At 53.1% G+C, this 112,303-nt stretch carries 122 protein-coding genes and 2 pseudogenes (2 of these 124 running past the window's edge); 73 read left to right on the forward strand and 51 right to left on the reverse strand.

All coding sequences use genetic code 11. From position 1 onward, the window contains the following. From lnt to WEB64_RS02365, 9 genes are all read right to left on the reverse strand, one after another. Positions 1 to 327 carry the beginning of an apolipoprotein N-acyltransferase gene (gene lnt / locus WEB64_RS02325; RefSeq protein ID WP_368061985.1) on the reverse strand. Its footprint begins 1,200 nt before the window's first position, so 327 of the gene's 1,527 nt are visible here — the first part of the coding sequence; its start codon is at positions 325 to 327; the stop codon falls past the left edge of the window. Continuing rightward, positions 317 to 1,162 carry an HlyC/CorC family transporter gene (locus WEB64_RS02330; RefSeq protein WP_368061984.1) on the reverse strand — a complete coding sequence of 282 codons (846 nt, stop codon included), beginning with the start codon at positions 1,160 to 1,162 and terminating at the stop codon, positions 317 to 319. Before WEB64_RS02330 ends, lnt begins: the two co-directional genes overlap by 11 nt. Continuing rightward, positions 1,159 to 1,632: an rRNA maturation RNase YbeY gene (gene ybeY / locus WEB64_RS02335; protein ID WP_368061983.1), complete on the reverse strand. Its 474-nt coding sequence runs from the start codon at positions 1,630 to 1,632 to the stop codon at positions 1,159 to 1,161. Before ybeY ends, WEB64_RS02330 begins: the two co-directional genes overlap by 4 nt. Beyond that, positions 1,629 to 2,612, reverse strand: coding sequence for a PhoH family protein (locus WEB64_RS02340; protein ID WP_368061982.1), 984 nt, complete (start codon positions 2,610 to 2,612; stop codon positions 1,629 to 1,631). The genes ybeY and WEB64_RS02340 overlap by 4 nt, the downstream gene beginning before the upstream one ends. 476 nt (positions 2,613 to 3,088) lie before the next feature. Beyond that, the gene (miaB, locus tag WEB64_RS02345) at positions 3,089 to 4,429 is read right to left on the reverse strand and encodes a tRNA (N6-isopentenyl adenosine(37)-C2)-methylthiotransferase MiaB (protein ID WP_368062262.1); all 1,341 of its coding nucleotides are present in this window, start codon (positions 4,427 to 4,429) and stop codon (positions 3,089 to 3,091) included. Positions 4,430 to 4,609: 180 nt separating this feature from the next. Then, positions 4,610 to 5,632, reverse strand: coding sequence for a nucleoid-associated protein (locus tag WEB64_RS02350; RefSeq protein ID WP_368061981.1), 1,023 nt, complete (start codon positions 5,630 to 5,632; stop codon positions 4,610 to 4,612). A 3-nt stretch (positions 5,633 to 5,635) separates the two neighbouring features. After that, a complete protein-coding gene (gene cysN / locus WEB64_RS02355; protein ID WP_368061980.1) occupies positions 5,636 to 7,297 on the reverse strand; it encodes a sulfate adenylyltransferase subunit CysN in 1,662 nt (553 codons plus the stop codon). A 32-nt stretch (positions 7,298 to 7,329) separates the two neighbouring features. Next, positions 7,330 to 8,238 carry a sulfate adenylyltransferase subunit CysD gene (gene cysD / locus WEB64_RS02360; protein WP_368061979.1) on the reverse strand — a complete coding sequence of 303 codons (909 nt, stop codon included), beginning with the start codon at positions 8,236 to 8,238 and terminating at the stop codon, positions 7,330 to 7,332. A gap of 205 nt (positions 8,239 to 8,443) precedes the next feature. Continuing rightward, a complete protein-coding gene (locus tag WEB64_RS02365; protein WP_368061978.1) occupies positions 8,444 to 8,845 on the reverse strand; it encodes a PilZ domain-containing protein in 402 nt (133 codons plus the stop codon). A 270-nt stretch (positions 8,846 to 9,115) separates the two neighbouring features. On the opposite strand from WEB64_RS02365, the gene rimO reads away from it, so the two are divergent. Next, a complete protein-coding gene (gene rimO / locus WEB64_RS02370) occupies positions 9,116 to 10,471 on the forward strand; it encodes a 30S ribosomal protein S12 methylthiotransferase RimO (protein WP_368061977.1) in 1,356 nt (451 codons plus the stop codon). Positions 10,472 to 10,817: 346 nt separating this feature from the next. On the opposite strand, the gene gatB is transcribed toward rimO, so the two are convergent. The 3 genes from gatB to gatC all read right to left on the reverse strand — a co-directional run bounded on the left by gatB (position 10,818) and on the right by gatC (position 14,115). Further along, positions 10,818 to 12,266: an Asp-tRNA(Asn)/Glu-tRNA(Gln) amidotransferase subunit GatB gene (gatB, locus tag WEB64_RS02375; RefSeq protein ID WP_368061976.1), complete on the reverse strand. Its 1,449-nt coding sequence runs from the start codon at positions 12,264 to 12,266 to the stop codon at positions 10,818 to 10,820. Positions 12,267 to 12,329: 63 nt separating this feature from the next. After that, a complete protein-coding gene (gatA, locus tag WEB64_RS02380) occupies positions 12,330 to 13,778 on the reverse strand; it encodes an Asp-tRNA(Asn)/Glu-tRNA(Gln) amidotransferase subunit GatA (RefSeq protein WP_368061975.1) in 1,449 nt (482 codons plus the stop codon). Between the two features lie 49 nt (positions 13,779 to 13,827). Next, entirely contained in the window at positions 13,828 to 14,115 is a 288-nt protein-coding gene (gatC, locus tag WEB64_RS02385) for an Asp-tRNA(Asn)/Glu-tRNA(Gln) amidotransferase subunit GatC (protein ID WP_368061974.1), read from the reverse strand. A gap of 241 nt (positions 14,116 to 14,356) precedes the next feature. Between gatC and WEB64_RS02390 the strand changes: the two genes are divergently transcribed. The 7 genes from WEB64_RS02390 to WEB64_RS02420 all read left to right on the forward strand — a co-directional run bounded on the left by WEB64_RS02390 (position 14,357) and on the right by WEB64_RS02420 (position 23,848). Next, entirely contained in the window at positions 14,357 to 15,400 is a 1,044-nt protein-coding gene (locus tag WEB64_RS02390; protein ID WP_368061973.1) for a rod shape-determining protein, read from the forward strand. 117 nt (positions 15,401 to 15,517) lie between these two features. Continuing rightward, a complete protein-coding gene (mreC, locus tag WEB64_RS02395; protein WP_368062261.1) occupies positions 15,518 to 16,378 on the forward strand; it encodes a rod shape-determining protein MreC in 861 nt (286 codons plus the stop codon). After that, entirely contained in the window at positions 16,378 to 16,854 is a 477-nt protein-coding gene (mreD, locus tag WEB64_RS02400; RefSeq protein ID WP_368061972.1) for a rod shape-determining protein MreD, read from the forward strand. Before mreC ends, mreD begins: the two co-directional genes overlap by 1 nt. Before the next feature lie 9 nt (positions 16,855 to 16,863). Further along, on the forward strand, positions 16,864 to 17,472 hold the full coding sequence (locus tag WEB64_RS02405) for a nucleoside triphosphate pyrophosphatase (protein WP_368061971.1): 609 nt from the start codon (positions 16,864 to 16,866) through the stop codon (positions 17,470 to 17,472). Next, complete coding sequence (rng, locus tag WEB64_RS02410) at positions 17,469 to 18,950, forward strand: ribonuclease G (RefSeq protein ID WP_368061970.1); 1,482 nt, start codon at positions 17,469 to 17,471, stop codon at positions 18,948 to 18,950. The genes WEB64_RS02405 and rng overlap by 4 nt, the downstream gene beginning before the upstream one ends. Positions 18,951 to 18,964: 14 nt before the next feature. After that, positions 18,965 to 22,951 (forward strand): YhdP family protein, encoded by a 3,987-nt coding sequence (locus tag WEB64_RS02415; RefSeq protein WP_368061969.1) that lies wholly within the window; start codon positions 18,965 to 18,967, stop codon positions 22,949 to 22,951. A 54-nt stretch (positions 22,952 to 23,005) separates the two neighbouring features. Next, the gene (locus tag WEB64_RS02420) at positions 23,006 to 23,848 is read left to right on the forward strand and encodes a carbon-nitrogen hydrolase family protein (RefSeq protein ID WP_368061968.1); all 843 of its coding nucleotides are present in this window, start codon (positions 23,006 to 23,008) and stop codon (positions 23,846 to 23,848) included. A gap of 25 nt (positions 23,849 to 23,873) precedes the next feature. Here the strand turns inward: WEB64_RS02420 and yjgA are convergent, their stop codons facing one another. From yjgA to WEB64_RS02485, 13 genes are all read right to left on the reverse strand, one after another. Next, entirely contained in the window at positions 23,874 to 24,410 is a 537-nt protein-coding gene (gene yjgA / locus WEB64_RS02425; RefSeq protein ID WP_368061967.1) for a ribosome biogenesis factor YjgA, read from the reverse strand. A 38-nt stretch (positions 24,411 to 24,448) separates the two neighbouring features. Further along, positions 24,449 to 25,810 (reverse strand): magnesium transporter, encoded by a 1,362-nt coding sequence (mgtE, locus tag WEB64_RS02430; RefSeq protein WP_368061966.1) that lies wholly within the window; start codon positions 25,808 to 25,810, stop codon positions 24,449 to 24,451. A gap of 156 nt (positions 25,811 to 25,966) precedes the next feature. Beyond that, the gene (locus tag WEB64_RS02435) at positions 25,967 to 26,236 is read right to left on the reverse strand and encodes an HPr family phosphocarrier protein (RefSeq protein ID WP_368061965.1); all 270 of its coding nucleotides are present in this window, start codon (positions 26,234 to 26,236) and stop codon (positions 25,967 to 25,969) included. An 8-nt stretch (positions 26,237 to 26,244) separates the two neighbouring features. Further along, positions 26,245 to 27,126, reverse strand: a complete 882-nt coding sequence (gene rapZ / locus WEB64_RS02440; protein WP_368061964.1) for an RNase adapter RapZ — start codon at positions 27,124 to 27,126, stop codon at positions 26,245 to 26,247. 79 nt (positions 27,127 to 27,205) lie between these two features. After that, positions 27,206 to 27,673 carry a PTS IIA-like nitrogen regulatory protein PtsN gene (ptsN, locus tag WEB64_RS02445; protein WP_368061963.1) on the reverse strand — a complete coding sequence of 156 codons (468 nt, stop codon included), beginning with the start codon at positions 27,671 to 27,673 and terminating at the stop codon, positions 27,206 to 27,208. A gap of 82 nt (positions 27,674 to 27,755) precedes the next feature. After that, on the reverse strand, positions 27,756 to 28,064 hold the full coding sequence (gene hpf / locus WEB64_RS02450) for a ribosome hibernation promoting factor (protein WP_368061962.1): 309 nt from the start codon (positions 28,062 to 28,064) through the stop codon (positions 27,756 to 27,758). A 118-nt stretch (positions 28,065 to 28,182) separates the two neighbouring features. Beyond that, positions 28,183 to 29,700 carry an RNA polymerase factor sigma-54 gene (locus WEB64_RS02455; RefSeq protein WP_368062260.1) on the reverse strand — a complete coding sequence of 506 codons (1,518 nt, stop codon included), beginning with the start codon at positions 29,698 to 29,700 and terminating at the stop codon, positions 28,183 to 28,185. A gap of 147 nt (positions 29,701 to 29,847) precedes the next feature. Beyond that, positions 29,848 to 30,573: an LPS export ABC transporter ATP-binding protein gene (gene lptB, locus WEB64_RS02460; protein WP_368061961.1), complete on the reverse strand. Its 726-nt coding sequence runs from the start codon at positions 30,571 to 30,573 to the stop codon at positions 29,848 to 29,850. Beyond that, on the reverse strand, positions 30,573 to 31,175 hold the full coding sequence (gene lptA, locus WEB64_RS02465) for a lipopolysaccharide transport periplasmic protein LptA (protein ID WP_368061960.1): 603 nt from the start codon (positions 31,173 to 31,175) through the stop codon (positions 30,573 to 30,575). Before lptA ends, lptB begins: the two co-directional genes overlap by 1 nt. Then, the gene (gene lptC, locus WEB64_RS02470; protein WP_368061959.1) at positions 31,153 to 31,749 is read right to left on the reverse strand and encodes an LPS export ABC transporter periplasmic protein LptC; all 597 of its coding nucleotides are present in this window, start codon (positions 31,747 to 31,749) and stop codon (positions 31,153 to 31,155) included. Before lptC ends, lptA begins: the two co-directional genes overlap by 23 nt. Beyond that, a complete protein-coding gene (locus WEB64_RS02475) occupies positions 31,746 to 32,309 on the reverse strand; it encodes a KdsC family phosphatase (RefSeq protein WP_368061958.1) in 564 nt (187 codons plus the stop codon). The genes lptC and WEB64_RS02475 overlap by 4 nt, the downstream gene beginning before the upstream one ends. Next, positions 32,309 to 33,277: a KpsF/GutQ family sugar-phosphate isomerase gene (locus tag WEB64_RS02480; protein ID WP_368061957.1), complete on the reverse strand. Its 969-nt coding sequence runs from the start codon at positions 33,275 to 33,277 to the stop codon at positions 32,309 to 32,311. The genes WEB64_RS02475 and WEB64_RS02480 overlap by 1 nt, the downstream gene beginning before the upstream one ends. 69 nt (positions 33,278 to 33,346) lie before the next feature. Next, on the reverse strand, positions 33,347 to 34,306 hold the full coding sequence (locus WEB64_RS02485; protein ID WP_368061956.1) for a calcium/sodium antiporter: 960 nt from the start codon (positions 34,304 to 34,306) through the stop codon (positions 33,347 to 33,349). 192 nt (positions 34,307 to 34,498) lie between these two features. On the opposite strand from WEB64_RS02485, the gene WEB64_RS02490 reads away from it, so the two are divergent. From WEB64_RS02490 to WEB64_RS02540, 11 genes are all read left to right on the forward strand, one after another. Further along, on the forward strand, positions 34,499 to 35,311 hold the full coding sequence (locus WEB64_RS02490; protein ID WP_368061955.1) for an ABC transporter ATP-binding protein: 813 nt from the start codon (positions 34,499 to 34,501) through the stop codon (positions 35,309 to 35,311). Further along, positions 35,308 to 36,090, forward strand: coding sequence for a lipid asymmetry maintenance ABC transporter permease subunit MlaE (mlaE, locus tag WEB64_RS02495; RefSeq protein ID WP_368061954.1), 783 nt, complete (start codon positions 35,308 to 35,310; stop codon positions 36,088 to 36,090). Before WEB64_RS02490 ends, mlaE begins: the two co-directional genes overlap by 4 nt. Before the next feature lie 30 nt (positions 36,091 to 36,120). Continuing rightward, entirely contained in the window at positions 36,121 to 36,570 is a 450-nt protein-coding gene (gene mlaD, locus WEB64_RS02500; protein ID WP_368061953.1) for an outer membrane lipid asymmetry maintenance protein MlaD, read from the forward strand. A gap of 85 nt (positions 36,571 to 36,655) precedes the next feature. Continuing rightward, on the forward strand, positions 36,656 to 37,309 hold the full coding sequence (locus WEB64_RS02505; protein WP_368061952.1) for a phospholipid-binding protein MlaC: 654 nt from the start codon (positions 36,656 to 36,658) through the stop codon (positions 37,307 to 37,309). Continuing rightward, positions 37,306 to 37,662, forward strand: coding sequence for a lipid asymmetry maintenance protein MlaB (locus WEB64_RS02510; RefSeq protein ID WP_368061951.1), 357 nt, complete (start codon positions 37,306 to 37,308; stop codon positions 37,660 to 37,662). Before WEB64_RS02505 ends, WEB64_RS02510 begins: the two co-directional genes overlap by 4 nt. An 87-nt stretch (positions 37,663 to 37,749) precedes the next feature. Next, entirely contained in the window at positions 37,750 to 37,995 is a 246-nt protein-coding gene (locus WEB64_RS02515) for a BolA family protein (RefSeq protein WP_368061950.1), read from the forward strand. A 73-nt stretch (positions 37,996 to 38,068) separates the two neighbouring features. Then, on the forward strand, positions 38,069 to 39,331 hold the full coding sequence (murA, locus tag WEB64_RS02520; RefSeq protein WP_368061949.1) for a UDP-N-acetylglucosamine 1-carboxyvinyltransferase: 1,263 nt from the start codon (positions 38,069 to 38,071) through the stop codon (positions 39,329 to 39,331). A 42-nt stretch (positions 39,332 to 39,373) separates the two neighbouring features. Then, a complete protein-coding gene (gene hisG / locus WEB64_RS02525; RefSeq protein WP_368061948.1) occupies positions 39,374 to 40,012 on the forward strand; it encodes an ATP phosphoribosyltransferase in 639 nt (212 codons plus the stop codon). Positions 40,013 to 40,109: 97 nt separating this feature from the next. After that, positions 40,110 to 41,417, forward strand: a complete 1,308-nt coding sequence (gene hisD, locus WEB64_RS02530) for a histidinol dehydrogenase (RefSeq protein WP_368061947.1) — start codon at positions 40,110 to 40,112, stop codon at positions 41,415 to 41,417. A gap of 10 nt (positions 41,418 to 41,427) precedes the next feature. Then, positions 41,428 to 42,483, forward strand: coding sequence for a histidinol-phosphate transaminase (gene hisC / locus WEB64_RS02535; RefSeq protein WP_368061946.1), 1,056 nt, complete (start codon positions 41,428 to 41,430; stop codon positions 42,481 to 42,483). 43 nt (positions 42,484 to 42,526) lie between these two features. After that, complete coding sequence (locus WEB64_RS02540; RefSeq protein ID WP_368061945.1) at positions 42,527 to 43,282, forward strand: Nif3-like dinuclear metal center hexameric protein; 756 nt, start codon at positions 42,527 to 42,529, stop codon at positions 43,280 to 43,282. 103 nt (positions 43,283 to 43,385) lie between these two features. On the opposite strand, the gene WEB64_RS02545 is transcribed toward WEB64_RS02540, so the two are convergent. Next, positions 43,386 to 43,823, reverse strand: coding sequence for a YhcB family protein (locus WEB64_RS02545; protein WP_368061944.1), 438 nt, complete (start codon positions 43,821 to 43,823; stop codon positions 43,386 to 43,388). Between the two features lie 237 nt (positions 43,824 to 44,060). Here WEB64_RS02545 and zapE point away from each other — a divergent pair, with 237 nt between their 5' ends. The 5 genes from zapE (at position 44,061) to WEB64_RS02570 (ending at position 52,955) form a co-directional block, all read left to right on the forward strand. Further along, positions 44,061 to 45,158, forward strand: coding sequence for a cell division protein ZapE (gene zapE / locus WEB64_RS02550; protein WP_368061943.1), 1,098 nt, complete (start codon positions 44,061 to 44,063; stop codon positions 45,156 to 45,158). A gap of 73 nt (positions 45,159 to 45,231) precedes the next feature. Beyond that, positions 45,232 to 46,434, forward strand: coding sequence for an acetyl-CoA C-acyltransferase (locus WEB64_RS02555; protein ID WP_368061942.1), 1,203 nt, complete (start codon positions 45,232 to 45,234; stop codon positions 46,432 to 46,434). Positions 46,435 to 46,705: 271 nt separating this feature from the next. Further along, on the forward strand, positions 46,706 to 48,562 hold the full coding sequence (locus WEB64_RS02560; protein ID WP_368061941.1) for a DUF1302 domain-containing protein: 1,857 nt from the start codon (positions 46,706 to 46,708) through the stop codon (positions 48,560 to 48,562). Between the two features lie 34 nt (positions 48,563 to 48,596). After that, the gene (locus WEB64_RS02565) at positions 48,597 to 49,964 is read left to right on the forward strand and encodes a DUF1329 domain-containing protein (RefSeq protein ID WP_368061940.1); all 1,368 of its coding nucleotides are present in this window, start codon (positions 48,597 to 48,599) and stop codon (positions 49,962 to 49,964) included. 276 nt (positions 49,965 to 50,240) lie between these two features. Further along, a complete protein-coding gene (locus WEB64_RS02570; protein WP_368061939.1) occupies positions 50,241 to 52,955 on the forward strand; it encodes a LuxR C-terminal-related transcriptional regulator in 2,715 nt (904 codons plus the stop codon). On the opposite strand, the gene WEB64_RS02575 is transcribed toward WEB64_RS02570, so the two are convergent. From WEB64_RS02575 to pilB, 10 genes are all read right to left on the reverse strand, one after another. Continuing rightward, entirely contained in the window at positions 52,947 to 53,849 is a 903-nt protein-coding gene (locus WEB64_RS02575) for a glucosaminidase domain-containing protein (RefSeq protein ID WP_368061938.1), read from the reverse strand. The two genes, WEB64_RS02570 and WEB64_RS02575, sit on opposite strands and share 9 nt — an antisense overlap. Positions 53,850 to 54,123: 274 nt before the next feature. After that, positions 54,124 to 54,681 carry a YfaZ family outer membrane protein gene (locus WEB64_RS02580; protein WP_368061937.1) on the reverse strand — a complete coding sequence of 186 codons (558 nt, stop codon included), beginning with the start codon at positions 54,679 to 54,681 and terminating at the stop codon, positions 54,124 to 54,126. A gap of 152 nt (positions 54,682 to 54,833) precedes the next feature. Further along, positions 54,834 to 55,022 (reverse strand): DNA gyrase inhibitor YacG, encoded by a 189-nt coding sequence (yacG, locus tag WEB64_RS02585; RefSeq protein ID WP_368061936.1) that lies wholly within the window; start codon positions 55,020 to 55,022, stop codon positions 54,834 to 54,836. 7 nt (positions 55,023 to 55,029) lie between these two features. Continuing rightward, entirely contained in the window at positions 55,030 to 57,390 is a 2,361-nt protein-coding gene (locus WEB64_RS02590; RefSeq protein ID WP_368061935.1) for a response regulator, read from the reverse strand. Positions 57,391 to 57,494: 104 nt separating this feature from the next. Then, complete coding sequence (gene tsaA / locus WEB64_RS02595) at positions 57,495 to 58,226, reverse strand: tRNA (N6-threonylcarbamoyladenosine(37)-N6)-methyltransferase TrmO (protein ID WP_368061934.1); 732 nt, start codon at positions 58,224 to 58,226, stop codon at positions 57,495 to 57,497. Then, positions 58,223 to 59,284 carry a hypothetical protein gene (locus WEB64_RS02600; protein ID WP_368061933.1) on the reverse strand — a complete coding sequence of 354 codons (1,062 nt, stop codon included), beginning with the start codon at positions 59,282 to 59,284 and terminating at the stop codon, positions 58,223 to 58,225. The genes tsaA and WEB64_RS02600 overlap by 4 nt, the downstream gene beginning before the upstream one ends. Before the next feature lies 1 nt (position 59,285). Next, complete coding sequence (coaE, locus tag WEB64_RS02605) at positions 59,286 to 59,909, reverse strand: dephospho-CoA kinase (protein WP_368061932.1); 624 nt, start codon at positions 59,907 to 59,909, stop codon at positions 59,286 to 59,288. Beyond that, positions 59,910 to 60,785, reverse strand: coding sequence for an A24 family peptidase (locus WEB64_RS02610; protein ID WP_368061931.1), 876 nt, complete (start codon positions 60,783 to 60,785; stop codon positions 59,910 to 59,912). Between the two features lie 65 nt (positions 60,786 to 60,850). Beyond that, positions 60,851 to 62,071 (reverse strand): type II secretion system F family protein, encoded by a 1,221-nt coding sequence (locus WEB64_RS02615; protein ID WP_368061930.1) that lies wholly within the window; start codon positions 62,069 to 62,071, stop codon positions 60,851 to 60,853. 14 nt (positions 62,072 to 62,085) lie between these two features. Then, on the reverse strand, positions 62,086 to 63,798 hold the full coding sequence (gene pilB, locus WEB64_RS02620; protein ID WP_368061929.1) for a type IV-A pilus assembly ATPase PilB: 1,713 nt from the start codon (positions 63,796 to 63,798) through the stop codon (positions 62,086 to 62,088). Positions 63,799 to 64,175: 377 nt separating this feature from the next. Here pilB and WEB64_RS02625 point away from each other — a divergent pair, with 377 nt between their 5' ends. The 3 genes from WEB64_RS02625 to WEB64_RS02635 all read left to right on the forward strand — a co-directional run bounded on the left by WEB64_RS02625 (position 64,176) and on the right by WEB64_RS02635 (position 65,496). Then, positions 64,176 to 64,661: a pilin gene (locus WEB64_RS02625; RefSeq protein ID WP_368061928.1), complete on the forward strand. Its 486-nt coding sequence runs from the start codon at positions 64,176 to 64,178 to the stop codon at positions 64,659 to 64,661. Between the two features lie 236 nt (positions 64,662 to 64,897). Then, positions 64,898 to 65,197 carry a type II toxin-antitoxin system RelE/ParE family toxin gene (locus WEB64_RS02630; RefSeq protein WP_368061927.1) on the forward strand — a complete coding sequence of 100 codons (300 nt, stop codon included), beginning with the start codon at positions 64,898 to 64,900 and terminating at the stop codon, positions 65,195 to 65,197. Next, entirely contained in the window at positions 65,194 to 65,496 is a 303-nt protein-coding gene (locus WEB64_RS02635; protein ID WP_368061926.1) for an addiction module antidote protein, read from the forward strand. The genes WEB64_RS02630 and WEB64_RS02635 overlap by 4 nt, the downstream gene beginning before the upstream one ends. Before the next feature lie 74 nt (positions 65,497 to 65,570). On the opposite strand, the gene WEB64_RS02640 is transcribed toward WEB64_RS02635, so the two are convergent. Continuing rightward, positions 65,571 to 66,536, reverse strand: a complete 966-nt coding sequence (locus tag WEB64_RS02640) for a transposase (RefSeq protein WP_368061925.1) — start codon at positions 66,534 to 66,536, stop codon at positions 65,571 to 65,573. Positions 66,537 to 66,680: 144 nt separating this feature from the next. Here WEB64_RS02640 and WEB64_RS02645 point away from each other — a divergent pair, with 144 nt between their 5' ends. Continuing rightward, the gene (locus WEB64_RS02645) at positions 66,681 to 66,878 is read left to right on the forward strand and encodes a BrnT family toxin (protein ID WP_368061924.1); all 198 of its coding nucleotides are present in this window, start codon (positions 66,681 to 66,683) and stop codon (positions 66,876 to 66,878) included. A 198-nt stretch (positions 66,879 to 67,076) separates the two neighbouring features. Here the strand turns inward: WEB64_RS02645 and WEB64_RS02650 are convergent, their stop codons facing one another. From WEB64_RS02650 to WEB64_RS02660, 3 genes and pseudogenes are all read right to left on the reverse strand, one after another. Then, entirely contained in the window at positions 67,077 to 67,328 is a 252-nt protein-coding gene (locus WEB64_RS02650) for a type II toxin-antitoxin system RelE/ParE family toxin (protein ID WP_368065520.1), read from the reverse strand. A gap of 33 nt (positions 67,329 to 67,361) precedes the next feature. Continuing rightward, positions 67,362 to 67,511: a type II toxin-antitoxin system ParD family antitoxin gene (locus tag WEB64_RS02655; protein WP_368065511.1), complete on the reverse strand. Its 150-nt coding sequence runs from the start codon at positions 67,509 to 67,511 to the stop codon at positions 67,362 to 67,364. Positions 67,512 to 67,536: 25 nt separating this feature from the next. Further along, positions 67,537 to 67,605 (reverse strand): annotated as a pseudogene (locus WEB64_RS02660) (type II toxin-antitoxin system ParD family antitoxin); the annotation flags it as partial. Between the two features lie 274 nt (positions 67,606 to 67,879). Between WEB64_RS02660 and WEB64_RS02665 the strand changes: the two are divergent. The 3 genes from WEB64_RS02665 to WEB64_RS02675 all read left to right on the forward strand — a co-directional run bounded on the left by WEB64_RS02665 (position 67,880) and on the right by WEB64_RS02675 (position 69,013). Further along, complete coding sequence (locus WEB64_RS02665; RefSeq protein ID WP_368065512.1) at positions 67,880 to 68,185, forward strand: nucleotidyltransferase domain-containing protein; 306 nt, start codon at positions 67,880 to 67,882, stop codon at positions 68,183 to 68,185. A 115-nt stretch (positions 68,186 to 68,300) separates the two neighbouring features. Continuing rightward, a complete protein-coding gene (locus WEB64_RS02670; protein WP_368065513.1) occupies positions 68,301 to 68,705 on the forward strand; it encodes a nucleotidyltransferase domain-containing protein in 405 nt (134 codons plus the stop codon). Next, positions 68,690 to 69,013, forward strand: a complete 324-nt coding sequence (locus WEB64_RS02675) for a DUF86 domain-containing protein (RefSeq protein WP_368061920.1) — start codon at positions 68,690 to 68,692, stop codon at positions 69,011 to 69,013. The genes WEB64_RS02670 and WEB64_RS02675 overlap by 16 nt, the downstream gene beginning before the upstream one ends. Positions 69,014 to 69,020: 7 nt before the next feature. Here the strand turns inward: WEB64_RS02675 and WEB64_RS02680 are convergent, their stop codons facing one another. The 4 genes from WEB64_RS02680 to WEB64_RS02695 are packed head-to-tail and all read right to left on the reverse strand — an operon-like array spanning position 69,021 to position 71,085. Continuing rightward, positions 69,021 to 69,401, reverse strand: a complete 381-nt coding sequence (locus tag WEB64_RS02680; protein WP_368061919.1) for a helix-turn-helix domain-containing protein — start codon at positions 69,399 to 69,401, stop codon at positions 69,021 to 69,023. Further along, positions 69,398 to 69,664, reverse strand: a complete 267-nt coding sequence (locus WEB64_RS02685; protein WP_368061918.1) for a type II toxin-antitoxin system RelE/ParE family toxin — start codon at positions 69,662 to 69,664, stop codon at positions 69,398 to 69,400. The genes WEB64_RS02680 and WEB64_RS02685 overlap by 4 nt, the downstream gene beginning before the upstream one ends. Beyond that, positions 69,642 to 70,547: a nucleotidyl transferase AbiEii/AbiGii toxin family protein gene (locus tag WEB64_RS02690; RefSeq protein ID WP_368061917.1), complete on the reverse strand. Its 906-nt coding sequence runs from the start codon at positions 70,545 to 70,547 to the stop codon at positions 69,642 to 69,644. Before WEB64_RS02690 ends, WEB64_RS02685 begins: the two co-directional genes overlap by 23 nt. Next, the gene (locus WEB64_RS02695; protein WP_368061916.1) at positions 70,534 to 71,085 is read right to left on the reverse strand and encodes a type IV toxin-antitoxin system AbiEi family antitoxin; all 552 of its coding nucleotides are present in this window, start codon (positions 71,083 to 71,085) and stop codon (positions 70,534 to 70,536) included. Before WEB64_RS02695 ends, WEB64_RS02690 begins: the two co-directional genes overlap by 14 nt. Before the next feature lie 201 nt (positions 71,086 to 71,286). On the opposite strand from WEB64_RS02695, the gene WEB64_RS02700 reads away from it, so the two are divergent. Beyond that, complete coding sequence (locus WEB64_RS02700; RefSeq protein ID WP_368065514.1) at positions 71,287 to 71,529, forward strand: type II toxin-antitoxin system Phd/YefM family antitoxin; 243 nt, start codon at positions 71,287 to 71,289, stop codon at positions 71,527 to 71,529. Positions 71,530 to 71,696: 167 nt separating this feature from the next. On the opposite strand, the gene WEB64_RS02705 is transcribed toward WEB64_RS02700, so the two are convergent. The 3 genes from WEB64_RS02705 to WEB64_RS02715 are packed head-to-tail and all read right to left on the reverse strand — an operon-like array spanning position 71,697 to position 73,179. Beyond that, positions 71,697 to 72,056 carry a nucleotidyltransferase family protein gene (locus WEB64_RS02705; RefSeq protein WP_368061914.1) on the reverse strand — a complete coding sequence of 120 codons (360 nt, stop codon included), beginning with the start codon at positions 72,054 to 72,056 and terminating at the stop codon, positions 71,697 to 71,699. Continuing rightward, positions 72,043 to 72,471, reverse strand: coding sequence for a nucleotidyltransferase substrate binding protein (locus tag WEB64_RS02710; RefSeq protein ID WP_368061913.1), 429 nt, complete (start codon positions 72,469 to 72,471; stop codon positions 72,043 to 72,045). Before WEB64_RS02710 ends, WEB64_RS02705 begins: the two co-directional genes overlap by 14 nt. A gap of 54 nt (positions 72,472 to 72,525) precedes the next feature. Next, positions 72,526 to 73,179, reverse strand: coding sequence for a transposase (locus WEB64_RS02715; RefSeq protein WP_368061912.1), 654 nt, complete (start codon positions 73,177 to 73,179; stop codon positions 72,526 to 72,528). 130 nt (positions 73,180 to 73,309) lie between these two features. Here WEB64_RS02715 and WEB64_RS02720 point away from each other — a divergent pair, with 130 nt between their 5' ends. The 4 genes from WEB64_RS02720 to WEB64_RS02735 all read left to right on the forward strand — a co-directional run bounded on the left by WEB64_RS02720 (position 73,310) and on the right by WEB64_RS02735 (position 75,426). Further along, a complete protein-coding gene (locus WEB64_RS02720; RefSeq protein WP_368061911.1) occupies positions 73,310 to 73,585 on the forward strand; it encodes a type II toxin-antitoxin system prevent-host-death family antitoxin in 276 nt (91 codons plus the stop codon). Positions 73,586 to 73,599: 14 nt separating this feature from the next. After that, positions 73,600 to 74,031: a putative toxin-antitoxin system toxin component, PIN family gene (locus tag WEB64_RS02725; RefSeq protein WP_368061910.1), complete on the forward strand. Its 432-nt coding sequence runs from the start codon at positions 73,600 to 73,602 to the stop codon at positions 74,029 to 74,031. A 38-nt stretch (positions 74,032 to 74,069) separates the two neighbouring features. Continuing rightward, the gene (cysQ, locus tag WEB64_RS02730) at positions 74,070 to 74,834 is read left to right on the forward strand and encodes a 3'(2'),5'-bisphosphate nucleotidase CysQ (RefSeq protein ID WP_368061909.1); all 765 of its coding nucleotides are present in this window, start codon (positions 74,070 to 74,072) and stop codon (positions 74,832 to 74,834) included. Positions 74,835 to 74,985: 151 nt separating this feature from the next. Further along, a complete protein-coding gene (locus WEB64_RS02735) occupies positions 74,986 to 75,426 on the forward strand; it encodes a type II toxin-antitoxin system HigA family antitoxin (RefSeq protein WP_368061908.1) in 441 nt (146 codons plus the stop codon). A gap of 69 nt (positions 75,427 to 75,495) precedes the next feature. Here WEB64_RS02735 and rfaH read toward each other — a convergent pair whose 3' ends face one another. After that, the gene (gene rfaH, locus WEB64_RS02740) at positions 75,496 to 75,975 is read right to left on the reverse strand and encodes a transcription/translation regulatory transformer protein RfaH (protein WP_368061907.1); all 480 of its coding nucleotides are present in this window, start codon (positions 75,973 to 75,975) and stop codon (positions 75,496 to 75,498) included. A 296-nt stretch (positions 75,976 to 76,271) separates the two neighbouring features. Here rfaH and WEB64_RS02745 point away from each other — a divergent pair, with 296 nt between their 5' ends. From WEB64_RS02745 to WEB64_RS02920, 36 genes and pseudogenes are all read left to right on the forward strand, one after another. Further along, positions 76,272 to 77,036, forward strand: coding sequence for a Wzz/FepE/Etk N-terminal domain-containing protein (locus WEB64_RS02745; protein ID WP_368061906.1), 765 nt, complete (start codon positions 76,272 to 76,274; stop codon positions 77,034 to 77,036). A 32-nt stretch (positions 77,037 to 77,068) separates the two neighbouring features. Beyond that, the gene (gene rfbB, locus WEB64_RS02750) at positions 77,069 to 78,172 is read left to right on the forward strand and encodes a dTDP-glucose 4,6-dehydratase (RefSeq protein WP_368061905.1); all 1,104 of its coding nucleotides are present in this window, start codon (positions 77,069 to 77,071) and stop codon (positions 78,170 to 78,172) included. Continuing rightward, positions 78,169 to 79,017, forward strand: coding sequence for a dTDP-4-dehydrorhamnose reductase (gene rfbD / locus WEB64_RS02755; RefSeq protein ID WP_368061904.1), 849 nt, complete (start codon positions 78,169 to 78,171; stop codon positions 79,015 to 79,017). The genes rfbB and rfbD overlap by 4 nt, the downstream gene beginning before the upstream one ends. Positions 79,018 to 79,151: 134 nt before the next feature. After that, entirely contained in the window at positions 79,152 to 80,024 is an 873-nt protein-coding gene (gene rfbA, locus WEB64_RS02760; protein WP_368061903.1) for a glucose-1-phosphate thymidylyltransferase RfbA, read from the forward strand. Between the two features lie 9 nt (positions 80,025 to 80,033). Beyond that, a complete protein-coding gene (gene rfbC, locus WEB64_RS02765) occupies positions 80,034 to 80,582 on the forward strand; it encodes a dTDP-4-dehydrorhamnose 3,5-epimerase (protein WP_368061902.1) in 549 nt (182 codons plus the stop codon). Next, a complete protein-coding gene (gene wecB / locus WEB64_RS02770; RefSeq protein ID WP_368061901.1) occupies positions 80,579 to 81,691 on the forward strand; it encodes a non-hydrolyzing UDP-N-acetylglucosamine 2-epimerase in 1,113 nt (370 codons plus the stop codon). Before rfbC ends, wecB begins: the two co-directional genes overlap by 4 nt. A gap of 11 nt (positions 81,692 to 81,702) precedes the next feature. Continuing rightward, positions 81,703 to 82,725, forward strand: coding sequence for a TDP-N-acetylfucosamine:lipid II N-acetylfucosaminyltransferase (locus WEB64_RS02775; RefSeq protein WP_368061900.1), 1,023 nt, complete (start codon positions 81,703 to 81,705; stop codon positions 82,723 to 82,725). A gap of 4 nt (positions 82,726 to 82,729) precedes the next feature. Further along, on the forward strand, positions 82,730 to 83,626 hold the full coding sequence (locus WEB64_RS02780) for a formyltransferase family protein (RefSeq protein ID WP_368061899.1): 897 nt from the start codon (positions 82,730 to 82,732) through the stop codon (positions 83,624 to 83,626). Beyond that, positions 83,623 to 84,762 carry a dTDP-4-amino-4,6-dideoxygalactose transaminase gene (rffA, locus tag WEB64_RS02785; protein ID WP_368061898.1) on the forward strand — a complete coding sequence of 380 codons (1,140 nt, stop codon included), beginning with the start codon at positions 83,623 to 83,625 and terminating at the stop codon, positions 84,760 to 84,762. Before WEB64_RS02780 ends, rffA begins: the two co-directional genes overlap by 4 nt. Before the next feature lie 391 nt (positions 84,763 to 85,153). Beyond that, positions 85,154 to 85,438 (forward strand): hypothetical protein, encoded by a 285-nt coding sequence (locus tag WEB64_RS02790; protein ID WP_368061897.1) that lies wholly within the window; start codon positions 85,154 to 85,156, stop codon positions 85,436 to 85,438. Then, a complete protein-coding gene (locus WEB64_RS02795; protein ID WP_368061896.1) occupies positions 85,435 to 86,895 on the forward strand; it encodes an MOP flippase family protein in 1,461 nt (486 codons plus the stop codon). Before WEB64_RS02790 ends, WEB64_RS02795 begins: the two co-directional genes overlap by 4 nt. 48 nt (positions 86,896 to 86,943) lie before the next feature. Beyond that, the gene (locus WEB64_RS02800; RefSeq protein WP_368061895.1) at positions 86,944 to 88,176 is read left to right on the forward strand and encodes a hypothetical protein; all 1,233 of its coding nucleotides are present in this window, start codon (positions 86,944 to 86,946) and stop codon (positions 88,174 to 88,176) included. Continuing rightward, positions 88,170 to 88,712, forward strand: coding sequence for a hypothetical protein (locus WEB64_RS02805; protein ID WP_368065515.1), 543 nt, complete (start codon positions 88,170 to 88,172; stop codon positions 88,710 to 88,712). The genes WEB64_RS02800 and WEB64_RS02805 overlap by 7 nt, the downstream gene beginning before the upstream one ends. Then, positions 88,709 to 89,671, forward strand: a complete 963-nt coding sequence (locus tag WEB64_RS02810; RefSeq protein WP_368061893.1) for an EpsG family protein — start codon at positions 88,709 to 88,711, stop codon at positions 89,669 to 89,671. Before WEB64_RS02805 ends, WEB64_RS02810 begins: the two co-directional genes overlap by 4 nt. Beyond that, positions 89,668 to 90,609: a glycosyltransferase family 2 protein gene (locus WEB64_RS02815; RefSeq protein WP_368061892.1), complete on the forward strand. Its 942-nt coding sequence runs from the start codon at positions 89,668 to 89,670 to the stop codon at positions 90,607 to 90,609. Before WEB64_RS02810 ends, WEB64_RS02815 begins: the two co-directional genes overlap by 4 nt. Next, entirely contained in the window at positions 90,606 to 91,691 is a 1,086-nt protein-coding gene (locus WEB64_RS02820; RefSeq protein ID WP_368061891.1) for a glycosyltransferase family 4 protein, read from the forward strand. Before WEB64_RS02815 ends, WEB64_RS02820 begins: the two co-directional genes overlap by 4 nt. 371 nt (positions 91,692 to 92,062) lie before the next feature. Beyond that, positions 92,063 to 93,184 carry a glycosyltransferase family 4 protein gene (locus WEB64_RS02825; protein ID WP_368061890.1) on the forward strand — a complete coding sequence of 374 codons (1,122 nt, stop codon included), beginning with the start codon at positions 92,063 to 92,065 and terminating at the stop codon, positions 93,182 to 93,184. Then, positions 93,181 to 93,777, forward strand: a complete 597-nt coding sequence (locus WEB64_RS02830; protein ID WP_368061889.1) for a sugar transferase — start codon at positions 93,181 to 93,183, stop codon at positions 93,775 to 93,777. The genes WEB64_RS02825 and WEB64_RS02830 overlap by 4 nt, the downstream gene beginning before the upstream one ends. Beyond that, on the forward strand, positions 93,777 to 94,397 hold the full coding sequence (locus tag WEB64_RS02835) for an acetyltransferase (RefSeq protein WP_368061888.1): 621 nt from the start codon (positions 93,777 to 93,779) through the stop codon (positions 94,395 to 94,397). The genes WEB64_RS02830 and WEB64_RS02835 overlap by 1 nt, the downstream gene beginning before the upstream one ends. A 147-nt stretch (positions 94,398 to 94,544) precedes the next feature. Beyond that, positions 94,545 to 94,862 carry a type II toxin-antitoxin system MqsR family toxin gene (locus WEB64_RS02840; RefSeq protein WP_368061887.1) on the forward strand — a complete coding sequence of 106 codons (318 nt, stop codon included), beginning with the start codon at positions 94,545 to 94,547 and terminating at the stop codon, positions 94,860 to 94,862. A gap of 11 nt (positions 94,863 to 94,873) precedes the next feature. Then, positions 94,874 to 95,437, forward strand: coding sequence for a type II toxin-antitoxin system MqsA family antitoxin (locus WEB64_RS02845; protein ID WP_368061886.1), 564 nt, complete (start codon positions 94,874 to 94,876; stop codon positions 95,435 to 95,437). After that, positions 95,427 to 95,924 carry a hypothetical protein gene (locus tag WEB64_RS02850; protein ID WP_368061885.1) on the forward strand — a complete coding sequence of 166 codons (498 nt, stop codon included), beginning with the start codon at positions 95,427 to 95,429 and terminating at the stop codon, positions 95,922 to 95,924. Before WEB64_RS02845 ends, WEB64_RS02850 begins: the two co-directional genes overlap by 11 nt. Continuing rightward, complete coding sequence (locus tag WEB64_RS02855; RefSeq protein ID WP_368061884.1) at positions 95,924 to 97,099, forward strand: DegT/DnrJ/EryC1/StrS family aminotransferase; 1,176 nt, start codon at positions 95,924 to 95,926, stop codon at positions 97,097 to 97,099. The genes WEB64_RS02850 and WEB64_RS02855 overlap by 1 nt, the downstream gene beginning before the upstream one ends. A gap of 207 nt (positions 97,100 to 97,306) precedes the next feature. Then, positions 97,307 to 97,573, forward strand: coding sequence for a type II toxin-antitoxin system ParD family antitoxin (locus tag WEB64_RS02860; RefSeq protein WP_368061883.1), 267 nt, complete (start codon positions 97,307 to 97,309; stop codon positions 97,571 to 97,573). Next, the gene (locus WEB64_RS02865) at positions 97,545 to 97,841 is read left to right on the forward strand and encodes a type II toxin-antitoxin system RelE/ParE family toxin (RefSeq protein WP_368061882.1); all 297 of its coding nucleotides are present in this window, start codon (positions 97,545 to 97,547) and stop codon (positions 97,839 to 97,841) included. Before WEB64_RS02860 ends, WEB64_RS02865 begins: the two co-directional genes overlap by 29 nt. A gap of 230 nt (positions 97,842 to 98,071) precedes the next feature. Continuing rightward, a pseudogene (locus WEB64_RS02870) lies at positions 98,072 to 98,410 on the forward strand (GxxExxY protein); the annotation flags it as partial. 50 nt (positions 98,411 to 98,460) lie between these two features. Next, entirely contained in the window at positions 98,461 to 98,604 is a 144-nt protein-coding gene (locus WEB64_RS02875) for a hypothetical protein (protein ID WP_368061881.1), read from the forward strand. A gap of 52 nt (positions 98,605 to 98,656) precedes the next feature. Beyond that, positions 98,657 to 99,046, forward strand: coding sequence for a type II toxin-antitoxin system PemK/MazF family toxin (locus WEB64_RS02880; RefSeq protein WP_368061880.1), 390 nt, complete (start codon positions 98,657 to 98,659; stop codon positions 99,044 to 99,046). 275 nt (positions 99,047 to 99,321) lie between these two features. Then, on the forward strand, positions 99,322 to 101,271 hold the full coding sequence (locus WEB64_RS02885) for a polysaccharide biosynthesis protein (protein WP_368061879.1): 1,950 nt from the start codon (positions 99,322 to 99,324) through the stop codon (positions 101,269 to 101,271). A 177-nt stretch (positions 101,272 to 101,448) separates the two neighbouring features. Continuing rightward, complete coding sequence (locus WEB64_RS02890; RefSeq protein ID WP_368061878.1) at positions 101,449 to 102,354, forward strand: hypothetical protein; 906 nt, start codon at positions 101,449 to 101,451, stop codon at positions 102,352 to 102,354. Positions 102,355 to 102,492: 138 nt separating this feature from the next. Next, positions 102,493 to 103,887, forward strand: a complete 1,395-nt coding sequence (locus WEB64_RS02895) for an MBL fold metallo-hydrolase RNA specificity domain-containing protein (RefSeq protein ID WP_368061877.1) — start codon at positions 102,493 to 102,495, stop codon at positions 103,885 to 103,887. A gap of 159 nt (positions 103,888 to 104,046) precedes the next feature. After that, complete coding sequence (gene tviB, locus WEB64_RS02900) at positions 104,047 to 105,309, forward strand: Vi polysaccharide biosynthesis UDP-N-acetylglucosamine C-6 dehydrogenase TviB (RefSeq protein ID WP_368061876.1); 1,263 nt, start codon at positions 104,047 to 104,049, stop codon at positions 105,307 to 105,309. 284 nt (positions 105,310 to 105,593) lie between these two features. Then, positions 105,594 to 105,962: a histone-like nucleoid-structuring protein, MvaT/MvaU family gene (locus WEB64_RS02905; RefSeq protein WP_368061875.1), complete on the forward strand. Its 369-nt coding sequence runs from the start codon at positions 105,594 to 105,596 to the stop codon at positions 105,960 to 105,962. 31 nt (positions 105,963 to 105,993) lie between these two features. Continuing rightward, on the forward strand, positions 105,994 to 107,400 hold the full coding sequence (locus tag WEB64_RS02910; protein ID WP_368061874.1) for a mannose-1-phosphate guanylyltransferase/mannose-6-phosphate isomerase: 1,407 nt from the start codon (positions 105,994 to 105,996) through the stop codon (positions 107,398 to 107,400). 83 nt (positions 107,401 to 107,483) lie between these two features. Then, positions 107,484 to 108,809, forward strand: coding sequence for a hypothetical protein (locus WEB64_RS02915; RefSeq protein WP_368061873.1), 1,326 nt, complete (start codon positions 107,484 to 107,486; stop codon positions 108,807 to 108,809). A gap of 26 nt (positions 108,810 to 108,835) precedes the next feature. Continuing rightward, positions 108,836 to 109,213 (forward strand): hypothetical protein, encoded by a 378-nt coding sequence (locus WEB64_RS02920; protein ID WP_368061872.1) that lies wholly within the window; start codon positions 108,836 to 108,838, stop codon positions 109,211 to 109,213. Between the two features lie 64 nt (positions 109,214 to 109,277). On the opposite strand, the gene WEB64_RS02925 is transcribed toward WEB64_RS02920, so the two are convergent. Continuing rightward, positions 109,278 to 109,859, reverse strand: a complete 582-nt coding sequence (locus WEB64_RS02925; RefSeq protein ID WP_368061871.1) for a cold-shock protein — start codon at positions 109,857 to 109,859, stop codon at positions 109,278 to 109,280. A gap of 243 nt (positions 109,860 to 110,102) precedes the next feature. Between WEB64_RS02925 and WEB64_RS02930 the strand changes: the two genes are divergently transcribed. After that, positions 110,103 to 110,321 carry a SlyX family protein gene (locus WEB64_RS02930; protein ID WP_368061870.1) on the forward strand — a complete coding sequence of 73 codons (219 nt, stop codon included), beginning with the start codon at positions 110,103 to 110,105 and terminating at the stop codon, positions 110,319 to 110,321. A 114-nt stretch (positions 110,322 to 110,435) separates the two neighbouring features. On the opposite strand, the gene dapE is transcribed toward WEB64_RS02930, so the two are convergent. Then, positions 110,436 to 111,566: a succinyl-diaminopimelate desuccinylase gene (dapE, locus tag WEB64_RS02935; RefSeq protein ID WP_368061869.1), complete on the reverse strand. Its 1,131-nt coding sequence runs from the start codon at positions 111,564 to 111,566 to the stop codon at positions 110,436 to 110,438. 80 nt (positions 111,567 to 111,646) lie between these two features. Next, on the reverse strand, positions 111,647 to 112,303 hold the 3' portion of the coding sequence (gene dapD / locus WEB64_RS02940; protein ID WP_368061868.1) for a 2,3,4,5-tetrahydropyridine-2,6-dicarboxylate N-succinyltransferase. It continues 372 nt past the right edge of the window; 657 of the gene's 1,029 nt are visible here — the last part of the coding sequence; its start codon lies beyond the right edge, outside the window; its stop codon occupies positions 111,647 to 111,649.

The following is a 112,303-nucleotide window of genomic DNA, read 5'->3' on the forward strand; positions in this document are numbered from 1 at the left end:
TGCCACGCCATGGCACAGAGCCAGGCCACTGACGAAAACAAGCGTCAGCAAAATGGCAACCGGTATAGGGGTATTGCCGTGTTCGCTGATACTGACATAAACCCAGGACACTCCTGAGCCGAACAGTCCCAGCCCGAACACCCACCCAGCCCGAAAGAGCATCCGGGGCGAAAGCGACAGGCAGATGCAGACAACCATGACGATCGATAACGGTCCCAACCACCACCAGTTAAACGGAGAGAAGGTCAGGGTTTGCAGGCCACCTGCTACGAGCAGGGCCAGCCAATGGAACCAGGACAGCGACCTCGGGTAAAGCCTATCCGTCACTACGCGTTACCTGGAGCAAGCGAATAACCCGGTTATCAGCATTGGCAATGGTGAACAGCAGCCCTGCGAATTCGACGGATTCGCCCCGTCTGGGCAAGTGTCCGAACTCTTTCAATACGATACCGCCGATAGTGTCGAACTCTTCTTCATCGAGCTCAGTCTTGAAAAACTCGTTGAAATCGTCAATCGGGGTAATCGCCTTGACCGCAAAACTGCCATCGCCGCGGGCCTTGATATGGGTTTCCTCGTCGAAATCGTGCTCGTCCTCAATCTCGCCGACGATTTGCTCCAGCACGTCTTCGATGGTGATCAAGCCTGCTGTGCCACCGTATTCATCGACAACAATCGCCATATGATTACGGGTTTCCTTGAACTCCTTGAGCAACTGGTTCAATCGTTTGCTTTCAGGCACAAAGGTCGGCGGGCGCAGAATTTCGCGGATTTTAATCCAGCTAAGATCATTGTCCAGAGCCAGAGGGAGGAGGTCTTTTGCGAGCAGCACGCCGATGACGTCGTCCTGATTATCGCCGATCACCGGAAAGCGGCTGTGGGCCGACTCCATGATGTCTGACAAAAAGGTTTTGGGCTCCTGGGCGGCCTTGACGGTCACCATCTGGGAGCGGGGGATCATGATCTCATCGACTCGCATGTCAATGACCTGCATGGCACCCTCGATGATGCTCATGGCGTCGGCGTCAATGATGTTCTGTGTTTCTGCGTCCCGGAGAATTTCCAGCACGTCTTCAACAGTTTCAGGCTCGTTGGAAAAAGCCTGGGAAATGCGTTCCAGCCAAGACTTGCTGCCTTGACTGCGACTCGACTGATCGTCGCTCATGAGTCCTGTTCCGTTTCCTCTGATTCGTATGGGTTCCCGAAACCCAACCCGTCCAATAGCTGGGTCTCCAGGGATTCCATTATCTCGGCGTCTGTATCGCTCAGGTGGTCATAACCCTGAAGGTGCAGCATGCCATGAATGATCATATGTGCCCAGTGGGCGACAAGTGCCTTGCTCTGCTCGCGGGCTTCGTCGGCCACTACCGGCGCGCATATAACAAGGTCACCGGCTAACGGAACTGTTATACCGGCTGGCGCCTCAAATGGGAAGGAAAGTACATTGGTTGGCCCCGATTTGTGACGGTACTGACTGTTGAGCTCGGCGCTCTCCTCGCGCCCAACAATGCGCAGTGTCACTTCTGACGGGTGGGCTTGCTGCCAGGCGACGTTCGCCCATCGAGTCAGTGCGTCATCATCTGGCACCTCGGGTGTTTCCAGAATCCTTTGTATATCAACGGTCAGGGCTGTCATTGTGACTTGCTACTGCCCTCGTCAAAAGCATCATAGGCTTCGACAATGCGCTGCACCAGGGGATGGCGAACCACGTCCTTGGCTTCAAATCGGGTAAACCCGATACCGGCGACATTGTTCAAGACCCCTGCGGCATGAATGAGCCCGGAATTCTGGCCTTTGGGCAAGTCCACCTGGGTAGTGTCGCCGGTGATCACCGCCGTTGAGCCGAAGCCAATACGGGTCAGAAACATTTTCATCTGCTCCCGGGTGGTGTTCTGGCTCTCATCCAGAATAATGAACGCGTTATTCAGGGTCCGACCCCGCATAAAGGCGAGGGGGGCGATTTCGATGATGCTTTTTTCGATCAGTCGGGTGACATGATCAAACCCCAGCATCTCGTAGAGGGCGTCGTAAAGCGGGCGCAGGTAGGGGTCCACCTTCTGGGCCAGGTCACCGGGCAGGAAGCCGAGTTTTTCACCCGCTTCCACGGCTGGACGAACCAGCAGAATACGTTTGACCTGTTCATCTTTCAGAGCTTCGACGGCACAGGCTACGGCAAGCCAGGTCTTGCCGGTACCGGCTGGACCAATCCCGAAGTTGATATCATGACTGCGGATGCTGTGCACATACCTTTGCTGATTGGCGCCCCGGGGCCGGGCCTGCAATTTCGGGGTCTTGATGACGATCTGGCTGCCATCGTAAGGGATTTCTTCTGGCAGGCGCTCATAGCCAGCTTCCCGTATGAACAGGTGAACAGTATCCGGGGAAATATCGTCGGCGGCTTCGGTCTCGCGGAACATATGTCGGATAACTTCGGCCGCCGCCGTGGCGTGTTCGGCTTCACCCTCGACCTTGAAATGGTGCCCTCGGCGCCCGATACGCACATCCATGCGCCGTTCGATGTGCTTCAGATGCTCGTCAAACTGGCCACACAGGGTGGTCAGCCGGCGCTGGTCGGCTGGGTATAAATCGAATATTTTGGCTTCTGTGGTTTTCAAATTTTCCTCATTCGTTGAGATTGGGCGGTGGCCTTGTTTCGCGCCTGGACCAACGGTGCCTGGTCGGCGGCCACACAGATTTTTCCAGACACGCCGCGTAAATACATCCCTGTAGGGCTCGGTCGCGCCATCCCTGGCGCTCTACGGTCTGGAAAAACCTGTCTGACCGCCACCCTCGATACGGAACACCTGCTTGATAATACTGAAAAACGTAAGGGTCAATAGCGCCAGCATCTAAAATAGTCGCCTGCTGGTTCATGTAGACCACGATTGTGTCTGGCGATTCTTTCGATTGCTCTTTGGGTTTAATGGAGTTCACAACGAAGTTTGCAAGAGGGCGGTGGGTAGCTTTTTCGAAAACCGTCTGCAGCCATGGATGGCTGCAGTCGAGCCCTACAGGGACGTATTTACGGGCGTGTTTTGGAAAAAGCTACCCGCCGCGCTCCTACGCTGCAACCCACCCGATCTGTCTCTGGTCAGTGCAATTGATCGTTGACCGGTACGCCTCTGAGAGAATTGGGCAGAGCTTCCCGTATTTCGACATCAATGAAGTGCCCAACCACATCCAGGTTTTCCGAACGGAAGTTGACGATGCGGTTATTCTCCGTTCGGCCGGCAAACTCGCCCGGATCCTTCTTGGATAGGCCGGTTACCAGAATCCGCTGGGTCGTACCCACCATGCTGCGGCTGATCTCGAAGGTCTGCTGGTTGATCCGCTGCTGCAGAATACTCAACCGTTGCTTCTTGGTGTCCATTGGCGTGTCGTCCGGCAGGTCCGCCGCTGGGGTGCCGGGACGGGCGCTGTAAATGAAACTGAAGGAGGCATCGAATCCAATGTCGTTGATCAGCTTCATGGTGGCCTCGAAATCCTTCTCGGTTTCGCCCGGAAAGCCAATGATGAAATCAGATGAGAAGCTGATGTCCGGCCGGATTGCCCGTAAACGCCGTAGTTTGGATTTATATTCAAGTGCCGTGTGGCCGCGCTTCATCAATGCCAGAATCCGGTCCGAACCGCTCTGGACGGGCAGATGGAGATGGCTGACCAACTCGGGAACCTGCTCATAGGCCTTGATGAGAGATTCAGAAAACTCCACCGGATGTGAAGTGGTGTAGCGAATCCGGTCAATGCCATCAATGGTCGCGATCATGGCGATCAACTCGGCCAGATCCATAGTGTCGCCGTCATGAGTTTCGCCCTGATAGGCATTGACGTTTTGCCCCAGCAGATTCACTTCACGTACGTTCTGGTCAGCGAGGTGGGCAACTTCAGCGATCACGTCGTCCACCGGGCGGCTGACTTCTTCCCCTCGGGTGTAGGGCACCACACAAAAAGTGCAGTATTTGCTACAACCTTCCATGATAGAGACGAATGCAGACGGACCGTTAGCCCCAGGGGAGGGCAAGTTGTCGAATTTCTCAATTTCCGGGAAGGTAATGTCTACTACGCCGACGCCACCCTTTCGGGCCTGGATAATCAGCTCTGGCAAACGGTGTAGTGTTTGAGGGCCGAAGACCATGTCCACGTAGGGCGCGCGATCAATAATGGCCTGACCTTCCTGGCTGGCGACACAGCCGCCAACACCAATGATCAAATCCGGATTCCTGGCCTTCAGACCTTTCCAGCGACCGAGCTGATGGAATACCTTTTCCTGGGCTTTTTCGCGAATTGAGCAGGTATTGAGCAATAAAATGTCGGCATCGTCGGCAGAATCAGTCATCTCGACCGTTTCACCAACCTGCAGCAGGTCTGCCATGCGAGAGGAATCATATTCATTCATCTGGCAGCCATGTGTCTTGATAAACAGCTTCTTGGCCATGAGTCTCAAATAATCGTCGTTGGATGTCGGCGCTCGGGGCATGGATTGAGCGCTTCTTTAAAAGAGCCGGGTATTATAACGGTCTGATCAATCCGTAACCAGTGGTGACTGACTTTCCCGCTGGATTCGTAGATGGACTGCAGACGACATGACCCTGGAAAGCCACTACTTCAGTCAGGCTCAGGTGTCGTCCCGGACTTCCAGATATTTCTGGAGTTGCTCTCGCAGCGCTTTGGGAAGGCGGGTGATGGTGAGGGCGTCCTTTTCACGATCATAGTAGATCGCCTGGTTTACCAGGTCTGAGGAAAACGACACACTCATGCCACCGCCGGAGCCGGCGATGCGGACGAGTTTTTTGACCTTGCGATGGTCGGGGTGGAGCACTGTCCCTTCCGGTAGGTCTTGTGCTTTGGCAGCGAACTGCTTGAAGCGCTCGGGGCGCTCTTCGTCCAGGTAGCCAGACAGAGCTTCAACCGCAACCGGCTCGCCCAAAGCGTGCTGCTCTTTGCAGAATTCATAGGCGCGGGTACGGACCTTGCCAGCGTCCTCTGGAGCATCTGATTGGCGGGCAAAAGCTTCAACCGCATCGAGGAAGGTCAGGGTTTCCTTTTCAACATCCACCTGATTGGTAAAGCCGCAAAGGCGTATAAAGAAATCACCGATCTCGCCAGTACCCCTGGCATGCACCAGGGTCAGATAGTTTTCGCCGGGGCTGACTGATAGCCAGTCGTCCAGTTCAATGCGCAGTGCCAGGTTGAGCCTGGACATGCTCAGCACGTCGGTACCGTCCAGTGCCTGGCTGCCATCAAAACGCAGGGCGCTGTCGCTTTCAACGATCAGCAGGTAGACGGCGTCGCTGTCGGCCAGAGCTTCGTGAACCAGCATCAGATGCCCCTGATGCTCTTCCTGGCTACCATTGAGATGTTCTTGCCACTGACCAAACAGTCGGTCGGTAAGCGAGGCGAAGGTTTGTCTGTCTTCCAGGTAGTCTTTCAGCCAGGCACTAAACGGACACTCTCCAATGTCTTCGGAAAAGCGGCCGTATTTTTTGCCCGGCTTGGTATTGAACAGGCGCTTCATCTGTTTGTGAAGCGCCTCGTAATCTCCACCCGGTTCTTTCAGGGATTCACCGGACTTCATTGTCGCTGGCTGACCGGGCTGCATCTGGCTGGCAAATGCGGTACGGAGATATCGGATAGACATAGATTAAATGCGCTTGTCTTGGGTGAGCGTCTGGACCAGTTCGTTAACTGCTTTGGCTATCTCGGCCGTTTCGTCTGCCCGGGCCGAGGCGCTGGCCACATCGGTGCCGATGTTTGCTGCAACTGCGATCAGGCCGTGAGCGGTCAGTAACTGCGCCGTCCGGCAACGTTCATCAGTGGTACCGCCGTTCTCTTCGGTCAAGACCACGGAAGTTTTACCGAGGTCAAACAGTGCCCGCTCAACCGCCAGAGTCAGCTCCCCCGATTGCTTGCCGCCGCAGGCGATGATCAGGGGCCGCTGGGCCAGGCGTCTGGCGCGTTCTTCAGCACTGACAGGCGCCAGTTGCTCGCCGTCACCCTCGGTCAGACCGGTAATCATACCCGCGCCCACCGTCACGTTGGTCAGGCGGTCGACAATAATAAAACCGCCGGTTGCCCGGTTGCGAGGGTACGGGTCAAAGGCTACTGGCTGGCTGAGTGTCAGCTCACAGAGCCCGATCTCGTTCAAGGCAAGGGCGGTAACGTCGTCCTGTCGCTCAAGTGTATTAACGTCGGTTCGGTAGGCGACTTTGCGAACAGAGCCGGAAGTGAAAGTTGGCCCTAACTTGATATCGTAAAGACGGCCAGTTTCAAGGGGCTGGTCGATCATCCAGACCACATTGGCATTGAACCGATTGCTGACCAATGGTTCGTCTTCCGGCTTCACCAGCATATCGCCGCGGCTGATGTCGATCTCGTCGTCCAGTGTCAGGGTGACGGCCTGATCAACGTATGCTTCTTCCAGGTTGCCATCGAAGGTGACAATTTCCTTGACGGTGCTGGTTTTTCTCGAAGGCAGAGCCATGACCGTGTCACCCGGACGAATAACACCAGAGGCGATGGTGCCGCAGAAACCACGGAAGTTCAGGTTCGGACGATTGACGTATTGAACTGGCAGCCGGAAATGTTCCAGGTTTTTATCACGGGCGACTTCTACAGTTTCCATGATTTCCATCATGGGCTGGCCTGTAAACCACGGAGTGTTTTCGCTGCGTGTAACGACATTGTCGCCTTCCAATGCCGATATTGGCACGAAGCGCACATCTTTTAGGCCCAGCCTCGTGGCGAACGCCAGGTAATCCTTTTTGATTTCCTCAAAGCGTTCTTCGCTGAAATCCACCAGGTCCATCTTGTTGATAGCTACAACGATGTGTCGAATGCCGAGCAGGGATGCGATGAAAGAATGACGGCGGGTCTGAGTCAGCACTCCGTGCCGGGCATCGATCATCATAATGGCTAGCTGGGCGGTTGAAGCGCCGGTCGCCATGTTTCGGGTGTACTGTTCGTGGCCCGGAGTATCCGCGATGATGAACTTGCGCTTATCAGTCGAGAAGTAGCGATAAGCAACGTCTATGGTAATGCCTTGCTCGCGCTCGGCCTGCAAACCATCCACCAGCAAAGCCAGATCCAGCTTCTCGCCGGTGGTGCCCAGCTTCGCGCTATCTGCCTTGAGGCTGGTCATATGATCTTCATAAATCATCTTGGTGTCGTGGAGCAGACGACCGATCAGCGTGCTTTTGCCGTCATCGACACTGCCACAGGTCAGCAAGCGCAGTAGCTGTTTGTCTTCATGCTGCTGAAGATAGGCGCCGATATCTTCGGCAATCAGGTCGGACTGGTGAGACATGGTAAAAATCCTGTAAATACGGTAGCCGTGGTTTAGAAATAGCCTTCGCGTTTTTTCTGTTCCATGGAGCCGGCGGAATCGTGGTCAATGACCCGGCCCTGGCGCTCAGAGCTTTTGGCCAGCAGCATTTCCTGAATGATGTCTGTGAGCTTGTCGGCCCGGGATTCGATCGCACCGGTGAGCGGATAACAGCCAAGTGTGCGGAAGCGGACGAATTTCTTCATCGGCGTTTCGCCCTCTTTTAACGGCATACGGTCGTCATCCACCATGATCAGGGTGCCATCCCGGTCAACCACAGGGCGCTCTGCCGCGTAATACAGGGGTACGATCTCGATGTTTTCCAGATAGATGTACTGCCAGATATCGAGTTCGGTCCAGTTAGACAGCGGGAAGACGCGAATACTCTCGCCTTTGTTAATCTTGCCGTTATAGGTATTCCACAGCTCCGGCCGCTGATTTTTCGGGTCCCAGCGGTGATATTCGTCCCGGAACGAATAGACTCGCTCCTTGGCCCGGGACTTTTCTTCATCCCGCCGGGCGCCACCGAAGGCGGCATCGAACTTGTATTTGTTCAACGCCTGTTTCAGGCCCTGGGTTTTCATGATATCGGTATGCTTGGCGCTGCCGTGAGTAAACGGTCCGACGCCCTGATCGACGCCTTCCTGGTTAATGTGAACTATGAGGTCCAGGTCGAACTTTTTGGCTTGCTCATCACGGAAACGGATCATCTCCTGAAACTTCCAGGTGGTATCAATGTGCATCAGTGGGAAGGGAAGTTTGCCAGGGAAAAAGGCTTTTCGGGCAAGGTGTAGCATCACCGAGGAATCTTTCCCGATCGAATAAAGCATCACGGGGTTGTCGAATTCTGCTGCGACTTCCCGAATGATATGGATGCTTTCTGCTTCCAGTTGTTTGAGATGCGTCAGGTTGTAAGTGGTCATCGTATCCTGTTACCGCTTGCCGTGGGCGCGTGTTGAGATAGCAGGGAGCGGACCGCGTTAACAGGCTCACTGCCGTCAGAAATGGGAGGCATACTATACCAGATACGCCAATGGCATAAGAAGCGTGTGGGCTAGAGTTTGGCGCTATAACATTATGCAGAAATGTTGCCGCGGGGTTTTGGCGCTCTGAGGCGAACCCTCGGAATCAAGGTAATATTGAGAGCTGGCGGCTGACAAATTGATCAACGTAGCTCTGGCCATTGCCTTCGAAACTGCAGAACTGAATTCCTACATGGAACTCGTCACGGGATACGCGACGCAAATGAATCAGGTTGCAGTCGGCGGAGATGGTGACATTCTGTGAAGCGACAACGGGGACGGAAAACTTCGCCATGATATCAACCCACTGACCAGGGGCGGGAGCTTTTCGCCCGGGCACCAGCTGATGCAGGGTTTTGTTATCGCATGAGAGCATCATGCCAGCGCGGGAAAGGTTTATAGTGCGGCATGGTACGGCTTGACCCGAAGGCGCGCTCACGAGGACATCCAGTTGTGCCTCAACACGCTGCTGGCTTCTCAGGTTCTGCTTGCTTACGACTGGCTTCATGATGCCTTTAAAGACCTCTTGAGTAACAGGTGTGCCAAATAGTTGTTTTAGTAATGTCGGCCTAACCGACTGAAAGTTTAGCTGTTTGTTAACTAATCAGCAAGAAACCTGTAGTCGTGATGGTCGTGTTGAGTTTCGTTGGTGCCAGCGTACTGTCGCATTGTGCTTTTTGCCGGGGGGTCCGCTGGTGTAAACTGCTGACCCGAACCCATGGGTTTTCAAGCTTCTCGCCCGTTGGGAGGCTCCGTCGTTAATAGGTCAAATCGCGATATGTCAGACACGTCAGTTTCGGTCTCAACCGGCAATTCTTCAGCTGGCAACAAGGTCGGCTTTATTAGTCTCGGTTGCCCCAAGGCTTTGGTTGATTCCGAACGCATTCTTACTCAGTTGCGACTCGATGGCTATGAAATAGTGCCCACTTATAACGATGCGGATGTGGTGGTCGTGAATACTTGTGGCTTTATTGATGCAGCCAAGCAGGAGTCCCTCGACGCTATTGGCGAAGCCCTCAACGAAAACGGCAAGGTTATTGTGACCGGTTGTATGGGAGTTGAAGCCGATCGCATACGGGAAACCCATCCGGGGGTGCTTGCGGTATCCGGGCCCCACGCTTATGAGGAGGTGGTCGGCTCGGTCCACCAGTTTCTTCCTCCTCAAAAGAACCATGACCCATTCCTTGATCTGGTGCCCCCACAAGGGATCAAACTGACGCCAAGACACTATGCCTATCTGAAAATTTCAGAAGGCTGTAACCACCGCTGTACTTTCTGCATCATCCCTTCCATGCGGGGGGATCTTGTCAGCCGCCCGGTTGGCGATGTGATGGACGAGGCTCAGCGCCTGGTCGATGCGGGTGTAAAAGAGTTACTGGTGATCTCTCAGGACACCAGTGCTTACGGTGTGGATGTAAAATACCGCACCGGATTCTGGCAGGGTCGCCCGCTGAAAACCCGCATGCTGGCGCTTTGCGAAGCACTCGGTACCCTCGGAGTCTGGGTGCGCTTGCACTATGTCTATCCTTATCCGCATGTGGACGATGTCATTCCCCTGATGGCGGCGGGCAAGATCCTGCCGTATCTCGATATCCCGTTTCAGCACGCCAGTCCGCGAATCCTAAAAGCGATGAAGCGTCCGGCCCATGACAGCAAAACTCTGGACCGAATTCGTAAATGGCGTGAGATCTGTCCCGAGTTAACCATCCGCTCGACGTTTATTGTTGGCTTCCCGGGCGAGACCGAGGAAGATTTTCAGTATCTTCTGGACTGGCTTGATGATGCCCAGTTGGACCGGGTGGGTGCGTTTAAGTACAGCCCGGTAGAAGGCGCGAAAGCGAACGAAATCGAGGGCGCGGTGCCGGAAGACATAAAGGAGGAGCGTCTGGAGCGGTTCATGGCAAAGCAGGCGGAGATCAGCGCTGCCCGACTGCAAGCAAAGATCGGTAAGACTATTGAAGTGTTGATTGACGAAGTGGATGAAGAAGGCGCGATTGGCCGTTCACAAGCAGATGCGCCAGAAATAGATGGCATGGTGTATCTCAACGATGAAACGGACCTGGTTCCTGGCCAGATAGTTCAGGTTATTGTTGAAAACGCGGATGAGCATGATCTTTGGGCTCGGCTTGCTTGACTCGTTTTCCCTTTTTATCCCAATAGGCCAGCGTTGGTTTTAACGGCCCGAGGTAGGAACCTTCTTCCAGAACACGCCACGAGTACGTCCCTGTAGGCTCGGGCTCCGCCATCCATGGCTCCGCACGGTTCTGGAAGAAGGTTCCTACCCCGGACCTGGTTAACTTGGCAGTTGCCGCATTAAAAGATTGTTTGCACGCTATTTCCAAGGCTCGAGCGCACGGGTGGCGTCTTCCTCCCAAAAACGTGGGGCGCCATGGATGGCGCACCCGAGCCCTACAGGGACGTATTCACGGGCGTTTTTTGGGAGGAAGATGCCATTCGTGCGCATACCTCCAATCAGGGTTTTAATCCCCAAGTTTCCTCTGCAAAATCTCATTAAACAGCTTCGGATTCCCCTGACCCTTAGAGGCCTTCATCAGAGGGCCCATAAACCCGCCCATCAGCTTCTTGCGTTTCTTCTCATCGGCTTCCTGATACTGGGCAATCTGCTCCGGCATCTCCGCCAGAACCTGATCCACCAGTTTTTCCAGCTCACCGGTGTCGGATACCTGCTTCAGGCCTTTGGCTTCGATCACATCATCGGCATTGCCAGCCTCACCGGACCACAGAGCCTCGAAGACTTTTTTGGCGCCCGCCGATGAAACGGTGTTGTCAGCGATACGAATTACCAGACCGCCAAGCTGTTCGGCGCTGATGGGAGATTCCGTGACTTGCTTGTCCTCTGCATTAAGGCGTGCGGAGAACTCCCCCTGGATCCAGTTTGCAGCCAGCTTGGCATCCTTGCCGTGACGCACAGTGTCTTCAAAAAAGGCAGCCAGTTTGGATTCGCTACTGAGCAGGCCCGCATCGTAGTCGTTCAGGCCGTACTGTTCCTTGAAACGGTGTTTGCGAGCATCGGGTAATTCCGGCAGGCAGCGGCGGGCGTCTTCGATGAAGGCGTCATCAATTTCTACTGGCAACAGGTCGGGGCAGGGGAAGTACCGGTAATCGTTGGCTTCTTCCTTGCTGCGCATGGAGCGGGACACATTGGTATCGCCATTATAAAGACGGGTCTCCTGCACAATCGTGCCGCCGTCTTCCAGAATATCGATCTGGCGCCCCACCTCCTGGTGGATGGCCTGCTCCATAAAGCGGAAAGAGTTGAGGTTCTTGGTCTCGGTGCGGGTGCCGAGTTCTTCCCGGCCTTGCGGGCGCACTGACACGTTGACGTCAAAACGCAGGGAACCTTCGGACATGTTGCCGTCGCAAATACCCAGGGAAGTCACTAGGCCGTGGAGTTTGCGGGCAAAGGCAACGGCTTCCTCGGAGCTGCGCATATCCGGTTCAGTGACCACTTCGATCAATGGAGTGCCTGCCCGGTTGAGATCTATGCCAGTCATGCCATGAAAATCTTCATGCAATGACTTACCCGCATCTTCCTCGAGATGGGCGTGGTGGATACGGATACGTTTTATAGTGCCATCGGCCAGTGCGATATCAACATGCCCGGGCCCCACAATCGGGCGCTCCAGTTGCGTGGTTTGATAGCCTTTTGGCAGGTCCGGATAAAAGTAGTTTTTGCGTTCAAATACTGATCGGCGGGCGATCTCTGCGTCCACTGCAAGGCCGAACATAACGGCATAGCGAAACGCCTGCTCGTTGGGCACCGGCAGGGTGCCGGGCATTGCGAGATCAACGGCGCTGGCCTGGGTGTTTGGTTCGGCGCCATAAGCAGTGCTGCTACCGGAGAAGATCTTGGTTTTGGTGGCGAGCTGAACGTGAATTTCCAACCCGATCACAACGTCCCATTGCATGTTCTGTATCCTCCTGATGGGGACGGCATCGCTGACCCCAGATAAAACGATATACGGTTTCGGTTAGCCGCCCGGCGTCATCTGGTGCCAGTCGGTTACCTGCTGAAACTGATGCGCAGCGTTCAGCAGCCGTGCCTCCGAAAAATAATCGCCAATCATTTGCAGGCCCACAGGCAATCCTTCTATCAGACCCGCTGGTACCGACATCGCAGGGAGGCCTGCCAGGTTCGTGGAGATGGTAAAAATATCCTCCAGATACATGGTCACCGGATCATTAGACTTCTCGCCCTGCACAAAAGCTGGCGACGGAGAGGTCGGGCTCATGATGATATCGACTTCACCGAAGGCATTGATGAAGTCCTGCTGGATCAGCCGGCGTACTTTCTGGGCTTTCAGATAGTAAGCATCAAAATACCCGGCGGAAAGCGCGTAAGTGCCCACCAGGATACGGCGCTTGACCTCGCTTCCAAAGCCTTCAGCCCGGGTGCGGGTGTACATATCAAGCAGATCTTTTGGGTTCTCGCAGCGGTAGCCGTATCGGGCCCCGTCGAATCGTGACAGGTTGGCCGAGCATTCCGCCGGGGCGATCACGTAATAGGCGGCGATTGCGAGATTGGCATGGGGCAGGGAGATATCCTGCACGGTGGCTCCGAGTTTTTCATACTCCGCGATGGCGTTGCGTACGGTCTGTTCCATGGCCGCGCCGAGCTGATCTGTGAAGTATTCTTTGGGCAAACCAATTCGCAGGCCCTTCAAAGGCTGCTCGAGCTCCGCAGTATAGTCGGGAACGGCGCGATCTATAGACGTGGAGTCCTTTGGGTCGTGCCCCGCCAAAACATTGAGCATCATTGCGCTGTCCAGGGCGGTGCGGGTCATGGTGCCAGCCTGGTCCAGGCTTGAAGCAAACGCGATCATGCCGTAGCGGGAAATTCGGCCATAAGTGGGCTTCAGCCCGGTAATACCACAAAGCGCAGCCGGTTGGCGAATGGATCCGCCGGTATCACTCGCGGTGGCAGCCGGTACCAGCCGGGCTGCGACGGCGGCAGCGGAGCCACCAGAAGATCCTCCGGGTACACGACCCTCGCCCCAGGGATTAGTTGTTGCGCCGAAAAAGCTGGACTCGGTAGAAGAGCCCATAGCGAACTCATCCATGTTGGTCTTGCCAAGGCACACTGCACCCGCTTCGCGGAGTTTGCTGGTCACTGTAGCGTCGTAGGGCGGAACGAAGTTCTCGAGCATCTTCGAGCCGCAAGTGGTGCGGACGCCGTTGGTGCAGAATAGGTCTTTGTGGGCAAACGGGATGCCGGTCCAGGGCGTGGCGTTGCCCTGTTGGCGACGCTCGTCGGCGGTGCGGGCATCTCTTAATGCGGCCTCTTCCGTGACGGTAATAAACGAGTTATAGCGGCTGTCGTCCTGACGGATTCGGTCAAGGAAGTGGTGCGTCAGCTCAACACTGGAAACCTGGCCGGATGCTAGCGCGCTTGAAAGTTGGGCGACGGTCTTGTCATGCATGGGGAAGTTCCTGAATAAAAGTCTGGTCGGCTATTTAACGGGCCAGAGGTCATTCGATAACGCGAGGTACCAGATAAAGGCCGTTCTCGGTCGCAGGGGCAATCGCCTGAAAGGCATCCCGTTGATTCGATTCGGTAACCACGTCAGGGCGCAGGCGCTGCACAGCGTCGAGCGGGTGAGCCATAGGCTCGGTCTGGCTGGTGTCTGCGCCCTGGAGCTGATCCACCAGGTCGAGAATGTTGCCGAGGTCTTTCTCGAGTGCCGTCACCTGCTCTTCGTCGACCCTGATTCTGGCCAGCAGGGCAACTTTTTCAATATCGTTCCGGGAAATTGCCACGCCTTGTCTCCCCTATGAATGAAGTAACTGTAACGCCTCGCCGAATGGCCGCCTACTGGAACGAAAGGGCTGGCATCGGCGAACAAGCCCCGTATGGTAACAGATTCGACCCGGTTCGGGAGTGGCAATTACCTGATATGAAAGCACCTCGAGCCTCATCGTGCCTTGCCTGTAGGGAGGCTCACTGCTAAAGTTGCCGCAACACTTCTGCGACTGCTTTTCTCAGGTTGAAAAAACACGAATGTTCATTAAAAGAATTCGAGGTCTGTTTTCCAGCGATTTGTCCATTGATCTGGGTACAGCGAACACGCTGATCTATGTCCGCGGCCGAGGTATCGTGCTCAACGAGCCTTCTGTAGTGGCTATTCGCACTAACAATTCCCAGAAGACTGTTGCCGCAGTGGGTGGCGAAGCCAAGCGCATGCTCGGCCGCACGCCCGGTAACATCACGGCGATTCGTCCTTTGAAGGACGGCGTGATTGCGGATTTTGTCGTGACCGAAAAAATGCTTCAGCATTTCATTCACAAGGTTCACGAAAACAGTTTTATCACCCCCAGCCCAAGGGTTCTGGTTTGTGTGCCCAGCAAATCGACGCAGGTCGAGCGCAAAGCAATTCGCGAGTCCGCTCTTGGCGCCGGTGCCCGGGAAGTTCTCCTGATTGAAGAACCCATGGCGGCAGCGATCGGCGCGGGGCTGCCGGTCGAAGAAGCCAGCGGTTCGATGATTGTCGATATTGGGGGGGGTACTACCGAAATTGCGATCATTTCCCTGAACGGTATCGTGTATGCCGAATCGGTAAGGGTTGGCGGCGATAAATTCGATGAAGCCATCGTAACTTATGTCCGTCGTAATTATGGCAGTCTGATTGGTGAGTCGACTGCGGAACGTATCAAGCACGAAATCGGATGTGCCTATGAAGGCGTCGAGATTCGCGAGATCGACGTTCGTGGGCGCAACCTGGCCGAGGGCGTGCCCAGAGCGTTCACCCTGAACAGTGAAGAAATACTGGATGCTTTGCAGGAGTCTTTGGCCCAGATTGTTCAGACCGTCAAGAGCGCGCTGGAGCAGTCGCCTCCGGAGTTGGCATCCGATATTGCTGAGCGGGGCATTGTGCTTACCGGCGGTGGTGCCTTGCTGCGAGGCCTTGATAAGTTGTTAAGTGAAGAAACCGGACTGCCGGTTATCATTGCTGAAGATCCACTGACGTGTGTGGCCCGGGGGGGTGGTAAAGCCCTCGAAGTCATTGATCGTGGTGGTATTGGTATGTTTTCTCCGGAGAGTTGAGCGTGGTGGCACCGGCTGCCAGCTTAGAACTCACCAGGCCCGAGCCCTCGTTGGTGGACTTCCCCGGCGGTGGCTGTCGTATTTGCGCGAGGAGGGTTGATTATTAAATCCATCTTCGTGCAAGGCCCCATTCCCGGCTTTCGGCTTTTCCTCGTCATTATGCTCTCCGCCACGCTGATTGTGTTGGATACTCGTTTCGACAAACTCGAAACCCTGCGCAGTGTCTTGGGAACTTCCCTGGCGCCGGTTGTCTGGATGGGTAATGCCCCGGATCAGTTCTCCGGCTGGGTTGCCAGCCTGTTCACCACCCGTGATGACCTGCAGGCCGAAAACGAATCCCTCAATGCCCGATTACTGATTCTGGAGCGCCGGGCTCTGAAATACGCCGCCCTGGCTGCTGAGAATAATCGCTTGCGAGAGTTGCTTAATGCCTCCGGTACACTCGATGACCGCGTCATTGTTTCCGAGATTGTGGGTGTATCGCCAGACCCCTTCTCTCACGAAGTGATCATCAACAAGGGCGATCGGGACGGCGTCGAGGTGGGTCAGGCGATTCTCGATGCTCACGGTCTGATGGGGCAGGTTCAGAGTACCAGTAACTTCACTTCACGAGTGTTGTTGATATCGGATAGCAGCCATGCGGTTCCGGTCGAAGTCAATCGCAATGGATTACGCGCCATTTTGTTGGGTAACGGTGATAGCAACAGTCTTGAGCTGGTTCATGTACCGGACACAGCAGACATACGCGAAGGTGACATGTTGGTGAGCTCTGGACTGGGTGGCCGCTTCCCCCGCGGCTACCCGGTGGCTGAAGTCACTACCATTGAGAAAGAGCCGGGCGAGCAGTTTATCCGTATCGAGGCCACGCCGAGGGCCCATCTCAGTAGGAGCCGAATGGTGCTGGTGGTCTTCAAGGCTGAATCCGAGCGCGATGACGCAGAGCCCGCCCCTCAGCTGAATGCCGGGGAGGGGCCCTGATGCTATCGGTCATCAGCTATCCGGTCTTCGGGTTCAGTATTATTTTAAGCCTGGTACTCAGTGTCTCGCTGTTTCCGGTCGACTATTTTGAGCTCAGGCCAGAATGGCTTGGGCTCATGGTGTTTTACTGGACGTTTCGGGCGCCAGCTCAATTTGGCATTCTGATGGCCTGGTGCCTGGGGTTGTTACTTGATGTTCTGGAAGCAACCCCGCTGGGGGTGAATGCGCTGGCGATGGGTTTGATTGCTTTCCTTGTACTGACCGTTCACCAGCGTCTACGCATGTTTCCGATGCCGCAGCAATGCCTCATGGTTTTCCTGTTGCTGGGGATCAATCAGATGCTGGTGCAGTTTATCAAGCAGACACTGGGTGCCGATAACACCGGATTCGAGTATCTCTGGCCCGCGCTGACCGGTGCGCTGGTTTGGCCCGTGCTGTGTGTGGTGCTGGATAACCTTAACCGAAAACTGGGATAGGATGTTCCCGTGCGATCAATCATTCTTGCCTCTGCATCTCCACGTCGGGCTGAGCTCCTGCGGCAGATGGGACTCAATTTTTTTGCCGTTCCGGTTGATATAGATGAAACCCCCAGCCCTGACGAGCCTGCAACGACCTATGTAGAGCGACTTGCGCGGGAGAAAGCCAACGCGGGGCTTGCTCTGGCCGAGAATCCGGACTGCCTGGTGATCGGCTCCGACACCTCGGTTGTTCTCGGTGGCGCCATCCTCGGTAAGCCCCGGGATATCGCCGATGCGTCGACCATACTTGCGAGCCTCTCCGGCAGGATCCATAAAGTGATGACAGCGGTGGCGCTGGCAGGAAGCCATGGATGTTTTGCCCGCCTCGTCGTTACAGAGGTGCGTTTCAGGGTGCTCTCTCGAGGAGAAATTGACGCCTATTGCCATACCGGAGAACCAATGGATAAGGCCGGAGCCTATGGTATCCAGGGCAAGGGTGGTATTTTTGTTGACAGGTTGTGGGGAAGTTACAGCGCCGTGGTGGGTCTGCCTCTGGATGAGACCGCTGCGTTGTTGAAGGAGGCGGGTGAGCCTGTCTGGATGCACTGGAGTCAGTCTGGGGAGGAGCCACTGTGAGTGAAGAGATCCTGATCAATGTCACACCGGTGGAAACCCGGGTAGCACTGGTCGAAAACGGCATGCTGCAGGAAGCTTATATTGAGCGTACCAGCCGCAAAGGCATCGTTGGCAATATATACAAGGGCAAAGTAGTCAGGGTGCTGCCCGGCATGGAAGCGGCATTTGTTGATGTTGGGCTCGAGCGCGCAGCCTTCATCCATGCCTCCGATGTCTTTTGCGGCAGCCTCTCCGACGAAAGCGCGGCGGAGGCGTCGAAGTCGGTGCCAGACATTCGCACCTTGCTCCGGGAAGGACAATCGCTGGTTGTGCAGGTCACCAAGGATCCGATCGGAACCAAAGGGGCACGGTTAACCACCCAACTGTCGATACCTTCCCGCTACCTGGTATTTATGCCTGGGGTGAGTCATATCGGTATATCCCAGCGTATAGAAGATGAAGCTGAGCGCGTCCGCCTGAAATCTATCGTGGAAGATAATGCTGCGGCCCAGGGTGATCCTCATGGCGGCTACATTATTCGCACTGCGGCAGAAGCGGCGCCCGCTGAAGATCTCATTGCCGATATGAGTTATCTTCACCGCCTTAGCCAGTCGATTCTGGAGCGCACCAAGACAGTCTCCACGCCCGCGGTCATCTATCAGGATTTACCGTTGTTCATTCGCACGATAAGAGACCTTATCCGACCGCAAACGGAGAAAGTGCGTATTGATTCAAGGGAGAGCCATCAGCGAGTGATGGAGTTTGTGGCCGAGTTTGTCACCGAGTTTTCCGATAAGGTCGAGTACTACCCTGGCGAGCGTCCGATTTTCGACCTATACAGTGTCGAAGATGAAATCCAGAAGGCTCTCAGCCGCAAAGTTCAGCTTAAGTCCGGCGGCTATGTCATTATCGACCAGACTGAAGCGATGACCACAATCGACATCAACACTGGCGGCTTTGTCGGCCATCGAAACCTCGAAGAAACCATTTTCAAGACCAACCTTGAAGCCGCTCGTGCCATCAGTCGCCAGCTCCGGTTACGTAATTTGGGCGGCATCATCATCATCGATTTTATCGACATGGAAGATGCTGAGCACCAACGTCAGGTTCACCGGATGCTTGAGAAGATGCTGGAACGGGATCATGCCAAAACCAAGATAACCGGGGTATCCGAGCTCGGGCTGGTGGAAATGACCCGTAAGCGTACGACCGAAAGTCTTGGTCAATTGCTTTGTGAGCCTTGCCCGGTGTGCGACGGCCGGGGGTTTCTCAAGACCGGGGAAACCGTTTGTTTCGAAATCTTCCGCGAAATTCTGCGCGTTAATCGAGTCTATGAGGCCGAAAGCTATCTGGTGATGGCCTCGCAAAGTGTCGTCGACAGGCTGGTGGATGAAGAATCCGATAATGTGGCGGATCTCGAGACCTTTATTGGCAAAACGATTCGGTTCCAGGTTGAAGCGTTTTACAGCCAGGAACAGTATGATGTGGTTTTACTCTAGGGTTCCCGCCTTGCATGTCCAGTTCACCCTCTGAGTCCCGCCCAAGCAGCCCGTTTATTAACGGGCTTTTTCGCGTGGTGAGTCTGGTCTGGTGGCTGGTACTGGTTATTCTGATTTTGCTGGCGCTTTACGTCGGCCTAGGACGACAGCTCACTAAAAATATCGATCAGTATCGCACCTCGCTCGAGCAACAGCTGACTGATGAGCTTGGGCAGCAAGTGACTATTTCCGGGCTCAGTGCCCACTGGCAATGGCTCGATCCGGTGATATCAGCTGATAGCCTCGCGCTTTATGCCAAGAATGAGCTGGGAGAAACTGCGGGAAATAGTCACTCACAACCTAAGGTACGGCTGCGTCACCTGAGGCTTCGCCTTGATAGCCTGGCTTCATTGCTGCGATTCAGGATCGTATTTCAGGAATTCGAGGCTGATGGGCTCGATCTCACTATTACCCGTACCGAAGCTGGTGAAATCTCTGTAGAAGGGCTGGGGCAATTAGCGGCTATTGGCACCCAGACAACTGAAACCGAAGGTTTCGCAGGCGGGGCCCAGGTGTGGATCGACCGGCTCGGAGCCTGGCTCTCTAACCCCTTTATTCGCATTACCCGGATCAATCTCGGCATCAATGTGCCTGGCGAAGATATCCGGTATCTCGACATCCCTCAATTGGACCTGGTTTACGAACAAGGGCTTTTCCATGCCAGCGGCCGGGCGATGCGGTCTGGAACTAATATGCAGGTGGCTCGATTCAATCTCTCAGGGCACCATTTTTTCCGGGGCGGTTTCGACGGGCAGCTTTATCTGGACGTCAATTCCGGCCGGTTATTCGATGGCCTGATTCAAGGCTTTGGTTGGAAGCACCTGACCGTGCTGGGTTTTGACGTTGTTGGTCAGAGCTGGATCAACTTCGAAGCCGGAAAACTGGTTGGGGTGCAGGGCGAAGTTAACGTGTCCTATCTTCTGTTGGAAGCCGAACGGGAGACGCTTGCCCCGATAGAAGATATCCGTGCTCAATTCGGATGGCGGCCAGCAAGATTGAACCAAAACGATGACGGTGAGAACACAACCTTCGGAGTACTTCACCTCCGGAACCTGGCCTGGAAATGGACAACAACGACTGCGCCGCCTTTTGATGCAAGGTTCTCGTTAATCGACGGTAGGCTGGAGATCGTCGGTCGGGACATTCCGGTAGGCCCGCTTCAACGGCTCAGCTCCGGCCTGCAGCTTTTACCGGGTGTCGCTAGCAGGGCGCTGACCGACTACCAACCCAATGGCACGATGCGAAATATGACGTTGACGGTGCCCTCCTATTCAGAGAACACCTTCGATCTGCAGGCCGCTCTATCACAGGTCAGTGTTGCAGCCCATGATGGCGCTCCAGGCGCCTCGGGTATCAGTGGTCATCTCCATATGAATGAAAGTGGCGGCTGGGTTGATGTTGACAGCAAGGCTGCAACCTTGAGTTTCCCCGAGCTGTTTCGCGCGCCCTGGCAATTTAACGCACTGACTGCGAGAGTTGCCTGGTTATTGGAGGGCGAGGTCACCCGGGTTTTTTCCGACGATATACGGATGGACTATCAAGAGGCTACCGTTTTCACCGGTGGGTTTGATTTGCGCCTGGACCGGGGTGGTGAGGACTCGTTGGGTCTGCAGGTTGCAATCCGTCAGGGTGACGCGGGCATGCTGGCAGATTTTGTTCCGTCAAAGGTCGTCAGTGAGGAACTTTATAGCTGGCTCACTGAATCGATTGTAGCGGCGACTATCACCGAGGGTAAGTTCTATGGCCATGGCCTGATCGGTAACAATGCACCTGATGGCTCATTTACGACCTCAATGAATTACCGCTTTACGGATGCCACGGTGACATACGATCAGAACTGGCCCGAGGTTACCAATGCCGGGGGCGAAGTGGTGGTCCATAATGGCCGTGCCGACATCCGGCTGGATCAGGGTGAAACCGGTGGGCTGACCCTTGCTCCCAGCAATGTCGTGGTTGCAGAGCAGGAAGACGACAGCGGTATTCTGGTGTTTATCAATACGGCTGCCCGGGTGCCGGGGGATGCTGTCGACCACTGGTTGGAAGCTACGCCCGTGGGTAATATGGCTGGCCCATCTGGCCGTAGTCTGCGCTTCGGAGGTATTTACAATCTCGAACTCGCATTGGAGTTACCAATCGGTTCCGAACAGCCGATCACTGTAGATGCCTCTGTGACCACGGACAACGGCGAAATTCGTTACCCGGATGCGGATTTGCTCTGGACGGGTATCGACGGACGCCTGAAATATGGCTCGGCTTCGGGCTTTTCCAGCGACGCTTTCAAGGCAAATTTTCTGGAGGGCGCTGTGGAGGTTCGCCTGAGTGAGACTGAGGGCGGACTCGAAATTGTCCAAACTGGCAGTATCCAGTCTGCCATGCTCCTGCGGGAAGCGGGGGTGGAGTCGATTGAAAATACTGGTATCTCCGGCGCCACTGACTACAGCGCTGTACTAAAGGTATCCGACGACACAGCGGCCACGCTAAAGGTGAATGCAAGCCTGAAAAATATCACAATTGATTGGCCAACACCGTTGGCTAAGCCCGCAGGCGCTGAAGTGCCACTGACCGTCGTGGTGGATTGGCGGCAAGATGGTGGAATAGAGTTGGCGGGCGACTGGCACGAACGCCTTGCCTATCGTCTGACGTGGCGGGACGGGGCGTTCGACCGGGGTCGCGTAGCGCTGGCCGCACGTTCTACCCAACTACCGGACCACAGCGGTCTTAACATTGCAGGTCCGATCAATGAACTCGACACCGAGCGCTGGCAGGAGGCGCTCGACCGTCTGGTAGATGGGGACTCTGAGAGCAACGCCGGGCCAGCGGCTTCGGGTGATACCTATACCTGGCTCGACAGTATCGACCTTACCATTGGTAACTTCATACTCGCAGGCAACAGCTTCCCCCTGGTAACGCTCAGGGCCAGACCCGAACCCTATGGCTGGGTATTTGATACGGTTTCTGAACGCCTGAGTGGTCGGGTAATGGTGCCGTTTGACGCCGCCAGTGATGCTCAGGTTGGTATGGAAAAACTGCTGCTTACTTCTCATTCAGCATCTCAATCCGCAACTCAATCCACTAGTGAACCTCCGTTAGTTCTCAGCCAGGTTGAGGCGTTTAGGGCGATGGGGCTTGAAAATTGGCCGGATGTCGATGTCCGTATTGACTCGTTTGGAGTCGGTAACAGTGACTACGGCGCCTGGTTATTCCGGCTCGAACCGGAACAGGACAGTCTGGAGGTGCTCAATCTTGAGGGACGCCTGAACTCCCTGTTCTTTAAGGGCGGTATGAGCTGGGGGCTTCAGGGCGACAAGGAAATTACCCGTTTGAACGGCGAAATGAAGGGTGGCAGCCTGGAGGATCTGTCGGCATTGGTCGAAGGCGACGTGCCATTTCGTAACCAGCAGAGCCAGATGTTATTGGATATTGCATGGGCCGGAAGACCGGACGATTATGCGTTGAAGGCGCTGGAAGGGACGATCAGTATGCGGTTTGATGACGGTGTCATCCTTGAGCGTAGTGATACGGCCCAGTTATTCAGAATTTTCAATCTGCTCAACTCCGATACCCTGTTGAGACGGCTCAAACTCGATTTTTCTGACCTGTACGAGGCAGGTGTTGCTTTTGACGCGATCTCAGGCAAGGCAGAATTGGGTAATGGCACGTTAACCTGGGACCCGGAGCTCCAGATTGTGGGTCCGTCGGGGGCGTTTAAACTGTCAGGTACCTCGGATCTCACAGATGAAACGCTGGATATGCGTTTGGTGGTGGTGCTTCCGCTGACTCAGAACCTGCCACTTGCAGCGCTGTTGCTGGGGGCATCCGCACCGATCGGAGGCGCACTATTCGTGCTTGATAAAGTTTTGGGTGACCCGTTGAGTAAACTGACCAGTGCCACTTATAGTGTAGGGGGAAGCTGGGATGAACCGGATGTGCGGTTACGTAGCGTCTTCGATACGGGCCAGTGAGCCGTGGGCAATGCACCGGCAGCGCCCTGATATTACCTGTGTGGAGTTGTTGTTATGGCTGATAGTAAGTCGGGTAAGGTTGCCGCGATCCAGATGGTCAGTGGTCCGGATATTCACGACAACCTCAAGGCTACCGGAAAGCTGCTCGCAAGCGCTTCGAGGGACGGCGCAAAAGTGGCAGTCTTGCCGGAGAACTTTGCCGTCCTGAGTACGAAGCAAATGATTGACCAGGGTCGTCGGGAAGCCGAAGGGGAGGGGGTCATTCGTGCATTTATTGCCGAGCAAGCCGCCAAGCTGGGTCTTTGGATAGTGGCGGGTTCCATGCCGTTGGCGACTGGACCGGACGGCCAGTTTATCGATGATCGGGTTCGGGCCTCCTGTCTGGTTTTTGATGACTCCGGCGTCGAGGTGGCCCGGTATGACAAGGTTCATCTGTTTGATGCGATGGTGGAAGACGCTCAGGGTCAATACCGCGAATCAGATACCTTCGAGCCAGGTAGCCAGGTAGTTACTGTTGAAACACCGGTGGGCGTGTTGGGGCTGGCCATTTGCTATGACCTGAGATTCCCCGAGCTGTTTCGTGCACTGAGAGCCAAGGGCGCCGAGTGGATTACCCTGCCAAGTGCTTTTACCTATCACACGGGTGAGGCGCACTGGCGTACGTTGTTGGGGGCCCGGGCCATAGAGAACCAGGTCTGGATGGTTGCACCAGGGCAGGGCGGGCAGCACAGTGCGCGTCGGCGAACCTACGGCCATTCCATGATTGTGGATCCGTGGGGCAAAATTGTCGGAGAGCGTGAAGAAGATGGGCCGGGCGTGGTGATTGCTGAGCTCGACAATGAGCACCTTGAAGAAGTGCGCCTCCGTATGCCGGTTTGGACGCACAGACGACTCTAGTGGAACTCCCCCCTAACCCGACAGCTTATGACTGACGGGTTTCGTGCTGGTCGATATGCTCTCGCAGGAAGCGGAACAGCTTTTTGGAGTGTCCGGTATTGTTCTCTTTTTCCGCATCCCGCCGGGCGTTGCGCACAAGATTTCGCAGGTGCTGGACTTCCGCCACCGGGCAATAGCCCAGGAACTCCGAAACCGCAGTGTCTCCTTCGGCGACCAATCGATCACGCCAGCGTTCGGCAAGATGCAGCCTGCGGGTGTGCTCATGGCTGCCAGCGTCACAGGCTTCAACTGCCTTCAGTAACGTGTCGAGATTCTCTTCCTGGCGGATGATCTTACCCATGTACTGCAGATGGCGTCGCCGGGCTTCGTTCTGCTTGATGTTTTTTGCCTCGTTGATCGCGGCTCGCAGGCGGTCACTCATGGGCAAAGTAGCGATCTGCTCTTCACGAAGCTCCATGATGTGGGTGCCCAGATCCTGCAGCGCATGCATCTCTCGTTTAAGCTGGGATTTGCTCTTGCCAAACTCGTCTTCCTGCTCGTCTGTATCAGTGTAATCAATCATTCAGGGGCCTGTTATGTTTGGTCGTACCGGGGCTGGCGTCAAGCGTAAAAAATGGTTGCCAGTCCGAGGAAAGCAAGAAAGCCGACAACATCTGTCACGGTGGTAAGAATCACACCGCCAGCCAGAGCGGGGTCTATGTTGCGGGATTTAAGGAAAAGCGGCAATACGGTTCCGACGAAAGCCGCCGCAATCAGGTTGATAATCAGCGCAGCCGCAATAATAGCGCCAATGAGAATATCCTTGAACCATGCCGTGGCGGCTAATGACACAACCACCGCCCACAACATGCCATTGAGGGCGCCTACCAAAAATTCCCGGTTCAGCAGCCAGCGTACGTTGGTTGCACTGATCTGACCCACCGCCATGCCACGGATGACCAGGGTAAGCGTCTGGCTACCTGCAATGCCGCCCATACTGGCAACAATCGGCATCAGCACAGCCAAGGCTACCACCTTCTCGATGGTGTCCTCGAACAATCCTATTACGCCGGAGGCAATGAACGCCGTCACCAGATTGATACCCAGCCATACTGCGCGGCGACGGGTGGTTTTCATGACCGGCGCGAAGGTGTCTTCGTCTTCGTCCAGGCCTGCCATGCTCATCAGGGAGTGATCCGCGTCTTCCCGGATAACATCGACCACGTCATCGATGGTGATGCGGCCAAGCAGCTTTCCACCTTCCCCAACCACCGGAGAAGATATCAGGTCGTAGCGTTCGAACAGGGTGGCGACCTGGGTATCCGACATGATGACCGGAATGGGCTCTATATCCGTATCCATGACTTCGCGAACTGTCGCACCGGGATTTGAAACGAGCATCTTGGTAATGGGCAATACGCCGATGAATTCGTCGCGCCGACTTACCACAATCAGGCTGTCCGTCATCGGAGGCAGGGTCCGGTGGCGGCGCAGGTAGCGCAACACAACATCGATGCTGATATCCGGACGCACCGTAATGGTGTCCGTGTTCATCAGGCCGCCGGCTGTGTCTTCCGGGTAAGCAAGTACTTCCTCTACCCGCTGCCTGTCCTGCTCGTCCATGGTGTCGAGCACTTCCTGAATGACGGTATCGGGAAGTTGCTGCAACAGGTCGGCGAGGTCATCCGATTCGAAATCTTCAATGATGGCGGCGAGTTCCTGAGCGTTGAGTTTGCTCAGGAAGTAACCGCGAATATCATCATTCAGATATTGAAGGACTTCGCCTTCGAGATTCTTGTCGACCAGATTCCACAACAGCGCACGCTGTCGTGGCGGAGATGACTCCAGCAGGTGAGCAATATCACTGGGGCTGAGGCCCCCATTCAGGATGCGGGCGACCTGTTTCAGAGCACCGCTGTCGAGCGCTTCGCCAAGAGAACGCAGTCGCTGGCGGGCCTGGCTTTTCTCCAGAATCTCTGCCATGAATCACCCAGGGTTTTAACCGGCCAAGTTAGCCCAGAAGCAGAGCGTGCCAGCGTTGATCGAATAGGCTGATGCCTGAAAACTGTTTTATTATAGCGGAGTTATGGCAGAAAGGTGAGTCATTAGAATAGGTGAATTCCGTACAGGGTGTGAAACCTATTCGCCTTCGCCGAAATAGTCGCCAATTAACTCAACAAGAGCCGATTTGGCATTTTCCTCATCAGGACCATCGATGATCAGGACTAATTCAGTGTCCTTGCTCGCTGCCAGCATCATGACCGAGAGAATACTCTTGGCATCTACTTCCCGCCCATCTTTGCCTAGCAGAATGTGGCTATCAAACTGCGAGGCAGTACTGACCAGTTTGGCAGCAGCCCGGGCGTGTAAGCCAAGTTTGTTAACGATAAGGACTTTATGGCGGATCATAACCGGTATCAGGACTCAGAAGGCTTGAGATGGGGGAGCTCGGAATGACGAACCTGAACGTTGCTGTAGCTTTCAGAGAAGTACTTGCCGAGTTGTTCACACACGTACACTGATCGGTGCTGACCGCCGGTACAGCCAACTGAAATGGTCATGTAGCTCCGGTTATTACGGGCAAAGTCAGGTAACCACGTTTCCAGCAGTCGAGTCAGGTCGTCAATCATTCTTCGGGTTGCGGGTTCGCCTTCAAGAAATCTGGCGACTTCGACATCCAGTCCCGTAAAGCCCCGCAGGCTTGTGTCCCAGTAGGGATTCGGCAAACACCGGACATCGAAAACATAGTCGGAGTCCACCGGTACCCCGTGTTTGAAACCAAAGGACTGGAACAGCAGTGCCAGCTCCTGCTCGCGGCGACCCGCAATACGCTGCTTGACCATGTCCCGAAGCTCGTACATTGACAGGCCGGTGGTCTCAATGTGCAGATCCGCCAGCCGCGCCAGCGGTTCGAGAAGAATCTTTTCATGGGTTATGGCTTCCCTGAGTGACGTCTTGTCGTTGCTCAGCGGATGCTTTCTGCGAGTGGCATGAAACCGTTGCAGCAACGATTGTTCCGTGGCATCCAGAAAAATAATCTCGACGATCAGTCCGGACTGCTGCAACTGCTCGTAAATTTTCTCGAAATTGGATATTTCATCCGACAGGTTCCGGGCATCAATGCTGACCGCTATCTTGTTGAGGCGACCGGCTGTCGACTGAGTCGTGGCTTCCCGGGTCAGCGGAAACAACAAGCCAATCGGCAAGTTATCAATGCAGTAGTAGCCAAGGTCCTCGAGCACATGTAAAACCGTACTTTTCCCCGACCCTGATCGGCCGCTCACGATGATCAGTTTCATGATGGCTTTCCTCAAAACGGCGGTGTTCGGATGAAAGAGATATACCGGGAATTCTCCCGGGCATTCTCCAGGCACATCGTCAGTTCTTACCCGTCATCCTTCGATAAAGGCTGCTCGCATCCGTGCACTGGCGCAGTTGGTCGCAGAAATTGCGGTCATTAAACTTTTCGGCCAACTGGCTGAGCAGCTCCAGGTGTTCGCTGGTGGCTTCCTTCGGCACGATAAGCGCAAACAGGAGATCGACAGGTTGATTGTCGATGGCGTCGAATGCGACGCCCTCCTCAAGCGTTATAAGAGTCCCAACAACGTGTGAGCAGCCTTCAAGGCGGCAGTGGGGAATGGCAATGCCCTGGCCAATACCGGTGCTGCCGAGCCGTTCGCGAGAAACCAGATTATTGAATATCTGGGTCTCATTAAGCTCTGAATCGTGTTGCGCGACCTGCTCTGCAATAAATTCCAGGATGCGTTTTTTGCTGGTCCCGGGCACCCGGCAAAGGGTCAGGTCAGGACTCAGTATGGTTTCGATGGTCAGTGATGTATCCGTCATGAATCGACAGTGTTTCCGTAAAAAAGCTGCGGCACGTTTCGGATGCCGCAGCGGGAATCAGCCGTATGGTGGTGGGTGGCGCCTAGCGGGCAGCCGCACCATGCATACGATCCACGGTTTTTTCCTTGTGCTTGAGGACCTGACGGTCCAGCTTGTCCACAAGGGCGTCTATTGCTGCGTACATGTCTTCATTTTCAGCCTTAGCGTGAATCTCGCCTCCGATCACATGCAAGGTGGCCTCCGCCATCTGTCGAACCTTCTCAACCTCCAGCGTGACCTGGCAGTTACTAATATGGTCAAAGTGGCGTTCAAGTTTCTCAAACTTGCCAGATACATACTCTTTAAGTGCGGGAGTCAGTTCGACATGGTGACCTGAAATATTGAGTTGCATAGGCTTCTCCTATTATCGGAATGCCGGTCCGCATTGCGTCCGGCGGGTTGCCCGGTCCACTGTGGCGACGGGCGATGATTCCGTGTCAGGCATTACAGGCTTTGCAGTCTGCAGTGCTTCAAACCAGTCTTTTCCGCTCATTTGAGGGCGGAATATGCATCGCTTCCCGGTATTTTGCGACCGTACGCCGGGCAACATTGATGCCCGTATCACCCAGCATGGTGGCAATTTTGCTGTCGCTCAACGGTTTCTTGGGCGTTTCTGCCGCAATCAGTTTTTTGATCATGGCACGGATTGCCGTTGAGGAACACTCCCCACCTTCGTCGGTACTGACATGGCTCGAGAAAAAATACTTGAGCTCAAAAATGCCGCGCGGAGTGTGCATGTATTTCTGGGTAGTTACCCGTGAAATGGTCGACTCGTGCATTTCCACAGCCTGGGCAATATCCGACAATATCAGCGGCTTCATGGATTCTTCACCCTGCTCAAGAAAGCCCTGCTGATGCTCTACAATTCTTGTGGCCACCTTTAGCAGTGTTTCGTTACGGCTTTGGAGGCTCTTGATAAACCACTTGGCCTCTTGCAGCTGATCCCGCATGTAGGTGTTATCGGCACTGCTGTCAGCGCGCTTTATAAGTGAAGCATAGCTGGCATTTACACGAATGCGCGGAGCAATTTCAGGGTTGAGCTCAACCCGCCACCGATCGCTGACCTTGCGAACAATCACGTCGGGTATGACATAGTCTGGCTCGGCCCGGTCGACAGAGTCGCCAGGCCGCGGGTTCAGCCCGGTGATCAACGCAAGCACCGATTTGAGCTGATCTTCCTTGAGTCGGCTGCGGCGCAGAAGCTGAGCGTAATCACGGTTGCCCAATAAATTAATGTAGTGAGTAATGACCAGTCGGGCCTGGGGTAACCAGGGTGTCTCAGGAGGCATCTGCTGAAGCTGAATGAGCAGACACTCCTGCAGATTCCGGCAGAAAACGCCTGCAGGATCAAAATGCTGGAGGCGATGCAGTACTGCCTCTACTTCGTCGAGCTCGAGCGGATCGTCCTCGGTCTCATCCACCAATCCTGAGTGAATCTCCTCGATGCTGGAGGTCATGTACCCACGTTCGTCCACGGAGTCCAGCAGGGCGTGAGCGATTGCGCGGTCACGATCGGTCAAGGGTGTCAGATTAAGCTGCCACTCAAGGTGATCCTGCAGGGTTTCGGTAGGTGAGTTACGGGTTTCGAAATCGTGGTCGTTTTCGTCGTCATTGCGGGCCGATGACGCCGGTGCGGACTGGTAAACATCATCCCAGGCGGTGTCGACTGGCAAATCGTCCGGTATATCACTGGGTATCTCTGTTTCGCTTGCCCAGTCAGGACCAGTTTCGGCTTCGTCCCAGGTCGTATCCGTCGGTTCGGGGTCAGTGTGCTCGGCACTGGTGGCATCATGATCCAGACCGTTTTCGTGCTGGGTCTCCGCTAGCTCTTCGTCCTCAGGCGTTTCCAACATGGGGTTGGATTCAAGCGCCTGCTGGATTTCCTGCTGTAGGTCCAGGGTAGACAGCTGAAGAAGCCGGATTGCCTGTTGCAGCTGGGGCGTCATGGTGAGACTTTGACCCAGCTTTAACTGCAGAGAGGCTTTCATTACCATGGTTTGAATTCCGTCACCCGTTGATGTCCGGTGCTGAGACAATGAAAAAAGTGTTACTTGCTGGCAACTTGGCTTTACAAGCAATATCTCTGCCGAAGTGTACTTGCTTGAAGGGGTGCAAGACAATTGATCTGTTGCTGCCTACAGCCTGAATTCGTTGCCCAGATAAACTTCCTTGACTTGCTGGTTAGCAAGAATCTCATCAGCATGGCCGGAGGCGATAATATGGCCGCCGCTGACGATGTAAGCGTTCTCGCAGATATCCAGGGTTTCCCGTACGTTATGATCAGTGATCAGTACGCCTATTCCTTTATCGCGTAAATGCCGGATGATCTGTTTGATATCACTGACTGAAATCGGGTCTACCCCCGCGAAGGGCTCATCAAGCAAGATGAACGCGGGCTCCACCGCCAGTGCTCTGGCAATTTCTACCCGTCGGCGTTCGCCGCCCGACAACGCCATACCAAGGCTGTCGCGGATATGGGTAATGTGGAATTCTGCCAACAGCGATTCCAGCTTCTCTTCGCGCTGGGCCTTACTGAGCGTTTTACGGGTTTCCAGAATCGCCATGATGTTGTCCCGTACCGTCAGTTTACGGAATACGGACGCCTCTTGCGGCAGGTAACCGATGCCTTTTCTGGCCCGGCCATGCATGGGTAACGGCGTAATATCCTGGGAATCGATGGATACCCTGCCATTGTCGGCAGGCACCAGGCCTACGATCATATAGAAACACGTCGTCTTGCCAGCGCCGTTCGGTCCCAGCAGGCCCACTATTTCGCCGCTGTGGATCTCCAGGGAGACGTCAATAACGACTTTTTTCTGCTTATAGCTTTTCGCCAGATTGCTCGCTCTCAATACAGCCATCAGGGGTTGTCCCCATTGGTTGATGAGTCAGAGGAGGCCGGTTCAGCAGTACCGCTGCGGGGTTGAATAACCATCTCCACCCGCCCCTGGGGCTCACCCTCCCGACGCGTGCCCTCGGCGGTCACGATCCGGGCGGTGGTGTCGTACTTGATGCGGTCACCGCGAAACACGTTGCCAGCCTGTTCAATAACAGCTTCTTCCTCGAACGTAAGCTGATTGTCTTTAGCGGCGTAGGTGATCTTCAGGGATTGCGCGTCTGTCTCTGCCTGATCGCCTATCGCGGGATGCCTGTAACGGGCCGGGGTGCCAAATGCCTCAATTCGCTGAACACCCTCCTGATCGCGGTAAAGAATCACGCGATCGGCAGTCAGCCGGGTCTGGTTCTGGGTTACGATCACATCGCCGGTGTAGGTTGCCTCGCCTTTGCTATCATCCAGGCGAGCCCTGTCGGCGCTGACCGAGATAGGGGTATTAGAGTCCAGATCGAAGGCCACCGCTGGGGCCGCTGTCAGCCACAGCGCCGCAATGAGCGATGACACCACCGCCAACTTGGATAACCGGAGTCGGCTGGAGGGTACTTCAGTTTGATGGGGGCGTGTCATAGTGTCCTTTAACCTGTGATTGAAGCTCCAGAACCCGGTCGTCGATCCAGGCCTTCATGCCGGTGGCTCTCGTCACGCCGTGAGCCTCCGTAAGCACTACGGGGGTATCGGTGTACACGGTACGCTGTTTGTTATCCAGAGTCAGGTGCTCTGCCTCAAGGGTTGCCAACTCGCCATTTGCCAGCGGTCTGCGTACCAGTACGTTACCCTCCAGATCGATAATGTCTTCACCCCGGTGGAGCTCACCCTGATTTGCCGTCAGCATCCAGGTTGTGTTGGATTCGGGGTCATGAAGTGTGGCATCAGGTAGCAGCATGGTAGCCAGGTTACGGGATTCGAACTGCTCGATACGGGGGCTTTGAATAACGGTTTCAAGCTGGCCGTTCTGGTCAAAGGAACGGTAGCGCCCATTCACCACAAAGCCGTCTGGCTCGTTGGCGCCCCGTAATTCCACTGCGTCTACAGGCTCCCGACTTTCCTCACTCTGCCAAAGCAGGGAGCCAAGCGCGAGACCGGCGCCTGCCAGAGCTGCCATTCTCGTCAGGCGATGGGAAAACAGCCCGGCGAGCGTCACTGGCCACCCTTGTGGTTATCGCCCAGCAAGTAGGCAGTAAGCATGTCATCAAGGCGGTTCTGGCTGGCCAGAATCAGGTCACTCAGTTCCCGAACGGCACCAGTCCCTCCCGGGATGCTGGTGCAATAGTCTGCGTGCTGTCTGACGAACCAGTGACCGTTTGGCACGGTCACCCCGAGTCCGGCAAACTGAATAGCAGCCAGATCTGGCAGGTCGTCCCCCATATACGCTATTTGATCGGCAGTGCGTCCGAGTTCGGCGGCAAGCTCAGCGAGGGCGTCCAGTTTGTCTTCACGGCCCTGTAGAAGATACTGGATGCCAAGGTCGCTGGCCCGTTTAGCGGTCAGCGGAGACGTGCGCCCGGTGATGATGGCTACGTCCAGGCCGGCGGCCATGAGCTGTTTGATGCCGAGACCGTCCAGGATATTGAAGGCTTTAAGTTCGTCGCCTTGCGCACTGAACAACAACTGGCCATTGCTCATGACGCCGTCAACGTCCAATACCAGTAAACGGATGCTTGCCGCTTTGCGACTTATTTTAGCGGGCACGGATAGCGCCATCAGATCACTCCCGCCCTGAGCAGGTCATGCATGTTAATGGCGCCGGTCAGCTCACCGCGCCGGTTGATCACCGGAAGCGCGTTGATTTTCAGCTCTTCCATAATGTTCAGTGCTTCGGCGGCGAGCTGGTCATCGTGGATGGTTTTGCCGTTCCGGGTCATCACGTCTTCTATCGGCGTATTGTGAATATCGATGGCACGGTCCAGCGTTCGTCGCAAGTCACCGTCTGTGAACAGCCCCAGCATGTGCCCGGAACTATCAACAATGGTGGTCATCCCCAGGCCTTTCTGGGAAATCTCAAGCAGGGCTCCGCCCAAAGTCGTTTGAGGTGAGACTCTCGGAATACGGTCACCGATGTGCATGATGTCGGAAACCCGCAGCAGCAGACGGCGTCCCAGGGTTCCTCCAGGGTGTGAAAAAGCAAAATCCTCGGCGCTGAAACCACGGGCTTCCAGCAGGGCTACCGCCAGTGCGTCCCCCATAACCAGTGTCGCCGTTGTACTCGAGGTGGGGGCCAGCCCGAGCGGACAGGCCTCCAGAGCAACGCTGATATCCAGATTCGCAACCGCCTCACGGGCCAGAATGGACTCGCTGTTGCCAGTCATGCTGATCAGCGGCGCCCCCATGCGTTTGATAAGGGGCAATATGGTCAGCACCTCGGCGGTATTGCCGGAGTTCGAAATGGCCAGCACCACGTCCTGGCTGGTGATCATGCCAAGATCGCCATGGCTTGCTTCCCCGGGGTGCACGAAGAACGAGGGTGTGCCGGTACTGGCAAGGGTTGCAGCGATTTTATTGCCAATGTGGCCGGATTTGCCCATGCCGGTGACGACCACGCGCCCCTTGCACGCCATGATGGTTTCACAGGCGCGGACAAAGTCCTCAGCGATCCGGGACTTTAATGCCTCGATCGCATCAAGTTCGATGGTTATGGCCTTGAGGGCAAATTCAATGTAGCGCTGGTTCATATCCGTCCTGATGTAATGCGTCATTAAACAAACAATGCCAAATGCCAGGCGCTTCGTAAATGCCGCCTTTCACGAGATGGAGACAACGAGCCAGGCGGTATAACCCGCATAGATGGCCAGCAGTATACCACCCTCAAGTCTGGCCAGTTTTCCCTTTCTTTGCATGCTGTAGGCGAATACGCCGAGCAATACCGTTAGGGCGGCCATGGTGCCGTAATCTCTGAGAATTATGTCAGTCGTCAGGTTCATGGGGCCCAACAGGGCCGGGATGGCCAGAACCGCCAGCAGGTTGAACAGGTTTGAGCCGACAATGTTACCCAGCGCCATATCCTGCTGTCCTTTCAAAGCCGCAGACAATGAAGCTGCAAGCTCCGGTAAGCTGGTACCGATAGCGACAATCGTCAGACCCACGATAAGTTCGTCGATACCCAGACCAATGGCCAGTTCTGACGCGCCCCAGACGAGCAGTCGGGCACTGGCGATCAGAACTACAAGGCCACTCAGGAAGTGAAATACAGCTTTCCCGCCCGATAAACCATGGCCTTCCTCGGGTATTTCAAACACGTCTTCAGTGCCGGGCTGATTGCGCCAGATCAGAAACCCCATAGAAACGGCCAGCAGCAGCAGTAGCACCACGCCGTCTATTGGCGAGAGCTGGTAGTCCAGCAACAGCAGCCAGGCAATCATCGTCACCGCCAGAAGAACGGGCAGCTCGCGATAAAGTACAGTTTTTTTTAGGACAATGGGGGCGATCAGCGTGGTAAGGCCGAGGACCAACCCGATATTCGCGATGTTGGAGCCCAGTGCATTGCCTACCGCAAGTGCTGGCGACCCCGTCAACGAGGCGAGGGTGGATACCAGGATCTCAGGCGCCGAAGTGCCAAAGGCGACCAGAATGAGCCCTGTTATCATCGGCGGAAGTTTCAATACGTCGGAGCAGCCAACCGCGCCGTTAATAAAACGGTCGGCACTCCAGGTCAGTAGCGCGAGGCCAATTACGATGGCGCCAATATAAAGGCCAAAAGTCATAGTAAACCTTGGTTGTCCGGATGCCCGGTTATTCAGGTGATCTGATCGTTGCAATCAGGCTATTTTGAGAGCGATCATTGAGCTCGGGTGGAACTTATCATAATGTACCGCTCATTAAGAGCCGCAGACTAACTTCCATCACTCCGCCAGCATCTGGCGCAATGCGGAACCCCCGAACTCATCGGATACGTTATGGCGTCTTCCCCCTATATCAGCTTCGACAACGTTCGTTTCTCCCGGGGAGCGCATACGATTTTTGATGGGGTCTCCCTTGATATTCCCAAAGGCCTGATCACCGCCATCATGGGTCCTAGTGGTACCGGGAAAACGACGCTGTTGAAACTGATCGGTGGCCAGTTAAAACCCTCCTCGGGCAGTGTTATCGTGGCGGGCCACGACGTCTCAACCCTGGGACGCAAGGCGCTCTACGATCTTCGTGAGAACATGGGGATGCTGTTTCAGAGCGGCGCCCTGTTTACCGATATCAGCGTTTTTGAAAACGTGGCTTTCCCACTCCGGGTTCACACCCGTCTACCGGAAGAGATGATCCGCGATATCGTATTGATGAAGCTCGAGGCTGTCGGGCTCCGGGGCACACGTACTATGATGCCCTCCGAATTGTCCGGTGGCATGACCCGTCGTGTGGCATTGGCCCGCAGTATCGTCATGGACCCTGAGTTGATCATGTACGACGAACCTTTCGCCGGTCAGGACCCCATTGCCATGGGCGTGCTGGTTAAAATGATTCGCGACCTCAACAGCACCATGGGGCTCACCAGCGTGCTGGTTTCCCACGATGTTCCTGAAAGCCTCAGCATTTGTCATTTCGCCTGCATTATTTCCGACGGCAGGATTATTGGTCAGGGCACGCCTGATGAGCTCCGCGAACACCCATCCGAGCGCGTCCAGCAATTTCTGACAGGTCAGCCGGACGGCCCCGTTCCGTTTCATTACCCGGCGCCGGACAGTTCCGGGGACTGGGGTCTGGGTGAGGTGTCCGAATGATGGGTGCCATCGCACGCCTGGGTCGAAGCGGTCTCACCGCTATCGGCGCACTCGGCCGTTCAGGCACTTTCTTGTGGCGGACCTTGGGAGGCGTTCCGAATCCACGGGTTGGCACCCCCTTATTGATGCGCCAACTTTACTCCATTGGCGTTCTTTCTCTGATTATTGTTGTCGTGTCCGGGTTGTTTATCGGTATGGTGCTCGGGCTCCAGGGCTATACCATCCTGAGTGACTATGGTTCCGAACAGGCTATCGGGCAGATGGTTGCGCTGACACTGGTCAGGGAATTGGGGCCAGTGGTAACCGCACTTCTGTTCGCGGGGCGCGCCGGGTCAGCGTTAACGGCGGAAATCGGGTTGATGAAAGCCACCGAGCAGTTGTCCAGCATGGAAATGATGGGCGTCGATCCGTTGCGAAGGGTGGTTGCGCCGAGGTTCTGGGCCGGCTTTATTTCCATGCCGTTACTGGCCGTGATCTTCTCGGTTGTAGGCATTTGGGGCGGTATGCTGGTTGCTGTTGAATGGTTGGGCGTATTTCAGGGCGCGTTCTGGTCCAATATGCAATCGGCGGTCAGTTTTACCGAGGACGTAATGAATGGCGTTATCAAAAGTGTGGTGTTTGGCTTCGTCTGCACCTGGATTGCGGTCTTTCAGGGTTATGACTGCGTGCCCACGTCGGCGGGAATCAGTTCTGCTACGACGAAAACAGTAGTGTATTCTTCATTGGCGGTGCTGGGGCTGGATTTTGTCCTGACTGCCGTTATGTTTGGCGGGTTCTGAAGCAGTTGGCACTGTTTCCGGGAGGGTGACATGGCGCAAAGGACAACGGAAATCATCGTCGGGCTATTTATGGTCGCCGGGTTCGTAGCATTGTTATTTCTCGCGCTGCAGGTAAGCGGTCTATCGCTGAAACCAGCGGGTGATACTTATACCGTCTACGCCGATTTTAACGATGCAGGGGGGCTCTCGCCCCGAGGCAAGGTTTCCATGGCCGGGGTATCGATCGGACGGATCCGTGAAATCACCCTGAACCCCAAAACCTTCCAGGCTCGGGTCGCCATTGACATTGACGCCGCGTACAGTTCGATTCCGGCAGACAGTTCAGCAGTAATACGTACATCAGGCCTGCTTGGGGACCAGTATATTGATATTTCGGTAGGTGCAGACATGGAAGCATTATCCGATGGGGATGATTTCTACGAGACCCAGTTTGCGATGAACCTTGAACGATTGATCACCAACTTTGCATCGGGTCGCTGATCCGTAGCGTAACTGTCATGACGTTTCCGGCTGGTTAGCCGAGACACTGGAAACATTTTAATTAATGCTCGGACAGGAGAAATGCATGGCTTTAAAACGGAGATTGTTGCCGGTTGTCGCTCTGGTTGTCGCTGCCTTGCTGGTATCGGTCCAAGCCAGTGCCAATGAGGACTTGCGTCGCTACGTTGATAAGAATACCCAGCAATTGGTCGACAAGCTGAATGCCGAACGTGGGCTTTATGCCGAAGATCCAGAAGCTTTCTACGAGAGCATGGATACCGAATTACGGGATTTTGTCGATTTTCGTCGCATAGCAGCCCGCGTCATGGGGCGCTACGCTCGTCAGGCCACGCCAGAGCAGCGGGATGAATTTGTTGAAAAGTTCAAAGAGAGCCTGTTTGATAGTTATGCTCAAGCCCTTGTTTCCGCTGACGATTTCACCATTGCAGTCAAGGAGGCGACCATTGATCCCTCCAATGACAGTCGCGCATCGGTCGCCATGGAAGTGGAGACTGCTGCGGGTAACCGCTACCCGGTCAGCTATTCGATGTACCGTAATGATGAAGGCAAGTGGTTAATGGAGAACGTGATCGTTGAGGGTGTGAATATCGGCCTGGCATTCCGCGACCGTTTTGCCCAGGAAATGGAGTCCAAGGGTGGGGAAGTCCAGGCTGTCATCGACGACTGGAGCAAGGCCGTCGAAGCACTTGAGCTCGAAGAAGGCGCTAATAAGTCATGACCGCCGGGGCAGCCCCGTCGATCCGCCTGCGATCTGAAGGCACGCTTGCAGTGTCCGGTGAGGTGACGGCGGACAATGTGGTTGCCTTGAGACAGGAAGGGGAGCGGCAGTTGGCTGCCAGCGGTTGTGACGTCGAGATAACCCTGGCAGGCGTTGAGAACGCGCACAGTATTTTGCTCTCGTTGCTGCTCTGTTGGCAGCGAGCAGCAAAAGTCCGCGAACAGAAACTAATCTATTCCGGTATGAGTGAACGCTTATCGTCGCTCAGTGCTCTGAGCGGCTTGAGCCAACATCTGCCAGGCTTCCATCAGGCGCCACCGGTCCCTTCAAAGGAACATACGCTGGCGCTCTGACAACATTCTTGTCTCCCTTTGTTTAGCCTGCGTCCGTAATTGGTTACAATTCCGCCCCTGATTTATAACGAACCCGAGGATTGTCCTATGGAAGCCCATGAAGCGGCCGAGCTGGTCAAAAACGCGCTACCGGATTGCGAGATTGAGGTTCGCAGTGAAGGCAACCATTTCCTGGTCATTGCAATTGGTGAGCGATTTGAAGGGTTATCAAGGGTAAAAAAACACCAGTTAATCTACGGTATTCTCAATGCGCAATTGGCTGAGAACACCATTCACGCTCTGACTATTAAAGCATTCACACCCGCAGAATGGGCGGCCCAGCAGGGCCAATAGCGCGGCTAGCCGGTTAGCAACTCGGGCTCTCCTGTCGCAGTGCCCGGCCAATGAACATTACAGGACATCTATTGTGGATAAATTACTGATTCGTGGCCGTAAGCCTTTGGACGGAGAAATACGGATTTCAGGCGCCAAGAATTCTGCGCTGCCCATACTCGCGGCAACGCTGCTGGCGGATGAACCGGTCACGATCGGAAATCTGCCGCATCTTCACGACATCACGACCATGATCGAGCTCCTGGGGAGCATGGGCGTGGAGATGATGATCGACGAAAAACTGAGCGTCGAAGTGCACGCCAATACCATCAAGCATTTCCACGCGCCTTATGAACTGGTCAAGACCATGCGCGCCTCAATTCTGGTGCTCGGTCCGCTGGTCGCGCACTTCGGCGAGGCAGAAGTATCTTTGCCGGGCGGCTGTGCCATTGGTAGCCGACCGGTCAATCTGCATATCCACGGTCTTGAAATGATGGGTGCAGATATCAAGGTCGAGAACGGATTCATCAAAGCCAAGAGCAATGGCCGCTTAAAGGGCGCCCACATCTTCCTCGACATGGTGACTGTGACCGGGACAGAAAACCTTATGATGGCTGCAGCCCTGGCGGACGGGAAAACCATTCTGGAGAACGCTGCCCGCGAGCCCGAAGTGGTCGATCTTGCGGAGTGCCTGATCGCCATGGGGGCCGATATCAAGGGCCATGGCACCGCCACTATCGAGATCAACGGTGTGGAACGTCTCCACGGTTGCCGTTACAACGTGCTGCCGGACCGGGTCGAGACTGGCACCTATCTGGTCGCTGCTGCCGCGACTGGTGGTCGGGTCAAGCTCAAGGATACTCGCGAGGGATTGCTTGAAGCCGTATTGATCAAGCTGGAAGAAGCCGGCGCCCACATAAGCACCGGTAAGGACTGGATCGAGCTGGACATGAAAGGTAACCGCCCTAAAGCGGTGAGCCTGCGTACAGCGCCGTATCCGGCTTTTCCGACCGACATGCAGGCCCAGTTTGCGGCGATGAACACCGTGGCAGAGGGTACCGGAACCATTGTGGAAACCGTGTTTGAAAATCGCTTCATGCATCTTCAGGAACTGATACGCATGGGCGCCGATATTACCCTCGAGGGCAATGCCGCTATCATCAAGGGCGTCGACCACCTCACCGGGGCGCCGGTAATGGCCACGGATTTGCGTGCGTCGGCGAGCCTGGTGATTGCCGGGCTGGTGGCTGAGGGCGATACCATCGTGGACCGTATCTATCACATTGATCGCGGCTACGAATGTATCGAAGAGAAACTCCAGTTACTGGGCGGGACGATACGGCGTCTGCCAGGCTAGAACGCACGTTAACGGCCCGACAATAACTTACCGGAAGGGATCATGACCGAGAACATCACCATCGCGCTGTCGAAAGGGCGAATCCTCACGGAAACTCTGCCTCTGCTGAAAGAGGCCGGGATAGAGCTCATCGACGACGTCGAAAAATCCCGTAAGCTGGTTTTTCTAACCACCAACCCGAACGTCCGGCTCCTGATTATCCGCGCTACCGATGTGCCGACCTATGTCCAGTATGGTGGGGCTGATCTGGGTGTGACGGGCAAGGATGTGCTGATGGAGCATGGTGGTGACGGTCTTTATGAACCGCTGGACCTGAATATTGCCCGATGCAAGCTGATGACGGCGGGCAAGGTCGGACAGCCAGCGCCACAGGGGCGGATCCGGGTGGCGACCAAGTTCGTAAATCTTGCGCGCCAGTATTATGCCTCCCAGGGCAAGCAGGCGGATATCATCAAACTCTATGGGGCGATGGAGTTGGCTCCGATACTGGGGCTGGCGGATGAAATCGTCGATATCGTTGATACCGGCAACACCCTGAAGGCCAACGGCCTGGAAGCCCGTGAGCTGATCGATTATATCAGCACGCGTCTGGTCGTTAATCGAGCCAGCATGAAGATGAAACACAGCGCTCTGAATCCGATCATTGAGCAGATGGGCGCCGCAGTAGAGCGCCGGCGTTGAGGCAAGCTAATCCGGATCGCGGTTTAAACCGCTCCTTGTATATTGACGCTGCCAGTAGCATTACATTCATCTAACGGGATATTGACGAGGACCACCGATGACCAGACTCTCAGTAAAGCGCTTGTCAGTGGCACAAGCTGATTTTGATACCTGCCTTACCCGGCTTCTGGCGTGGGAAGACAGTGTGGATGAGCAGGTCAACGAGTCAGTTCGTCATATTCTGCATGCAGTAAAAACCCGTGGCGATGCTGCGGTGCTTGAATTCACGGCGAAATTTGACCAGTTGCAAGCGGACAGCGTTGCGGACCTTGAGATATCCAGAGAGCGCATGCTCGCCGCTCTGGAATCGATTCCTGACGACCAGAGAAAAGCGCTGGAAGCCGCCGCTGATCGAATCCGCGATTACCACGAGCGCCAGGTTCAGACCTCCTGGCAGTATCAGGATGCCGATGGCACTGTGCTGGGCCAGAAAATCACCCCATTGGATCGCGCTGGCCTATACGTACCCGGCGGTAAGGCCGCCTATCCCTCGTCCGTGCTGATGAATGCGATCCCGGCCAAGGTCGCTGGCGTCGGGGAAGTTATTATGGTGGTACCAACGCCTGCAGGCGTGGTCAACGACATGGTGCTGGCGGCGGCGGCGATCGCTCAGGTGGATCGAATTTTCACCCTGGGTGGGGCCCAGGCGGTGGGGGCGCTGGCCTATGGCACCGAGACCGTTCCTGCTGTGGATAAGATCGTAGGGCCTGGCAATATCTTTGTCGCCACTGCCAAGCGCGAGGTTTTTGGCACAGTGGGCATTGATATGATCGCCGGCCCTTCTGAAATTCTGGTGATCTGCGACGGCAAAACCGATCCGGACTGGATCGCCATGGATATGTTCTCCCAGGCCGAGCACGATGAGCAGGCGCAATCGATCCTGATCAGCCCGGACAAGGCCTTTCTCGATAAGGTGGAGGAGAGTATCCGTAAACTGTTGCCGACCATGGAGCGTGCCGACATTATCGCGGCGTCTGTCAGTAATCGGGCGGCATTAATTGAAGTTGCCGATCTTGCCGAGGCGGCCGAGGTATCCAACCGTATCGCGCCAGAGCATCTTGAGCTGTCGGTGGAAGACCCCGAGGCGCTCATGGAAAAAATTCGCCACGCTGGTGCTATTTTCATGGGCCGCTACACGGCTGAGGCGCTCGGAGATTATTGTGCAGGGCCAAATCACGTGTTGCCCACTTCGGGAACCGCCAGGTTTTCCTCGCCACTGGGGGTGTATGATTTCCAGAAGCGGTCGTCGATTATCGGGTTCTCAGCTGCTGGCGCTGATCGCATGGGGCGCGTGGCCTCAGTGCTGGCCCGCGGGGAAGGGCTGACCGCCCATGCCCGGTCGGCTGAATATCGTATCAAATCCTGAGGACTGTCCTATGAGTCGTTTCTGGAGCCCTCTGATCGCGCGCCTCGCCCCCTATGTTCCCGGCGAGCAGCCGAAAATGGCTAATCTCGTCAAACTGAATACCAATGAAAATCCGTTCGGCCCGTCTCCGAAAGTGATTGAAGCGATTCGAGGTGAGGTCGGAGACAGCTTGCGCCTCTATCCGGATCCGGAGAGCGAGCAGCTCAGGCAGACCATTTCTCAATACTACGGGGTTACCACAGCCCAGGTTTTTGTGGGTAATGGCTCAGACGAAGTGCTTGCTCACGTCTTTCAGGCCTTATTCCAGCCCGATTCGCCGGTGCTGTTTCCCGATATCACCTACAGTTTCTACCCAGTTTACTGTGGTCTTTACGGTATCGAGGGAAAAACCGTTGCATTGAACGATCAGTACCAGATTGCGCCGAATGATTATGTTCAGCCCAACGGTGGCATTATTTTCCCCAATCCCAATGCCCCCACTGGGGTGGCTATGGAGCTTGCTCTGATTGAGCAGGTCGTGCAGGCCAATCCCGATAGCGTTGTGGTTGTGGATGAGGCTTATGTGGATTTTGGCACCGAAAGCGCCATTACGTTGGTTGATCATTATCCGAACCTTTTGATTACCCAGACCTTATCAAAGGCCCGTTCGCTGGCGGGTCTGAGGGTCGGGTTGGCGATTGGTCACAGGGATTTGATCGAGGCTCTGGAGCGGGTCAAGAACAGCTTCAACTCCTATCCATTGGATAAGTTGGCTCAGGCAGGCGCGAAAGCAGCCTTTGAGGACGACGAGTGGTTCGAGCACACCCGGCAGGCAGTCATTTCCGAACGGGACCGGATGACGGGTGGGCTGCACAATCAGGGCTTTGAGGTGTTACCGTCGAAGGCGAATTTTGTCTTTGCCCGCCATCCCGGCCATGCTGGCGAAACGCTGGCGCTGGCCTTGCGGGAGCGTGGCATTATCGTTCGGCATTTTCAGAAACCCCGGATTTCGGACTTTTTGCGTATTACCGTGGGCACAGCGGCCCAAAACGACGCATTGCTCGACGCGCTTGTGGATATTGTCTGACCGGAACTATCTGACCGGAACTACTCGACCAGGAGAATCAGCGATGGCGACAAATGCGGCAAAACGTAACCATCTCATGCAAACGCTGAACGGGTGGCTTGAGCCTGACCGGTTCCAGGATTATTGCCCGAATGGTCTGCAGGTGGAGGGTAAATCGGAAATCAGGCATATCGTCTCTGGTGTGACGGCCTCCCAGGCGTTGATCGACGAGGCCATTTACGTGGGCGCCGATATGATCCTGGTCCATCATGGCTACTTCTGGAAAGGAGAAGACCAGCGTATCCAGGGAATGAAACGGGCCAGAATCAAAGCGTTGATGAGCCATGATATTAACTTGGTGGCCTACCACCTGCCCCTGGATGACCATCCGGAATACGGCAATAATCGGCAGTTAGCAAAGATCCTCGATATCCGGGATGCCGCGCCGCTCGATGGCCTGGTGTGGGCTGGAAATCTTGCGAAAGCGCTTTCGCCTCCTGCATTCGCGGCTCACCTTCAGCTATGTCTGGATCGGGAGCCGTTGGTGGTCGGATCAGGGCCGGATACAATCAAGCGGGTCGCATGGTGTACAGGGGCGGCGCAGGGTTATATCACCAAGGCGCTGGAAGCAGGTGTGGATGCGTTCATTAGTGGCGAAATTTCAGAACCCACTACCCACACCGCCCGGGAATGCGGAATTCACTATTTTGCTGCCGGTCATCACGCTACTGAACGCTATGGAGTGCAGGCCTTGGGTGAGGCGCTGGCACGTGAATTCGGGCTCACGCACCAGTTTATCGATTGTGATAACCCGGTCTGACACTCGCTACCACCGGAATCGCGGTTAAAACCGCTCCTACCGTGAAACGCGGTGTCGTGTAGTGGTAGGAGCGACTTCAGTCGCGAAGCCCGGGCTTCCGGCTTCAACTATTCTCCTTCTCTTTCTTCGATAGCCCGAAGTCTTCCGCGAGCGTTCCTTTTTCCTTTGGGTCACTCTTCGGCGCGTAATCCCTGGGTGGCTCAAAACCGTCGGCCTGGTCGGCTTCTATGCGTGCCTTGGTGGTGGTTTTTTCGATTTCTTCCAGCCAGTCTTCATCATTGCACAGCCGGTTGGCCCCACGTGCCATATGCTGGTTCACGTCCCGATAGGTATCGTTGAAGCGGCGTAGCAGGTGGGCTGACTCCATAAAGTGTTCATTCACCTGAGCCTGGTAGCGGGTGTATTCACCTTTCAGTTCGTCAATCTGTTGTTCGACGCGACGTTGGCGCAGGCTCGTGCTCTGGTTTGAACGACCGATCAGCACGCCGGCAATCAGGCCGATGATCAATGCCGCTGCGGCAATCAGGATCAGGTTCGTCATAGGTAAAATCGTCCTGTGGTTGGCTAAATGGTATTCCGTCAAACCGCAGTATACCGTTCGATGTCACTCAGGCCCATGGTCGGGGGTGAGCCAATCGTCGTATTGATCCGGCTGCAACGGATACTCGGAGTATTTGAAACGGGTGCGCTTGAGGCATAATGGCGAAATTTATCAGAATCCGCCACAATATCGCGCCTTAAAATCCTCTGTCGTTCACTCACTGCGAGAATGCTCTTGATGACACCCTGGGAACGCTATCAGCTTGATCTTGCACAGCAAGGCTTCCAAAAAGATTCCGCCCAAGAAGATGCTGTGCGCCGTTTACAGTCACTTTACGACAATCTGGTTGAGGCTGAAAGCCAAAGCCAGAAGGCAATGGTAAAACTTCGTCTCAAGCTGAAGAAGGGCAGGGAGCAGCCAGTCAAAGGTCTCTATTTCTGGGGAGGTGTCGGCCGCGGGAAAACCTATCTGATGGATACGTTTTTTGAGTCTTTGCCATTCAAACGCAAGATGCGGGTGCACTTTCACCGCTTCATGCAGCGTGTACACAACGAGCTGAAAACGCTCAAGGGACAGAAAAATCCGTTGCAGCATGTGGCGGCCCGATTTGCCGAAGAGGCCCGGGTAATTTGCTTCGATGAGTTTTTTGTATCGGATATTGGTGATGCCATGATTCTGGCAACGCTGCTGGACGGGTTGTTCAAGCGGGGAGTGACCCTGGTTTGCACCTCCAATATTGTGCCGGACGGGCTCTACAAGGATGGCCTCCAGCGGGCGCGCTTTCTGCCTGCTATCGATCTGGTCAAAAAGCACACCGAGGTCGTCAATGTCGATGGCGGTGTGGATTATCGCCTGCGCAGTCTCGAACAGGCCGAACTCTACCATTATCCACTGGATGAAGGTGCCGACATCAGCCTGCGAAAAAGCTACAACAATCTGGCGGTGGAGGCTGGCAGTCATACCCTTGAGCTGGACATCAACGGCCGCAGGTTGCGGGCTATCAGTCATGCCGATGACGTGGTCTGGTTTGATTTCAAGGAACTCTGTGATGGCCCCCGCAGTCAGAATGATTACATCGAGCTGGCGCGCGAGTTCCACGCGATCATTGTCAGCAACGTGCCGGTGATGGGCCATAACAAGGACGATCAGGCGCGTCGGTTCGTCAACATGATTGATGAATTTTATGACCGCAACGTCAAAGTCATCATTTCGGCTGCCGCGCCGATTACCGATTTATACGCAGGCGGGCGACTGTCGTTCGAATTCGAGCGTACCGAGTCGCGTTTGCTGGAAATGCAATCCAGAGAATACCTGGAGGCAGCTCACAAAGCCTGAAACCGGCGTGTTGAAGCCGACAGGTTGAAACCAATAGCTCGAAATCCACAGATTGAAACTGAGGAAATTCCGAATGAGTCAGGATAATGTTGTTATTGTCAGTGGCGTACGCACCCCGATGGGCGGTTTTCAGGGCAGTTTGAGTACGGTCAGCGCTACCAGGCTGGGAGCGATTTCAATTGCCGAGGCGGTTCGTCGTGCGGGCATTGAGGCGGGCGAGGTGCAGGAAGTCATCATGGGCAACGTGTTGCCCGCCGGCCTCAAACAAGGCCCGGCCAGACAGGCGATGCGCGAAGCCGGGCTGCCAGACAGCACCGGTGCAACCACCATCAACAAGCTCTGTGGTTCAGGGATGAAAGCGGCCATGCTGGCTCACGATCTGATTAAGGCCGGAACCAACGACATCATGGTTGCTGGCGGCATGGAGAGTATGTCGAACGCACCCTATCTACTCATTAACGCCCGCAAAGGTTACCGAATGGGCCCGGGTGATACTGCTCAGGATCATATGTTCCTGGATGGCCTCGAAGATGCTGAGACAGGACGGCTGATGGGGGCTTTCGCACAGGATGTGGCAGATCAGAAAGGCTATACCCGTGAAGATATGGATGCTTACGCGATTGCTTCCCTGAAACGCGCCCAGGCCGCCATTAAGGACGGACTGCTGAAAGAGGAGATCGTTCCGGTTACGGTCAGTAGCCGCAAAGGTGACGTGCTGGTAGAGAACGACGAACAGCCCCTGAACGCCAACCTTGAGAAAATACCGACGCTGCGCCCGGCATTCAGCAAGGACGGTACGGTAACGGCAGCCAATGCTTCGTCAATTTCCGACGGTGCATCTGCGCTCGTCCTGATGCGTGAGTCTGAAGCCCAAAGCCGCGGCCTCAAGCCGTTGGCGCGTATTCTGGCTCACACCACGCATTCACAGCACCCTTCCGAGTTCACCTGCGCACCCGTTGGCGCTATCAGTAAGCTATTTGAGAAAACCGGCTGGACGAAAGACGACGTTGATCTGTTCGAGATTAACGAGGCCTTTGCCATGGTCGCGATGATGCCGATTCGGGAGCTGGGGCTTGATCCGGAGAAGGTCAACGTTCGCGGCGGCGCTTGTGCCCAGGGTCATCCGGTCGGGTCCACAGGTTCCCGGCTACTGGTCACCCTGGTGCACGCGCTCAAGCAGAATGGCAAGAAGAACGGCATTGCCGCATTGTGCATCGGTGGGGGTGAAGCAACGGCTATGGCTATCGAAATGCTCGTTGGCCCGCCAAGACAGTAGCTGGTTGCTTTTCGGATTGTTGTCTATAGTGATTCAGTACGATGACTCCGGTCGGGGCAGGCCACCGGAGTGGTCGGAATATCGCGGATCATCGAACCTGGATTACGTTTAAAAGTCGGATGCTCGTAAAATCATACTTTTGACTGATCAAAGCGCCCGGCTGGCTTAGCTATAGTGCCAGCATCACGAGCACTGTGTGCGTGAAGCCTCCAACATCGTGAAGACCAATAACTAGAGCAGCGACTCAGAACAACAATGGAGTAGCCTTCCAATGACAAGAAAAAATCAACAGTGGCAGCAGTGGGCAAAATTGCCTCTTGCTGTGGCTATTGCCGCAGGCATTTCTGGCCAGGCATCAGCATTTTCATTCTATGTGGGGGATGTTGAGGCATCGCTTAACACTACTATCTCAGCAGGTGCCACCTGGCGGACCCAGGACGCGGACCGTCGGCTGATTGCCCAGGGTAACCTGGGGCCGGAGTTCGCCAATACTACCGTTGGAGCTTCTACCAATAACTACGATGACGGCAACCTGAATTTCGATAAGGGTGACACCGTCTCCAAAGTCGTCAAGGGCACCACGGATCTGTTCCTCAGTTATGATGTGGACTCGGACTACCTGACCCGTGTTGGTACTTTTGTTCGAGGTCGCTACTACTATGACTTCGAGTTGAAAGACGAAATGCGCGCTACTGACGATGTGGGTCAGCGCCGCTCCCTGAATGACGAAGCCGATGACAATGCTTCCGGCGCCGAGTTCCTCGATGCCTACGTTTTTACTGACTGGTACTTTGGTGATACCCCGGTCAGTCTCCGGTATGGCAAACAGGTCATCAGTTGGGGTGAAAGTACGTTTATCCAGGGTGGTATCAATACCATCAACCCGATTGACGTCCCCGCCTTTCGGGCACCTGGCTCTGAGCTGAAAGAAGCTTTGCTGCCGGTTGAAATGTTCTATACCTCCGTTGGCTTGACCCAGAATGTTACTGTAGAAGCGTTTGTGCAAACCGATTGGGAACCTGTTCGGCCAGACGATTGCGGAACTTTCTTCTCCACCAACGATTTCGCGGCCGATGGCTGTGGTCCGGTGTTACTGGCTGGCCAGTTACCAGACTCCCAGGCTTTTGCCCAGGGTTTCGTAGCCCCGCGCCTGGCTGACCAGGATGCGGACGAGAAAGACCAGTTCGGTGTGGCGTTGCGCTGGTACGTGCCCGCTCTGAACGATTCCGAACTGGGTTTTTACTACATCAAGTACAACAGCCGTTTGCCTTATGTCAGCGGCACCGTTCGGGATGATCGTGAAGGCGAGCGGTTCCCGTCGTACTTCATCGAATATCCGGAAAATATCAACCTCTACGGTATCAGCATCAACACCACGACTCCGGGCGGCTGGTCATTGGGTGCTGAATACAGTTACCGCGACAAGCTACCGCTCCAGTGGAACGCGTTTGAGCTGATCTACGGTGGATTGCAGCAGGTTAATCCTGAAACCGGCGAGCCTGCCAGTTTGCTGCAGGTTCAGCGACAGGCAGAAGCCGGGGCTGGGGCAGACCTCCGCGGAACGCGCGTTGATGGCTATGATCGTTTCGGTGTATCCCAGGCCCAGATGACCCTGATCAAGTTCTTCGACCAGGTGATGGGTGCCAGCCGTCTGTCCTTTATTGGCGAAGTGGGCGCGACTTACGTTCACGATCTGCCAGGTCAGGATGAGGCGCGTTATGGCCGCTCCGGCACCTTCGGTATCGGCACACTGCCTGGCGGCGCCTGTGATGGCTCAGGCTCAACTGGCGCAGCGCTCAACATCAACACCAGCTACTGTACTCAAGACGGGTTTGTAACGGACTTCTCCTGGGGCTACCGTGCGCGTCTGGTCTGGGATTATCCAAACGCGTTTGCCGGTGTGAACCTGCAGCCGCAACTGGCATGGTCCCACGATGTAGAGGGCTATGCGCCACAACCCGGCGGTGCTTTCAACGAGGGCAACAAGTCGATTGGTGTCTCTCTTGCTGGCGTCTACCAGAACAAGTATACCGGCGAGATCGGCTATACGAACTTTTTCGGCGGCAAGCCGTATAACGAACTGACTGACCGTGACTTCATAAGCGCGAGCGTGTCTTACTCGTTCTGATCGTGCCTGAATTTGTTTAATGAGGTAACAATAAATGAAACTGAACAAGAAACTGATTGCCACGGGGGTCCTTGCGGCCTCCCTGTTCGCTGGCAACGCTTTCGCTGCAGTCTCAGCTGAAGAAGCTGCGAAGCTAGGCGATACCCTGACGCCAATGGGCGCTGAAAAGGCCGGTAACGGTGGCGCTATCCCCGCGTGGGGAGGCGGCATGACGGACGCAGAGATACCTACCAGTTATGAAGGTGATGGTATCTACGTCAATCCTTTTCCGGATGAGCAGCCCAAGTTTACAATCGACCAGAGCAACGTCGATGAGTATTCGGACAATCTGTCCCCTGGCCAGATTGCAATGATCAAGAAGTACGATAACTACGTGCTTCCTGTTTACGAGACTCATCGGACATCCACTTATCCGCAAGAAGTGTTGGATGAAACTGTCGAGAATGCGACAGCTGTGGAGTTGATCGCGGGTGGCAACGGCCTCAAGAACTATCAGGATGCCACACCGTTCCCGATCCCTGAGAACGGCCTCGAAGTGATCTGGAACCACATCACCCGCTATCGGGGTGGCTCGGTAACCCGAAACGTGGGCCAGGCAACACCGACCGCTGACGGTAATTACAGTGTGGTCAAGTTCCAGGATGAGCTGACCTGGCGTGCATCTCTGGAGGATTTCTCGCCAACGGAAGATGCTAACGTTCTGTTCTACTTCAAGCAGGCTATTACCGCACCTGCACGTTTGGCGGGCAACGTACTGCTGGTTCACGAGACCATCGATCAGGTCAAGGAACCTCGCCGTGCGTGGGTATATAACGCCGGTCAGCGTCGTGTTCGCCGTGCTCCTCAGGTTGCCTATGACGGACCGGGCACAGCTGCGGACGGCATGCGGACCACGGATAACTTCGACATGTATAACGGTGCACCCGACCGTTACGACTGGGAGCTCGTGGGCAAAAAGGAAATGTACATTCCCTACAACTCATACAAGCTGACCGACCGCGACCTGAGCTATGACCAGATCATCAAAGCCGGTCATATCAATCAGGAACTGACCCGTTATGAGCTCCACCGGGTGTGGCACGTTCGCGCGACGTTGAAAGACGGTGAGCGTCATATCTATGGCCAGCGTGACTTCTACATTGACGAAGATTCCTGGCAGGCGGCCATTATTGATCACTACGACGGTCGCGGTGAGCTCTGGCGCGTGGCAGAAGCTCACCATATGTTCTTCTACGATCATAAGGTGCCCTGGTACGCGATTGAGACGTTGTACGATCTGCTGTCCGGTCGTTACCTTGCATTGGGTCTGACCAATGAAGAACAGAATCCGTACGAGTTTGGTGTCAAGCACTCATCGAGAGACTACACGCCTGCGGCCTTGCGCCGGGCGGGTACTCGCTAGAGTTGCTTTAGTGTGATAAAAAAGCCGGCGCAAATGCGCCGGCTTTTTTGTTTCTGAAAACCTGTAGTTACGCCGGTAAAATGACTTTTTTTACCGATCTTTTGCGCCAGACCCGTGGTTTGGTTTAATCTCCTTCTCGAAGGTTCGCGTATACGACTAAAGCCTTAAGTTAAATAATAGCGACCTTCCCGACAATCCATCGGCTAAACACCATACATTGTCAGCAGACAATCGCTCCTAACGGCGACTGGCAAGCAGAACAAGACGGGGCCAAGATTGAAACCATTTGACGAAGGCTGTGCAGCCAACGACGAATATCTGTCGCTGGCGGGGGGAGCGCAGACCGGAGAATTGATCTGGGATTTGTTACAACATCGCATCAAAACGCCATACTATTCATCCGATTGGCGTATTGAGCGTGCCCAAGTCGCCAGAAAGCTGGGTTCGGCGCTGTTGCCAGGGAAGATACTTCATCTTGAAGCACCTGCGGGTTATGGTAAATCACAGGCGTTATACGAAGCTGTAGCAAACCGTCCATCGGGGTCAGTGAGCTGGATCACTCTGACGGCTCAGGACAATGATCCTTCCAGATTACTGGCCTTGCTCATGCTCGCACTCAAGCGCCCGGAGCTGCGTCATCAGTCCCTCGTCAAGCCTGTTTCCGGCGCCCTCACGGATACCATGACGATTCTGCTCTCGGGGTTCAGAGCCTCTGATTACCCGAGCGAGTCATTGATTCTGGTGCTGGATGCGACCGATGTCCTGGTGACGGCACCGGCGCTTGCACTGGTTGAGCAGCTCATGCAGGAGTTGCCTTCCGCCATGACGCTTGTCCTGATTTCCCGTCGCCCATTACCGATAGAAACCCATGTATTTGCGCTGGCCGGTCGTTTTCATCGTTTGACGACGGAGACGCTGGCGTTAACCAGGGGGGAGACGCTTGCATTTTTTGATGACTGTGTGGGGTCCGGTCGCCTCACCGTGCTGGCGGTAGAGCATCTCCATACCTTGACTGAAGGTTGGCTAACACCTTTGGCGCTGTTCCGTCAGGAGCTGCTCGAATCCGATAACGAACGTCTGCCAATTCAGGAAACTCAAAGTGTGCAACGGTTCGTCCAGGACTCCCTGTTCAACCGGTTGACCTCTGGCCAACAACGTTGTCTCTGCCTCATGGCCGAGTTTGAAGTTATTTCGGATGATCTCTTTTTCCATATAGCGGATGAAGCCTGTGATCGGAGTTTTTGCCCTTCCTCGGCTTCAGACAGTGGCTTGCCGCTCTATCCGGTCTCCGGGCGTGGGCGCTGGTTCCGATTTAATCCGCTAGCTCGGGACTGGTTGATTAACCGAGGGCTGAACGGAACAAAAGCACGGGCGGGCGTCGCCAGTCGCTGGTTTGAAGCGCGTGCAGACTTCTCCGAGGCGCTACGTTATGCATTGATCAGTAATGACGTGGAGCAGGCACTGTCTATAGCCTCAGAGGGGTCAGAAGCTTTACTGGTAAGCCAGGACACCGCCTCGTTGCTCAAGTTGCGTCGTAATCTCCCGGTGAGCCTGATTCGCCAGAGCCCTCGCCTGCGTGTGGTTTACGGATGGGTGCATGCGGTGGGTGGCCAGTTTGAAGAAGCTCGCAAATTGATTGAGGCTTTGTCCCATGCGGATGAAGAGCCACTGCATGGCCGGCTATCGGCGTTGCGGGCGTTTATTCTGCGGGGTGAAGGCAATATCCATGAAGCTCTCCGGGAGGCAGATCAGGCCATTGCTGACCCGGGCCTGACCCTCCATGCACGATTGATAGCATTGCTGGTGCGCTCCAGTGCCCTGTGTGCCGATGGACGGTTTAGCGAAGCGCGCAGCGCAAACAGGAATGCATCCCGCCTGGCGCGGGAATCCGGTGACACCGGTTGTGAAATGCTTGCTGTGTATGATCACGCTCGTATCGAGTTGGGCAAAGGCTACTTGAGACGGGCAGAGCTGCTGCTGAGGCACGGCCTTGACGCGGCCATGAGCGACCCTAACCGTCCACCCCGCATCGGCGAAGGCAGGTTACAGCTCAGTCTGGCATTGGTGCTCTGGCATCAGGGCCGGAATGAGGAAGCCGAGAAGCTGCTGGTACACTGCGCCCGTTATGCAGAACAGACCCGTGATCTGGCGTTCCTGATGGCGATGGCATTGCGAACGTTAATTGCCAAAGCCAGGGGCCGCATGGTTGAGGCATTTTCCTGGATTGGCCAGGCCGAGCGCACTATGCAGATATGGCACGTGGATGACGCGGTCTATGTACCGGTACTGGAAGCACTCAAAACCACGTGCTGGCTAAGCCAGAATCAACACGAGAGTGCGGCACCTGCTTTGCTCAAACTAAGAGAGTACCGAAATCAGCAACGGGTGCCGGAACTGTTTCCCATGTTGCCGGGTCTGCTGGATACCCTGCAGGTTCGTTATGAGCTGGGGAGCGGTAAACTCGCTGGTGTTCAGCCGGAGCAGAATCGATCTCGAGAGTTACTGGGAGCGTCAACCCAGCCTTTTGGCATACATCTTTATGGGGATCTGCTGGATGCGATTGCCTATCACCAGGCGGGTAAAGCAGACAAAGCGTGGAGTCGTCTCAAGGCCGCTATCGCCAAAGCGACTGACGAGCATTACCTGAGCCCGTTTGTGGAGCTCAAACAGGAACTTGTTGACCTGGTCCGGCCAGCACTGCAGCGTCTGCCGGATTCGGCCTTTGTAACGTCGCTGAAAGCGGTCTTTGAACTTAGCGATGGCGTGGCAGTGCCTGCGCGGTCGGCGGCGCCCCTGGCAGAACCGATTAGTGATCGGGAACAGGGCGTGCTGGAATTAATCGCCATGGGGCTGTCAAATCAGGACATCGGCGACAGGCTTCATATATCTCTTCACACGGTGAAAACCCATGCCCGGCGCATCAATGCGAAGTTGGAAGTAAAATCCCGAACCCAGGCAATAGTGAGAGCCAGAGAGCTCGGTTTACTCTGAATTAAGGGTCGTTGGAAGTAAAATGTCTTCTGCTGCGGTAGAGACTTCCATCAATTGAGGTGCGTCGGATCCATTACCAATCTTTGCCCGATATTGCTTATCGTAAAACGCCAGATTGTTATAACGAATCATGCTGCGGATATCTTCTACATACTCTGCCCCGCGCTCGGAGTAGCTGATCAGGCCCTGGGCCAGAGCATGGCCGGTTACGTTACTCCCGCGTTGGCGGATCTGTTCGCGAGTATTGCGCAGGGTACGGTAAGCCGGATGACGATTCAGGTTCTGTATGTAAGAGCGAATGGACTGATAGGGTGATTGGAAGTTCGCAACTTCATGGCTGGCTCCATCGACGCGGCTTTCGGGCACCAGGCCGCAGCCTTCGGAAAAACACCACTGACCAAACAGATTATTACCACGGCGGGCAAAGCGCGAAGTTCCCCAGGCAGACTCATTGGCCGCCTGGGCGAGAACCAGCGATGGAGGAATGGCATCCAGTTTTCGGGCAAGCATGTCGAACATCTCGTCACTACCGATGTCTACCTCTACCCGCAGGCGCTCGGATTGCTGTTCAAGCCAGCTTAGCTCCTCGCCCGTGAGCTTATCTTTCTGACCTAATTCCATCAGATACTGGCGTTGTATCAGAATGCGGGCGTTGACCAGGACAATGCGTGGATAAAGAAACGAGAAAAAGGCGACTTTCTTGTCAGTGGTGTCATCGTAGGTTGAGAAATCCGGCAGGTCAGCGGTAGCCCATCCTGGAAGTGATGGCAGGCTGCTCAGTTCGATGTCATCGGCTTCACTGTCGTCCAGCGGTGCAGGGCTGTAGAGAGCGCCCGCAATCAGAGCCAGCAACAATGGAACAGCAAACCCAACCAGTCGAATTCCCGCAGACATAACGCCTCTCGTCTCTGAATACATACCTGCAATTGTATCAGGTTATACGTTGTATTCAGTGTTTGGTTGTTTCGCTTCAAAGCGTACTGCTCAGCCTAGCCTCGTTGGAGGCCAGCCATTCCATAATTTGAGCACGAATCCCGATCCATCGTAGGAGCGGTTTCAACCGCGATTGAAAACCTCGCGACTGAAGTCGCTCCTACCATTCGAGCACGAATCTCAATCCTTTGTAGGAGCGGTTTCAACCGCGATTCAATAGGTTAAAGCGAGCGGTTCAGAAAAACAGCTTCATACCAACCATCACGCCTTCATCCAGATTGATGTCACCACGGATGTCTTCCAGGTCGGTATTCAGGTAGCGATAGCCACCGAACAACTCCGCATTACGGATCACGCGATAACTGACGCGCATTTCGAGGCTGGTCATGTCTTCCGAGTCACCGAAGGAGAGAATGCTGGGGGCATAATGCAGCGCGCCGTGTAGCGACAAGCCGGGTACATTCGGAATGTTAACAGTGCCAAAACCGCCCAGGCCGATTGCGGCGCCGTCGAGGCGATCATCATCCCAGCCCAGAGCTTTCAGACCCAGGCCCGCGGTGGCTGGCAGGTTGCCCAATGCAGTACGGCCCTGGGCGTGGAAATCGATATTGCCGATATTGCGGCTGCCTTCGTGATACGTGTAGCCAGCGCCAAGTTGCATATCGGCGTTGGTATCAAAAAAGTTCACCTGCCCCTTGGCTGAATCATTGGTTAGCGAAAGATCAAAATCGCTGGCGAAGACCGGTGCGGCGGCGAGCGATAGTACGATAAGCGGTACGCGGGAGTACTTCATTTTTTAAGCCTTATTCTCTAAGTGTTTCGCGGTGGTGACTGGTAACTGGAAATCAGCGGTGAATAGTCAGGAAACAGTTACCGAACAACATGATAGCGGGCACGAATACCGCGCTCAACTTACATCGCGGTAAGTTCGAACTGTTCACAGCCTCAGTGGCTGGTTTCTTCGCCGCCCTGGTCGAGGTCATTCGGATCGGCGTTTTCTGCGGGTACACGATATTCCTCGTTCGCCCAGGCGCCAAGGTCAATCATTTTACAGCGTTCTGAGCAAAAAGGGCGGTAGGTATTACTGTCCACCCATTCCACGGGCTTCTTACAGGTTGGGCAATCGACAATCATGGGCTAATCAGGAGTCTCTGGCTTGTGATTTTTGACAGTACTGTTCGAGCACTGCCCGTAGCATTTCCATATTAACCGGCTTGGCTACAAACGAATCCATTCCTGCTCGCCGACAACGTTCCTCATCCTTTTCCATAGCGCTGGCTGTCAGGGCGACCACCGGCACCGGCGGTAAACCTCCAGTGCTCTCATACTCTCGCAGTCGCCGGGTGGCCTCAAAACCGTCCACCCTGGGCATCATACAATCCATGAAGATCAGATCAAACGGTTGCCACTGCCAAAGGCTTGATGCGGCCTCACCGTCATTGGCAGTGGTTACATCGCAGCCAAGCTTTTCGAGCAGCCGCCGGGTCAGCGTGCGGTTCACGGGGTTATCCTCCACCAACAATACCCGCATACGACTGCAGGGCAGGGTACTACTGCGTTGTTGAACCGCGCTGGACTGCAGGGAGAACCGGGTCAGGAATGATCGCTCTCCATGAGTTGCATCCACAAAGAGTTGATGCAGAATGGGCGTGAGGCAGGAATCCCGCAGGGATTTACTCAGGAACGCATCAGCCCCCGCCTGACGGAAATGTTCGGCATCACCCCGCTGGGGGTTGGAAGAGAGAATCAGCATTCGGGTCTCTTGCCAGCCACGGTTGTCATGAATTTGCTGGCAAAGCAGGTCGCTGTCCATGTCTGGTACAAAGCCATCAAGTATTACGGCGTCGTAGTTCCGGCCGTTGTCTGAGGCCTGGCGCAGCATGGTCAATGCTTCTGCTGCGGACTTGACGGCGTCAATATCGACCTCAAAACGGGACAGCATTTCCAGCGTAATTTTTCGGGACAACTCGTAGGAATCCACTACCAATACCCGCTTGCCGCGAATCATTCGGGTATCTGGACGAATGCGGGTGGCGCCGTCGGGAGCGGCGGTCAGCGACATCTCAAGCCAGAACGTTGAACCCTCGCTCGGCTGGCTTTCAACATCCATCCGCCCACCCATCAGTGTTACCAGTTGCCGGCAAATAGTTAGGCCGAGCCCGGCACCTGGCAGTTGGCGCTGAAAGCGTTTGCCAAGCTGGACGTAGGGCTCGTAAACCAGTGGCAGGTCGTCGGCATTGATCCCGACTCCGGTATCTTCCACTGAAATGCGCAAATGAACATCTTCGCCATCCCGTCCCATTACCTCAATGCTCACCAGGACATGACCGGAATCGGTAAACTTGATCGCGTTGGAGGCCAGGTTCAGCAATATTTGGCGAAGCCTTACCGGGTCGCCCCTCAGGGCGAAAGGCAGGTTCTCATCCACTCGAAGTTCCAGCGCCAGCCCTTTTTCGCGGGCCCGCCCGCCCAGCATGGTAACGAGATCATTCAAGGTTTCTCTCAAATCGAAGGGAATGGTATCGAGTACCAGCTTGCCTGCTTCCATACTGGAAATGTCCAGCAGGTCATTAATGATGGCAGACAGATTTTCACCGGCGTGTTGCAGCGTATGAACGTATTCCTCCTGTTCGTGGTCCAGCCGGGTATCACCCAGAAGACTGGCGTAGCCAAGCACGGCCTGCAAAGGTGTCCGTAATTCATGGCTGACGTTGGCCAGAAACAGGTTCTTGGCATTGTTGGCCCTGACGGCTTCGTCGCGCTCTCCCTGAGATGCGAGGCTGGACTGGCGCAAGGAGCGAGCCTCCTCCAGCAGCTTGAGTCGCATGGTATTTAGAGCCTGCTCCATTTCGCTCAATTCATCGGGCGTTTTTGGCTCCTTGCGTTTGAGTTTTAGTGGCTCGATCAGCGCGTCCAGGTTCAGGCGGGTGGTGTAACTCGCAATGGTTTCCAGATGTCGCGACAACATCAAACGTACGATCATCAGCAACCCGAGCGTCCCGAGCATAACCAACAGTGACTGGAACAGTAGCGTCAGCAGAGCCCGATCGAGAATATCCTGATGAATCTGTTCCACGGAGGAGACCAGTGTCAGCTGGCCCATGGTTTCCGGCGGACGGTCAGAGCCGGTGCGGTCAAAAACCAGGGGGTATTCATGGCTGATTATCCGGCCTTCAGGGTAACTTCCGGCACTGAACTCTTCACCGCTGGCGGTGGTGACGCGGGCAAACTGAATAACCGGGAAAGCGAGAATGTCTTCAAGGCTGGTGCTCAGCTCTTTGAAGTTCATAAGCCAGATGTGATTTGCCAGATTGTTTGCCAGTATCTCGGCCGCTTTTTCCTGGGTGTAGATCAGATCATTCTGGCGCCGGTCAAATTCCCCGAGCATCTGCAAGCCTGTCGCTATAAGAGAGAGCAACAGGCTGAATAGCAGTACATAGATGAGCAGGCGAGCGGCGAGTGGCCGTACTCCCAGCTTTCTTACAACGGACGGCAGCGGCAAAGCACTTCTTCCCTGTGTATTAGCAATTCCGGCTCTCGGTAATTCGCACGTCAGTTTAACAGACTGGCGGGCCAACTTTCATTGCTGAATGCCTTATCCAATAGTCAAACAATAGTCAATACTTCCACGACCCCGGAGGTGAAACGAAAGCGCACATTGCAATCATACAAGTGCGCACCGTAAATTCGCTCCTCATCTCGACCGCGCCGGAAGGAGGGCCTGGGATCATAGCTCACCACATCTTCAATCAGACCCCGAAAATCAGGGTAGTTGTTTTCATCGAGATCAGCGAGTTGCTGCTCCGCCTGGGCTGAAAATGTGACAGCGAGTCGCTCATGGGGCGGTGATTCTGCCCACCCTATTCGCGCCTCCGGCAGGGCGTCGGCAAATGGAAGGTAGGGCTTGATATCAAGAATCGGGCTGCCGTCGATCAGGTCGTGTTCCCGTACGCGCAGCACCAGTTGTCCGTCTCGTCGGCTAAGCCCCTCATTGCGCACAACAGAAAGACCCAGGCTGTTGGGTCGGAACGGAGATCGGCTGGCAAATACCCCGATCTTCCGGTTGCCGCCTAATCGTGGAGGCCTCACTACCGGTCGCCATTCTGCCCGGATGGCTTCGTGAAACTGAAAGGTCAGCCAGAGGTGACTGCAGGATTCCAGACCCCTGAAGGCGTCTTCACGATCAAATGGGGGCTGGATGATCAAATCTGCCCAGGCAAAACGTGTAAGCCCGGGTTGTCTGGGTACGCCAAATTTGTCCTGGAAACAGGAGCGGGTAATCGCTATGGGTGTGAGGGTAAGCGCCTCGGCCGATGTTTTTGACGGGTGGCGGCTCATAGGTCCAGGTTGCCCGAAAAATAGAGTTCCAGTCGGAAAATCAGGGACCCTCGGTCCTTAAAACTGTAGTCCCTGGGGAATTCGATGGTCGGGATGATTTCAGCATACAGCCAGTCTTCATATAGCCGGTAGCGGTAAGTCAGATCGGCAAATATGTTGGTGGTATGCCAGTTCGGGTTGCTCTCACCCAGAATTCCCACCCGGGGGTTCAGCTCAGCCCGGTTATTCAGCTGTTTGTAAAGGCTGAGCACATGGGCAAGTTCGAAGTTACGGTCCCTGTGCACCCAGGCCGCTTCGGAGGCACTGAGAAAATGCCAGCCATCGAACATCAAACGGTCAAAACCGACCCAGGTGCGTTCACCCCAGCCGTCGACGTGAAAATAGTAAAGGCGTTGGTCGACCGTAGCCCGCCACTCGCGGTCGAGTTGCCAGCTGCCTTTGGCGCGGGCCCGCCAGAACGCATCCGGTGGAAATCGCAGGCGGGCACCAATATCGTTGCTCAAATTAATGGAATCACCAAGCTCGGAAAGTAATCGGAAGGCCCCCGTGGCGTCAGTTTCCGAGCGCTGGTTCTCAGTCAGTTGTCGATCACGGCGGCGTTCACTGAGAGGAATGAGCTCGTCGCTCTCACTTTCAATAACCAGGCGAAGTTTCTCCTCGACGGTAGGCACATCGAGTTTGAAACGGGCCTCCGGTTTGAACTGCGCAGGGTCGCCGTACTCAGACTCCGCAGCAAAGCCGATACGCAAGTAGCTCTCGTTGTTCGGCGCCGCGCGGGGGTTGCCGGAGAGAGTTCTGTCGGCCCATTCGCCCAAAAGTTGTACGCGCTCGGAATGAGTATCGTGCTGGCCCAATACCCAGCTTGAGAATTCGGTCCAGTAGGAGTCTTCGGGTTCCGCCCAGTATTCATCAGGGTGAAAATCATAAAAAGCGGGAGGCAATGACTCAACCGTGAGTTCGGTCTCGGCGTCAGGCGTCAGTATCAGCGATTCGGCCCAGGTAGACGCGGGCAGAAGCAGCAAGAACGCAAAAAGGTAACTAGTGGGGGTCGAGCGCACGTCAGTCCCGATGGGGTGATGAATAATCCGATAAGAACCGGCGGTGCAGCAATTCAACCTGCTGACGCACCTGATCAAGAGCGCGACTATTATCAATCACATCACTCGCTCTCTCAAGGCGATTTTGCCGGGGAATCTGGGCTGCGATAATACGCTCCACAAGATCCCGGGAGTTATTATCCCGCGCCATCGTGCGCTCGAGCTGCACGGATTCTGGAACATCCACCACAATAATTCGCTCGACCATCGTGTGCTGATCGGTTTCCAGCAACAAAGGTGATACCAGCATTGTATATGGCAGGGAGTATTCCAGTGGTTTGAGCTGTCGCTCCAGTTCCTGACGGATAATCGGGTGTAACAGCGCCTCAAGCCATTCCCGTTCAGTTGGCTCCTTGAACACAATCGTTCTCAGGGCAGCGCGGTCCAGGGTGCCGTCAGTTGCAAGTAGTTGCTCGCCAAAGTGCTGGGCTATCTGAGACAAAGCATCCGTGCCGGGCTCGACCACTTCCCGCGCAACATTATCCGCATCGACGGTATGAATGCCGAAGCTCCGGAACAGACCCGCGACGGTGGACTTGCCACTGCCGATGCCGCCAGTCAGGCCGATAACGATTGGATCAGTCATTTAAACACCAAGATAGGCATACCAGGCCGCCTGAATCTCCGCCCCGAACCAGAGGCAAAGTAAACCCGCTGCGGCCAAATAAGGTCCGAAAGGAATAGGAACTTCACGGCCCTGGCGCTTGAACACGATCAGACTGACCCCCACTACAGCGCCGACCACGGAAGATAACAGAATCACCGCTGGCAAAAGCTGCCAGCCCAGCCAGGCCCCCAAAGCTCCCAACAGTTTGAAATCGCCATGGCCCATGCCCTCTTTGCCGGTTACCAGCTTGAACAGCCAATAAACCGACCAGAGCGACAGATAACCTGCCACCGCGCCCCAGAAGGCACTTTCAAAGTCGGTAAGAACGCCAACGGCATTGAGAATCAAGCCCAGCCATAGAAGAGGGAGGGTTATGCTGTCCGGTAGCAACTGGGTATCGAAATCGATCATCGTTAGCGCCACCAGCGCCCACACCAGCAGCAACGAGCATAACCCAGCCAACGTCGGCCCCATCAGATAGATCGTGAATACTGAGAACAGCGCTGTGCAGGCTTCGATAACCGGATACCGTGCTGAGATCGGGGATTTACAGCTCGAGCATTTGCCTCGCAAAAACAGATAGCTGACCACCGGAATGTTCTCCCAGGGTTTGATTTCATGGCCGCAGGAAGGGCAGATGGAGTTTGGTGTCGAGAGGGTTACCTTCTCCTCTGGCTTTCGTTGTGCATCCGGAAGCTCAAGAAACTCCTCGCACTGACAGCGCCAGTCCTGGTGCATCATTTTGGGCAGGCGCAGGATTACAACGTTGAGAAAGCTGCCAATGCACAGGGAGAAAATCGCAACAACCGAATAAAGAAACCACGGGGTGTTGATCAGGAAGTCTAGGTTTGCCATGGAGCGAGCCGGAGATTGGAGGTTGAGCAAGGCGGGGTGAGCCCCGCCTTTTTCTGAAGCCAGTGTTAGCCAACAACGGCGCCCATCTGGAATATCGGTAGATACATGGCGATGATCAAACCACCCACCAGCACGCCCAATACCGCCATGATCATCGGTTCCATAAGGGCAGTCAGGTTGTCCACCATATCATCCACGACGTTTTCATAGTGATCTGCGACTTTCGACAGCATCTCGTCCAGATTACCGGATTCTTCACCGATGGCTGTTAATTGCACGGCCATAACCGGGAAGACGTCAACTTGCTTCATGGCTACTTGAAGTTGGGTGCCGCTTGAAACTTCGTCTTTTATTTTGTGAATAGCGTCGCGGTATACCGCGTTGCCAGTCGCGCCTGCAACGGAATCGAGGGCGTCCACTAATGGAACACCGGCCGCGAATGTTGTAGATAGCACTCGTCCAAATTTTGCCACGGCGGATTTGTCAATAATCTCACCCATCACTGGTAGCTTGAGGACGAGTTTGTCTACAATGTCTGAAAACTTCTGCGACCGACGGTTGGCTTCTTTGAACAGAAAAATCGTGCCGATAATACCAATCAGCACGACAAACCACCACGACTGCATCCAGTCTGAAAGCTCAACGACCATTTGGGTAAAGACCGGGAGGTCGGCCCCAAAGCCTTGGAAAAGACTCTCGAACTGCGGCACGACTTTAACCAGCAAAATTGCACTAACAATAAGAGCAACGACAATTACTGCGATTGGATAAGTCATTGCCTTCTTTACTTTTTTCTTAAGAATTTCTGTCTTTTCAAGGTAGTGGGCAATACGGTCCAGCATCTGCTCAAGCGCACCAGCTTTTTCTCCAGAGTCCACCAGATTACAGTAGAGGTCATCGAAGTGTTTCGGGTGCCTGCGAAGCGCGCCAGCGAAGCTTGTACCTGCGGCAACATCATTACGGATCGCAGTGACGAGTTCTTGAAGCCCTTTGTTTTCCAGGCCGTCTGTAACGATATCAAAGCTTTGTACCAAAGGAACACCCGCCTTCATCATCGTCGCCAATTGCCGGGTGAACATTGCGATATCGAAGGGCGTAATCTTCTTGCTGCCACCGAAAAGCGGCTTGGGCTTCTTCTTGACCTTACTGGGAATGATTCCCTGCTTGCGAAGCTGGGCCTTGACCAAAGCCAGGTTGGTACCTGAAACCTCACCTTTGGTTTTGTTGCCTTTTCGGTCTTTCCCTTCCCATACAAATGCGGAAAGTTTTTCTGTTTTTGCTGCCATGGTTAATTCCTAAATCAGCCGGTTACCCGGTTGGCCTCTTCGAGACTGGTCACACCCTGCATGACTTTTTCAAGAGCAGACTGTCGCAGATTTTTGAAGCCTTCCGCCTGGGCCTGTTTTGCAATCTTGATGGAGCTGGCTTCTTCCATAATCATGTTTGCCAGCGCTTCCGTAACCTTGACCACCTCGTAAATACCGACGCGACCTTTATATCCCATATTGCATTTATCACAGCCCTTGGGGCGGTACAACGTGAACCCTGTTTCAATTTGTGCGTCTGTGAAGCCTTCCTCTATAAGGATATGCTTGGGAACGTCGAGAGGCTCCTTACATCCATTGCATAAACGACGTCCCAAACGCTGGGCAATAATCAGGCTGACGGACGTGGCAATGTTAAAGGCGGGCACGCCCATGTTCATCATACGAGTCAGGGTTTCGGCAGCACTGTTGGTGTGCAGGGTCGATAAAACCAGGTGGCCGGTTTGGGCCGCCTTGATAGCGATGTTGGCGGTTTCAAGATCCCGGATCTCGCCCACCATGATGATGTCCGGGTCCTGACGAAGAAACGCACGCAGGGCTTCGGCAAACCCGAGACCAACACGGTTGTTAACGTTGACCTGGTTAACGCCCTCAAGGTTAATTTCTGCGGGGTCTTCCGCTGTAGAAATGTTCCGTTCGGACGTATTAAGAATATTCAGACCAGTGTAAAGCGACACTGTTTTACCCGAACCCGTTGGCCCGGTAACCAGAATCATACCCTGTGGCTGTGCCAGGGCTTCCATATACAATTCTTTCTGGTACTCCTCATAGCCCAGAGCATCGATACCCATCTGAGCCTGACTCGGATCGAGTATCCGCAGTACAATTTTCTCGCCCCACAGGGTGGGCAGGGTATTCACCCGAAAGTCGATAGCTTTGGTTTTCGACAGCTTCATCTTGATACGGCCGTCCTGGGGAACCCGCCGTTCTGAAATATCCAGTTGAGCCATGATTTTTACGCGGGCAGCGATCTTGGGGGCCAGCTTGATAGAGGGGCGCGACATCTCCTTCAATATGCCATCGGTCCTGTATCGCACCCGGTAAACTTTTTCATAAGGCTCAAAATGGACGTCCGAGGCACCCCCCCGGATGGCGTCCAGCAACATTTTGTTTACGTATTTTACGATGGGCGCATCATCGACTTCCGCTGAGACGGTAGCGCTGTCATCGTCCTTTTCACCACCCTCAGTTTCGACCCCCTCCAGATCCGCATCGTCCAGATCACCCATTGAGGTGTCCTGGGATTCCAGAAATTTGTCGATGGCTTCCCTGAGGCGTGCATCGTCCACCAGAACAGCATCTGTGCTCAGGCCTGTGTTGAACTTGATCTCGTCCAAAGCCTGAATATTGGTAGGGTCAGACACCGCAATAAAAAGGCGGTTACCTCTCTTATAAAGAGGCAGGGCGTTGTGCTTGCGAATCAGTTTTTCGTCAACCACCTTCTCCGGCAGCATCTCCGGCATAAAGCTACTGAGATCCAATACCGAAACGCCGAACTCCATTGCCGCAGAGAATGCCAGCCCCTTACTGTCTGCCAGTTTGTTCTGAACCAGGTAGGTAATCAGCGGGATTTTGTTGCTTGATGCCTGGAGAAAAGCGTCCTTTGCGGTTGGCTCATCCAGCAGGCCGTCATCCACAAAGCGTCGCGCGAGGCCCGTCAGGGTTACATTACTTTTATTGGTTGCCATAGACGTTGAAGATTAGTCCGTAAGTGGTTGAAACGGAATTTCAATAATGTGGATATGAGTTTAGATGGCTCTAAAGGGTTTTAAAAGCCGAACCGCTGGCCTGGCGCGGGTTTTTGGTTACGGGATGTCGCCAAATGTTAGGGGAAGGGTGACGAAAAGTGTCAGTCGCCGACGGACTGCGTCATGTCCTTGTTGACCTGTCCGGTCTTAGAAGCGGCCAAGCGGCAAATACGCAATTGTTTTACATGGTTTTAATTAGTTTTCAGTCAATTGGCACGGGTGATGCAGGTTAGCTTTCAGGCTCAAACGGTTCGGGGCGAAAGCTCTGCCGACTCCCGGGCCGGGAAACATAAAGACGACACAACCAGAGGTCACATATGAAAAACATGCAAATCAATCACGCCCAGAAGGGTTTCACGCTGATCGAATTGATGATCGTTGTGGCGATCATTGGTATTTTGGCGGCTATCGCTATTCCTCAGTATCAGAATTACATAGCGCGCTCTCAGGTCAATCGTGTGATGGCTGAAACCGGTGCTATCAAAACGGCTGTTGAGACCTGTATTTTGGACGGACGCTTGACTGTCGGAACTGGTGCTGGGGAATGTGATCCGGGTGCTACGGGTTCTAACTTGCTAACTGGTGCTTCTCAAACTCCTGTTGCAGTGCCCGCGGGTACAGGTGTGCCGCAAATTACTCCAGATGCTCCGATGATCCCGACAGTCGCTATAATTTCTACTTTTGGTAACAACGCCGCAGCGATTCTTGCTGCAGACACTCTAACTTGGACCCGCTCTGCGGACGGTTCTTGGACCTGCACCACCGACGCAGATACACAGTTCAGACCTACCGGATGTCAGTGAATAACTGGTATCGCTACACGATAGCCCTGTAGCGATACAACATAGCCTGACCTGATCCACAAAGGCCCGGAGGTTTCGACCTCTGGGCCTTTGTCGTGTCTGACTGCGCGTATTTCCGTCTTATGTTCAAAGCTGCATTTTTGTTCATGAACAGGTATAAGCCTGTACTCGTATTTTACTCATGCACAGACCCTTTCAATCTTGTTTTCCTGTAGTTCATAAACTACGATCAGCAGATGCTTGACATCAAACAGACCGATACCTACCGAAAATGGGAGCGCAAACTCCGGGACTCGCGTGCCAAGACACTGATTGCTGCCCGCATTTTTCGGCTTGCCAATGGCTTGGCCGGGGATGTTAAGCCTGTTGGGCGGGGCGTTAGTGAGCTGCGTATCCATTACGGTCCTGGATATCGTATTTACTTCAAGCAACGCGGTAATGAGGTTGTTATTTTGCTTTGCGGTGGAGACAAGAGCACTCAACAGACCGATATCGAGACGTCACAGCGTTTGGCGCTGGAATTGGAGGAGTTATGAGCGACAAAATTTACGATTATGATCCAGCGGCGGCCTTGGACAACGAGGAGTCCATCGCGGTGTTTCTCGGGGATGCGTTGGAAACCGGTGATTCGATTTATATTGCCAAAGCAATGGGCGTGGTAGCTCGTGCCAAGGGCATGACGGAACTGGCCCGGGAAACCGGTCTTTCCCGTGAGCAGCTTTACCGTTCGTTCAGCGAGCGGGGCAATCCGACCCTAAAAACTATGCTCGCAGTGATGCAAGCACTTGGGGTAGATTTGACAGCACGTCCTCACCATGAGAAGCCTGCTGCGTAATGTTGAAATCTCAGGCGCGTCAATGCCTCGGCGGGAGCGCCGATAGACAGATTTGAGCAATGAAGGGAAGGGGTTTAGGCCGCTCGTCGCCGACCGCCAGGATTCCGGTAGTCCTGATAACTGTCTTCAAACGCCGTAGCCCGGTGGCACCACCGCTCCGGGTCCAGGTTCAGCCTGTTCAGAATCGGCAGTGCGTTTTCGTCAATGGCACTACGCTTATCACTCCGGCTGATGCGCCCGGTGCAATCCACCAGCTCCAGGTAATCCTCAAAGCTGAACAGGATGCCGCGCTGAAAGGCATTGCGGATCACGCCTTCAAAACCGAGCAGCGGTTTCAGAGGCACGGAGAAGTCATTCCGCGCCTGCTGTTCCGTTTGTCGTGCGATCGCCTCAGCCAGGTTAAAGGTGGGGTGAATGCGTTCTTTAATGCTGGTGTGGTCGGAGGTTTCCGGCGTCTCTGCCATGGCGGCGCGGATGGGGTTCAGGTCGACGTACGCCATGCACGAGAGCAGAGCCTCTTCCGTGTCTAAAGCCTGGGACTTGAAACGGCTTTCCCAGAAATGGCCGGTGCACTCGTCTTCTCGGTTCGCCTGCCTGGCTATCGGCTCGTTCAGGCATTTCATAAACCAACTCAAGTCGGTCAGCCGCTGCCGGAAGATGTCTGCATACTCATCCACTCGCCGCAGTTCGGCAGGGCGAAGGTTGTCACCTCGGCGATACCGCTGCACCAGCGGCGGCCCCTTATGTAGACTGCACCAACGCGCCAGTACTTCGTCGTTGCTCCAGGCTTTCACATCGTCCGCGCTGAGTTTTACCACCAGGTGGTAGTGGTTGGACATCACCGCGTAGGCGGCCACATCCACCGCAAACACGGAGGCCAGCAGGCGGATGCGTTCTTCAATCCAGCCCCGCCGGTGCTCGTAGCAGCGCCCGGTAGCGCGATCTTGTCCGCACAAAAAGGTGCGCCGCACGCAGCGTGAAATCACGTGATAAAAGGGGGTGTCTGCAGCGCAGACCAGCTCCGCCCTGGCTTTTGGCATGGTGACTCCTTGTCTTTTAGTAGTTGATACGCCGCCAAAGCTATATAAATATACAGCTGTTAGTTTATACAGTATTTCAGATTTTCAGGGGGGGCAAGTTAAAATGCGCAAGGATAGCTGCATGCTCAGTCAGTAGGGTAAAGGGTGCAGGCCCTAAGGGGGTCTCTGTGGGCCATTGAAGATGCTCGTAGTAATTACGGTGAGCGTCGGGTGATCGGGTATGCGCCCATTGGTACTCGCGTTTACTGCGTTGTTTTTAGCGAATGGGGAGATGTCCGGCGAGTAATCAGTCTCCGCAAGGCTAACCGACGAGAGGTGAGGCTATATGCAGATAAAATCTAAATCGGGCAGGGTGTTTGAGTTGCCGTCAGACCAGGAAGAGGAAGATATTAGCGCTGGCATCGCGGGCGACCCGAGATAATAACTGGTGGATTGAGTATGAACAGGCATACAAGATGGTCATGGAAAGGCACAACACAGCCTGACCTGATCGCCAAAGGTCCGCACATGATCGGGCGCCTGCCTGGTAAGCTCAGATCTTTAAAGCTCTAAAAGATGCCTTCCTGGATCCATCTGTTGGTGAAGTATTCTGAGTACAAAGATGTCGCACTCACGCTTCCGGTAATAGATGGCATGTTTCTGATGATCATGACGGCGAACACCCGTGGCGATTTCAGAGCATTCGAAACCGATCAATGGTGATTCAGACAGCAGATTAAGGGCTCTATCCAGATCGTCGGTATACGTGTCTGCCTGAAGAGCACCAAAATTAAGCAGGGTGTATTCGTAGATGCCCGCAAATCCTTTACCGCGAGGTTTGAGAGCCTATACATCATGCTGCTGCTTCACCTGGGCGGCAATGTCATGGAGGGAAAAATCGCTTTCGCCGCTTTGGTCGCCAGCTTCTATCGTATGTCTTAACGCCGCCCACTGATTTTCCTGGCGCTCGAGCAAGTCGTAGAGCGGAGCGGACAACCTCGCTAGTTGACCCGTATCGTCCTGATTCGATCAGTTTCCCCACAAAATCATCTAACTGAGCACCGATACTGATACTGGTTGTTCTGGCCATAAAGTTCCCCTTTTCTGAGTGTTAACAATTAACACAATTTTAGCCAGGGCACGATTACCATTCAAGTATGTGGATCATTTCATGGACAGGCACTAGCCTTACCGCTCCGGGTCCAGGTTTAGCCTTTCCAGAATCGGCAGTGCGTTTTCATAAATGGCGCCACGCTGAACATATGGGGTCAGACCCCAAACTAACCCCGCTCCCCGATTCCAGTTCCGAGATTAATCCACGATCTCTGTTAAACTGAGAATTGCATCATTTCGAGGGAAGTATGATGGCCCAGGCCTCTGAACAGGAACTCACCAACGTAACGCTGGCACTTCAACGTTTCCCAGACATTGTACTGGCCGCGGTATTCGGGTCTATTATCAAGGGTGGTGCGACCCCAGATAGTGACATCGACATTGCAGTGCTCACGAAGACCCCAATGATCTCTGCCGACAGGATTGCTCTGATAGAAGCCATTACATTAGCCACTGGTCGGGCAGTGGATCTCATCGATTTGAGAGAATCGGATCATTTCATGGACGGATCATTTCATGGACAGGCACTAGCCTTACCGCTCCGGGTCCAGGTTTAGCCTTTCCAAACATATGGGGTCAGACCCCAAACTAACCCCGCTCCCCGATTCCAGTTCCGAGATTAATCCACGATCTCTGTTAAACTGAGAATTGCATCATTTCGAGGGAAGTATGATGGCCCAGGCCTCTGAACAGGAACTCACCAACGTAACGCTGGCACTTCAACGTTTCCCAGACATTGTACTGGCCGCGGTATTCGGGTCTATTATCAAGGGTGGTGCGACCCCAGATAGTGACATCGACATTGCAGTGCTCACGAAGACCCCAATGATCTCTGCCGACAGGATTGCTCTGATAGAAGCCATTACATTAGCCACTGGTCGGGCAGTGGATCTCATCGATTTGAGAGAATCGGGCCAACCAGTCCTGAACGAAATCGTCACCCATGGAAAGCAGATAATGGGTGAGCGAAGCCTGTGGGGAGATCTGATCTTTCGCAATGTTGTAGACCAGGAAGATTTTGTTCCTTACCAACAGCGGATTCTTGAAGGACGCAGGAAGGCATGGATCAACAGTTAATCAACCAGAAACTTGAATCCCTCAGGCGATGCGTTCAGCGCATTGAATCGAAAGTGCCGCCTACCGCCGAGGGCTTAAGGGCTGACTTGGATGCTCAGGATATTATTGCTCTGAATCTGACTCGGGCAGTTCAGGTATGCGTTGATATTGCGGCCCATTGGCTATCGGAACATAGCAATTCAAAATCTCCCCAGACGATGGGGCAAATGTTCAGCGCACTCTCGGAGGCGGGTGTTATCGATAAGGCACTCTCAGACCGGCTTCGCAAAGCAGTTGGGTTCAGAAATGTAATGGAATGTGGGGTCTGACCCCAAACTATTCCACCAACAGGTCGTCCATGTCTACCCCCAGCGTTTCCGACAACGATTTCAGAACCCTGGCTGAGCCGGACTTGCTGCCAGCTTCGATCTGGCTGGTGTAAGACTTGCCGACGCCAGCAGCGTTGTCCAGAGCCTCTTGGGTCAGCTCGCGATACTCCCGCCAGATCTTCAGCGGATGCTCGTTACCGGCGATCAGGCGGCTGACGATCTCAGCGGGTATCGCTTCATCCTTGTCGCTCGCCAGTTCGAGCATCGCTTCCCGGGCGTCCACGGCGTCCTGTACGTCTTCCACCAACTCCAGAAGCTCCAGGTATTCGGTGTAGGGCAGCACGGCGTATTCCGGTTTACCTTCCCGTTCAATAATTTGCGCGCTCATTTGTAAATATCTCCTCTTGAACCAATCTTCAGCACCAAAACCACCAGCTCGCCATCATTGATGCTACATATCGCCCTGTAACGGCCTAGCCTTAAACGCCAATACGGCTCGCCTTTCATGGGTTTCCAGTCGCCCCGGTAGGCGTGCGGGGCTTGAGCCATTGCCTCCAGTTCGCGCTGGAGCTTTTGTGCCTGTGGTCGGGGTATCTTCTGAAGGTTTGTTTTGGGGTCTGACCCCAGTTCACATTGGAAATGAGGGTCCACGGTTGTGCGATGGTTTGCTCTCTAGCTGCTTTTGCGCTTCGCGGATCTTTTCCGTGGTGGTGTTGCTGAGATACGACCAAAAACCGTCCTGCCGGACTGTTTGGTTGAGTCGGTCTGGCGGAATAAACCGGGACATTTCGAATATGAAATCCTTTTTCTGCCGTTCTAGTTCAAGCAGCTTCAGGCGTTCTTCCGCGCGTTCAAGGAAGGCGTTGACTGATTGTCCGTGATCCGCGAGTTTTGTATTGAGAAGCTCATAGGCCGGTACAATGCCACCTTGGGTCAGCCAGGCGATATCCCAAAGATCCCGATGTTTCAGCCGCCCTGGTCTCATAGCAAATGCCACCAACTTATCGGCAAAAATTTCCTCTCGAGTCTGGGCATTGATGATGAGGGACTCAGTACCTAAATTGATTCTGTAGTGATTTCGAAGAGTCCTTGGTGTCACCTGGTAACTGGGTACAGCGCAGATGTCCAGATGGATTCTTTGTGCTTGCCTGTCAGGCCGCTCTGGCTGAGTGTTCACGCTAAGCTTCCAGGTGTCTACATTCCCCTGTTTCTCTGCCTTTGGCTCCGTTACGGTGATGGGCAGCTCATACTTCTCACGGAGCCGTGTTTCGAGCGTGTCCTTGAGTCTGTCCAGTACAGCCTTGTTGAAATCGGCCCCGCCTGTAAAATCCAGGTCTTCACTAAGGCGGTTGGAGCCGTAGCAGGCCCGTAAGCATGTCCCGCCAATGAATGTGAGTTTCTGGAGCAGGTCTGCGTGGCTCAATTCGCGTAGAATGTCGTGGTGCAATATTTCCTTCTCCACCACAGGGCGAAGCACAGAAAGCTCGCTCTGGTTCTGTATGGCTTCGTCAACCAGTGAGTCAAATAGTCCCATCGTCAGATCCCGGAATCAGGTCAGTTGTAGAACGGTTGAACCGGTGCATATCCGCCAACGCCAATTTTGGCGAAGCGCGGTACAGGTGCCGATCCGCGTCATAACTCAATTCATCAATGATATGAGACATTGCGCGCTCCGTATGCACAAACTCGATCGTTCCGAAACGGCCGCAGTCTATCGTGGCCGAGCGACCGGTGCTTACTAGGGTAATCCAGGCAATGGGTATTTGGGAGATCAGGCCTGCTTCGCTGAGCACGGTTTCCAGACTGATGTAGTTAAAGTGTCTGGCACGCAAGAGCGCGGCGGCATGGAACAGGATCAAGCCACTGTTATCGGGTGCGCCCACATATTGGTAGACGCCCTGACACACTCGCTCCAGCAGCCCGCGCTTTTCTGCACGGTGAAGCAGAGCCCGATATGCTCCCGGGCTCAGGTCCGGGAACAGTGATCGGAAGGATGCCGCTGAATATAAGCCCCCAGTTCTGGCCAATTGGGACGCGAGTAACCATCGCTCCAGTCGCTGTATCGGTTGCACAGTTAAAGTCCTCGCTTTGTTATTAATAGTGTAATAAAGCGCGGAGTTAATGCAAGAAAATGCAGTCTCGATCTATGGGGGGTCAGACCCCAAGACATTTGGCCCGTTAAAATGTACTGGGGTCTGACCCGGTATTGCTAAAGATTGAGGAATTCGCCTTAATAAACTAAGCTAACTAGACTAAGTCCAGTTTTGAGGTGGATGATGTTAACCGTCAATATGCATGAAGCCAAAACAAGGCTTTCTTCTCTGGTTGATAAAGCTATGAAGGGTGAGCCGTTCGTTATTGCCAAAGCAGGGAAGCCGGTAGCGCGTGTTACTGCAATCGATAGTCCGGAATTAGGTTCTGAACGACGGCTGGGTTTCATGAAAGGTCAGATCAAGGTCCCCGACGATTTTGACCGCATGGGAGAGCGGGAAATTGCAGAAATGTTTGGGGGATAACGCTTGAATCTCATTCTGGATACCCACATTCTCCTTTGGGCGGCAGGTGCTCCTGAGCAGTTGACGCCCGATGCTTTGGCGCTTCTGGGTGACTCGGAACATGCGCTCTATTTCAGTTCCGCGAGCATTTGTGCGCCTCGGGGTCAGACCCCAAGACATTTGGCCGGTTAAAATACACTGGGGTCAGGCCTCCGCTGATAAATGACAATTCCGATTCGCTCTACATGAGCCAGTAAATTCTGATTCTCTACGTGGTGCTTAAGAGCCAAGTCTACTTTCCAGGGCAGTAGTAAATCGTCAATGTCGCACTCTAGCCTGTTAAATTCAGCCCAGGTCATTTCCGGAGCCGTCAAAAGCAGATCAATATCGGAGTTGTATCTGTAATTGCCATTTGCCCGCGAGCCATAAAGGGTCACAGACTCGATGGATTCATGGTTGGTAAATGCATTTCCAAGATGTTCCACAGTATGTGCTGGCAGGCCGAAAACCGTTGGCGACCCCAATGAAGGCTGTTCAGGCAAAGCCATGTTTTTGCATCTCTGAGTTCATACGCTGTTGAAGATTGGTAAGCAGTCCATGATAGTTCTGGAAGATATTCGTCAGAATCTCTTCTGCGGTCTCTTCGTTGTAGGTGTGAGAGGTGCGATTTCTGTCCTGAAGCATTTGCATCCAACGCTCACCGTCTTCAATCAATCCAGCGGAAAATGCTTCGCGAATGGCATCGCGTGGACCGGTAACGCCAGAGTTTCCCTGCCAGCGTAAGAAATCCCGCAGGAGGTTCCAGCCGAGTTCATAGGTGTATTCGAATGCCTGAATGACGCCTTGCTTCTCAAGCCTGGAAAGTTCTCGTGACTGGCCCAGCGTTACGGCATCGTCCAGTTGGGAAAATGCCTTTTTAAAATTATTGAATCGTTGTATCCAGCGCACATCCTGCTTGCTCATGAATCGTAGCTCCGTTATGTAACCTTTGAAATAATAACATAATCTGTGCTGGGGTTAGGCCCCGACCCCGAACCGGGCTTTCATCCGCTCATGAAACTCCGTCGTACCGAGCGCTGTGCCAGCGATAGCGGCATATCGAATCATATCGTCTATGCCCTTCGGTGCCGGGCTGGCGACAAAGGACCTATAACGTGCGAGTCGTATGGTTGGGACCGGGTGGTAGTTCAGGTAACAGGGGTGGGGCGTGTGAAATTTTGATCTCAGTCCGTAGCCATGACACCGATAACTGGACCACTGATAATCCCCGGCATACTGCACCATTCCCGCCTTCACGGGGTTCAATTCGATATACCGCTGGCACTGCAGAAAATAGCTCTCGGTATCCACCAGGCAAGACTTGAATCGCCCCTCCCAAAGGGTACCCGAGCGTTCGTATTTGCGATTGAAGTACTGAGCGTAGCGCTGGCCAACTGCCTTCATGAACAGGGACAGCGAATGATCAGTGTGCGGCGTGACCAGAAGGTGGGTGTGATTACTCATCAAAACCCAGGCGTGAATGTCGACCTCATGCTCTTCTCGGTAGCGGGAGAGAAACGCCGCATAGGTAGCTCTGTCTGCAAAATCCTGAAAACAAACCTGCCGGTTATTACCCCGCTGAATTACATGCTGGGGTATTCCGGCCGGACAAATCCTTTGTCGGCGGGGCATCTCACATTCCTTGTGAACTGTATTGTAGACGACATAACTTGCACCACTCGACCAGCAATTTCAAGTCGGGGTCAGACCCCAAGTTTTTACTGTGATATGATCAGTACGATCAATATGGTTGGAGGTAGGCATGATCACGGAAACCAGTGCTGTGAAATTTCGCCAGAACCTTGGGGAGATGATCAACCAGGTCCAGTATCGGCACGATAGTGTCTTGATAAAAAAGGATGGCAAGCCAGTCGCTGCTTTGGTCGACGCGCGTTTGTTCGGGCGGATCAGAAGAATGGAAGCGCGCTTTGAAGCGTTGAGTTCGCGGTTGGAGGAAGGTTTTGCTGGCGTGCCTCAGGAAGTGGGTATGCGGGAAATCGAAGAGGCGATCGCGAGCGAACGCTCCACTGAAAAATAGGAAGGGGTCCAGGGATGGCATCCATTCAGGTTGTGCTCGACACGAATGTCATTATTTCCGGTATGGCGTATACCTCCAGTGTGCCGGGAAAGATCATGCAAGCCTGGCGTAGTGGTGCCATAGAGGTTTATCTTTCAGATTACATTCTTGACGAGGTCCGTAGGGTTCTTCCCCGGCTGAGCCACCGTCATGGGTTGTCAGATGCGGAAGTTGATGATCTTGTAGATATTCTCTCGTTTCTGGCAGAGATTATTGAGCCAACGGATCTGCCCGATGATGCAGTGAGAGATATAAACGACACACCGGTGCTTGGAACGCTGGCAACCGGGACACAGTATCACGCAGTTGACTACCTGGTTACCGGTGATAAAGACCTGCTCGCATTAGCTGAAGTCTATCCGGTTATTTCACCCTCTGACTTCTGGATTCGGCATGGTGGTTTGTAAATCCTGTCGTGATCAGACCACCACAAAAAAGGACCCCCATGCATTTCGCCTCCCTCCTCCCCGATGTCATCACCATCGCCGAAGCCGCCAGCAAGAAAGTGCTGGATATCTACCACACGGATTTCAAAGTTGAGTTCAAAGCTGATAACTCCCCGCTGACGGCAGCGGATATGGCGGCTCATCAAATTATTGTCGATGGTTTAGGGCAGTTGACCCCTGATATTCCCATCCTGTCTGAGGAGTCTGCCAGTGCACCCTGGGCCGAGCGTAAGCATTGGTATCGGTTCTGGCTGGTGGACCCAATTGATGGCACCAGGGAGTTCACCAATCGCACTGGAGAGTTCACTGTCAACATCGCCCTTATTGAACAGGGCGTTCCCATACTGGGTGTGATTACGGTGCCTGCGTTGGGGGAGGTTTACTGGGGCGCGAAAGGCGAGGGCGCTTCCAAGCGAGATAAAGCAGGGCGGGCGCATCGCCTGAATGTGGTGGTGCCATCCGCAATAAAGCGTGTGGTCGCCAGTAAGAACCATATGAACAGTGAAACCGAAGCGTTCATTGAGACGCTCGGAGAGCATCGCCTGGTGCAAGCGGGCAGTTCACTCAAGTTTTGCAAAATAGCAGAAGGCCATGCAGATATTTACCCGCGTCTTGGCCCGACCTGTGAGTGGGATACCGGTGCGGCGCACGCCATTCTGAGCGCGGCCGGGGGAAAGGTGGAAACACTCGACCGAAAGCCGTTGCGCTATGGCAAAGAAGATGTACTGAACCCGCACTTTGTGGCGTCCGGGAAGTGGTACTGATAAAATCTGGCTCATAGTTGACGCGTGGTCAACTTTCTTGCGTTCATTCAGTTTGTGAATAAACGCATGTATATCAAGCACATTGTTAACCATGCGGATTACGACAAGCTAACGAAAAAGTATATGAAAGACCAGAACTAGAGGTGGCGCTATGACACAGTTGGCAATCGTTGATGCATACCAAAAATTTATGGCCACTGCTCAGCCATTGATTGATATCGACACCGAAGAGCAGCATCTGTCGGCCCTGAAGGTACTGGAGCAGATACTCGAGTCTGCTGACGATACCCTGGATGAGCCGCTTAATCATCTGATCGATATGCTCAGTCATGCAATCGAGCGGTATGAGCTCCAGAACGAGGAAATGGCTTTATTCATTGAAGAAGCCGATTCATTGCCAGCAGATATATCATTGCTGCGCATATTGATGAGCCAGCATCATCTGACCGGCAGTGATCTGCCGGAAATTGGCGATAAGACCATGGTGTCCAAGGTGCTCAAGGGCAATAGAATTCTCAGCCGCCAGGCTATCGAGAAGCTTTCTCAACGTTTTAATCTACGACCTGCCATGTTTTTTGGTGACCATGATTGATGAAGCCTGCAACGGCCAGCCCGCTGTAGAGCGACTTCAACCGCGAGGAATAGCTGACCGGTTCGAATGTTAACGCTTCAACGCAGATACAGAGACCTTTACCTGCTGAGATCGCTGCATAAAGCTGATCAGTACGATAGCGCGTTCCTCCCCGTCGTAAGCCTGAAACACGGCATCCAATCCTGCGAAGGGCCCGTCTTGTAACTGAACACTGTCTCCCGCCTTGATGCCCCCACACTCAGCCACGGTATCCAGACTGTCGCGGATGTGGTCAATCACCGCCTCGTCAATCGCCGCAGGTTTGTTAGCAAAGCTGACCACTCGCAAGACCCCCCGGGTCGACCGGAGCTTGGCCCACAAAGGATCAGTCTGTTCGATACTGATAAAGAGATAGCCGGGGAACAACGGTTCGAGCCGAAAAGTCCGCTTACCGGCCTGAATCTTCTCTACGGAAATCTTGGGATAAAAGCATCGGGCATCCTGATATTGTAGGTTGTCCAGCGCCCGATCACCTTGTCCTGGTTTATGTTGAATTGCATACCATGGCATGAGGGGCTCCAATGAATATAGTTTTAAATCCCTTAACAAGCTTTAACTCAAACTTAACGCAAAACCCGGTGTTCTTGTACCCTGTTGGTTGTGTCCTATCCTTGATCAGGTAGACTTGCGCGGTCCCGAAATTGCAGCTCTATCATTTTATCTGAAATAACGTGCGAGCAGTATTTCAGTGGTGTTTGTGGCCGTCGGGCGGCAGAATAAATTATGACCTTAAAGCACTGGGCCCTAGTCGGTGGGGCGGTAGCGTGCCTGAAATGATAACTCAAGCAAAACCTGGATTGGACTAGATGAATAATACCCCAGAACAACGACCTTACTACGATGATGAAATCAGCCTGGTAGACCTCGCTGCCACATTCATTCGTCGGCGTCGAATTTTTTATGCTGTGTTTGTGCTTGTTACTTTGGCAGGCTTGGCATACGCGTTATTGGCGGCTGAAAAGTATCAATTCTCCACCCTGATTCAGGTAGCGGAAAAAAATCCCGGTAGATATCTGGAAGCACCCGAATCAACTATCGCCACATTGGAAAATCGCTGGCTTTCCGAGCAACAAACGCTCTTTCGTGCTGAGACTGACCGCAGCCTGCCATTCGATGTAACCTTCTCAAACCCTGAGAACACCGGGCTAATCCGGTTTGTCTCTGAGGCGGCTGAGGAAAGTGAGAGTGAAGTCGAGCAAGTCCACAAAGCACTGATCGAAAAAATCGAGCAACGACAGAATGCTCTCGTTGAACGCGAAAGGAAAAGTATTCAACGCCGGATTGAATCGGTAACTCGCTCCATTGAGACGCTCCAGGGTGGCACAGATACTGGTGCAGCTATTGCGGAAGCTTTTGAGCGAAAGGTAGAGCTTGAAAGTGATCTGGAATCTCTGAAAAGCCCTGAAGTATTGGTGGTTAGCCGCCAGAGCGCGGATAAGACTGGGCCTGCACGCACCTTGATTGTTGCGCTGGCGATAATGCTGGGCGGAATGGCGGGTATTTTTCTGGCATTCTTCGCGCAATTTGCGGCTTCGGTCAGATCTCATTTGGCAGACGGGTCGACAGAATAATTCCGAACCAATAGCCCAGGGAGCAGTTCTCAATGAAACTACTCATTACCGGCGGTGCAGGATTTATCGGCTCCGCAGTCATACGTCACATCATCGCAAACACGGCTGATGAAGTGGTCAATGTGGATAAACTTACCTACGCGGGCAATCTGGAAAGCTTGGCTGAAGTCAGTGGTTCGCCACGTTATCACTTTGAACAGGTCGATATCTGTGACCGAACCAGCCTTGATCGACTATTTAACGAGCGCCAGCCAGACGCAGTGATGCATCTCGCTGCAGAAAGCCATGTCGATCGCTCGATAGACGGACCGGCAGCCTTTATCGAAACCAATATCGTCGGTACCTACACGCTGCTGGAGGCGACGCGGCAATATTGGAGTGCTCTTGATGAAGATAAAAAGTCAAGCTTTCGCTTTCATCATATAAGCACCGATGAAGTTTATGGTGACCTGGAGCGACCAGAAGATTTTTTCACAGAACAAACGCCCTATGCTCCAAGCTCACCTTATTCAGCAAGCAAAGCGAGCTCAGACCATTTAGTGCGGGCATGGCGCCGAACCTACGGCTTACCAACGTTAATCACTAATTGCTCCAACAACTACGGACCGTACCACTTCCCTGAAAAGCTCATACCGTTGGTTATCCTGAACGCCCTCGAAGGCAAGCCATTACCCGTTTACGGCAAAGGCGATCAAATCCGGGACTGGCTCTACGTAGAAGACCACGCTCGAGCACTTTATAAGGTGGTCACAGAAGGTAAAGTCGGCGAAACCTACAACATAGGCGGCCACAACGAAAAACAGAACATTGAGGTAATCCTGACCCTCTGCAATATACTCCAGGAGCTAGCACCACCCTCAGAGTCTGCACGTTTTGTAGGAGCGACTTCAGTCGCGAAGACTAATAGCATAAACCATTACCAAGACCTGATAACATTCGTCACAGATCGTCCAGGCCATGACATGCGCTACGCTATTGATGCCACTAAAATTCAGAAAGAGCTCGGCTGGGCCCCGGAAGAAACTTTCGAAACCGGTATCCGAAAAACAGTCCAGTGGTACCTGGACAACATGGAGTGGTGCCAGCGGGTTCAGGACGGTAGTTACCAACGAGAAAGGCTTGGGGTAGGGATATGAACATTCTTCTACTAGGCAAAACTGGCCAAGTCGGCTTCGAACTCCACCGCACCCTCGCGCCCCTTGGCATTGTCACCGCTCCAGACAGGGCAGAACTGGATTTGGTGAATGAGCAGGCAGTCAACATCTATCTGACAAACACCAAGCCGGAACTCATTGTAAATGCCGCCGCCTGGACAGCTGTAGATGCGGCAGAAGACCATCAAACTGAGGCTCAGCGCCTCAATGTGGGCTTACCCGAACAGCTTGCGGCTTACGCGAAAGTCCATAACTCACGCTTGATTCATTTCAGCAGCGATTATGTCTACCCCGGCTCCGGCGAGGTCCCATGGCAGGAAACCAGCCCCATCGGCCCGTTGAGCCACTACGGTAAAACCAAACTGGAAGGGGATCAGGCGATTGAGCAAAGCGGCGCGGATTATCTTATTTTCCGTACCAGCTGGGTCTACAGTGCCCGCGGCAACAACTTCATGAAAACCATGCTGCGCCTTGCTGAGAGCAAAACCGAACTCAACATTGTGGTAGACCAGGTCGGCGCGCCGACACCCGCCAGACTTATCGCACAGATAACCACCCTGGCAATCCACGGTAAACTGACAAAAGGCCTGTATCACCTAGCCCCTAGAGGCGACACCAGTTGGCACGGCTTTGCCAGTGAAATCTTCCGCCTGGCAGGCCATAACCTGAAAGCAAACCCCATCCCAACCAGCGACTACCCAATGCCAGCCCAACGGCCGCTGAACTCAAGGATGGGCATGAGCAAACTCGAAAACGCCCTGAACATTGAGCTGCCGGACTGGAAAAGCCAACTGGCGTTAACCCTGGGGGAATACCTCCAGAACTGATTGATTAGCCACGGAACCCACGGAAAAACACGGAAGAAAAACCAAAATTTTTTCACTAAATCATTTTTCTGTGTCCTTCCGTGTCCTTCCGTGGATTCCGCGGCAAAAAAGTCTCTAATCTGTAAGGAGCAAATGTGAAAGGAATAATACTGGCTGGCGGCTCCGGCACCCGTCTGTACCCCATTACCCGGGGCATCTCCAAGCAGCTCTTGCCGGTGTACGACAAGCCCATGATTTACTACCCGCTGTCTGTCCTGATGTTGGCCGGGATAAGAGACGTGCTTGTTATTACCACACCCGAAGATCAAGACGGCTTCAAGCGCCTGTTAAACGATGGCAGCCAATGGGGTATCAACCTCACCTACGCAGCACAGCCAAGCCCGGATGGCCTTGCACAGGCATTCATCATTGGCGAGGAGTTTATCGGCAACGATAGCGTGTGCCTGGTACTGGGCGATAACATCTATTACGGGCAGGGCCTCAGCAAAATGCTCCAGAACGCCGCCGCAAGGCCCAAAGGCGCGACAGTGTTTGGTTATCAGGTTACCGATCCGGAACGTTTCGGCGTAGTAGAGTTTGACGACAACCAGCGTGCCATTTCCATAGAAGAGAAGCCGAGTAACCCGAAATCAGACTTTGCGGTGACCGGCCTGTACTTCTACGACAACGATGTAATCGATATTGCCAAACAGGTAAAGCCAAGCCATCGTGGCGAACTGGAAATTACCAGCATCAACCAAGCCTATCTGGAGCGCGGCGATCTGAACGTAGAGCTGCTGGGCCGGGGCTTCGCTTGGCTGGACACCGGCACCTTTGATTCCCTTCACGAAGCCAGTGGCTTTATCGAAACTCTGGAAAAACGCCAGGGCCTGAAGATTGCGTGCCTGGAAGAAGTGGCCTACCGAATGGGGTTTATCGGTGAAGAACAGCTATTGGCTGAGGCTGAAAGCCTCAAAAAGAACAGCTACGGCGCCTACCTGAAAAAATTGATCAAAACAGCCAAGTAAGCGAACCTTATGAAAATTACAGAAACCAGAATTCCAGACGTCAAACTCATTGAACCTAAGGTGTTCGGAGACGAACGCGGCTTCTTCATGGAAACGTGGAACGAAAAGGCGTTCCGAGAAGCGGGTATCAACGCCACCTTCGTGCAGGACAATCACAGTCGTTCCGGGAAAAACACCCTGCGCGGTCTGCACTACCAGATCAAACAGCCTCAGGGCAAACTGGTGCGCGTTACTCAGGGCGAAGTGTTTGATGTAGTAGTGGATCTGCGCAAAGATTCACCCACGTTTGGCCAGTGGGTAGGGGAATACCTCTCAGAAGACAATAACCGCATGTTGTGGGTGCCGCCGGGGTTTGCCCATGGCTTTCTGGTGACTAGTGAAACGGCAGACTTTCAGTATAAATGTACAGATTTCTACGCGCCTGAGTATGAGCGTGTTGTTATTTGGAATGACCCGGTACTGAACATCAAGTGGCCTGTTGATGCCTTATCTAACGGTCCCTTGTTATCCGATAAGGATAAAGCAGCAAACCCAGTGAAAGAGGTGCAACTGTTTTGACTGATTCAGCTAAAAAAATGATCTATCTGATCGCGGGCGCGCGGCCTAATTTTATGAAAATAGCGCCCATAGTTCGTGCGCTAACCGCTCATAGCGGACAGTTCAATTACCGTATCATTCACACCGGTCAACATTATGACCATGAAATGAGCGATATATTTTTTGAAGAACTGGGCATACCGAAGCCGGATCATCATCTGGAATGCGGTGGCGGCAGCCACGCGGAACAAACCGCCAATATTATGGTGGCCTTTGAGCGTATTTGCCAAAAAAATCGACCAGACTGTGTTCTCGTAGTGGGTGATGTGAACTCCACTATGGCTTGTTCCATTGTGGCTAAAAAACTCCACATTTCGGTCGCCCATGTCGAGGCCGGGTTACGCAGCGGCGACCGGTCGATGCCAGAAGAAATCAATCGATTGGTCACTGATAGTATCAGCGACTGGTTTTTTTGCACGGAACCGGCGGGCGTGGACAACCTTTTGCAAGAAGGTAAGCCCTCCAAAGCTATCTTTGATGTTGGCCATGTCATGGTCGATAATCTGCTTTACGAGGCCGACCGACTTGCGCAGGCCGATTGTATCGGATTCAAGTCACCCCAGCTTAAAGATCAACACGCAGATTATGGTGTCATTACGCTGCACCGTCCCTCGAATGTAGATGATCAGGACGTTCTGGCGGCTATTCTCGGCAGCCTTAATACTTTATCGGAACGACTACCGCTGATTTTCCCCGTGCACCCGCGTACAAAGGCCAACCTCCAACGTTTTGGTTTGAAAACAGCACCAGGCATAACTCTCACGGGGCCCTTGTCTTACATGGACTTCTTGAACCTGTGGAAAGACGCCAGGCTGGTGCTGACTGATAGTGGCGGCCTTCAGGAAGAAACCACTGCACTTGGCATTCCGTGTTTGACGCTGAGGCACAACACCGAACGGCCTATTACGGTGGATGAAGGCACTAATGTTTTGGTGGGAACCGAACCTAGCGCAATCTTACGAGAAGCCTGGAATATCCTTGACGGCGGCGGGAAAACCGGCAAACGCCCCGCGCTTTGGGACGGTCATTCAGCGGAGCGTATTGTTCAGAACTTAAGTGGTTTTTTATGAGTCGGAGCTTCGTGCTGCACCTGTTTGGCTGGGATAAAAAATTTGTTTTGCCGTTCAGGGACTTTATTCATAAACACTTTGCAGATGGTAGGCACCATTTCATTATTTACGGTGACGTAGCGAAGAGGGATGTGCCTGAGTCTCCTGATACCTATGTAATGCCAAATATTTTAAAGAATACTATTGCCATAACGAAGGCGATTAACAAGGCTGACAAAATTATTATTCATGGCCTGTTTAATAATCACCTTTTTTATCTTTTGGCGCTGCAGCCCTGGTTGTTGAAAAAATGTTATTGGGTTATGTGGGGGGGCGACCTTTATATTCATAATGCGCCGATTAAAGACTGGCGATGGAAAAAAAATGAACTTTTTCGCCGATTTATTATAAAGCGCATTGGGCACTTCGTCACCTACATAAAAGGTGATTATGAATTAGCGCAAAAATGGTACGGAGCTAGGGGTGAGCACCGCCACTGCATAATGTATCCTAGTAACTTGTATAAAGATTTCTTCCTGCTTCCGAGGCAGGGAAAAGCAATCAATATTCTGGTGGGTAATTCAGCTGACTCTACAAATAACCATGCAGAAGTGTTTGAAAAGCTAGCCGTATATAGAAGAGAAAATATAAAAATATATTGTCCGCTCTCTTACGGGTGTGCCGAAGAAGCTAAGTGTATCTCAAAACTCGGAAATGAGCTATTTGGAGATAAATTTACACCCTTGCTTGAATTCATGCCGTTTGAAAACTATCTCGATTTACTCGGACAAATTGATATCGCAGTGTTTGCGCATAAGCGACAGCAGGCAATGGGAAACACGATTACTTTGCTTGGATTGGGTAAAACGGTATATATGCGAACGGATGTAACCCAGTGGAAAATGTTTAAGGAACTCGGAATTAATGTATTTCCTGTGCAAGAGATTGTAATTGAACCAAGCGATAAGCTGACTTCAAGAAAAAATTCAGAAAAAATAAAAGAAATATTTTCCGAAAGACAGTTAATAGAGCAATATAGAAAAATATTTGGATGATGCAATGAAAGTAGGATTTTACGTATTAGGGAAAAAAGGTTTTATTGCGTTAGAAAGATTTTTAGAAAAATTTAGTTCTACTCATGTAGCTTTTGTTATGGCAGCACGTGATAGCGACATAGAAAATGATTTTCATACTGAGATATCTGGTTTGTGTGGCGAGCATGGCCTTAAGTTTAACACGAGAGGTAAAGCGTGTGAACAAGGGCATATTGATGCCGAATTCAGTTTTGCGATTGGATGGAAATGGGTAATAAAAGAAGTCAATGGTTTGATTGTGTTTCATGATTCACTATTGCCAAGGTACAGGGGTTTTTCTCCGCTGGTTAATATGTTAATCGATGGTGAAGATGAAATTGGGGTTACGGCACTAATTGCCTCGGATGAATATGACAAAGGTGATGTTATATATCAGGAAAAAACTCCAATCAACTATCCACTAAAAATTCATGATGCCATTGACAAGGTGTCCGCTATTTATGCTGAGCTCGTTTTAAAAACAGCGACCGATATTTTTGACGGAAGCGGCGTTAAAGGCTTTCCACAAGATGAAAATTTAGCCAGTTATAGCTTGTGGCGCGATGAGAGGGACTATTTTATTAATTGGGCTGCTAACGCGGATGAAATTTCCCGATTTGTAGATGCCGTTGGTTCGCCATACCGGGGCGCTCGTTCAGTGCTGAATGGTCAAGCAGTGTGGGTCCATGATGTTACTATTGTTAGAGACGTTATCGTGGAGAATAGGGCTTCGAATATTGGCAAGATAATTTTTATTGAGAATGCTTTACCAGTAGTTGTTTGTGGCATGGGCTTAATTAAGATCACTGATTTGAGAACGGAAGATGGGTGTTCAGTCATTGGGCATATGAAGTTCAGGTCAAGATTCGAAGGTGGAATATGACCTTTAAAATTCCATTTAATCGTCCTCCTCACACCGGCAACGAGGACCAATACGTCATTGCTGGCATGCGCAGCGATAAAATGTCCGGTGACGGCAAATTCGGTCATCAGTGCCAGGAATGGTTCGAGCAACAACTCGGTTCCCCCAAAACCTTACTCACTCCTTCATGCACACAAGCATTGGACATGGCCGCAATGTTGCTGGATATCCAGCCGGGCGATGAGGTCATCATGCCGAGTTATACATTTGTAAGCACGGCAAATGCATTTGTGTTGCGTGGTGCAAAAATCGTTTTCGTGGATATTCGGCCCGATACGATGAATATCGATGAGAATCTCATTGAGTCGGCCATCACACCAAAAACCAAAGCCATAGTGCCAGTACATTACGCAGGTGTAGCGTGCGAGATGGATACAATTATGAGGATCGCCAACCAACACGGTGTGGTTGTGATTGAAGACGCAGCGCAAGGCATGATGGCCACTTATAAAGGTCGTGCGCTGGGTACTTTCGGCCAAATGGCAGCATACAGCTTTCACGAGACGAAAAATTTCACTAGCGGCGGCGAAGGCGGCCTGCTGATCATCAATGAAAGGCAATACGTCCAGCGGGCAGAGATCATCCGCGAGAAGGGTACCAATCGCAGCCTATTTTTTCGCGGCATGGTGGATAAGTACTCATGGGTGGATTTGGGTAGCAGCTATCTACCTAGCGAGATCCAGGCAGCTTATCTTTGGGGCCAGTTGGAGTGGGCGGATAAAATCACGCAAAACCGTTTGGCGATCTGGAATGCTTATTGCGCCGCATTGAGTGGTTTAGCACAACGCGAACTGATCGAGTTAGCCAGCATACCAGCAGACTGTCAGCATAACGGTCATATGTTTTATCTCAAGGTAAAGGACATGGATGAACGTTCCGCCCTGCTTGCTCATTTGAAAGCTGACGAAATTTATGCCGTGTTTCATTATGTCCCACTGCATAGCGCGCCTGCGGGGTTGCGCTTTTCACGTTTTCACGGTGAGGATATTTTCACGACAAAAGAGAGCGAAAGGCTGATTCGACTGCCGATTTGGTATGGCATGGAAGAGCAGACTATCGAGTATATTGCTTACAGCGTAATAAGATTTTATTCATGAGAATTAGCCAACACCATTCGAATCGCCAGTTACACAGCTGGCTTATCTACAATATCGGTGATCATAACCTACTCAAACACTACAAAGGCACGCTCTAAGACCTCGGTGCGGGCGAATCTCCCTACAAAGATTTTTCCTGCAATATGCTAATCAATACATCGCCGTAGACTGGGCGGGCAGTTGTTCCGATACCAAAGCGGACATTGCCGCGGACTTGAACCTGCCATTGCCAATAGAATCTGAGGTGGCAGACTTCGTGGTGTCGCTCTCGGTAGCGGGGCATTTTGTGAACCGCGAATCATGCTGACTGAGGTTATCGCATCCTCAAGCCGGGTGGGGAAATGTTCTGCAGGTGCCCTGGTAGTGGTGGGTACACGAAACGCCCTATGATTTGTTTCGATATACCCCCTATGGCCTCAAGTACCCGTTTGAAAAGGCCAGCTTTGTCGATGTCGTGGTGGAGCCACAATCCGGGGTTTCCACCAAGTGGTTTCTGAAGATGAACTACTTCAGCCAGCGTTTGATTCGTGGCGCGAGACTGCTGCCTAGGGCGATAAAAGCGGCATTACTGCACTTCTGGTATCTTGGTCAGAAAGCGGTGCCATTGCTGGACAAGCTTGGCAGAAACTGGGCGTTAGAAAGCTCGGGATATTACATGACGGCTACAAAACTGTGACCCTGAAACACCGTACTTTTTCCGCTGTGCGCTGGACCACAGCGGCTGCCGTTGTTCGCGCCTTGGTTCAATTGGCGCAGTTGGCAGTGCTTGCGCGACTACTGGTACCAGAAGACTACGGTTTGATGGCGATGGTTGCTGTGGTGCTGGGGTTTGCCACAGTGTTTACGGATATGGGCGTAAACAGTGCCTACGTGCAACGTCAGGATGTGACGCCAGAACAACGTTCCAGCCTGTTTTGGTTGAATGCGTCTTTTGGGGGCGGGTTAACCCTGTTAGTCCTATTCTGCAGCTCGTTCATTGCCGGGTTTTTCGGCGACGAGCGGTTAACCCCGTTGTTGATGCTGGCCTCTATCACCTTTGTCGTCATCGCTCTGGGGCAGCAGGTAAAGATGACGGCTGAGAAAACACTTGATTTTCGCCCGGTCGCGTTAATAGAAATAACCGCCGCATTGGTCGGTTTTTTTGCTGCGGTGATCGCCGCCTATTCTGGCTGGGGTGTCTATGCTTTGATCCTGGGGGCGATTGTCAATGCGACAGCTGTCACGGTGATGGCCTGGCTGTTTCTTGCCCGAGGGTGGCGCCCGATGTGGCGTTTCCAATATTCGGATGTGCGCTCTTTTCTGGGATTCGGCGGCGCCTTGGTGGGCAATAACATTGTCAATGAATTCAATCGAAGCATCGATTTGTTACTGGGTGGGCGTATGTTGGCAGCGAGTGCCTTGGGCTTGTACAGTCTTCCTAGGCAAGTCGTATTTCAAATACAGGGGCTGGTCAACCCGATTATTACCCGGGTGGGTTTTCCGCTGATCGCACAGGTACAAGGCGATATCCCGAAGGTACGCTCTATTTATCTGAAGACCCTGAACATGACTGCTGCGACGAACGCTCCCTTGTACCTAGGTATCGCCTTTTTTGCACCGGAAGTAGTGACCATTATGTTGGGTGAAAAATGGCTAGCGGCGACTGATCTACTGCGCCTGCTCGCTATCTGGGGGTTTTTACGCTCGACAGGCAACCCGGTGGGCAGCTTGCTGTTAGGCATGGGGCGCGCTGATTTGGAGCTGAAATGGAACCTGGCCATGTTGTGCCTGGTGCCGCCGCTACTCTGGATGGGTTCCCATTACGGTACCCTTGGGCTGGCATGGTCGCTGCTGGGGTTTACAGTCGTGATGTTCATACCTGGGTGGTATGTACTTGTGCGGCCGATATGCAAAGCTGGGCTGCTTGAATATTCTATTGCCACATTACGGCCCCTGCTGATTGCTGTGATGGCCATTGCCCCGGCTCACTATCTCACCCTGGCGATGACGAATGTTTATCTGCACATGATCGTTGCGGTTCTCATCTCGGCTCCCTTGTACATGGGTTTGAGTTTTTTACTGAATCGCGAGTGGCTGGTGGCGATGAGGCAATTGGCTTCGCCGGGACGTACTCCTAAGAATAATACAGTTTAAAAGCTTTTAACCCGTTGAGAAATCTACCCGTTTGCGATGAGTAATGGATTGAATGAAACAATGATAAATGCACAAGAAAAGGCGACCCGAAGTGCACCAACAGGGATTTTTTTACTTTATGAGGGCCTGCCTCCGACCATCGTAGAATCCCAAGTGATAGCGCATGTTCAGAGCATGAAAAATGTTGGTGTAGAAATCGAAATATGGGCGTTTGCAGTTACGTCGCAAGCGTTTGCCTCTGGGCAAGCGGCATTAGAGAGCTTCCAGAGTGCTTACCCCGGTATAGTAATTAGGTTATTTCGTGGCGTTAAACCAGCGCTACCATTCTCAGAGATATTTAACGCGTACTTGTTAATGTGGCACATGTGGCGAATTGGGGCGAGTCCAACATTTGTCCGTGCGCGGACTGAGCATGCAACCATGATTGCAGCAATCGCAAAGCGACTGATGAAGTACCGATTAATTTGGGATGCGCGAGGAGATACTCTCGCCGAATTTTTAGAAGCTGTTCGTTCTCTACCCTGGTATATAAAGATTTTGGCTCCTTTGAAGAGTAGAGCCATAAAAAAAAGAATTAAAATGGCGCAGAAGCACTGTGACTATGCAATTTTTGTTTCGGAAGCGTTACGAGAGCTCCAGGGAAGCGTATTACCGGTGGACCGAACGCTAATTCTCCCATGCCTTGCGGATGAGAGTTTGTTTTACTTCGATCCAACGTTACGAGGAAAAGTTCGTAGTGAGCTTGGATATAGTGACAACGACCTCGTAATTATCTATGTTGGCTCAACTTCGATTTGGCAATGCGTTCCGGAAACTGTTTCGCTTATGGAGCAGGTCATGCGCTGTGAGTCAACATGCAAGATTCTAATTGTTACTCCAGCTACCAGAGAATTTGAAAGCTTGTTTTCAGAAGAATATCGAAATCGTACGACTATTACTTCTGGAAAATTACGCGATATGAATCGCTTTTTAAACGCTGCTGACATTGGAGTTCTACTGAGAAAACCAAGTGATATCAATTGGGTCGCTTCGCCAGTCAAATTTGGTGAGTATTCCTTAGTAGGGTTACCTGTGATTACAGGTGAAGCGATTGATCAGATCAACAAGTTTAGCCAATATTTTGAAAATAAAGTATCAGAGGGCGAGATTATAAATAAAGAGTTAAAGAAAACAATAAATAAGTTCGATCGATCTGTTATTGCTGTGAAGGCCAAGGAGTTGAATGGAAGTAGGTCTTATACAGAAAAGTTAAAAAAATTCTATTTTGTATCATCATGTTAATGCGACCAAGTAAACGCTGGTATCGTTTAGATTTTTACTTAAAATTTTTTTATCAGTTTTCGAGGCTGACTAATAATTTAAAATTTATGTTTATCGTTCCTAAGCATGCGGAAAATATAGTTGAAATTGCTTTTTATTCAAGAAAAAACGTCTTTATAATTTCTCCAAGGCTCAAAGAAGTAGACAAATATTTGTCGGCAGTAAACTTCAGGTTAATGTTTCTGAATCCTTCTAAAATTGCGGTCGGTACTAAAATTGGTCAATATCTAGCAGCTTCACTTCCAGCTATTGTCAGCCCAAATTGTATTGGGGCTGTTGTATTGATCGACACGAATCCGGAACTAGGCTGTGTTGCTGATTTTAGGCTCGGCAATCTATACATAAAAGATGGTGTTGGAAAAGATCACTTGAGTTCTCACGATAAATTGTTACATTCGAAAAATAATCAATTTGACTTTTCAGAAAATTACTTCGACAACGAAATGGTTTCTGGCATTTACAATCGTCAATACCGACGACTGCTTGACTTAGTATGAATATACTGTTGTCTAAGAAAGGTGTTATAAAGATTTCGTTCCTTCTATCTTTCAGCCTATTTTTTTCATGGCTTTCTGCTGAACGATTTCTTGGAGTAGATCGCGATTATCTTCAATACCTTTCTTTTTTTGAATCGCTGACCCCCTCTTACGATGGGCGTTTTGAAATAGGATTTGTTGGGTTGAGCTTATTTATTAAAAGCTTGGGGTTATCCTTTGGCGTTTTGCTTTTTATATCAGCGCTAATATCTTTAAGTCAAAAATTTTATTTGATATATCAGGGTCCAAATAAAGCCTTTTGGGTTGTTGTTTATTTATTAATGCTATTTCCGTTACATGAGATGACGCAAATCCGCGCATCTACCGCAATTGGTTTTGGGTATTTGTCGTTATTTTTTGCTATTCGTGAAAATCTGTCAGTTCGAGTAGTAGTTTTAGGTGTATTGTCTGTTTTGTTTCACTGGACACTACTGGTTTTTATTCCTTTTATTGTTTTTGTGAAATTCTTTAAAATGAGAAAGTTTTCGATTGTTGTATCTTTAATTGCATTTCCAACGGTTGTTACTTATTTATCCTTGTCGTTTCTGAGTTATTTAAATCCGCAAGTTGAAAATATAATCAATACCGCAAGTGAAATGCACGCAAATCCATTTTCATCTAGAATGATTATATTTATAATAATTATTTCAATTGGTATGGCTAATATAAATAAAATTAAATCCGATTTCTTGCCTTGGTTTTATCTTTCGGTTTTTGGAATTTCATTTTGGTACGGTATGGTGGAACTTCCAGTGTTTGCTCATCGAATTTTCGAGTTGACGATGTTTTCATGTTTTTTGTGGGTTCCAAGTTTACCTAAATATAGTAGGGCTATTGCTATGTCTCTGTTGGCAGTTCTATCTATATATCTATTTATAAATGCGCTGTATCTTGATCCTTTGTTTAGGTCTGATTTATGATTTCTGTAGTGGTTGTTAACTGGAATGCTGGCCATCAACTAAAAAACTGTGTCGACTCCATTACCAAGTTTGGCGGTGGCTTGGTAGATAAAATGATAGTAGTCGATAACGGTTCTACAGATGGCTCCGAAGCGTCGGTCGAGGGAGTCCCAAACGTCACCCTGATACGTACAGGCGAAAACCTCGGCTTCGGCAAAGCCTGTAACCTCGGGGCGAAGCACGCGGATAGTGACTATCTTCTGTTCCTCAATCCCGATGCGGCGCTCTTGGAGGGGACGCTTACTAAAGTAGTCGGATTCATGCAGGATCAGACTAATCAAACGGTGGGTATCTGTGGTGTGCAGTTAATCGAGGAGAATGGCAAGATTTCCCGCAGTTGTGGACGCTTTCCTACCGCTACTGGGTTTTTGGCGCATGCAGTTGGCCTAAATCGTTTTTTCCCACGCTTAGGTAACGCTATGGCCGAATGGGATCATTTGGCCGATCGCCAAGTCGATCAGGTTATAGGTGCTTTCTTTTTCGTTCGTAGCGGGCTTTTTGAGCAACTGCAGGGTTTTGATGAACGTTTCTTCGTTTATTTCGAGGAGGTTGATTTTTCATACCGTGCGTATTGGGTAGGCTGGCAAAGTTTCTATCTGGCCGATGCTCAAGCTTTCCACGCTGGCGGAGGCACCTCCAATCAGGTGAAAGCGAAGCGGCTGTTCTATTCGCTGCGCAGCCGGTTGCTGTATGCTTTTAAGCATTTTTCTTTACCCGCTGCGTTAACGGTGTTGGCCTCGACACTTTTGCTCGAACCTTTGGCTCGTTCCGTGTTGGCTCTTGCCCGGCGGTCTTTATCGGGGTTTAAAGAGACCTGGGGGGGTTATCGGATGCTGTGGGCATGGTTGCCAAAATGGCTCTTAAAAATGAGACGCGATAAATGCTGCAATAATTTATGAAAATCCTCCTACTTTCCAAGTACTCGAGAAAAGGCGCCAGTTCCCGTCTACGCTCATTGCAGTATCTGCCTTTTTTGGCGGCCGAAGGGTTTCAGGTCACTGTCAGTAGCCTTTTTGACGATCAATACCTTGATCAGCTTTATCGACAAGGCAGACGGGCGCCATTGCACGTGATGGTGCTCTATTTGCGCAGGCTGCGCGTGCTGCTCAGTGTCCTCAGGTATGACTTAATTTGGATCGAAAAAGAAATATTCCCCCATATGCCTGCGCTCGCTGAACGAATTTTGCGCTGGCTAGGCAAGCGCTATGTGGTCGATTTTGATGATGCGATCTTTCATAACTATGATCTGTCGGGTAACCCGGTGCTGCGTCAGATTATGGGCCAAAAAATTGACGTTGTGATGCGCTGTGCAGATTGGGTCGTGGCAGGTAATGATTATCTGGCAAATCGGGCCAAAATGGCGGGTGCTGCCTGTGTCGAGTTGGTGCCGACGGTGGTGGACGCAGCGCGCTATAGTCCGACTGGCTCTTCCGCGGCATCTCGCCCTGTGATTGGTTGGATTGGTTCACCCTCTACGCAGAGTTACGTCGTGGACATTGCCCGGATATTGAAAGTGCAGTGTCAGAAACATGATGCACGGCTTCTACTGGTTGGTGCTTCGGTTGATATTGCCAACGAATTCCCTGGCGTTGATGTCGAAGTTGTGACCTGGAGTGAGGCATCCGAAGCCGAGCTGATTGCAAGGATGGATATTGGCATTATGCCGTTATCCGATGGCCCCTGGGAAAAAGGTAAGTGCGGTTATAAGTTAATTCAGTACATGGCGTGTGGTATTCCTGTTATCGCCTCGCCGGTTGGTGTGAATGTCGATATTGTTGGCATGAACCAGTGCGGGATGCTGGCTGCAAGTATCGCAGAATGGGACGTTGCACTGGACAAACTGCTAGAATCACCGGCACAGAGACTGCAACTGGGCAGCGCAGGGCGGCAAGCGGTTGAGAACCGGTATTCATTGTCGGTTCAGGCACCAGTTCTAGCCGGTATCTTTACCCAATGCATGACCGGGCCGGAGTCTGTGTAATGTCCGGCATTGTCGGATTTCATCATGGCCATTCTGCGGCACTTGATCCGGTTAGCACCGGGATTTGTGATTGAATTGATCGCAGGACGCGGCAGTTCATCAGTTCATCAGTTCATGCCGTCGTTGAATGACGGGTTGCGTGGGTGGTTAAGAGATTGGGTCAAAGCAATGCTGAATGAGTGCCGCCGCCCGTCGGAAAACTTCCTTCCTTCAGGACCAGGTCGGCTCATGTGGACGAAACACCTTAGCGGCAAGCGGAACTGACTGTATCATTTATGGAATATGTTGTGTTTCAGACTTGGCTGGGTGAGCAGTAGTTACCTTAGCGCCGAGGGATTCTGTTGACTGACCGATAAGGATTTGCGGTTCTGATGACATTTTTATTGATCGCCAGCTTTCCTGATTCGCTTATTAAATTTCGTGGGCCGTTGCTGCAGGCTTTGTTGGCGAAGGGGTTTGATGTGCATGTAGCCGCGCCGGATATGGATAGGGCGGAAGATATCTATAGGGAGCTGGCTTTCCTGGGCGTTACCCTTCACAAAATTAGGCTAAAGCGCACCGGTACTAATCCGGTAGCGGATTTGGGGACCATGGCGGAATTGTGGCGGTTGATGCGCCGCATTCGCCCGGAGTATGTGTTGGGATATACAATCAAACCGGTGATTTATGGTTCGTTGGCCGCCTGGCTGGCTGGCGTCCCTAACCGCTTTGCTCTGATTACCGGCCTTGGCTATGCTTTTACCGGAGAGGCCTCCGGCAATAGGGGCGTGCTGCGAGAATTGATCCAGCGTTTGTATCGATTGGCGCTCTCGAAAACTCAAAAGGTTTTTTTTCAGAATCCAGATGACGAGGCTTTGTTTCAGGAATTAGGCCTGTTGCCGTCGACCATTCCTTCCTGTGTAGTGAACGGCTCTGGAGTTGATGTGGCGGACTACTCAGTAAAGCCTATGCCTTTAGAACCGTCATTTCTTCTGATCGCGCGTCTTTTAGGCAATAAGGGCGTGCGCGAGTACGCCCAGGCCGCTAAACAGGTGAAAAAGCTTCATCCCAAGGCTAGTTTTAAATTGGTAGGCTGGATAGACAAAAATCCTGACGCCATAGGACAGCGGGAGCTAGATGAATGGGTCAAATCAGGTACCTTGGAATTTCTGGGTAAGTTGGCGGATGTGCGCCCAGCCATCGCCAACTGTAGTGTTTATCTGTTGCCATCTTACCGGGAAGGCACCCCGCGCACGGTGCTTGAGGCCATGGCCACAGGTCGTCCGATCATCACCACTGATGCGCCTGGCTGCCGCGAAACGGTTCGAGACGGGGATAACGGCATTCTCGTTCCCGTGAAAGCGGTTGAGGAATTGGCGAATGCTATGATTCGTTTTATTGAAGAGCCAGAATTAGCAGAACGAATGGGCTTTCGTTCTCGCCTCATAGCTGAAGCAAAGTACGATGTTCATAAGGTAAATGAACTAATGTTGGCAGAAATGGGGATCCAGTGATTAAGCGTATTTTTGATATTCTGACCTCAACGGCTGCGTTGATGGCGCTACTGCCGTTCATAGTTACTGTTGCCCTTTTCATCCGTCGCAAACTCGGCCCCCCCGTTTTCTTTCGCCAGACCCGCCCCGGTAAAAATGGCAAGTCTTTCCAGATGATCAAATTTCGCACCATGCTGGATGCGGTGGACGCCCAGGGCAATCCACTGCCGGATTCAGAACGGATGACTCCGTTTGGCCAGTTTCTGCGCTCCAGTAGCCTGGACGAGTTGCCTGAACTCTGGAACGTGCTGAAAGGCGATATGAGCCTGGTGGGCCCAAGGCCTCTATTGATGGAGTACCTGCCTCTGTATTCAGCAGAACAGTTCCGTCGGCACGAGGTACCGCCTGGCGTAACCGGTTGGGCCCAGGTAAACGGCCGCAACGCGATTTCCTGGGAAGATAAGTTTAAGCTCGATGTATGGTACGTGGATAATCGCTCGTTCTGGCTCGATTTGAAGATTCTGTTCCTTACGGTCAAGAAGGTACTGGTTCGTGATGGCATCAGTGGCGAGGGTGAACCCACTATGTCGAAATTTACCGGGAATAAAGATTGATGCATTTAGCGATTCTTGGTGCCAGTGGTCATGGCAAAGTGATTGCTGATGCGGCGGAACAAGCGGGTTGGCAGAGTGTCACGTTTTTCGATGATGCATGGCCGGAACTTGAAGAAAATGGGCCCTGGGCGGTAAAGGGCGATACCCGGGCGTTGCTTTCAAGATTGGCCGATTTTGATGGCGTAGTTATTGGTATTGGCAACAACCGAATTCGGGCAGACAAACAATCCGAGCTGGCGAGAGCTGGCGCGAACCTTGTTTCCATCATCCATCCTGCTGCAATTATTAGTCCTCGTTCTTCTATTGGTGCGGGTTCCGTCGTTTTTGCCAATTCAGTGGTTAATCCTTGTGCCGTGGTCGGCGCCGGTGTGATCGTTAATACCGGCGCAGTGGTCGAACACGATTGTGTGGTTGGTGACTTCGCCCACATTAGCCCGAATGCGGTTTTGGCGGGTGGCGTAACACTTGGGCAACAAGCCTGGATTGGCGCCTGTGCATCAGTCAGGCAGTTGCTTTCGGTTGGCCGGGCGTCTGTCGTGGGCATGGGCGCTGTTGTGACTAAAGACGTCGAAGCTGGTGTGACTGTGGTGGGAAATCCGGCGCGAGTTTCTACCCGCTGAATATTCCAGCTTTTAAATTAAAACTATGGCTAAGTAACTTATGCTGAACGGACCTTTTTCTCCCTGACCCTCATTCACTGAGAAAGAGATACTTTCTCGCTAACCCGCATTGAGCTATACTTTTTCTAACCATAATGGTTATTTTTGATGCCGTACTACAATCTGGATGAAGTGCGAAGCGCCGCAAAGGCTGAAAGGATTCGTTATAGAGGGCGACGAGTATTTTTGGATGCGGCCAACCTGGGTTACCAGTTGACAGACGTTGTCTCTTGTCTTTCTGCCTTAACGGTTGAGGAATTCCAGAAGACCCATTTTCGAGAGGATGGGTCCATCGACGATGCCTACCTCACCAGGTACCCACGGCCGGACGGCGATGGTGAACTGGATGAGTTGTATGTGAAGTTCTCGTTGGTAGGTGATGTTTTGATGATTAGCCTTGGGTCGTTTCATCTCAGGCGGTTTTAGAGGAATAGATTATGAACAGTTGCAAAGCGTGTGGTTCTGCTAGTGTCCGAGAATACTCTTCCAGGGAAAGCCTGCGCTATAAGGGTCGCAAGATTGACTTTTCTGTTGCGTTCTCTGTATGTGACGTTTGTGATGATGAATTTCTTACCACCGATCAGATCCGTGTTAATGACCGTGCGGTGGTGGCTGCCAAGCGTAATGCAGAGGGTTTGCTTTCACCGGAAGAGGTCAAGACTACGCGCCAGGCGCTGGGACTTAATCAGGAGAGGGCTGCGCAGCTATTTGGCGGCGGCAGGAATGCGTTCTCAAAATATGAGCGTGGTGAAGTAGCGCAGAGCGTTGCGATGGACCGGTTGATTCGGGTTTGTCGTGCCCATCCTGATTTATTGGATGAGTTGCACGGTTATGCCGGCGCAGAAAAGCGCATGATTAATGCTCGCGCTACCGTCGTCTCTTTGCATGAATGGCAGGCTGATGCCGCCGCCGTGAATGATGATTTTTACCGGCCGGCGAACAAAGAACTCAGATCCTTTCCGGTGAGCTCGCCTGATCAGGAGCCAGGCTATGGATCGTAAGCTGGTCGACAAGGTGATTGAACACGTCGATTTAGTCGATATTTATCTGAATAACGGCTCGGTTGAGAGGGATAAGAATTTCGACCAGGGCGCCGCTTCTGCGGACATCCAGCAGCAAAGTAAGCTTTCCGTTTCAGCGGATATTCTGGCGGGGGATGGCGGTGAGGATGAGGTGTTTCTTCTTCGTGCGCTTGTGACTGCTGGCGTCCGGTTTGTTGCCAGGCCAGAGAGCCCAGAAAGTAAAGTGCGCGTCGAGGGAGGCAGCGACAGTGCGGATTCGGAAGTGCTCGCCGAAATTGAGGCGACGTTCTGTGCGCTATACCGCTATAAAGAAGACCTGTCAGACGACGAGTTGAACGAGTTTTTGAGTTTTAACGCTATTCACAATGTTTGGCCGTTCTGGCGTGAACATGCTCTGAGGGTGGCTGCTGAAGCCAAGTTACCTCGGCCCTCTATTTCCCTTATGAAACCGAAAAAGGCTGACTAATGCTTCACGGACCGTTCTCTCCCTGGCCCTCATTCACCCAAGAAGAGGCTGAAGCTGTTTCCCGCGTACTCCTTTCCAATAAAGTCAATTACTGGACCGGTCAGGAATGCCGTGAGTTCGAACGTGAATTCGCCGAGTTTGCGGGCACCAACTACGCGGTGGCTGTCGCCAACGGCACCGTCGCGCTGGACCTCGCCCTGAAAGGCCTGGGCATAGGTCCCGGTGATGAAGTGATTGTCACTTCCCGAACCTTCCTGGCCTCGGTAACGTGTATTGTTAATGCGGGTGCCTGGCCGGTGTTTGCGGATGTGGATGTGGATTCCCAGGGGATTACGGCTGAGACGGTTGCGCCACTGATCACTAAGAACACCAAGGCAATTATTGCTGTTCACCTGGCCGGTTGGCCGTGCGATATGGATGGCCTGAATGAACTTGCCTGCCGCCATGAGTTGTCGGTAATTGAGGATTGCGCCCAGGCCCATGGGGCAACTTATAAAGGCAAACCAGTTGGTTCTTTGGGGCATGTGGCGGCGTGGTCATTCTGCCAGGATAAGATTATGACCACCGGTGGTGAAGGTGGCATGGTGACCACCAATGACCGTGAACTCTGGTCGCGCATGTGGGCCTATAAGGACCATGGTAAAAGCTGGGAAGCGGTATATGAGCGGGAGCATGCACCAGGATTTCGCTGGCTGCATGAGAGCTTTGGTACCAATTGGCGGATGACGGAGATGCAGGCTGCGATTGGCCGGATTCAGTTGCGGCGTATGCCGGATTGGACTGAGCGCCGCCGGGCTAACTGCGACGCCATATGGCAGGCAGTGCGGGAGTGCAAAGGATTGAGGGTTCCGGATGTGCTGGAATTTATCGGCCACAGTGGCTACAAGTGCTATGTTTTTATAAAGCCGGAGGCGCTCAAACCCGGTTGGAGCCGGGACAGGGTGATTCAAGCGGTGGTTAATGCCGGTGTGCCCTGTTTTTCAGGTTCCTGCTCAGAAGTGTACTTCGAGAAGGCCATTCAGAATGCGGGAATGGCACCGGTGAAACGGCTACCAGTGGCCAAAGAGCTGGGAGAAACCAGCTTGATGTTCCTGGTTCACCCCACACTGACGGCCGACGAAATGTCGTTAACCGTTGAGGTGGTGTCACGGGTTATGGAGGAGGCAACGGCTTGAACAGGGACAAAGTGGTTAATCGGGGGGAAGTGTCTGGGGACCGGGTGCCTGGTAAAGATTAAAGATATTATTGGCCACGGAATCCACGGAAGAACACGGAAAAAGATAAAGAAGAAAACGCTTTATAGTCAGAAATCCTTCCGTTTTAGCTTTTCATAGTATGCTATTCTGCACCAGTAATATGAGCTTTGATGTGGAGGGGGCCAGATGACAACGATACGTAAGACAATCACCTTGACAGACACTCAGGGCAATTGGGTGAAGTCTCGCATTGCTCGTGGTGATTTTACGAACGATAGCGAGTATTTTCGCGATTTGATCCGCCGGGATCAGGAACGTAGCGCCGGGCTGGAGCAAGTGCGTGCAGCTCTTTTAGAAGGCGAGCAAAGCGGCTTCAGTAACCGTACCCCGCAAGAGATTCGACAGGCAGCCAGGGAGAGGCTACATGGCGAAGGCAAGTTACAGGCTCAGTGAGAGGGCCGATGATGATTTCGAATCTATTTATGTGTTTGGGCTGCTAAATTTTGGTGGGCTTAAAGCTGATGCTTATGCCGATGGCATCGAGGCGCGCTTTGAGCAAATTGCTACTCAGCCTGATTTGTATCCTGCCATAGATCACGTCAAGCCGGGTTACAGGCTTAGCGTTTATAAGAGCCACTCTATTTATTACCGAGTGGATGATAACAGTGTGGTTATTGTTCGTATTCTGCGTAGTCAGGATGTGGGGGCAGCGTTTGAATAAATCATCGCCTCTAACGACTCAAGGCATTGTTGGCCACGGCATCCACGAGAAAGAGCAAAGATAACGACTTGATTGGCCACGGAATCCACGGAAGAACACGGAACGAAAAACGAAAAGATTTTTGTATAAAACGTCTCTTTTAACTTTTCCGTGTTCTTCCGTGGATTCCGAGGCAAAAATTAATCATTAAAAAGGAATGATCCATGCTCAAGGACTAAGAGCTCACCTACAAAATTCGGGGCTGCGTGTACGAGGTGTACCGGCACCTGGGGGCTGGCTTTCTGGAGTCTGTTTATCAGAAGGCGCTGACTCGGGAATTGCAGCAGGCCGGGTTGGCGGTGGCGTGTGAAGTTCCGGTTGTTATTCACTACAAAGGCGAGCCCATTGCCGAACACCGGCTGGATCTCTTGGTGGAGAACTCAGTGATCATCGAACTCAAAGCCCAGCAACAGATGCCGCTGTCGGCAGAGCCGCAACTGATCAACTACCTGAAGGCTACCGGGAAGGAGCTTGGGTTGTTGGTGAATTTTTCGTTTCCCAAGGCAGTGGTGAAGCGGGTCGTATTTTGAGGGACTTTCACTGTTATGATGGGCTTAAAGTCTTGCCGGTGGAGGAATGTATGTACGCTGTCGAATTTGAAGCTGATATCCGCGACGGTGTGATCAAAATACCAGAGCAATACGCCCAGTTGAAAAATGCCCATGCACGAATTGTAGTTTTGTTAGAGAATGAAAACTCAGATTCGGAGCTTCGAGCACTGTAAATCACGCGGCAGGGAATGTAGACGAATGGAATGATCCGGCAGAGGATGAGGTATGGAAGTAGAGCAGGGAGAGCTCGTGCTATGCGAATTTTATTTTTCAGATCTTGGTGCCAGTAAGCGAAGGCCAGTTGTCTTTTTTCGGGATAACCTTCCATTTGATGATTTTGTCGGCATTCCAGTGAGTAGCAAGGTTACGATGTTGCACGCTGACGAGTTCCTTCTGGAGCCTGCTGATCTGGTTGAGGGAGCGCTTCCTAAACCTTCAAAAATTATGGTCAGAAAGACGTTTGTCATCTCAAAGCATGTAATTATTAAAAAAATACGGTGTGCTGGCTCCAGCACGCTTTCAGAAGTTGCATTCGGATTTTTGTCGATACTTCGAGTGCTGTTGAATCGTTTGCAAGTACATTGCCTTCATCCGCAGTTACTCAGCCCTCGATGATAAAAAAATGGAACAGTACAAGTCGCAGTATCCGCAGGAGGATAAAACCATGGCAAGCCCGACTGAATGGCTACGGGGAAAAGGTCTCAAACCGGCCTCCGCCCTCCACTGAAGTACTGGGGAATTTGAGTGCTTATCACCAATGTTTTCTTATTTAGCTACAAACCTTAACCAAACCTAATGTGCCATTTCCCGCCGTCTAATCTACGATCAGTAAAACGTATGGGTTATTGACGTACCCGGCCTTTATCTTTAATTCCGTGTGGCAAGGTACCATGTTACAAAAATTCTTCAGTCTCCCAAGAATTCACAAACGCCTCATTTCCCTGGCTTCGGACAGCTTTTTCCTACTGTTCGCTTTGTGGGCGTCGTTTGCTCTTCGTCTGGACCAACAATTCTGGGTGCCCGATTATGGGCAAATAGTGGTGTCGGTTCTCACGGTAGTTTTTACGTTGGTTATTTTTATGCGGCTCGGCCTCTACCGGGCGGTTATTCGCTATCTCAGTGATAAAGCCTTTCTTACCATTATTTATGGTGTGGTTGCCTCCAGCGCGATATTGATTGTACTTGGCTACTTGCTTCAGGTTTTCGTGCCTCGGTCTGTTCCCGTTATTTATGGCGCGCTGGCGTTTATTTTTGTGGGGGGCACTCGCCTGGGCATACGGATGCTGGTTAACCGGCCCCGGCGTCGGGCGAAAGAGGCCGTTGCTATTATTGGTGCCGGAGAAACCGGGCGTCAGCTTGCGCTGGCACTGAGTCAGGGTATGGAGTATGACCCGGTGATTTTCCTGACGTTTGACAAGGGTAACCACAAATCTTTGATCAACGGTGTACCGGTTTTCAGTATCGAGCATATAGAAAAGAACATAACCAAGTTCCGCGTGCGCAGGTTATTGCTGGCGTTGGAGCCGGACACCACGGTTAATCGTCGGGAACTGCTGAAACAGCTTGAGCCGCTGTCGATTCCTGTGCAGACGGTTCCATCCATGTCGGAATTGATAGCCGGCCAGGCCCGCATTAACGATATCCGTGATTTGGAACTGGAAGATCTTCTGGGGCGTGACCCGGTGCGACCGGACAACGCCATGGTGGCGGCCAGTTTGTATGGCAAGGTTGTGATGGTGTCTGGCGCAGGAGGCTCGATTGGTTCAGAACTCTGTCGTCAGATTATCCGCCATCGCCCGAAAGCGTTGGTGTTGTTTGAGCAATCCGAGTACTCCCTGTATGCCATTGAGCGGGAGCTGATTTCGGTTAACAATCTGGAAGGGTTAGGGGTCAAATTGCACCCTCTATTAGGCAGCGTGACCCATCGCCGCCGTTGTGAAGCGGTCATCCGCACTTTTGGCGTCCAGACCATTTACCACGCTGCGGCCTATAAGCATGTTCCGCTGGTTGAGCTTAATGTTATTGAAGGCGTCCAGAATAACGTATTTGGTACCTGGCATATGGCGGAGGCTGCTATTGCGACTGGTGTCGAGCGCTTTGTACTGATTTCCACGGATAAGGCCGTGCGACCCACCAATGTGATGGGTGCGAGCAAGCGCCTGGCTGAATTGGTGCTGCAAGGCCTTGCCCAGCGCCAATCCAAGACCCGGTTCTCGATGGTGCGTTTTGGTAATGTGCTCGGCTCGTCTGGTTCTGTGGTGCCACTGTTTCGGGATCAAATCCGTGATGGCGGGCCGGTGACGGTGACCCACCCGGATATCATCCGGTACTTCATGACCATTCCGGAAGCGAGCCAACTTGTGCTGCAGGCGGGCAGTATGGGGGTTGGAGGGGATGTGTTTGTCCTGAACATGGGAGAGCCGGTGAAGATTGCGGATCTGGCTCGCAAGATGATCCATCTGATGGGTTTGGCAGAGAAAACCGAAGCCATGCCGGATGGCGATATTGAAATCATGTTCTCGGGCCTGCGTCCGGGGGAGAAACTGTTTGAAGAATTGCTGATCGGAGATAACCCCCAGGGCACCGCTCATCCCCGCATCATGATGGCCCGGGAGGCTTCCATGCCATGGAATGAAGTGGAGATTTTGCTTGAGCGCCTTACCCTGGCCAGCCACAATTTTGATTGCCGCCAGGTCGTGGACCTGCTGCGCAATGCCCCGACGGGCTATGCCCCCACCAGTGATATGGCCGATCTGGTGTGGTGCAATGGTACAGTGGAGACCAGGCCACTGGTGGTGGAAGGCAATGGGGAAGGCGTGGTTCGCAGGTTAAATTCCTGAATATATAATCGATAAAAGGTCGCCGGGCTCTTCCGACCTTTCCCTACCTCTCTACCTCAATATACAAGGAGCGACTCCAGTCGCGAAAAGTAACCTCCCGCTTCTGCCATATTGATTGATTCTTTCAGTGAAGTCCGCTAATTTACTGTTTAAATGTACAGTGCATGGACGAACAGTATGGATGGATCCCGAAAAGTCAGCCACGATCAAAATTTCAAAAACCTTATCATCGATTATCCACTCCAAGCCATTGAGCTATTCAGCCCTGAAGAGGCCGGGCGCATCCGCTGGCAAGCGCGTGTTGTTCCATTGCGGCAGGAGCAGTTAAAAGAGCGGCTTGGTGAGCGCTTTCGTGAGCTGGATGTTCCACTGATGGTGGAGTGGCCAGGCGGTCAGCGCGAAGCGCTATTGTTTGTGTTTGAGGAAGAAACCGATCCCCAACGCTTTTCGATACACCGCTTGGCACATTATTGCCTGGATTTATCGGAACTCTGTGAGACCAATCGAGTGGTGCCGGTGGTGATTTTTCTGAACACTTGGGGCAGCGAGCCTGTTCAGTTGAAGCTGGGGGGTGACAGCCATGAGTACCTGAGATTCCAGTACATTCGTTGTGCCCTACAGGAGTTGAATGCCGAAGACTACTGGAACAGCAGCAATCTGATCGCCCGGCTATGTCTGAACCTGATGCAGTGGAAAGCGGATCAGAAGCTGGAAGTATACGCCCGCGCCGTGCGTGGTCTGAGCATGCTGGAGCCAGACCCCGAGAAACAATTGAAGTATATTGACTTCATCGACATCTACTCAGCCCTGGATGATAATGAAATGGAACAATATAAAGCGCAATATCCGCAGGAGAGCAACACCATGGCCACGTTGAGTGAGCGGTTACGAGCGGAAGGTATGCAGCAGGGAATGCAACAGGGTGAAGCTGCCGCTCTGAAAAAGCTGATTAGTCTGAAATACGGCGAGCTTCCCGGCTGGGCCGAAGAGCAAATTCATTCTGCTACTCTTCCGGAACTGGAGATGTGGCTGGAAACTATATTGAGCTCGGATACGTTGGAGACGTTACTGAGTCGGTATTGACGCCCCGGTAGAGCGACTTCAGTCGCGAAAAATGCCCTGCCTGGGCAAGTAATTTGGGTGATGTGATTTTCATTTAGCGGTTTCACATAGGCATTCTGCCAGCGGGACGCTGGCATCAAACAACATGGAGAGTTGCATATGATTGACATCAAACATCACGGCGCCACTTCTGGCGTTACCGGTTCCTGCCATGAATTGCTGGTCGGCGAGTCTGGCATTCTGATTGACTGCGGTCTGTTTCAGGGCGAAGAAGAAAGTAACGGTGCGGGGGCTAATAGCCTTTCTGTTGATTTTCCCATTTCCCATATCTGCGCTCTGGTCGTTACCCACGTCCATATCGATCATGTCGGGCGTATTCCGTATTTGCTCGCGGCAGGCTTCGAAGGTCCGATTATCTGCTCAGAACCATCTGCGGTGATGTTGCCAGAGATTCTGGAGGATGCTCTGAAGATCGGATTTACCCGGGACCGGGCGTTAATCGAACGGGTTCTGGGGTTGATCCGCTCCCGCTTGGTGCCGGTGCCGTATGATCAGTGGCATTCGGTGTTCAGTCATTCAGATGCCGATAAGGGCGAGGTTTCGCTGTCGGTACGTTTGCAACGGGCGGGGCATATTCTGGGATCAGCCTATGTGGAGTGCGAGGCGCGTTCGGGCGAAGCTCTTGAGCGTATCGTGTTCAGCGGCGATCTGGGCGCGCCCCATGCACCGCTGCTGCCCGAGCCAAAGCCTCCCGAGCGTTGTGATCGTTTGGTGATTGAGAGCACCTATGGCGATAAAGACCACGAGAACCGTGAAACCCGCCGCCTGCGCCTGAAAGCAATCCTGGAACATGCTTTGGACGATGGTGGTACCGTGCTGATTCCTGCTTTCAGTATTGGTCGCACCCAAGAGTTGCTCTACGAGATCGAAGGCCTGATTCACGAATTCGGTGAGGCAGAGCCGCTGGACTGGAGTAGGCTTGAAATTGTGGTGGACTCGCCCCTGGCTGCGAATTTCACGGGAATTTATGACCGACTAAAGCATTTTTGGGATGCCGAAGCACTGGAGCGTGTTCAGCAAGGTCGGCATCCATTGTCCTTTGATCAGCTGACGGTTATTGATGACCACAAGGACCACTTGAATGCGGTAGATTATTTGGCCAGAACTCATCGTCCTTGTGTGGTTTTGGCGGGGTCCGGCATGTGTGCTGGCGGCCGGGTGGTTAATTATCTGAAGGCCATGCTGGCTGAACCCCGCAATGACGTTCTGTTTGTGGGCTATCAGGCGGCCGGTACGCCAGGGCGGGATATTCTTCGCTATGGTCCGCGCGGGGGCTGGGTTACGCTGGATAATCGGCGTTATGATATCCGCGCACGTGTTCACCAGGTCGGTGGCTACTCGGCTCATGCGGGGCAATCGGACCTTGTTCGATTTGTGACGGGTATGGCCGGGGTTCCGGCGGAAATTCGCATAGTCCATGGTGATGCGAATGCGAAACAAACTTTAAAAGAATGCTTTAATCAAACAGTATCCGCCCGCGTGTTGATACCCTGATCAGCGGCTCCCTGTATTCAGAGTTGCAGATGAACAAATAGACATGCATTTGACCCCCTGATTGCGTGATAATCCGCACAGACTTATGTCAGCCAGTGATAGTTGAGCATTCAAGAGCCGCTATTTATGGCTGCTATTCATCGAAAGGGAACGAGTTTAATGAAGAATATCGCCGTAATTGGCCTGGGGTATGTTGGGCTGCCTCTGGCCGCAGCGTTTGGTGAGAAGCGCCCCGTGGTGGGTTTTGATATAAATGCAAAGCGTATTAAAGAACTTAGGCAGGGTTTTGATTTTACCCGTGAGGTGTCGGCAGAAGAAATGGCCTTGTCGACCGGTTTGTCTTTTTCAGACGATCTTGAAGATATTCGTGGGTGCCAGATTTATATTGTGACGGTCCCGACACCGATTGATGAGTTTAAAACTCCGGATCTGACGCCGTTGGTTAAGGCCAGTGAGACACTTGGAAAAGTGCTCAAAGCCGGAGATATCGTTATTTATGAATCCACGGTTTACCCGGGTGCCACAGAAGAAGTCTGCGTTCCCATTCTTGAGAAGGTATCAGGGCTGAAGTTCAATCAGGATTTCTATGCTGGTTATAGCCCGGAGCGTATTAATCCGGGTGACAAAGAACACCGTGTTACCTCTATTAAAAAGGTGACCTCTGGCTCCACCCCCGCTATTGCAGAGGAAGTAGATGCTTTATATGCGGGCATTATCACTGCGGGAACCCATAAAGCCAGCTCGATTAAAGTGGCTGAAGCGGCCAAAGTAATTGAAAACACCCAGCGTGATGTGAACATTGCCTTGATGAATGAATTATCGATGATTTTTGCTCGCTTGGGCATTGATACTCACGAAGTGCTTGCCGCGGCAGCCACTAAATGGAACTTTCTTCCGTTCAAGCCGGGTTTGGTTGGTGGGCACTGTATCGGTGTTGACCCCTACTACCTGACTCATAAAGCCCAGGCGGTAGGTTACCATCCGGAAATGATTCTGGCTGGCCGGCGTGTGAATGACAACATGGGTGCTTATGCGGCCTCTGAGTTGATAAAAGCCATGATTAAATCGGGGCAGAAGATCGCCGATGCCCGCGTTCTTATAATGGGGCTTACGTTCAAGGAAAACTGCCCCGACTTGAGGAATACCCGGGTCGTTGATGTTATCCGCGAGCTGGAAGAATTTGGTTGTGATGTGTCGGTGACAGACTGCTGGGCGGATAATGCCGAAGCACAGCATGAATACGGCTTGACGTTAGTAGATAAGCCAGAGAGTGGCGAATATGAAGCTGTCATTATTGCGGTACCGCATCGGGAATACGCTGAAATGACCCCGGTTGAATTCCGGGATTTTCTTAAGCCCAATGGCGTACTTTTCGACTTGAAAGGCGTATTGCCGAGGGGTGGGGCTGATTTGCGATTGTAGATTAGCAATGCCCGGTTATAGGGCAGTTGGGAAATAAATCAGAAGAATTCGCGGTAAATCTTATTTATGCCGATGTGAGGACAGGTAGCCAATGCGCCTGTCTTTTTTATTTTTTGGATTTCCGTTATTTAGTTTTGCTAATAAAAATTGCGATAAAAAAACCGTTGTTCTATTATTGATTTCAGCCAGATAATTGACCCGTCCCCGTTTTTATTTATCTCGGGTGGGGTGCCTTATTCTCGCTTTCATTTCCTCGATACTTTAATGGCTCAAAGGTAATATTCATGGCGAAGATTAACGATTACTATCAGAAAAAACAGCTTATGGAAAAGCTCACGGAAGAACTGCACCAACTCGAGCAGGATAATTCGCTGAAGCGCGAACTTGAGTTTGAAGAAAAGATTCGTAAATTAATGAAAGAGTATGACAAGTCTCCCAAGGATGTATTGCAGGTTCTGGGTGCCATCGATCCCTCAATCAGTGGTGCCAAAGCCGACAGCACCGCAGGTACCCGGCCCAAGCGCCCGCTGAAAACCTATAAAAACCCGAACACCGGTGAAATTGTTAAAACCCGTGGCGGCAATCACAAAACATTAAATGAATGGCGTGAAAAGCACGGCAAAGATAAAGTTCAAAGCTGGCAGCAAGACTAAGCCTCGAAATGTTTATGCAAGGACGATCTCAATGCTCGCAGTGATCCTATCCGGTGGTTCCGGTACCCGTTTATGGCCACTTTCCCGTGAAGCCTATCCCAAGCAGTTCCTGCCGGTGGTTTCTGATGAGACGCTACTGGCGGAGACTATCAGCCGCGGCCTGGCGTTAGGTGACAATGCGCAGGTGATGGCTATCACTAACGAGGAGCATCGTTTTGTGGTGGCCGCTCACTTGCAGAGCCAGGCATCTGGCCGCACCGCGGGTATTATTCTTGAGCCGGTGGGGCGTAACACGGCCCCGGCCATCGCTCTGGCTGCCCTGGCGGCGGCAGAGAGCAACCCGGAAGAACTATTATTGGTTATGCCTTCCGATCACGTGCTACGCAATCTTGAGGCTTTTGGCGAAGCGGTTGCTGTAGGTGCTAAAGCGGCCACAGCGGGCAAGCTGGTAACCTTCGGTGTTGTTCCTGCCTCTCCCCATACCGGTTACGGCTATATTCGTGGCGGCACCAGTCACGGCGGATATTCCGATGTGGCAGCCTTTGTTGAAAAGCCGGATGAAGCCACCGCCCAGCGTTATCTGGATGAGGGCGATTACTTCTGGAATAGCGGCATGTTCCTTTTCCGGGCGGATCGTTACCTGCAGGAGCTGGAAAAACATCAACCGGAGATGCTGGCTGCCTGTCGCAAAGCGTTCAGCGAAAAGAAGGCCGATCTTGATTTCGTACGAGTAGGACGTGAAGCTTTCGAAGCCTGCCCGGATGATTCGATCGACTACGCCGTGATGGAAAAAACCCATGATGCAGTCGTCGTACCCCTTGATGCTGGTTGGAGTGATGTAGGCTCATGGTCCGCACTTTGGGAAATACAGCCCCAGGATGAGCATGGTAACGTTTGCCGGGGAGATGTGATCACCGAAGACGTTCATGGTTCCTACATCCATTCTGAAGGCCGTTTGATTGCTGCCCTTGGGGTGAGTGACCATATCATTGTCGAGACCGACGACGTGGTGCTGGTGGCGGATCGCTCGCGGGTACAGGAAGTCAAGAAACTGGTAGCTCAGGTAAAAGCGCAGGGCCGACAGGAACACCGATTTCACAAGAAGGTTCACCGGCCCTGGGGCACCTATGAGGGCATTGCCATGAGCGATCGCTTTCAGGTGAAACGCATTGTGGTGAACCCGGGCGGAACCTTGTCACTGCAAAAGCACCACCACCGGGCCGAGCATTGGGTGGTGGTAAAGGGTACGGCGAAGGTGACGCGCGGCGAGGATGAGATGCTGCTCACCGAAGATCAGTCCACCTATATTCCATTGGGGGTGACTCATCGCCTGGTGAACCCGGGGGTGATACCGCTGGAGCTGATCGAAGTGCAAACCGGTAGCTATCTGGGTGAGGACGATATTGTTCGCTTTCAGGATACTTACAACCGGGTGTGAGTTCGGTCTGAATGACTGATATAGAATGACCAAAACACCGCCAGGAAGGCGGCCTATAGAATAGATGATAACAGGGAGATGTTATGGAAGACTGGCAAGGATGCCTGAGCCCCCTCTGCCAAACTGCGCTTCAGCACGCGAAAAAGCATGTGCTGGACCGGGGCGGCCTCGCAATTACTGTAGAAGACTACTTGCTGGCCTTAATAGACAGCGATCTGTCGATCACTTCGTTTCTCCGTCGTCGTGGTGTGGATATTGATGAACTGACCCGTACGGTCCAGTGCGAGCAACCCATTGTGACTGCTGTTAATGGTGAGGGCCTGTTGTCTTCCCAGATTCGGTATTGGTTTGCCACTGCAAGAGAGCTTTCCCAAGCCCCGTGGATTGATTGGCCGCTGTTGCTGAAAACCCTGGTTAATGGTGCCGACAGACTGGCGGGTAAGGCCTATGTGGCCGTGCTCGAACAGGTGGATCATTGGCCGTTTGAAGAAATGCTGGAATCGGCTGGGGAGCAGGTTCCGCCTGCGGCGATTGACGTGCCTGCGGTGATCACCGACGCAACGTGGCTGCAGCTGGCTGAAGACGTTGCGGTAGCCCTTTCAGCTTGGCCCAGGGACATTGTTTGGGTTACCGGTCCGCCAGGCTGCGGGAAAACCAGTTGGCTGCAATCCCTGACAGGGCTTCTGGACCAAGGCTTCATTATGCTGGATCTGCGGCGGGAGGCGGACATCATGGCCTCTGGGTTGGACGCATACTCTGCTGCCAAAGGCGCTCCGCGGCAACCGGTATTGATCCTTGATAATATTTCCCCAGCGGATGTTGCAGTGCTGATGGCTGATCACCAGAGCGTCGCCAGCCAACTGATTCCCGCCCATGATGGCGCTATTCTGTTACTCAGTGATGGCGAGAGCGATAAGGGTGTGAATGAACTGGAAGCCCGTACCGGCAGGCGCCTGTCGAAAATTACCATGCCCTCTGCCAACAGTTTCCAGAATCTGGCGATCCTGTCCGCGCATCAATCGGTCATCGAAAGTCAGTGGAATGTCGAGCTCACACTCGCTGCACTGCGTTTTGCATCTTCAGCCGCCGGTTGCGTTGGCGTCAATCGCGAACGGGTACTCACACCAGGAGAGTTGATTGGTTGGGTCTCTCAGGCCTCAGCCAGGGTTGCCCTGGTCGCGGAGCGAGGGTTCATGGATAGTCGACGCCTGGCCGTGGAGATGCAAACTCTGCAACAACAGCTGCTGGTGGCTATCGCCAGGGACCAGCCCACACGCGAGTTGAACGCGATGCTGGGGCAAAAATCCATTGAGCGTGCAGCTACAGAAGTAAACTGGCATGAGCGACGCGAAGCAGGCACCCTGCGACAGGTGACAGTGGATGATTTAAAGTACGAGCTCACACGCTGAATACCAAACCCCGGGAGATGCTCCGAGTGCAGGATCTGGAAATTTACATTCGTGACCTGAAGCCCAATGGCCTTACAGGCTGGCTAAAGAACCATCTTGATGAGTTGTCTCTGACGGATGAGGTGGTTACCGGGAAGGCGATTGTGGGCGCAGGGCGATATCAGGGAGAGCATGTGCAAATAAGCGTGTATCCGGGAGCTTTTGGAAAACGTTTTACCTGCCTGATACTGGAGGGCGCGGACTTGCCCTGGTCAACCGATCTCGATACCGCCCGTAGCGCCTGGCGCGCGATGGAAACAGAAATCAGATGCAGCCCTGGTGACTGGAAAGAAGGTGACCCGGTGGAAGAAGAAAAATGGTGGCGTCTTGATGAGCGTGGTGAACAGAGAGTTATCTGGAATTAGGGCGAACATGTCAGAGGCATCCCAAGGTTCGAGATGCCTCTTTATACTCGGTTTTACCCGCGATTCAATCGCTCAAAATAGAGACGTTATCCGCCTGCAGGCCCTTATCGGCCTCCACCACGGTGAACCGGACCAATTGACCCTGCCGCAAAACCCGGCGTCCACGGCCACGAATCGCGCGGAAGTGAACAAACACTTCGTCGCCGCTGTCACGCACGATAAAACCAAAACCTTTCTTGACGTTGAACCACTTGACGGTGCCATCTTCATCACCTTCCGGACTGTCGTCGTCGTAGTCTGCGTCGTCTTCGTCATCATAAGTATCGTTGCTCTGTGCGGGTGCAGCGGGACGATGGGGCGATTTAGCAGAGGTATGCGTACGCGCAGGTGCAGAGGCTTTACGCTGGGCAAAGGCGACGGTAAGAAAACCGACAATGCCGAACAAAGTAAAGGCTATAACGTAGGCGCCAATGCCTTGGGCGCTGCCAAGAACAAATGTCGTGCTGTCTGCCAGTTCACTTGAACCGGATTGGGAAAGAACCTGGAAAATTTCCGGTGTGAGGTTCAGCAGTAAAAAACCAAGAACAAAAGGTGCGGGAATTGCGATCAGAATGGCTAAAAGGATCGCTTTAGCTGGGTTACGCATTGACGAGGTACTCTCCGTTAATCAACAAAAACAATAAAAACTGCATATCAGGTAAACTTGGAGAATCAAAAAGCTCCCCTGACTACACAGTCGATGAAAACCGTCTTACTCACCGCATACACGGAATAAGCCGACGACGGAAAAGCGGCATGATACCAGATAATCCCAAACCCTGACCAAGGAACCTCTTCCCATTTCAGGAAGCGGCCAGACGGGACACTAGACCACGAGATCAAAAGCACCATGGATAAAGACCGAATAGAAGCACGACTGGACGAACTCGAAACCAGGCTGGCCTTTCAGGACGACACCATCAACGCCCTGAACCAGCAGGTGGCTCAGCAGGAGCTGGATATTCGCAAGTTATGGGAAGCCAAACAGCACCTCAACAAGCAACTTTCACAAATTTCGCCTTCAAACATCCGAAGCGAAGAAGAGGAAGCCCCACCGCCGCATTATTGAAATTTGCGATGTCTCAGCGAACCCCTCCCCATACGCAAGGAGCGACTTGAGTCGCGAAGCTTGAAGATACCTGCGAGAGAGGTCGCGGTTGAAACCGCTCTACTTTGCGATGCTTTAGGTTAATAGCTCGATCAACATGCGTTCGTAGATCGCAGACAGCGTATCCAGGTCTTCTGCTTTCACGCATTCGTCGATTTTATGGATGGTGGCGTTGATGGGGCCGAGTTCGACTACCTGAGCTCCGGTCGGTGCGATGAATCGTCCGTCGGAGGTGCCGCCGGAGGTAGAGAGCTGAGTGTCGCGGCCGGTGACGGCTTTGATAGCGGTTTGGGCGGCATCTACCAGGGCGCCTCTGTCGGTGAGAAAGGGCTCGCCGCTCAGATGCCACTGAGTGTCGTATTTGCAGCCGTGGCTGTCCAGGATATCGAGCACACGTTTCTTCAGGGTGTCGGCGGTGTTTTCGGTGCAGTAGCGGAAGTTGAAGTGCACCAGCATTTCTCCCGGAATCACGTTGCTGCCGGTACCCGCTTCGACCCGGGTGATCTGGAAGGTAGTGGCCGGGAAGAATTCGTTGCCCTGGTCCCATTGTTCGTTGGCCAGTGCGGTTAAGGCCGGAGTTGCCGTGTGAACGGGGTTTTCTGCCAGGTGCGGGTAAGCCACATGGCCCTGGATACCCTTTACCGTCAGGTAGCCATGCAGTGAGCCGCGGCGGCCATTCTTGATGACATCTCCCACTTCGAGAGTGCTGGATGGCTCGCCAATCAGACACCAATCCATTTTCTCATTTCGGGCCTCCAGCGCCTGCACCACTTTGACGGTTCCGCTATGGGCAGGACCTTCTTCATCGCTGGTAATCAACAGGGCGATAGAGCCCTTGTGGTCTGGATGCTTGGCCACAAATCGCTCGCAAGCCGTGACAAAGGCCGCCAGGCTGCCTTTCATATCGGCAGCGCCGCGGCCAAACAGGTAACCCTCATGTATGGAAGCTTCAAACGGGGGGTGAGCCCAGTTCTTCTCCGGACCGGTGGGAACTACATCGGTGTGGCCAGCAAATGCCAGCACCGGGCCGCTCGCGCCTTTACGTGCCCACAAATTGTCGACCTCGCCAAAGCGCATGGACTCACCTATAAATCCCAACGGCGACAGGCGGGACATCATCAATGCCTGGCAACCCTCGTCATCCGGTGTCACCGACCGGCGCTGGATCAGGTTTATGGCGAGATCTAGAGTGGGGGAGTTGGGCATTTAATTGGTTTTCCAGATAGCGTGAGGTGGAATCTGCGTCGTCCCTGACGCAGTGGGCTGATATTTTCTTGCGCAACAGATCAGTTGTTAGCGTGCAACTGCTCGTTCAGTTCAACGGCGGTGCGATTGGTCTTGCACTCCACGGCGCCGGTCTGGGAATTGCGGCGGAACAACAGGTCCGGTTTGCTGGCAAGGTCGCGGGCCTTGACGATTTCTACCAGCACGTTCTTGTCATCCAGCAGCGCTACTTTGGTGCCAGCGGTGATGTACAGGCCTGCTTCGACGGTGCTGCGATCTCCCAGCGGGATGCCGATACCGGAGTTGGCACCGATCAGACAGTTTTCGCCCACGGAGATGATGATGTTGCCGCCGCCGGAAAGTGTGCCCATGGTGGAGCAGCCACCACCCAGATCAGAACCCTGTCCCACCATTACACCTGCCGAAATCCGGCCTTCGATCATGCTGGTACCTTCGGTGCCAGCGTTGAAGTTGATGAAACCTTCGTGCATAACGGTAGTGCCTTCGCCCACGTAGGCGCCGAGACGTACTCGGGCAGTGTCGGCGATGCGAACACCTTTGGGCACTACGTAGTCCGTCATCTGCGGGAATTTGTCGACCGATTTCACTTCCAGGATGCGGCCTTCAAGGCGTGCCTGAAGCTGGCGGCCCGGAAGTTCGTTCAGATCAACCGCGCCTTCGTTGGTCCAGGCCAGATTGGGTAGCTGGCCGAAGATGCC

Origin of the sequence: Marinobacter sp. (assembly GCF_040882185.1) — a bacterium.
In the GTDB taxonomy this organism is placed as follows: Bacteria; Pseudomonadota; Gammaproteobacteria; order Pseudomonadales; family Oleiphilaceae; genus Marinobacter.

Bases quoted from the DNA above. Each gene is read 5' to 3' on its own strand.
- miaB (WP_368062262.1), bottom strand. From the start codon at position 4,429: ATGGCCAAGAAGCTGTTTATCAAGACACATGGCTGCCAGATGAATGAA.
- tsaA (WP_368061934.1), bottom strand. From the start codon at position 58,226: ATGAGCCGCCACCCGTCAAAAACATCGGCCGAGGCGCTTACCCTCACA.
- hisD (WP_368061947.1), top strand. From the start codon at position 40,110: ATGACCAGACTCTCAGTAAAGCGCTTGTCAGTGGCACAAGCTGATTTT.
- cysQ (WP_368061909.1), top strand. From the start codon at position 74,070: ATGCATTTCGCCTCCCTCCTCCCCGATGTCATCACCATCGCCGAAGCC.
- WEB64_RS02925 (WP_368061871.1), bottom strand. From the start codon at position 109,859: ATGCGTAACCCAGCTAAAGCGATCCTTTTAGCCATTCTGATCGCAATT.
- ptsN (WP_368061963.1), bottom strand. From the start codon at position 27,673: ATGACGGATACATCACTGACCATCGAAACCATACTGAGTCCTGACCTG.
- WEB64_RS02905 (WP_368061875.1), top strand. From the start codon at position 105,594: ATGGCGAAGATTAACGATTACTATCAGAAAAAACAGCTTATGGAAAAG.
- WEB64_RS02390 (WP_368061973.1), top strand. From the start codon at position 14,357: ATGTTCATTAAAAGAATTCGAGGTCTGTTTTCCAGCGATTTGTCCATT.
- WEB64_RS02515 (WP_368061950.1), top strand. From the start codon at position 37,750: ATGGAAGCCCATGAAGCGGCCGAGCTGGTCAAAAACGCGCTACCGGAT.
- WEB64_RS02710 (WP_368061913.1), bottom strand. From the start codon at position 72,471: ATGAGCAAGCAGGATGTGCGCTGGATACAACGATTCAATAATTTTAAA.
- WEB64_RS02910 (WP_368061874.1), top strand. From the start codon at position 105,994: ATGCTCGCAGTGATCCTATCCGGTGGTTCCGGTACCCGTTTATGGCCA.
- WEB64_RS02880 (WP_368061880.1), top strand. From the start codon at position 98,657: ATGGAAGTAGAGCAGGGAGAGCTCGTGCTATGCGAATTTTATTTTTCA.
- WEB64_RS02680 (WP_368061919.1), bottom strand. From the start codon at position 69,401: ATGAGCGCGCAAATTATTGAACGGGAAGGTAAACCGGAATACGCCGTG.
- WEB64_RS02690 (WP_368061917.1), bottom strand. From the start codon at position 70,547: ATGGGACTATTTGACTCACTGGTTGACGAAGCCATACAGAACCAGAGC.
- WEB64_RS02720 (WP_368061911.1), top strand. From the start codon at position 73,310: ATGATCACGGAAACCAGTGCTGTGAAATTTCGCCAGAACCTTGGGGAG.
- hisC (WP_368061946.1), top strand. From the start codon at position 41,428: ATGAGTCGTTTCTGGAGCCCTCTGATCGCGCGCCTCGCCCCCTATGTT.
- WEB64_RS02865 (WP_368061882.1), top strand. From the start codon at position 97,545: ATGGCGAAGGCAAGTTACAGGCTCAGTGAGAGGGCCGATGATGATTTC.
- WEB64_RS02845 (WP_368061886.1), top strand. From the start codon at position 94,874: ATGAACAGTTGCAAAGCGTGTGGTTCTGCTAGTGTCCGAGAATACTCT.
- WEB64_RS02890 (WP_368061878.1), top strand. From the start codon at position 101,449: ATGGATGGATCCCGAAAAGTCAGCCACGATCAAAATTTCAAAAACCTT.
- hisG (WP_368061948.1), top strand. From the start codon at position 39,374: ATGACCGAGAACATCACCATCGCGCTGTCGAAAGGGCGAATCCTCACG.
- lptA (WP_368061960.1), bottom strand. From the start codon at position 31,175: ATGACACGCCCCCATCAAACTGAAGTACCCTCCAGCCGACTCCGGTTA.
- WEB64_RS02630 (WP_368061927.1), top strand. From the start codon at position 64,898: ATGCTTGACATCAAACAGACCGATACCTACCGAAAATGGGAGCGCAAA.
- cysN (WP_368061980.1), bottom strand. From the start codon at position 7,297: ATGTCTCACCAGTCCGACCTGATTGCCGAAGATATCGGCGCCTATCTT.
- WEB64_RS02640 (WP_368061925.1), bottom strand. From the start codon at position 66,536: ATGCCAAAAGCCAGGGCGGAGCTGGTCTGCGCTGCAGACACCCCCTTT.
- WEB64_RS02860 (WP_368061883.1), top strand. From the start codon at position 97,307: ATGACAACGATACGTAAGACAATCACCTTGACAGACACTCAGGGCAAT.
- rfbB (WP_368061905.1), top strand. From the start codon at position 77,069: ATGAAACTACTCATTACCGGCGGTGCAGGATTTATCGGCTCCGCAGTC.
- mlaD (WP_368061953.1), top strand. From the start codon at position 36,121: ATGGCGCAAAGGACAACGGAAATCATCGTCGGGCTATTTATGGTCGCC.
- WEB64_RS02725 (WP_368061910.1), top strand. From the start codon at position 73,600: ATGGCATCCATTCAGGTTGTGCTCGACACGAATGTCATTATTTCCGGT.
- yjgA (WP_368061967.1), bottom strand. From the start codon at position 24,410: ATGATTGATTACACTGATACAGACGAGCAGGAAGACGAGTTTGGCAAG.
- WEB64_RS02555 (WP_368061942.1), top strand. From the start codon at position 45,232: ATGAGTCAGGATAATGTTGTTATTGTCAGTGGCGTACGCACCCCGATG.
- rfaH (WP_368061907.1), bottom strand. From the start codon at position 75,975: ATGCCATGGTATGCAATTCAACATAAACCAGGACAAGGTGATCGGGCG.
- rffA (WP_368061898.1), top strand. From the start codon at position 83,623: ATGACCTTTAAAATTCCATTTAATCGTCCTCCTCACACCGGCAACGAG.
- mgtE (WP_368061966.1), bottom strand. From the start codon at position 25,810: ATGGCAGAGATTCTGGAGAAAAGCCAGGCCCGCCAGCGACTGCGTTCT.
- WEB64_RS02505 (WP_368061952.1), top strand. From the start codon at position 36,656: ATGGCTTTAAAACGGAGATTGTTGCCGGTTGTCGCTCTGGTTGTCGCT.
- WEB64_RS02850 (WP_368061885.1), top strand. From the start codon at position 95,427: ATGGATCGTAAGCTGGTCGACAAGGTGATTGAACACGTCGATTTAGTC.
- pilB (WP_368061929.1), bottom strand. From the start codon at position 63,798: ATGGCAACCAATAAAAGTAATGTAACCCTGACGGGCCTCGCGCGACGC.
- WEB64_RS02745 (WP_368061906.1), top strand. From the start codon at position 76,272: ATGAATAATACCCCAGAACAACGACCTTACTACGATGATGAAATCAGC.
- WEB64_RS02540 (WP_368061945.1), top strand. From the start codon at position 42,527: ATGGCGACAAATGCGGCAAAACGTAACCATCTCATGCAAACGCTGAAC.
- WEB64_RS02840 (WP_368061887.1), top strand. From the start codon at position 94,545: ATGCCGTACTACAATCTGGATGAAGTGCGAAGCGCCGCAAAGGCTGAA.
- zapE (WP_368061943.1), top strand. From the start codon at position 44,061: ATGACACCCTGGGAACGCTATCAGCTTGATCTTGCACAGCAAGGCTTC.
- WEB64_RS02670 (WP_368065513.1), top strand. From the start codon at position 68,301: ATGGCCCAGGCCTCTGAACAGGAACTCACCAACGTAACGCTGGCACTT.
- WEB64_RS02455 (WP_368062260.1), bottom strand. From the start codon at position 29,700: ATGAAAGCCTCTCTGCAGTTAAAGCTGGGTCAAAGTCTCACCATGACG.
- WEB64_RS02915 (WP_368061873.1), top strand. From the start codon at position 107,484: ATGGAAGACTGGCAAGGATGCCTGAGCCCCCTCTGCCAAACTGCGCTT.
- lptB (WP_368061961.1), bottom strand. From the start codon at position 30,573: ATGGCTGTATTGAGAGCGAGCAATCTGGCGAAAAGCTATAAGCAGAAA.
- WEB64_RS02885 (WP_368061879.1), top strand. From the start codon at position 99,322: ATGTTACAAAAATTCTTCAGTCTCCCAAGAATTCACAAACGCCTCATT.
- WEB64_RS02575 (WP_368061938.1), bottom strand. From the start codon at position 53,849: ATGTCTGCGGGAATTCGACTGGTTGGGTTTGCTGTTCCATTGTTGCTG.
- WEB64_RS02895 (WP_368061877.1), top strand. From the start codon at position 102,493: ATGATTGACATCAAACATCACGGCGCCACTTCTGGCGTTACCGGTTCC.
- WEB64_RS02625 (WP_368061928.1), top strand. From the start codon at position 64,176: ATGAAAAACATGCAAATCAATCACGCCCAGAAGGGTTTCACGCTGATC.
- WEB64_RS02705 (WP_368061914.1), bottom strand. From the start codon at position 72,056: ATGGCTTTGCCTGAACAGCCTTCATTGGGGTCGCCAACGGTTTTCGGC.
- WEB64_RS02615 (WP_368061930.1), bottom strand. From the start codon at position 62,071: ATGGCAGCAAAAACAGAAAAACTTTCCGCATTTGTATGGGAAGGGAAA.
- WEB64_RS02420 (WP_368061968.1), top strand. From the start codon at position 23,006: ATGGCTGATAGTAAGTCGGGTAAGGTTGCCGCGATCCAGATGGTCAGT.
- WEB64_RS02415 (WP_368061969.1), top strand. From the start codon at position 18,965: ATGTCCAGTTCACCCTCTGAGTCCCGCCCAAGCAGCCCGTTTATTAAC.
- WEB64_RS02565 (WP_368061940.1), top strand. From the start codon at position 48,597: ATGAAACTGAACAAGAAACTGATTGCCACGGGGGTCCTTGCGGCCTCC.
- hpf (WP_368061962.1), bottom strand. From the start codon at position 28,064: ATGCAACTCAATATTTCAGGTCACCATGTCGAACTGACTCCCGCACTT.
- WEB64_RS02435 (WP_368061965.1), bottom strand. From the start codon at position 26,236: ATGATCCGCCATAAAGTCCTTATCGTTAACAAACTTGGCTTACACGCC.
- rimO (WP_368061977.1), top strand. From the start codon at position 9,116: ATGTCAGACACGTCAGTTTCGGTCTCAACCGGCAATTCTTCAGCTGGC.
- WEB64_RS02610 (WP_368061931.1), bottom strand. From the start codon at position 60,785: ATGGCAAACCTAGACTTCCTGATCAACACCCCGTGGTTTCTTTATTCG.
- WEB64_RS02930 (WP_368061870.1), top strand. From the start codon at position 110,103: ATGGATAAAGACCGAATAGAAGCACGACTGGACGAACTCGAAACCAGG.
- WEB64_RS02330 (WP_368061984.1), bottom strand. From the start codon at position 1,162: ATGAGCGACGATCAGTCGAGTCGCAGTCAAGGCAGCAAGTCTTGGCTG.
- mreD (WP_368061972.1), top strand. From the start codon at position 16,378: ATGCTATCGGTCATCAGCTATCCGGTCTTCGGGTTCAGTATTATTTTA.
- rapZ (WP_368061964.1), bottom strand. From the start codon at position 27,126: ATGAAACTGATCATCGTGAGCGGCCGATCAGGGTCGGGGAAAAGTACG.
- WEB64_RS02545 (WP_368061944.1), bottom strand. From the start codon at position 43,823: ATGACGAACCTGATCCTGATTGCCGCAGCGGCATTGATCATCGGCCTG.
- WEB64_RS02735 (WP_368061908.1), top strand. From the start codon at position 74,986: ATGACACAGTTGGCAATCGTTGATGCATACCAAAAATTTATGGCCACT.
- WEB64_RS02365 (WP_368061978.1), bottom strand. From the start codon at position 8,845: ATGAAGCCAGTCGTAAGCAAGCAGAACCTGAGAAGCCAGCAGCGTGTT.
- dapE (WP_368061869.1), bottom strand. From the start codon at position 111,566: ATGCCCAACTCCCCCACTCTAGATCTCGCCATAAACCTGATCCAGCGC.
- WEB64_RS02635 (WP_368061926.1), top strand. From the start codon at position 65,194: ATGAGCGACAAAATTTACGATTATGATCCAGCGGCGGCCTTGGACAAC.
- WEB64_RS02475 (WP_368061958.1), bottom strand. From the start codon at position 32,309: ATGGCGCTATCCGTGCCCGCTAAAATAAGTCGCAAAGCGGCAAGCATC.
- rfbC (WP_368061902.1), top strand. From the start codon at position 80,034: ATGAAAATTACAGAAACCAGAATTCCAGACGTCAAACTCATTGAACCT.
- WEB64_RS02560 (WP_368061941.1), top strand. From the start codon at position 46,706: ATGACAAGAAAAAATCAACAGTGGCAGCAGTGGGCAAAATTGCCTCTT.
- WEB64_RS02780 (WP_368061899.1), top strand. From the start codon at position 82,730: ATGAAAGTAGGATTTTACGTATTAGGGAAAAAAGGTTTTATTGCGTTA.
- WEB64_RS02875 (WP_368061881.1), top strand. From the start codon at position 98,461: ATGTACGCTGTCGAATTTGAAGCTGATATCCGCGACGGTGTGATCAAA.
- WEB64_RS02810 (WP_368061893.1), top strand. From the start codon at position 88,709: ATGAATATACTGTTGTCTAAGAAAGGTGTTATAAAGATTTCGTTCCTT.
- WEB64_RS02825 (WP_368061890.1), top strand. From the start codon at position 92,063: ATGACATTTTTATTGATCGCCAGCTTTCCTGATTCGCTTATTAAATTT.
- coaE (WP_368061932.1), bottom strand. From the start codon at position 59,909: ATGACTGATCCAATCGTTATCGGCCTGACTGGCGGCATCGGCAGTGGC.
- WEB64_RS02580 (WP_368061937.1), bottom strand. From the start codon at position 54,681: ATGAAGTACTCCCGCGTACCGCTTATCGTACTATCGCTCGCCGCCGCA.
- tviB (WP_368061876.1), top strand. From the start codon at position 104,047: ATGAAGAATATCGCCGTAATTGGCCTGGGGTATGTTGGGCTGCCTCTG.
- WEB64_RS02350 (WP_368061981.1), bottom strand. From the start codon at position 5,632: ATGTCTATCCGATATCTCCGTACCGCATTTGCCAGCCAGATGCAGCCC.
- WEB64_RS02715 (WP_368061912.1), bottom strand. From the start codon at position 73,179: ATGCCCCGCCGACAAAGGATTTGTCCGGCCGGAATACCCCAGCATGTA.
- mlaE (WP_368061954.1), top strand. From the start codon at position 35,308: ATGATGGGTGCCATCGCACGCCTGGGTCGAAGCGGTCTCACCGCTATC.
- WEB64_RS02805 (WP_368065515.1), top strand. From the start codon at position 88,170: ATGTTAATGCGACCAAGTAAACGCTGGTATCGTTTAGATTTTTACTTA.
- rfbD (WP_368061904.1), top strand. From the start codon at position 78,169: ATGAACATTCTTCTACTAGGCAAAACTGGCCAAGTCGGCTTCGAACTC.
- WEB64_RS02820 (WP_368061891.1), top strand. From the start codon at position 90,606: ATGAAAATCCTCCTACTTTCCAAGTACTCGAGAAAAGGCGCCAGTTCC.
- ybeY (WP_368061983.1), bottom strand. From the start codon at position 1,632: ATGACAGCCCTGACCGTTGATATACAAAGGATTCTGGAAACACCCGAG.
- WEB64_RS02480 (WP_368061957.1), bottom strand. From the start codon at position 33,277: ATGAACCAGCGCTACATTGAATTTGCCCTCAAGGCCATAACCATCGAA.
- yacG (WP_368061936.1), bottom strand. From the start codon at position 55,022: ATGATTGTCGATTGCCCAACCTGTAAGAAGCCCGTGGAATGGGTGGAC.
- WEB64_RS02675 (WP_368061920.1), top strand. From the start codon at position 68,690: ATGGATCAACAGTTAATCAACCAGAAACTTGAATCCCTCAGGCGATGC.
- WEB64_RS02510 (WP_368061951.1), top strand. From the start codon at position 37,306: ATGACCGCCGGGGCAGCCCCGTCGATCCGCCTGCGATCTGAAGGCACG.
- WEB64_RS02665 (WP_368065512.1), top strand. From the start codon at position 67,880: ATGGCCCAGGCCTCTGAACAGGAACTCACCAACGTAACGCTGGCACTT.
- gatB (WP_368061976.1), bottom strand. From the start codon at position 12,266: ATGCAATGGGACGTTGTGATCGGGTTGGAAATTCACGTTCAGCTCGCC.
- WEB64_RS02485 (WP_368061956.1), bottom strand. From the start codon at position 34,306: ATGACTTTTGGCCTTTATATTGGCGCCATCGTAATTGGCCTCGCGCTA.
- cysD (WP_368061979.1), bottom strand. From the start codon at position 8,238: ATGACCACTTACAACCTGACGCATCTCAAACAACTGGAAGCAGAAAGC.
- WEB64_RS02815 (WP_368061892.1), top strand. From the start codon at position 89,668: ATGATTTCTGTAGTGGTTGTTAACTGGAATGCTGGCCATCAACTAAAA.
- WEB64_RS02855 (WP_368061884.1), top strand. From the start codon at position 95,924: ATGCTTCACGGACCGTTCTCTCCCTGGCCCTCATTCACCCAAGAAGAG.
- WEB64_RS02700 (WP_368065514.1), top strand. From the start codon at position 71,287: ATGATGTTAACCGTCAATATGCATGAAGCCAAAACAAGGCTTTCTTCT.
- WEB64_RS02490 (WP_368061955.1), top strand. From the start codon at position 34,499: ATGGCGTCTTCCCCCTATATCAGCTTCGACAACGTTCGTTTCTCCCGG.
- WEB64_RS02835 (WP_368061888.1), top strand. From the start codon at position 93,777: ATGCATTTAGCGATTCTTGGTGCCAGTGGTCATGGCAAAGTGATTGCT.
- gatA (WP_368061975.1), bottom strand. From the start codon at position 13,778: ATGCATGACAAGACCGTCGCCCAACTTTCAAGCGCGCTAGCATCCGGC.